The 115,111-nt window shown below is 68.1% G+C and carries 95 protein-coding genes and 2 pseudogenes (1 of these 97 cut by a window edge); 48 read left to right on the plus strand and 49 right to left on the minus strand.

Annotated elements, in window-relative coordinates; translation table 11 throughout:
- Positions 1-17: 17 nt before the first annotated feature.
- Complete coding sequence (locus A7W11_RS11570; RefSeq protein ID WP_328587202.1) at positions 18-1,031, minus strand: sensor domain-containing diguanylate cyclase; 1,014 nt, start codon at positions 1,029-1,031, stop codon at positions 18-20.
- Positions 1,032-1,247: 216 nt separating this feature from the next.
- On the opposite strand from A7W11_RS11570, the gene A7W11_RS11575 reads away from it, so the two are divergent.
- Entirely contained in the window at positions 1,248-1,721 is a 474-nt protein-coding gene (locus A7W11_RS11575) for a BON domain-containing protein (protein WP_066412056.1), read from the plus strand.
- A gap of 152 nt (positions 1,722-1,873) precedes the next feature.
- On the opposite strand, the gene A7W11_RS11580 is transcribed toward A7W11_RS11575, so the two are convergent.
- Complete coding sequence (locus A7W11_RS11580) at positions 1,874-3,097, minus strand: MFS transporter (protein ID WP_066412059.1); 1,224 nt, start codon at positions 3,095-3,097, stop codon at positions 1,874-1,876.
- Between the two features lie 110 nt (positions 3,098-3,207).
- On the opposite strand from A7W11_RS11580, the gene A7W11_RS11585 reads away from it, so the two are divergent.
- Together A7W11_RS11585 and A7W11_RS11590 are read left to right on the plus strand one after the other, a co-directional pair.
- Complete coding sequence (locus A7W11_RS11585) at positions 3,208-4,152, plus strand: LysR family transcriptional regulator (protein ID WP_066412061.1); 945 nt, start codon at positions 3,208-3,210, stop codon at positions 4,150-4,152.
- Between the two features lie 120 nt (positions 4,153-4,272).
- Positions 4,273-4,671 (plus strand): acyl-CoA thioesterase, encoded by a 399-nt coding sequence (locus tag A7W11_RS11590; protein ID WP_082887252.1) that lies wholly within the window; start codon positions 4,273-4,275, stop codon positions 4,669-4,671.
- Here A7W11_RS11590 and A7W11_RS11595 read toward each other — a convergent pair.
- Positions 4,668-5,567, minus strand: a complete 900-nt coding sequence (locus A7W11_RS11595) for an AlkA N-terminal domain-containing protein (protein WP_066412067.1) — start codon at positions 5,565-5,567, stop codon at positions 4,668-4,670. The genes A7W11_RS11590 and A7W11_RS11595 overlap by 4 nt on opposite strands.
- Positions 5,568-5,737: 170 nt before the next feature.
- Between A7W11_RS11595 and A7W11_RS11600 the strand changes: the two genes are divergently transcribed.
- Both A7W11_RS11600 and A7W11_RS11605 read left to right on the plus strand, forming a co-directional pair.
- Complete coding sequence (locus A7W11_RS11600) at positions 5,738-7,501, plus strand: bifunctional diguanylate cyclase/phosphodiesterase (RefSeq protein WP_066412070.1); 1,764 nt, start codon at positions 5,738-5,740, stop codon at positions 7,499-7,501.
- A 69-nt stretch (positions 7,502-7,570) separates the two neighbouring features.
- The gene (locus tag A7W11_RS11605) at positions 7,571-7,972 is read left to right on the plus strand and encodes a hypothetical protein (RefSeq protein ID WP_066412073.1); all 402 of its coding nucleotides are present in this window, start codon (positions 7,571-7,573) and stop codon (positions 7,970-7,972) included.
- 60 nt (positions 7,973-8,032) lie between these two features.
- Here A7W11_RS11605 and A7W11_RS11610 read toward each other — a convergent pair whose 3' ends face one another.
- Together A7W11_RS11610 and A7W11_RS11615 are read right to left on the minus strand one after the other, a co-directional pair.
- Positions 8,033-10,492, minus strand: a complete 2,460-nt coding sequence (locus tag A7W11_RS11610; RefSeq protein WP_066412076.1) for a glycogen/starch/alpha-glucan phosphorylase — start codon at positions 10,490-10,492, stop codon at positions 8,033-8,035.
- A gap of 46 nt (positions 10,493-10,538) precedes the next feature.
- The gene (locus A7W11_RS11615; RefSeq protein WP_066412078.1) at positions 10,539-14,687 is read right to left on the minus strand and encodes a CheR family methyltransferase; all 4,149 of its coding nucleotides are present in this window, start codon (positions 14,685-14,687) and stop codon (positions 10,539-10,541) included.
- Positions 14,688-14,888: 201 nt separating this feature from the next.
- Here A7W11_RS11615 and A7W11_RS11620 point away from each other — a divergent pair, with 201 nt between their 5' ends.
- The 4 genes from A7W11_RS11620 to A7W11_RS11635 all read left to right on the plus strand — a co-directional run bounded on the left by A7W11_RS11620 (position 14,889) and on the right by A7W11_RS11635 (position 21,580).
- Positions 14,889-19,799, plus strand: coding sequence for a response regulator (locus A7W11_RS11620; protein ID WP_066412080.1), 4,911 nt, complete (start codon positions 14,889-14,891; stop codon positions 19,797-19,799).
- 2 nt (positions 19,800-19,801) lie between these two features.
- Positions 19,802-20,329, plus strand: coding sequence for a GNAT family N-acetyltransferase (locus A7W11_RS11625; RefSeq protein WP_066412082.1), 528 nt, complete (start codon positions 19,802-19,804; stop codon positions 20,327-20,329).
- 134 nt (positions 20,330-20,463) lie between these two features.
- A complete protein-coding gene (locus tag A7W11_RS11630) occupies positions 20,464-21,036 on the plus strand; it encodes a helix-turn-helix domain-containing protein (protein WP_066412084.1) in 573 nt (190 codons plus the stop codon).
- A gap of 10 nt (positions 21,037-21,046) precedes the next feature.
- Positions 21,047-21,580: a GNAT family N-acetyltransferase gene (locus A7W11_RS11635; RefSeq protein WP_066413943.1), complete on the plus strand. Its 534-nt coding sequence runs from the start codon at positions 21,047-21,049 to the stop codon at positions 21,578-21,580.
- A gap of 16 nt (positions 21,581-21,596) precedes the next feature.
- Here A7W11_RS11635 and A7W11_RS11640 read toward each other — a convergent pair whose 3' ends face one another.
- The 3 genes from A7W11_RS11640 to eno all read right to left on the minus strand — a co-directional run bounded on the left by A7W11_RS11640 (position 21,597) and on the right by eno (position 24,680).
- Positions 21,597-22,847, minus strand: a complete 1,251-nt coding sequence (locus A7W11_RS11640) for a multidrug effflux MFS transporter (RefSeq protein WP_082887203.1) — start codon at positions 22,845-22,847, stop codon at positions 21,597-21,599.
- Positions 22,844-23,299 (minus strand): MarR family winged helix-turn-helix transcriptional regulator, encoded by a 456-nt coding sequence (locus A7W11_RS11645; protein WP_066412086.1) that lies wholly within the window; start codon positions 23,297-23,299, stop codon positions 22,844-22,846. The genes A7W11_RS11640 and A7W11_RS11645 overlap by 4 nt, the downstream gene beginning before the upstream one ends.
- Positions 23,300-23,387: 88 nt before the next feature.
- Positions 23,388-24,680, minus strand: coding sequence for a phosphopyruvate hydratase (eno, locus tag A7W11_RS11650; RefSeq protein ID WP_066412088.1), 1,293 nt, complete (start codon positions 24,678-24,680; stop codon positions 23,388-23,390).
- Between the two features lie 207 nt (positions 24,681-24,887).
- Here eno and A7W11_RS11655 point away from each other — a divergent pair, with 207 nt between their 5' ends.
- Positions 24,888-25,751, plus strand: coding sequence for a LysR substrate-binding domain-containing protein (locus A7W11_RS11655; RefSeq protein ID WP_066412092.1), 864 nt, complete (start codon positions 24,888-24,890; stop codon positions 25,749-25,751).
- A gap of 5 nt (positions 25,752-25,756) precedes the next feature.
- On the opposite strand, the gene A7W11_RS11660 is transcribed toward A7W11_RS11655, so the two are convergent.
- The 10 genes from A7W11_RS11660 to A7W11_RS11705 all read right to left on the minus strand — a co-directional run bounded on the left by A7W11_RS11660 (position 25,757) and on the right by A7W11_RS11705 (position 41,747).
- A complete protein-coding gene (locus A7W11_RS11660) occupies positions 25,757-27,679 on the minus strand; it encodes a sensor histidine kinase (RefSeq protein WP_162270266.1) in 1,923 nt (640 codons plus the stop codon).
- Between the two features lie 23 nt (positions 27,680-27,702).
- Positions 27,703-29,838, minus strand: coding sequence for a putative bifunctional diguanylate cyclase/phosphodiesterase (locus tag A7W11_RS11665; RefSeq protein WP_218188587.1), 2,136 nt, complete (start codon positions 29,836-29,838; stop codon positions 27,703-27,705).
- Between the two features lie 375 nt (positions 29,839-30,213).
- A complete protein-coding gene (mdoH, locus tag A7W11_RS11670; RefSeq protein ID WP_066412099.1) occupies positions 30,214-32,700 on the minus strand; it encodes a glucans biosynthesis glucosyltransferase MdoH in 2,487 nt (828 codons plus the stop codon).
- Complete coding sequence (locus A7W11_RS11675; protein ID WP_328587203.1) at positions 32,681-34,771, minus strand: glucan biosynthesis protein G; 2,091 nt, start codon at positions 34,769-34,771, stop codon at positions 32,681-32,683. Before A7W11_RS11675 ends, mdoH begins: the two co-directional genes overlap by 20 nt.
- A 246-nt stretch (positions 34,772-35,017) precedes the next feature.
- Complete coding sequence (locus A7W11_RS11680; RefSeq protein ID WP_066412101.1) at positions 35,018-35,782, minus strand: hypothetical protein; 765 nt, start codon at positions 35,780-35,782, stop codon at positions 35,018-35,020.
- Positions 35,783-35,944: 162 nt separating this feature from the next.
- Positions 35,945-37,570, minus strand: a complete 1,626-nt coding sequence (locus A7W11_RS11685) for a Na/Pi symporter (protein ID WP_162270267.1) — start codon at positions 37,568-37,570, stop codon at positions 35,945-35,947.
- 187 nt (positions 37,571-37,757) lie between these two features.
- Positions 37,758-38,843 carry an NAD(P)H-dependent flavin oxidoreductase gene (locus tag A7W11_RS11690; RefSeq protein WP_066412105.1) on the minus strand — a complete coding sequence of 362 codons (1,086 nt, stop codon included), beginning with the start codon at positions 38,841-38,843 and terminating at the stop codon, positions 37,758-37,760.
- 25 nt (positions 38,844-38,868) lie between these two features.
- Entirely contained in the window at positions 38,869-39,750 is an 882-nt protein-coding gene (locus tag A7W11_RS11695) for a LysR family transcriptional regulator (RefSeq protein WP_066412108.1), read from the minus strand.
- Positions 39,751-39,782: 32 nt separating this feature from the next.
- Entirely contained in the window at positions 39,783-40,964 is a 1,182-nt protein-coding gene (locus A7W11_RS11700; protein ID WP_066412111.1) for a YbfB/YjiJ family MFS transporter, read from the minus strand.
- A gap of 138 nt (positions 40,965-41,102) precedes the next feature.
- A complete protein-coding gene (locus A7W11_RS11705; RefSeq protein WP_066412114.1) occupies positions 41,103-41,747 on the minus strand; it encodes a GntR family transcriptional regulator in 645 nt (214 codons plus the stop codon).
- A gap of 71 nt (positions 41,748-41,818) precedes the next feature.
- Between A7W11_RS11705 and A7W11_RS11710 the strand changes: the two genes are divergently transcribed.
- The 4 genes from A7W11_RS11710 to A7W11_RS11725 all read left to right on the plus strand — a co-directional run bounded on the left by A7W11_RS11710 (position 41,819) and on the right by A7W11_RS11725 (position 46,344).
- On the plus strand, positions 41,819-42,571 hold the full coding sequence (locus A7W11_RS11710; RefSeq protein ID WP_066412118.1) for an SDR family NAD(P)-dependent oxidoreductase: 753 nt from the start codon (positions 41,819-41,821) through the stop codon (positions 42,569-42,571).
- Between the two features lie 117 nt (positions 42,572-42,688).
- On the plus strand, positions 42,689-43,885 hold the full coding sequence (locus A7W11_RS11715; RefSeq protein WP_066412120.1) for an acyl-CoA dehydrogenase family protein: 1,197 nt from the start codon (positions 42,689-42,691) through the stop codon (positions 43,883-43,885).
- Positions 43,882-44,937, plus strand: coding sequence for a phosphotransferase (locus tag A7W11_RS11720; protein WP_066412123.1), 1,056 nt, complete (start codon positions 43,882-43,884; stop codon positions 44,935-44,937). Before A7W11_RS11715 ends, A7W11_RS11720 begins: the two co-directional genes overlap by 4 nt.
- Before the next feature lie 246 nt (positions 44,938-45,183).
- Entirely contained in the window at positions 45,184-46,344 is a 1,161-nt protein-coding gene (locus tag A7W11_RS11725; RefSeq protein WP_066413951.1) for a metallophosphoesterase, read from the plus strand.
- A 69-nt stretch (positions 46,345-46,413) separates the two neighbouring features.
- Here the strand turns inward: A7W11_RS11725 and A7W11_RS11730 are convergent, their stop codons facing one another.
- Positions 46,414-47,346: a response regulator transcription factor gene (locus A7W11_RS11730; RefSeq protein WP_235816852.1), complete on the minus strand. Its 933-nt coding sequence runs from the start codon at positions 47,344-47,346 to the stop codon at positions 46,414-46,416.
- Positions 47,315-50,701 (minus strand): ATP-binding protein, encoded by a 3,387-nt coding sequence (locus A7W11_RS11735; protein WP_066412126.1) that lies wholly within the window; start codon positions 50,699-50,701, stop codon positions 47,315-47,317. The genes A7W11_RS11730 and A7W11_RS11735 overlap by 32 nt, the downstream gene beginning before the upstream one ends.
- A 200-nt stretch (positions 50,702-50,901) precedes the next feature.
- On the opposite strand from A7W11_RS11735, the gene urtA reads away from it, so the two are divergent.
- The 12 genes from urtA (at position 50,902) to A7W11_RS11795 (ending at position 62,048) form a co-directional block, all read left to right on the plus strand.
- Positions 50,902-52,164, plus strand: a complete 1,263-nt coding sequence (gene urtA, locus A7W11_RS11740; RefSeq protein ID WP_066412129.1) for an urea ABC transporter substrate-binding protein — start codon at positions 50,902-50,904, stop codon at positions 52,162-52,164.
- Between the two features lie 88 nt (positions 52,165-52,252).
- Positions 52,253-53,170, plus strand: a complete 918-nt coding sequence (urtB, locus tag A7W11_RS11745; RefSeq protein ID WP_066412131.1) for an urea ABC transporter permease subunit UrtB — start codon at positions 52,253-52,255, stop codon at positions 53,168-53,170.
- Between the two features lie 16 nt (positions 53,171-53,186).
- Positions 53,187-54,386 (plus strand): urea ABC transporter permease subunit UrtC, encoded by a 1,200-nt coding sequence (urtC, locus tag A7W11_RS11750; protein ID WP_066412134.1) that lies wholly within the window; start codon positions 53,187-53,189, stop codon positions 54,384-54,386.
- Positions 54,383-55,156 (plus strand): urea ABC transporter ATP-binding protein UrtD, encoded by a 774-nt coding sequence (urtD, locus tag A7W11_RS11755; protein ID WP_235816853.1) that lies wholly within the window; start codon positions 54,383-54,385, stop codon positions 55,154-55,156. Before urtC ends, urtD begins: the two co-directional genes overlap by 4 nt.
- 22 nt (positions 55,157-55,178) lie before the next feature.
- Entirely contained in the window at positions 55,179-55,871 is a 693-nt protein-coding gene (gene urtE / locus A7W11_RS11760; RefSeq protein ID WP_066412136.1) for an urea ABC transporter ATP-binding subunit UrtE, read from the plus strand.
- A 58-nt stretch (positions 55,872-55,929) separates the two neighbouring features.
- Positions 55,930-57,159, plus strand: a complete 1,230-nt coding sequence (fmdA, locus tag A7W11_RS11765) for a formamidase (RefSeq protein ID WP_066412138.1) — start codon at positions 55,930-55,932, stop codon at positions 57,157-57,159.
- Between the two features lie 14 nt (positions 57,160-57,173).
- Positions 57,174-57,506 (plus strand): FmdB family zinc ribbon protein, encoded by a 333-nt coding sequence (locus tag A7W11_RS11770; RefSeq protein ID WP_066412141.1) that lies wholly within the window; start codon positions 57,174-57,176, stop codon positions 57,504-57,506.
- Between the two features lie 170 nt (positions 57,507-57,676).
- Positions 57,677-58,582 carry a TauD/TfdA dioxygenase family protein gene (locus A7W11_RS11775; RefSeq protein WP_066412143.1) on the plus strand — a complete coding sequence of 302 codons (906 nt, stop codon included), beginning with the start codon at positions 57,677-57,679 and terminating at the stop codon, positions 58,580-58,582.
- Complete coding sequence (locus A7W11_RS11780) at positions 58,579-59,532, plus strand: LysR family transcriptional regulator (RefSeq protein ID WP_066412145.1); 954 nt, start codon at positions 58,579-58,581, stop codon at positions 59,530-59,532. Before A7W11_RS11775 ends, A7W11_RS11780 begins: the two co-directional genes overlap by 4 nt.
- Positions 59,529-60,344, plus strand: a complete 816-nt coding sequence (locus A7W11_RS11785) for a carbon-nitrogen hydrolase family protein (RefSeq protein ID WP_066412147.1) — start codon at positions 59,529-59,531, stop codon at positions 60,342-60,344. The genes A7W11_RS11780 and A7W11_RS11785 overlap by 4 nt, the downstream gene beginning before the upstream one ends.
- A gap of 1 nt (position 60,345) precedes the next feature.
- Complete coding sequence (locus A7W11_RS11790) at positions 60,346-61,011, plus strand: RraA family protein (protein ID WP_066412149.1); 666 nt, start codon at positions 60,346-60,348, stop codon at positions 61,009-61,011.
- A 44-nt stretch (positions 61,012-61,055) separates the two neighbouring features.
- Entirely contained in the window at positions 61,056-62,048 is a 993-nt protein-coding gene (locus tag A7W11_RS11795) for a Bug family tripartite tricarboxylate transporter substrate binding protein (protein ID WP_066412151.1), read from the plus strand.
- Positions 62,049-62,115: 67 nt separating this feature from the next.
- Here A7W11_RS11795 and A7W11_RS11800 read toward each other — a convergent pair whose 3' ends face one another.
- On the minus strand, positions 62,116-63,132 hold the full coding sequence (locus tag A7W11_RS11800; RefSeq protein WP_066412155.1) for an EthD domain-containing protein: 1,017 nt from the start codon (positions 63,130-63,132) through the stop codon (positions 62,116-62,118).
- Positions 63,129-64,352 (minus strand): MFS transporter, encoded by a 1,224-nt coding sequence (locus tag A7W11_RS11805; protein WP_235816854.1) that lies wholly within the window; start codon positions 64,350-64,352, stop codon positions 63,129-63,131. The genes A7W11_RS11800 and A7W11_RS11805 overlap by 4 nt, the downstream gene beginning before the upstream one ends.
- A 95-nt stretch (positions 64,353-64,447) precedes the next feature.
- Here A7W11_RS11805 and A7W11_RS11810 point away from each other — a divergent pair, with 95 nt between their 5' ends.
- On the plus strand, positions 64,448-65,374 hold the full coding sequence (locus A7W11_RS11810) for a LysR family transcriptional regulator (protein WP_066412159.1): 927 nt from the start codon (positions 64,448-64,450) through the stop codon (positions 65,372-65,374).
- A 114-nt stretch (positions 65,375-65,488) separates the two neighbouring features.
- Here the strand turns inward: A7W11_RS11810 and A7W11_RS27425 are convergent.
- From A7W11_RS27425 to A7W11_RS11830, 5 genes and pseudogenes are all read right to left on the minus strand, one after another.
- A pseudogene (locus A7W11_RS27425) lies at positions 65,489-65,693 on the minus strand (DUF3363 domain-containing protein); the annotation flags it as partial.
- 24 nt (positions 65,694-65,717) lie between these two features.
- Complete coding sequence (locus tag A7W11_RS11815) at positions 65,718-66,719, minus strand: metal ABC transporter substrate-binding protein (RefSeq protein WP_066412162.1); 1,002 nt, start codon at positions 66,717-66,719, stop codon at positions 65,718-65,720.
- Positions 66,716-67,603 (minus strand): zinc ABC transporter permease AztB, encoded by an 888-nt coding sequence (gene aztB / locus A7W11_RS11820; RefSeq protein ID WP_412778728.1) that lies wholly within the window; start codon positions 67,601-67,603, stop codon positions 66,716-66,718. Before aztB ends, A7W11_RS11815 begins: the two co-directional genes overlap by 4 nt.
- Before the next feature lie 5 nt (positions 67,604-67,608).
- Positions 67,609-68,376, minus strand: a complete 768-nt coding sequence (aztA, locus tag A7W11_RS11825; protein WP_066412166.1) for a zinc ABC transporter ATP-binding protein AztA — start codon at positions 68,374-68,376, stop codon at positions 67,609-67,611.
- 140 nt (positions 68,377-68,516) lie between these two features.
- The gene (locus tag A7W11_RS11830; RefSeq protein ID WP_066412168.1) at positions 68,517-69,230 is read right to left on the minus strand and encodes an IclR family transcriptional regulator; all 714 of its coding nucleotides are present in this window, start codon (positions 69,228-69,230) and stop codon (positions 68,517-68,519) included.
- A 98-nt stretch (positions 69,231-69,328) separates the two neighbouring features.
- Here A7W11_RS11830 and A7W11_RS11835 point away from each other — a divergent pair, with 98 nt between their 5' ends.
- The 5 genes from A7W11_RS11835 to A7W11_RS11855 all read left to right on the plus strand — a co-directional run bounded on the left by A7W11_RS11835 (position 69,329) and on the right by A7W11_RS11855 (position 76,032).
- On the plus strand, positions 69,329-70,042 hold the full coding sequence (locus A7W11_RS11835; protein ID WP_066412171.1) for a PIG-L deacetylase family protein: 714 nt from the start codon (positions 69,329-69,331) through the stop codon (positions 70,040-70,042).
- Between the two features lie 103 nt (positions 70,043-70,145).
- The gene (locus A7W11_RS11840) at positions 70,146-71,105 is read left to right on the plus strand and encodes a Bug family tripartite tricarboxylate transporter substrate binding protein (RefSeq protein ID WP_066412173.1); all 960 of its coding nucleotides are present in this window, start codon (positions 70,146-70,148) and stop codon (positions 71,103-71,105) included.
- A gap of 213 nt (positions 71,106-71,318) precedes the next feature.
- Complete coding sequence (gene zigA, locus A7W11_RS11845; protein ID WP_066412175.1) at positions 71,319-72,530, plus strand: zinc metallochaperone GTPase ZigA; 1,212 nt, start codon at positions 71,319-71,321, stop codon at positions 72,528-72,530.
- 182 nt (positions 72,531-72,712) lie between these two features.
- Positions 72,713-74,215, plus strand: a complete 1,503-nt coding sequence (locus A7W11_RS11850; protein ID WP_066412183.1) for an ABC transporter substrate-binding protein — start codon at positions 72,713-72,715, stop codon at positions 74,213-74,215.
- A gap of 20 nt (positions 74,216-74,235) precedes the next feature.
- Positions 74,236-76,032, plus strand: coding sequence for a gamma-glutamyltransferase family protein (locus A7W11_RS11855; RefSeq protein WP_156523051.1), 1,797 nt, complete (start codon positions 74,236-74,238; stop codon positions 76,030-76,032).
- 560 nt (positions 76,033-76,592) lie between these two features.
- On the opposite strand, the gene A7W11_RS11860 is transcribed toward A7W11_RS11855, so the two are convergent.
- The 8 genes from A7W11_RS11860 to A7W11_RS11895 all read right to left on the minus strand — a co-directional run bounded on the left by A7W11_RS11860 (position 76,593) and on the right by A7W11_RS11895 (position 85,374).
- On the minus strand, positions 76,593-77,501 hold the full coding sequence (locus A7W11_RS11860) for a LysR family transcriptional regulator (protein WP_066412195.1): 909 nt from the start codon (positions 77,499-77,501) through the stop codon (positions 76,593-76,595).
- A gap of 189 nt (positions 77,502-77,690) precedes the next feature.
- Positions 77,691-78,677, minus strand: a complete 987-nt coding sequence (locus A7W11_RS11865) for a Bug family tripartite tricarboxylate transporter substrate binding protein (RefSeq protein ID WP_082887207.1) — start codon at positions 78,675-78,677, stop codon at positions 77,691-77,693.
- A 111-nt stretch (positions 78,678-78,788) separates the two neighbouring features.
- Positions 78,789-80,234 carry an aldehyde dehydrogenase family protein gene (locus tag A7W11_RS11870; RefSeq protein ID WP_066412197.1) on the minus strand — a complete coding sequence of 482 codons (1,446 nt, stop codon included), beginning with the start codon at positions 80,232-80,234 and terminating at the stop codon, positions 78,789-78,791.
- Between the two features lies 1 nt (position 80,235).
- A complete protein-coding gene (locus A7W11_RS11875) occupies positions 80,236-81,189 on the minus strand; it encodes a 2-hydroxyacid dehydrogenase (RefSeq protein ID WP_066412200.1) in 954 nt (317 codons plus the stop codon).
- A 45-nt stretch (positions 81,190-81,234) separates the two neighbouring features.
- On the minus strand, positions 81,235-82,200 hold the full coding sequence (locus tag A7W11_RS11880) for a Bug family tripartite tricarboxylate transporter substrate binding protein (protein WP_066412202.1): 966 nt from the start codon (positions 82,198-82,200) through the stop codon (positions 81,235-81,237).
- Between the two features lie 77 nt (positions 82,201-82,277).
- Positions 82,278-82,859 carry an amino acid synthesis family protein gene (locus A7W11_RS11885; RefSeq protein WP_066412203.1) on the minus strand — a complete coding sequence of 194 codons (582 nt, stop codon included), beginning with the start codon at positions 82,857-82,859 and terminating at the stop codon, positions 82,278-82,280.
- Positions 82,860-82,958: 99 nt separating this feature from the next.
- Positions 82,959-83,846 carry an NAD(P)-dependent oxidoreductase gene (locus tag A7W11_RS11890; RefSeq protein ID WP_066412204.1) on the minus strand — a complete coding sequence of 296 codons (888 nt, stop codon included), beginning with the start codon at positions 83,844-83,846 and terminating at the stop codon, positions 82,959-82,961.
- A gap of 196 nt (positions 83,847-84,042) precedes the next feature.
- Positions 84,043-85,374: an MATE family efflux transporter gene (locus tag A7W11_RS11895; RefSeq protein ID WP_066413961.1), complete on the minus strand. Its 1,332-nt coding sequence runs from the start codon at positions 85,372-85,374 to the stop codon at positions 84,043-84,045.
- Positions 85,375-85,646: 272 nt separating this feature from the next.
- On the opposite strand from A7W11_RS11895, the gene A7W11_RS11900 reads away from it, so the two are divergent.
- The gene (locus A7W11_RS11900) at positions 85,647-86,111 is read left to right on the plus strand and encodes a MarR family winged helix-turn-helix transcriptional regulator (RefSeq protein WP_173678815.1); all 465 of its coding nucleotides are present in this window, start codon (positions 85,647-85,649) and stop codon (positions 86,109-86,111) included.
- A gap of 134 nt (positions 86,112-86,245) precedes the next feature.
- Here the strand turns inward: A7W11_RS11900 and A7W11_RS11905 are convergent, their stop codons facing one another.
- From A7W11_RS11905 to A7W11_RS11935, 7 genes are all read right to left on the minus strand, one after another.
- The gene (locus A7W11_RS11905; RefSeq protein ID WP_066412206.1) at positions 86,246-86,590 is read right to left on the minus strand and encodes a hypothetical protein; all 345 of its coding nucleotides are present in this window, start codon (positions 86,588-86,590) and stop codon (positions 86,246-86,248) included.
- A gap of 116 nt (positions 86,591-86,706) precedes the next feature.
- Entirely contained in the window at positions 86,707-87,393 is a 687-nt protein-coding gene (locus A7W11_RS11910; RefSeq protein ID WP_066412208.1) for a CPBP family intramembrane glutamic endopeptidase, read from the minus strand.
- A gap of 152 nt (positions 87,394-87,545) precedes the next feature.
- Positions 87,546-88,889: a sensor histidine kinase gene (locus A7W11_RS11915; protein ID WP_066412210.1), complete on the minus strand. Its 1,344-nt coding sequence runs from the start codon at positions 88,887-88,889 to the stop codon at positions 87,546-87,548.
- On the minus strand, positions 88,886-89,560 hold the full coding sequence (locus tag A7W11_RS11920) for a response regulator (RefSeq protein WP_066412212.1): 675 nt from the start codon (positions 89,558-89,560) through the stop codon (positions 88,886-88,888). Before A7W11_RS11920 ends, A7W11_RS11915 begins: the two co-directional genes overlap by 4 nt.
- 173 nt (positions 89,561-89,733) lie before the next feature.
- Positions 89,734-91,185, minus strand: a complete 1,452-nt coding sequence (locus A7W11_RS11925; protein WP_066412214.1) for a Do family serine endopeptidase — start codon at positions 91,183-91,185, stop codon at positions 89,734-89,736.
- Positions 91,186-91,278: 93 nt separating this feature from the next.
- On the minus strand, positions 91,279-92,634 hold the full coding sequence (locus A7W11_RS11930; RefSeq protein ID WP_066412220.1) for an ATP-binding protein: 1,356 nt from the start codon (positions 92,632-92,634) through the stop codon (positions 91,279-91,281).
- A complete protein-coding gene (locus A7W11_RS11935; RefSeq protein WP_066412223.1) occupies positions 92,631-93,290 on the minus strand; it encodes a response regulator in 660 nt (219 codons plus the stop codon). Before A7W11_RS11935 ends, A7W11_RS11930 begins: the two co-directional genes overlap by 4 nt.
- A gap of 317 nt (positions 93,291-93,607) precedes the next feature.
- Here A7W11_RS11935 and A7W11_RS11940 point away from each other — a divergent pair, with 317 nt between their 5' ends.
- Entirely contained in the window at positions 93,608-93,871 is a 264-nt protein-coding gene (locus A7W11_RS11940; protein ID WP_066412231.1) for a hypothetical protein, read from the plus strand.
- 115 nt (positions 93,872-93,986) lie between these two features.
- Here the strand turns inward: A7W11_RS11940 and A7W11_RS11945 are convergent, their stop codons facing one another.
- On the minus strand, positions 93,987-94,706 hold the full coding sequence (locus A7W11_RS11945; RefSeq protein WP_066412234.1) for an ArsR/SmtB family transcription factor: 720 nt from the start codon (positions 94,704-94,706) through the stop codon (positions 93,987-93,989).
- Positions 94,707-94,789: 83 nt separating this feature from the next.
- Here A7W11_RS11945 and A7W11_RS11950 point away from each other — a divergent pair, with 83 nt between their 5' ends.
- Positions 94,790-96,055: an MFS transporter gene (locus tag A7W11_RS11950; RefSeq protein ID WP_066412237.1), complete on the plus strand. Its 1,266-nt coding sequence runs from the start codon at positions 94,790-94,792 to the stop codon at positions 96,053-96,055.
- A gap of 43 nt (positions 96,056-96,098) precedes the next feature.
- On the opposite strand, the gene A7W11_RS11955 is transcribed toward A7W11_RS11950, so the two are convergent.
- A complete protein-coding gene (locus A7W11_RS11955; RefSeq protein WP_066412241.1) occupies positions 96,099-98,183 on the minus strand; it encodes an EAL domain-containing protein in 2,085 nt (694 codons plus the stop codon).
- Between the two features lie 307 nt (positions 98,184-98,490).
- On the opposite strand from A7W11_RS11955, the gene A7W11_RS11960 reads away from it, so the two are divergent.
- From A7W11_RS11960 to A7W11_RS11970, 3 genes are all read left to right on the plus strand, one after another.
- A complete protein-coding gene (locus A7W11_RS11960; protein ID WP_066412245.1) occupies positions 98,491-99,354 on the plus strand; it encodes a pirin family protein in 864 nt (287 codons plus the stop codon).
- Between the two features lie 198 nt (positions 99,355-99,552).
- A complete protein-coding gene (locus A7W11_RS11965) occupies positions 99,553-100,449 on the plus strand; it encodes a helix-turn-helix domain-containing GNAT family N-acetyltransferase (protein WP_235816855.1) in 897 nt (298 codons plus the stop codon).
- Positions 100,450-100,457: 8 nt separating this feature from the next.
- Entirely contained in the window at positions 100,458-101,339 is an 882-nt protein-coding gene (locus A7W11_RS11970) for a DMT family transporter (protein WP_066412251.1), read from the plus strand.
- Between the two features lie 103 nt (positions 101,340-101,442).
- Here the strand turns inward: A7W11_RS11970 and A7W11_RS11975 are convergent, their stop codons facing one another.
- From A7W11_RS11975 to A7W11_RS11990, 4 genes are all read right to left on the minus strand, one after another.
- Entirely contained in the window at positions 101,443-101,826 is a 384-nt protein-coding gene (locus tag A7W11_RS11975; protein ID WP_066412254.1) for a DUF4148 domain-containing protein, read from the minus strand.
- Positions 101,827-102,231: 405 nt separating this feature from the next.
- Positions 102,232-103,410, minus strand: coding sequence for an MFS transporter (locus tag A7W11_RS11980; protein ID WP_066412258.1), 1,179 nt, complete (start codon positions 103,408-103,410; stop codon positions 102,232-102,234).
- Positions 103,411-103,578: 168 nt separating this feature from the next.
- A complete protein-coding gene (locus tag A7W11_RS11985; protein ID WP_066412260.1) occupies positions 103,579-104,139 on the minus strand; it encodes a hypothetical protein in 561 nt (186 codons plus the stop codon).
- Between the two features lie 62 nt (positions 104,140-104,201).
- A complete protein-coding gene (locus A7W11_RS11990) occupies positions 104,202-104,519 on the minus strand; it encodes a glycine zipper domain-containing protein (protein ID WP_082887209.1) in 318 nt (105 codons plus the stop codon).
- A gap of 287 nt (positions 104,520-104,806) precedes the next feature.
- Here A7W11_RS11990 and A7W11_RS11995 point away from each other — a divergent pair, with 287 nt between their 5' ends.
- The 10 genes from A7W11_RS11995 to A7W11_RS12040 all read left to right on the plus strand — a co-directional run bounded on the left by A7W11_RS11995 (position 104,807) and on the right by A7W11_RS12040 (position 114,989).
- Positions 104,807-106,183: a ClcB-like voltage-gated chloride channel protein gene (locus A7W11_RS11995; RefSeq protein WP_066412268.1), complete on the plus strand. Its 1,377-nt coding sequence runs from the start codon at positions 104,807-104,809 to the stop codon at positions 106,181-106,183.
- A 176-nt stretch (positions 106,184-106,359) separates the two neighbouring features.
- Positions 106,360-107,736 (plus strand): methyl-accepting chemotaxis protein, encoded by a 1,377-nt coding sequence (locus A7W11_RS29045; protein ID WP_066412272.1) that lies wholly within the window; start codon positions 106,360-106,362, stop codon positions 107,734-107,736.
- Between the two features lie 195 nt (positions 107,737-107,931).
- A complete protein-coding gene (locus tag A7W11_RS12005) occupies positions 107,932-108,597 on the plus strand; it encodes a M23 family metallopeptidase (RefSeq protein WP_235816856.1) in 666 nt (221 codons plus the stop codon).
- Between the two features lie 139 nt (positions 108,598-108,736).
- A complete protein-coding gene (locus A7W11_RS12010; RefSeq protein ID WP_066412280.1) occupies positions 108,737-109,720 on the plus strand; it encodes a Bug family tripartite tricarboxylate transporter substrate binding protein in 984 nt (327 codons plus the stop codon).
- A 39-nt stretch (positions 109,721-109,759) separates the two neighbouring features.
- On the plus strand, positions 109,760-111,349 hold the full coding sequence (locus tag A7W11_RS12015; protein ID WP_066412283.1) for a gamma-glutamyltransferase family protein: 1,590 nt from the start codon (positions 109,760-109,762) through the stop codon (positions 111,347-111,349).
- Positions 111,350-111,469: 120 nt separating this feature from the next.
- Positions 111,470-112,339: a GNAT family N-acetyltransferase gene (locus tag A7W11_RS12020; protein ID WP_066412287.1), complete on the plus strand. Its 870-nt coding sequence runs from the start codon at positions 111,470-111,472 to the stop codon at positions 112,337-112,339.
- Between the two features lie 125 nt (positions 112,340-112,464).
- Complete coding sequence (locus A7W11_RS12025; RefSeq protein WP_066127169.1) at positions 112,465-112,947, plus strand: YajQ family cyclic di-GMP-binding protein; 483 nt, start codon at positions 112,465-112,467, stop codon at positions 112,945-112,947.
- A gap of 197 nt (positions 112,948-113,144) precedes the next feature.
- On the plus strand, positions 113,145-114,290 hold the full coding sequence (locus A7W11_RS12030; RefSeq protein ID WP_066412290.1) for a mechanosensitive ion channel family protein: 1,146 nt from the start codon (positions 113,145-113,147) through the stop codon (positions 114,288-114,290).
- Between the two features lie 92 nt (positions 114,291-114,382).
- Positions 114,383-114,685 carry a type II toxin-antitoxin system RelE/ParE family toxin gene (locus tag A7W11_RS12035; protein WP_066412293.1) on the plus strand — a complete coding sequence of 101 codons (303 nt, stop codon included), beginning with the start codon at positions 114,383-114,385 and terminating at the stop codon, positions 114,683-114,685.
- A 10-nt stretch (positions 114,686-114,695) separates the two neighbouring features.
- Positions 114,696-114,989, plus strand: a complete 294-nt coding sequence (locus A7W11_RS12040) for an addiction module antidote protein (RefSeq protein WP_066412296.1) — start codon at positions 114,696-114,698, stop codon at positions 114,987-114,989.
- 31 nt (positions 114,990-115,020) lie between these two features.
- Here A7W11_RS12040 and A7W11_RS28455 read toward each other — a convergent pair.
- Positions 115,021-115,111 (minus strand): annotated as a pseudogene (locus A7W11_RS28455) (tartrate dehydrogenase) (its annotated part continues 63 nt past the right edge of the window); the annotation flags it as partial.

The raw sequence follows: 115,111 nt of genomic DNA on the forward strand, positions 1-115,111 counted from the left end.
GCGCTTGACTTCGTACATCAATGAATCGGCCAGCCGCACGGCGGCATCCGCGCCCAGGTCGGTGGGTTCGACCGCCACGATGCCGGCGCTGGCGCCGCCGTAGTCCAGCCAGCGCTCGCCCAGTTGGTAGCGTCCCCGATGGTGGCCGTGCCGATGCGGTCCTGCAGCAGCCTGGCGGCGGCCTGGGGGCCGCCGTTGTCGATGATGCGGCCCGGCTGGCTGTCGCTGCCGGCGATGGCGGGGCCGGGGCCGGCCACCACGAACTCGTCGCCGCCGATGCGGCCCAGCACGTCGTCAGGGCCCAGCGCGGCGCTCAGCGTCTTGGCGATCTGTTGCAGGAACTGGTCGCCGCACTGGTGGCCGTAGTTGTCGTTGATGGCCTTGAAACCGTCCAGGTCGATCACGCCCACCAGCACGCTGTTGCCGTGATTCACGCCCTTGGCCAGCAGGGTTTGCAGCGATTCGAACAGCGAGCGCCGGTTGGGCAGGCCCGTCAGCGTGTCGGTCATCGCATAAGCGTGCAATTGGCTGTTGGCGTTCTTCAGGTTGTCCATCAGGCGCTCGCGCTCGATGTAGCCCGCCACGATGTTGGAGAACAGGCGCAGCACCGTCTCGGCGTCGGGCCTGAGCGGCTGTTGCCCGGCGCTGGCGCCGCACAGCGTGCCCAGCAACGCGCCGTCCCCGGCGCGCACGGGCGCGCTGACGTAGGTCTGGATGCCCAGTTGGCGGGCGGCGTCGGAGTCGCCCCAGCAGGAGCCGACGTCGTCCGTGTACATGCGGCCTTCTTCGAGCGCGCGACGGCAAAGGGTGTCGGACCAGGGTACGGTCAGGCCTTCGGGGATGTTCATCTCGCCGGCGTTGCGCGCATAACGGATGTGCTGCTCGCTTTTTTCCAGGTCGATCGAAGTGAGATAGGTGGATTCGAGGCCCGTGACCGCGCCCAGCATCTCGAGCAGCGGGCGCGTCAGATCTTCGAGGGATTTGGCGTTCGGCATCGATACCGACAACTGGGCGAGGATCGGGTCCAACATGGCCTCCGGGAAGCGAGCGGGTGTCCTCTATTGTTATCAAAAAACTCCTTCGAAAGGGTAACGCTTGCAGAATTTGGCCGAAGATTGAAAAAAGGTAACGCCTTTGCGAATGCTGGCGCTGCGAGGCGCGGCAGGTATGGCTCGTGCTGGCGGAACCTGGCCTGCCGGCGCTTCTTACCGCTGGCGGGGACCTTTTCCGTTTGAAGGAGAGCCTTTGTGAAAGCCCTGCTGAATCTGGCCGCGGCCGTCGCCGCGGGCGCCGCCGCCATGTACTTCCTGGATCCGGACACCGGCCGCCGCCGCCGTGCCGTCGCGCGCGACAAGGCCATGTCGAATTATCACAACGCGGGGCGCTACGCCCGCGCCCAAGGGCGGCATCTGGCCAATCATGTGCGCGGCGCGGCTGCCCATATCAAGGGCAGCCCGGCCCCCGAGAGCGACCAGCAACTGGAGGGCCGTGTGCGCACCCGTCTGGGACGTCTGGTCAGCCGGCCCGCGAACATCGAGGTCACGGTGACGGACGGATCCGTCTATCTGGGCGGGCGGGTGCCTGCGTCGGAGCATGCCGGACTGGTGGACGCCATCATGGCGGTGGACGGCGTATTCGAAGTGCTGGACCGCATGCGCGTGGTCGGCCTGCCCGACAACGTGACCGAGCTGCAGACTTCGATGCCGCACAGCCTGCACTGAGGCATTCCGTGCCCCCTGTTCGTGGCGGAGGGGCCGGGAGCAAGGCGATCGCCTGCCTTGCCTGATGCCCGAGCCCACGCTCGGCACCGTGCCAGGAAGCATCGCGGCAAGGTCCGAAGGCCTTGCCGCGACGTGGTTCCTTGCTGTCCGGATCAGGAGGCGTGCGCCACCCGGACGGCGCGGGGCGCGGGCAGCGAGCGCAACACCAGCGCGGCCAGCCCCGCCAGCGTGCCCAGCGCCGTCACGCCCATCCAGCCCCAACGGGCCAGCGCGTAGCTGCCCAGCGCGCCGCCGATCGACATGCCGATGAACACGCAGGTCATCAGCACCGCGTTCAGGCGGCTGCGGGCGGCCGGATCGATGCCGTAGACGATGGTCTGGTGCGAGATCAGCGACACCTGGATGCCCAGGTCGAAGCCGATGGCGGCCGCGCCGATCAGCCACAGCGCGGCATGCGGCGACAGCCAGTGCGAGAGCACCATCACGGCAAACGACAGGGCCGTCAGCAGGGCGCCGGCACGGCTGACCACGTCCGGGCCCCGGCGATCCGCGATGCGGCCGGCCATCGGCGCGGCCAGCGCACCGGCCGCGCCGGCCAGGCCGAAGGCGCCCGCGGCGGCGGCGCCCAGCTGGAACGGCGCCTGATGCAGCATCACTGCCAGTGTCGACCAGAAGGCGCTGAAACCCACGGCCAGCAGGCCCTGCGCGATGGCGGCGCGGCGCAGCAGGCCGTGCTGGCGCCACAGCGTCGCCAGCGAGCCCAGCAGTGCGCCATAGGACATGCGCGTGGACGGCTGGAAGGAAGGCAGGCCGCGCCACATGGCTGCGATCAGCGCCAGGATGCTGGCCGCCGCCGCCAGGAACATGCCGCGCCAGCCGAACTGCTCGGCCACGAAGCCGCTGACCACGCGCGACAGCAGGATGCCCAACAGCAGGCCCGTCATCACCGTGCCCACCACCTTGCCGCGGTGTTCGGGACGCGCCAGCGTGGCGGCGGCGGGCACGATGTCCTGCGCCACCGTGGCGGTCAGGCCGACGGCCAGGCTGGCGGCCAGCAGTACGCCGATGGACGGTGCCAGCGCGCTGGCCAGCAGCGCCAGGAACAGGACGGCGGCCTTGGCCAGGATGATGTGCTTGCGGTCGTAGCGGTCGCCCAGCGGCGCCAGCAGCAGGATGCCCAGCGCGTAGCCCAGTTGGGTCAGCGTGGGAATCCAGCCGACCGCGTTGCCGCTGGCGTGCAGGTCCTCGCCCAGGATGCCCAGCATGGGCTGGCTGTAATAGATGGAGGCCACCGCCAGGCCGGTGCTGGCGGAGAGCAGCAGCAACAGCGGCCGGGACAGGCCGTTGGGGCTGGTGGAAGGGGTGGTATGCGTCATGAGAATATCCGCTGCGAAATAGCCCTGGATCAGGCGATGGATGGCATTCTGCCGCGGTGCAGCATCCTGTGGTAGACGCTTGACGGGTACATCGGTTATACGTTTGGCGCATGACAAGCCTGATTCCCATGCCCCCTGGCGGGGCCGACCGCCTGATGCTGATGGAAACCTTCGTGCGCATCGTCGAGGCGGGCAGCCTGTCCGCCGCGGCGGCGCAGTTGGGCGGCACCCAGCCCACCATCAGCCGCCGCCTGCAGACATTGGAGCGCGCCCTGGGCGTGCGCCTGCTGCAGCGCTCGACCCATGCCATGACGCTGACGGACGACGGCGCGCGCTGCTACGAGCGCGCCAAGGATCTGATTGCCCAATGGCAGTCCTTCGAGAGCGACGTGCGCAGCGCGGGCGACGAGCCGTCCGGCACGCTGCGCGTGGTGGCGCCGCATGCCTTCGGCCAGCAGCAGTTCGTCGAGCCGCTGGTGCGATACCTGAAGCAGTATCCCCGCATGACGGTGGAGTGGCTGCTGTACGACCGCACGCCGGACTTCATCGCGGGCGGCATCGATTGCGCGATCCACATCGGCACGGTGACCGATCCCTCGGTGATCGCGCTGCCGCTGGGCGAGGTGCCACGCATCATCGTGGCGGCGCCTTCGGTGCTCGAAGGCGGCGCGGTCCCGGCGCAGCCCGCCGAACTGGCCCGCCTGCCATGGGTGGCGCTGCGCACGTTCTACCGCAACGAGGTGGTGCTCAAGCACCTGGAAACCGGCCAGACCGAATCGTTCGGCATCCAGCCGCGCCTGTTCACCGACAGCCTGTATGCGGTGCGCACCGCCGCCATGCTGGGGCTGGGCGTGGGCATGGGATCGTCGTGGCTGATGCGCGAGGACCTGGCGCGCGGCGACCTGGTGCATCTGGCGCCGCAATGGGAGGCCGCGCCGCTGCCCGTGCACCTGGTCTATCCGCCCGCGCGCTTCTATCCGGCGCGGCTGCGGCGCTTCATCGACATCATGCGCGAGTTCGTGCCGACGGTGCTGCGCGGCACGTCGGACCTATGATGGTGGGCCGCCGAACCCGATAGCGCCGAGGAACCCGTCTTGTCCACCGATCCGAATCCTTCGTCCAGAACCGTGCGTCCCGAGCCGCTGCCGCGCGCCGCGTTCACGCATTTCGAGCCCATGCCGCTGCGCTGGATGGACTGCGACGTCTATGGGCACGTCAACAACGTCGTCTATTACTCGTACTTCGATACCGCGGTGAACCGCTACCTGACGCAGGCGGGCGTGCTCGACGCCCTGAACAGCCCGGTGATCGGGCTGGTGGTGGAAACGGGTTGCCATTACTTCGCGCCGATCACGTTTCCGGATGAACTGTCGATCGGGCTGCGCGTGGCGCACATCGGACGCTCCAGCGTGCGGTACGAACTGGCGGTGTTCAGCGAAGGCGCCCAGGCCAGCAGCGCGCAGGGCCATTTCGTGCACGTCTATGTGGACCGCGCGCAGCGCAGGCCCGCCGAGGTGCCGCAGGCCATGCGGGCGGCGCTGGCGCGATTGCGGACGGAATTCGCACAGCCCTAGGCGCTATCCGTTTCGTGCCGCCGCCAGACATGCACCGTGGCATGCGCCCGCCACGGCGACCAGCGCCGCGCATGCGCCTCCAATGCCTTGGCATCCGCCATCGCCAGCCGCTTCTTCAGCACCGCATCGCCCGTCGGCATGGCGTCGGGCTCGTTCAGCGCCCGCATGGCGACGTACTGCACCGTCCAGTCGCCCACGCCGCGGATGGCGTGCAGCGCGGCCAGCGTGGCGTCTCGTGGCGCGCGCGGATGCAGGTCCAGCCGGCCCGCATCGATCTCGCGCGCGATGCTGAGGATCGCTTCGGCGCGGATGCGGATCAGGCCGCAGGCGATCACCTCTTCCAGCGGCAGCCGTGCGATGCGCCGCGCGGTGGGGAAGGCGTGGGTCAGCCCGTGCGGCGCATCGGGCACGGCGGCGCCGTGACGCTGCGACAGCCGGGCCAGGATGCCGCGCGCATTGCGCACCGAGATCTGCTGGCCGGCAATGGCGCGCACCGCGATCTCGAAACCATCGAAGGCGCCAGGCACGCGCATGCCCGGCTGATCGGCCGCCAGCTCGCCCAGATGCGCGTCGACGGGCACGGGATCGCAGGGGGTGCCAAAGACGCGCGCGGCCTGGCCGAGCAGCGCGTCTGCGGCAGGTTGCAGACCGGGCGCCAGCGTTAGCGATAACATCTCGCTGCCCGGCTCGTGCGCGACAGCGAGCCAGCCCGTCAGCGGCACGCCCTCGTGCATCCATTCCAGCGCACGCGCATAGTTCGAGTCATCCACATGCTCCACGCCCAGGATGTGGCGATGCGCCAGGAAGCCGAGGACGCCACGCCAGGCATAGGGCGGCCGATAAGGCAGGGGCAAAGGCTGCGCGAAGCGTGCGGTGGGCGGGTTCATGCGAATCATGCGGGCAGTCCATTTACGAGATATGGGGGATCAGTTGTGCGCTGCTTGCGCGCTTGGGTCCGATCCGTCCGTCTTATTATCGGCGCGACGGCGGCTACCGGGTGCCCGCTACTGGTTGCGCCTTGCCAGGCTCCTTTTAGCGTTAACAGGCCCTAGTGGGTGACAGCGTGATGACAATCGATGAATCGGATGCCCCGTATCCGATCGGCTTTGCGGGGGGCGGCTATTACGAGTCGGCCGCGCTGCTTGCCGCTTCGCTGTTCAAAGCCCCCTGCGCCGTCATCCGCGTCGACGCGGAGGTGCCCGAAACCTTCACCCATGCCTCGCCGCGCGCCGCGGGTTACCACTATTCCACTGCCGGATACGTCATGGACGCCGCAGGGCAATTGGTCCAGGCATTCATGCAGTTCGCGCTGGCCGATATGGAGCCCGCCAACGACGAGCCGCCGCTGGCCGAGTTCATGCGCTGCCCCCTGGTCGACAAGGCGGGCCAGCCGCTGGGTATGCTGATGCTGTTCGATTGCGCGGGCCGTCCGCCGCTGACCCCCAGGGGGCGTCGGTTGCTGGAGCGGCTCGCCGCGCACGTCGTCGACCGCATGCAGACGCTGCGCGACTTTCACTACCGGGATCGTCTGACTGGCCTGGGCAACCGCGGCCAGTTCGTGCGCGATGCCCGCGTGGCGCTGGACCAGCCGCGTGCGCAGGACACCGACCTGTGGGCCGCGATGATCGACGTGGTCCCGCTGGACAACATCACGCGCCTGGTGGTGGCGGTGGGCCTGGCGCAGGTCGAGCGGGCCATCGAACGCATGGCTGCCCGCATCCTGGCGTCGCTGCCCAGCGGATGCCGGGCCTATCGGCTGGGCCTGGCGCGCTTCGGTTTCATGTGCTCGGGCAGGCAGGACGACGTGCGCCGGTTGGCCGCGGGCTGCGTGGCGCGCTTCGACAACCCCATCACGGTGGACGACGACCTGCCGTTGAATCTGGCTGCATACGCGGGCGTGCTGCCGGTGCAGCGCAACCAGTTGCCGCAACTGATCAGCGCCCTGTTCGCGGTGTCCGAGTCGGCGCGCGAGCGCGGCGTGCCGGTCGGCGTGTTCGACCTGCAGTTGGTGCAGCGCCAGCGGCGGCACGTGCTCATCATCAACTCCATCCGCCAGGCGGTGCAGGCGCCGGATCAACTGCGCCTGGTCTACCAGCCGCGCGAACGCCTGAGCGACGGCATCTGGACCTCGGTCGAGGCGCTGGTGCGCTGGCGGCATCCGCTGCTGGGCGAGATTTCGCCGACCGAGTTCATCCCGTTGCTGGAAGGCACCACGCTGATGCCGCTGCTGACCGACTGGGTGCTGGCTCGCGCCGTGTCGCAGTTGGCCGAGTGGCGCAAGACGATGCCCAACCTGAAGATGTCCATCAACGTGGCCGCGTCCGACCTGAAGCGGCCGGACTTCAGCGCGGTGCTGCGTGGCGTGATGGCGGCCAACGGCATCGGCGCCGGCTGCATCGAACTGGAGCTGACGGAAGGCTCGCTGGTACGCGCCGATCCCGCCACCATGGACATGCTGGAAAGCCTGGAGCGCTGCGGCATCGAGATCGCCGTGGACGACTTCGGCGCCGGCTACAGCAACCTCTCGCAACTGGCCAAACTACCCTACGACGTGCTCAAGCTGGACAACGCGCTGGTGCGTTCGGTGTCGTCCAACGCGCGCGCCGCGCTGATCGTGCAGGCCATCGTGGGCCTGGCCAAGCAACTGGGCCACCGCGTGGTGGCCGAGGGGGTCGAGACCCTGCAATTGCGCGATCTCTCGGTGCAGTGGGGCTGCGACGAAGTGCAGGGATTTTTCATCGCGCGGCCCATGGAACCCGACGCCTTGTATCCGCTGCTGGCCGAACGGGTCGAGCGGCGGGGGGCGCCGCGCAGCCGGGACGCTGTATAAATAGCGTTTGCGCCCTGTTTCCGATTGCGCGCGCCAGGGCCGCCACGGCTCGCGCGCTGCCCCGTATCCATGACTGACTTTCCCCCGCTGCGCCAACCTTGTCCGCCCGGAGCCTGCGACTGTGGCCACGATGCCCTGCGCGATGATCCCACGGGCGACAGGCGCATCCTGATGTTGACCAAGGCCGAGGAAAAGAAGCTGGTCGAGCGGCTGGAGAACGTGGCCACGCTGGAGGACCTGCGCCGCATGGAAGCGCGTATCCAGTCGCTGCTGGGCGTGACGCTGACCATCTCTCCCAGCGACAACGAAGTGCGGACCATGCGTGGCTTCAACATCCGCCTGGAAGAGCGGCCGGGCCTGTGCAGCAAGACGCGCCAGTCCATTCCCGCGGCCATCCGCCGCTGCTTCGAACGCAATCCGGACATTGCGTTCGCGATCCTGAACGAGAACGACCTGCTGCGCGACGCCTGAGCGCGGGGCGCGCGCGCGCCGCTGGCCGGCGGGCCGAACCGGGCCCCGCCATGTATGCGCCTACGCCCCTTCCAGCTTCCAGATCTCGCGCGCGTACTCGCGCACCGTGCGGTCACTGGAGAAATGTCCCAGGTGCGCCATGCAATGCAGCGCCTTGCGGTGCCAGGCCTGCCTGTCGGTGAAGTCCCGCGCGATGGTGCGGTGCGCATCCACGTAGGCATCGAAATCCGCCAGGTGGAAATAGTGGTCGCGGCGCATCAGTTCGTCGTACAGCAGCCGGTACTGCCCGCGGTCCGAGTCGTAGCGGCCGTCGATCAGCGTGTCCAGCACTTCGGCCAGCGCAGGGCTGCGCGCGGCGTATTGCGCGGGGTGGTAGCTGCCGTCGCGCCGCATGGCGCCCACTTCCTCGGCCAGCAGGCCGAAGGCATAGAAATTCTCGGGACCCACGCAGTCGCGAATCTCGATGTTGGCGCCGTCCAGCGTGCCCACCGTCAGCGCGCCGTTCAGCGCCAGTTTCATGTTGCCGGTGCCCGAGGCCTCGGTGCCGGCCGTCGAGATCTGCTCGGACACGTCGGCGGCCGGGATGATGCGCTCGGCCAGCGTCACCTTGTAGTCGGGCAGGAACACCACGTTGAGCCGGCCGCGGCAGCGCGGGTCGCCGTTGATGGTGCGCGCCACGCTGCGGATCAGGTGGATGATGCGCTTGGCGGCGGCATAGCCGGGGGCGGCCTTGCCGGCGAAGACGTGGGTGCGCGGCGCCACGTCGTCGCCATGGTCGACGATGCGCAGGTACAGGTGGATGATGTGCAGGACGTGCAGCAGCTGCCGCTTGTACTCGTGGATGCGCTTGATCTGCACGTCGTACAGCGAGGCCGGATCCAGCAGCACGCCCATGCTGCCGTGCACGTGGCGCGCCAGGCGTTCCTTGTTGGCCAGCTTGATGCGGGCCAGCCGTTCGATGAAGTCGGGGTCGTCCTGGTGGCGGGTCAGTTCGCGCAGGCGCTCCAGTTCGACCACCCATTCGGGCCCCAGCGTCTGGTCGAGCAGCGCGGCCAGCGGCGGATTGGCCTGCGCCAGCCAGCGGCGCGGCGTGATGCCGTTGGTCTTGTTGTTGAAGCGCTCGGGCATCAGTTCGTAGAAATGCGGCACCAGCGATTGCTTGATCAGCTCGGTGTGCAATTGCGCCACGCCATTGATGGAGTGGCTGCCCACGATGGCCAGGTGCGCCATGCGCACGTGCCGAGTGCCGCCTTCCTCGATCAGCGATACCGCGGCGACGCGCGGATCGTCGTCGCCCCAGTGCGCGCGCGCGCGGCGCAGCAGGCGGGCGTTGATCTCGTAGATGATCTGCATGTGGCGCGGCAGCACGCGGGTCATCAGGTCCACCGGCCAGCGCTCGAGCGCTTCGGGCAGCAGCGTATGGTTGGTGTAGCTGCAGGTGGCCCGCGTGACGGACCAGGCCACGTCCCACGGCAGCGTGTAGTGATCCACCAGCAGGCGCATCAGCTCGGCGATCACCAGCGTGGGGTGCGTGTCGTTGAGCTGGATGGCCGCGCGCGTGTGCAGCTTCTCGATGGGCAGCCCGCTTTCCGAGAATTCGCGCAGGATGTCGTTCATCGCGCAGGCCGTCAGGAAGTACTCCTGGATCAGGCGCAGCTCGCGGCCCTGCGAGGGCTCGTCCGAGGGGTACAGCACTTTCGAGATGGTTTCGGTGCTGATCTGGTGTTGCACCGCGCCCACGTAGTCGCCGGCATTGAAGACCCCCATCTCCAGCACTTCGGAGGCCCTCGCGGAATACAGCCGCAGCAGGTTCGCCGCGCGGCCGCCGTAGCCGATGATGGGCATGTCGTGCGGAATGCCCAGCAGCGTGTTGCCGGGAATCCAGGTGGGGCGGTAGGCGCCGTCGGCAGCGTGGCTTTCCTCGACGTGGCCGTACAGATTGACGATGCAGCTTTCGTCGGCGCGTTCGATCAGCCAGGGGCTGTGGTCGCTGCCCCAGAAGTCGGCGCGCTCGACCTGCGCGGGGCCGTCGAACTCCTGGCGGAACAGGCCGTAGTCGTACTTGATGCCGCAGCCCATGCCGGGCAGGTCCATCGTGGCCAGGGATTCGACGAAGCACGCGGCCAGCCGGCCCAGGCCGCCGTTGCCCAAAGCGGCGTCGTGCTCGCGGTCGGCGATGCGCTCCAGGTCCAGGCCCAGGTTTGCCATGGCCATGCGGGCGGGCTCCAGCATGCCCAGCGACAGCAGGTTGCTGACCAGCGAGCGGCCGACCAGGAACTCCATCGACAGGTAGTACACCTTCTTGGCCGGATTGGCCTGGCGCCGGTGTTGGGTGGCCAGCAGCGCGGTGACGACGCGGCGGCGCACCACCATGCAGATGGCCACCAGCCAGTCGTCCTCGGTGGCGCGCTCCGGCGTCTTGGCCAGGCGATATTTCAGTTCGCTGGCCAGTTCCTGCTGGATGACCGCGGCTTCCTGTACGGTCTGATCGGACGATGCGTTCCTGGGCAAGTCAGGCATGGTCTTCTCCGGTGGCTGCGGACGCGCGGGCGGCGCGCTTCCTGCGTCAAGAACGTCCTAGCGCGCGCGATACGGCCTCGACGAGTGCGTCCAATGGGATGGGTTTGTTCAGGTGGGTGGTGAAACCCGCCTGTGCGGCGCGGTCGACGTGGTCTTTCGAACCGTAGCCGGTCAGGGCGATGGTGGGGATACTCAGGCTCGGGAATCGGCTGCGCACCTCGGCCATGAACTGGTATCCGTCCATGCCGGGCATGCCGATGTCCGAGATGATCAAGTCATAGGCGGTGGACGCGTCCAGCGTTTCGAGGGCCTGCGCGCCGCTGTTGGCGATGGCGACCCGGGCGCCTTCCATTTCCAGCAGGGCCTGGAAGGTGTCGAGGATGTCGTCGGAGTCGTCCACGATCAGGATGCGCAGGCCGGTGAGCTGTCCGTCGGCGGGCGGCGCCGGCACGTGCTCGGCGTCGGCCTGGGCCGGCTGGGCCAGGGGCAGCCACACCGAGAAGCGCGCGCCGCGGCCCTTGCCTTCGGAGTGCGCCTCGATGTTGCCGCCGTGCGCCTGCACCAGTTGGCCGACCACGCCCAGGCCGATGCCCAGACCGTCGCGGTTGATGCCGCGGTGGCGCATGTCCGCCTGGCTGAACATGTCGAACACCTTGGCCAGGAAAGCGGGCTCGATACCTTCGCCGGTGTCGATCACGTCCAGGCGAGCCATTTTGCCGTCGCGTGCCAGCGACACGCTGACCGAGCCGTCGATGGGCGTGAACTTGATGCCGTTGTTCAGCAGGTTCCAGATGATCTGCTCGACGCGGGTGGAGTCCGCGTCGATGAGCAGGGCGTCGGCCGCGTCGTAGTCGCTGAGCAGATCGACGCCGGCCGACGCCGCCGTGTGGCGCAGCACGCTCAGGATGCTCTCGACGGTGTCGGTCAGGCTGACCACGCCGCGGTTGAGCTTGAGCTTGCCCGTCTGCACGCGCGCCATGTCCAGCAGGTCTTCGATGATGCGCGCCTGGCTGCGCACCGAATGCTGGATGGTCTCGGCCGCGCGCGCGGTGCTGGGCGAGCCGCGCACCGCGGGCGTGCGCGCCAGCAGATCGGCGTTGAGCTGGATCAGGTTCAGCGGATGCTTGAGCTCGTGCGACATGATCGCGAAGAACTCGTCCTTCAGGCTGCTGTTCGCGCGGGAGGATTCCAGCCGGTTCTCCTGCTCGCTTTCCTTGCGGCGCTGCTCGGTGACGTCGCGGGCGATCTTGGCGTAGCCGTCGAAGGACTCGTCGCGCATCGGATTGATGCTGCCCGTGCAGAAGATGCGCGAGCCGTCCTTGCGGCGCAGCCAGCGTTCGTCCGAGGCATAGCCGCGCGTGCGGGCGCGTTCCATTTCCTTCTGGGGTTCGCCGTGCTCCACGTCTTCGCGGGTGAAGATGATGTCCAGCGGCTGGCCCACGGCTTCGTCCTCGCGGTAGCCGAAGATGATGTGCGCGCCCGAGTTCCAGGTGGCGATGCAGCCGTTATGGTCGATGGTGATGATGGCGAAGTCTTTCGTGCTCTGCGCCATCAGCCGCATGTGGGCCTCGCCCAGCCGCAGGCGTTCCTCGGCCTTGCAGCGGTCGGTGATGTCGATGAAGGTGAGCACCGCGCCCTCGATGCGGTGCTCGGCGCTGCGGTAGGGCAACAGGCGCGCCAGGTACCAGCGGTCGTCGCCGCTGCTGACCTCGCGCTCGACCATGCGCAGCGAGTCGAACACGCTGGCGGCGTCGCGCGCCAGGTCGGGGTAGTTCAGGCGGTGCGTGATGTCCAGCAGCGAACGGCCGGCGTCGCTGGCGATGACGCTGAAGATGTCCGTGGCGCGCGGTGTGAACCACTTGATGCGCATGGAGCGATCGACGAACACCGTGGCGATGTCGGTCGAGGCGATCAGGTTCTGCAGGTCGTCGTTGATCTTGGCGGTTTCCTCGACCTTGGACTTCAGCTCGGAATTGACCGTGACCAGCTCTTCGTTGACGGACTGCAGTTCTTCCTTGCCGGTTTCGAGTTCCTCGGTGGCCGAACGCAGTTCCTCGTTGATGGCCTGCAGTTCCTCGTTGGAGGCCTTCAGCTCTTCGGTGGAGGTCTCGGATTGCTCCATCGTCAGCTGCAGCCGGTCTTTCGCCTGCTGCAGTTCGGCTTCCAGTTGCGCCAGCATGCTGGTGGCCGCCTTGCCCGCCTGCACGCCGTCATGCTCGCTCATGATGGCTTCGACCTCGTCGAAGATCACCAGCATGAAGTCGCTGCCGCTTTCTTCATGGCGGAACGGGCGCACCACCATGTTGACGTACATGCGCCGTTCGCCCACGGTCATCTCGACGCGGCGCGCCTCGACGCTCTTGCGCGAGTGCAGGGCCTGGAACATGGCGGTGCGCAGTTCCATGCGCAGCTCGGGCTGCACCAGCGTGGGCAGGTTGCGCGAGGGCTCGCCGCCCGCGTGACGCAGGAAGCGGCCCGCGCGGTCGGACATGTGGACGATGTTGGCTTCGTGGTCCACGATGACGCTGGGCGGCGCGTATTGCTCGAGCGCGCGCTGGTGGATTTCAGCGAACGAGGTCTTGCCGCGCCGGCTCGGCACGCTTTCGCTGGGCACGGTGCGCAGGATCTTGTCGAAGTTGGTGGTGGGCAGCGTGGGGATGGTGCGGTGCACGTAGGCCGTGCCCTTGGCCTGGTACAGGCGGTTGCGCTTGTCCACCACGGTGAACAGGTTCTCGCACGCGTCCGCCGATTCGGAGCTGCCCAGGAACAGGAAGCCGCCCGGCTTCAGCGCGAAATGGAACATGCGCAGCACGTCCACCTGCACCTCGCGGTCCAGGTAGATCAGCAGGTTGCGGCACGTGACCAGGTCGAGCTTGGAAAACGGCGGATCGCGCAGGACGTTGTGCGGCGCGAACAGCACCCGCTCGCGGATCTCTTTCTTGATGCGGTAGCCCGCCTCGTCCTTGGTGAAGTAGCTGTGCAGCATGCCGGCCGACACGTCGGTGTCGATGGCGGCCGGGTACAGGCCGGCGCGGCCGGTGGCCAGCGACGGTTCGTCTATGTCGGTGGCGAACACCTGCAGGCGGGGCGGCGAGGGCAGTTTCTCGGCGTGGCTGGACAGCAGCATGGCCATGGAATAGGCCTCTTCGCCGGTGGCGCAGCCGGCCGTCCAGACGCGAACCGAGGGCGGCGGGGTGCCGTCGCGGCCATTGACCAGCGGAACGATCGCCTGCTGCTCCAGCGCCTCGTAGGCTTCCTGGTCGCGGAAGAATTGCGTGACGCCGATCAGCATGTCGCCCAGCAGCTTGGGCGTTTCCTCGGCGGTCTGGTGCAGCATGGCCGCATAGCTCTGCATGTCGGGCACGCCCGTGACCTGCATGCGCCGCTCGATGCGGCGCAGCACGGTGGCTTTCTTGTAGTGCCTGAAATCGTGGCCCGTGCGGGTGCGCAGAAGGGTGAGGATGTCGCGCAGCGCGGTGCGCTCGGCAGGGCTTTCCTCGTGGGCATGTTCGGGGCTGTCCGGATCCAGCGGGTCGCCCACCGGGGCGGGCATGTGGATGCGCGCCATGTTTTCGCAGATGTCCTTCAGGCGGGCCGGCATCTGCGCCACGGGCAGGATGATGTCGACCATGCCGGTGGCGATGGCGTTGCGCGGCATGGCGTCGTGCTGCGCGTCGTCGGGCTGCTGGGCGAGGGTGACGCCGCCCTGTTCCTTGATGCGGGCCAGGCCTACCGAGCCGTCGGAACCGCCTCCGGTCAGGATGATGCCGATGCTCTTGCTCTTGTGCACGTCGGCCAGGGCGCGGAAGAACACGTCGATGGCGATGGGCTGGCCCATGGGGCGCTCGTGCGCCTTCAGGCGCAGGTAGCCGTCGTTCATCTGCAGCCCGGCGGCCGGCGGGATGACGTACACGTGGTTCTTCTGCACCGGCATCGTGTGCGTGACCTGCACGATGGGCAGGTCGGTAACGGTTTGCAGGATGCGGTGCGCCACGCTTTCGTGCCTGGGCGACAGATGCAGGACCACCACGAAGGCCATGTCGGGCTTGGCCGGCATGTTCTCGAAGAACACCTTCAGCGCTTCGATGCCGCCCGCGGACGCACCGATACCGACGACCGGAAACGTCAGGTCGCTGGTCATGAGGTGTTTTTGATTATCGGGCGGTGGGCCGGCGTCGGGCATGTCGGTGGTCATGCTGATGTGTCGATCTCGGTAAGCCTACCAGCCCGCCATGATAGCCTGCCGATACCGGGTGTACCGTTGATGTAAGCAGTTTTTCGCGGCAGCGCCCTTGCCCGGGGCCAGTGCTATATTTTTCGGCGCATCATCGGGCCGAGCAATGACATCCACCACGCCTTTGCGCATGCCTCCGAGGACGGAGCGCCAGGAGCAGCAGTGAGACAAGCGGATTTCCCCGACGAGACGGCCGGCAGAGTCGCCCGGGCTTCGAACTTTCTGGCCGGCGGCGGCGAGATGGGCGCATTGATCCGCGCACACGATTGGTCCGTCACCGGGCTCGGCTCGCCGGACCAGTGGCCGCCGAGCCTGAAAACGGCCCTTCGCATCATGCTGTCTTCCAGCCAGCCCATCTGGATCGGCTGGGGGCCGAAGCTGATCTTTTTCTACAACGACCCCTACAAATCCATCATCGGCGGCAAGCATCCCGCTGCCCTGGGCCAGCCTGCCGAAGTCGTTTGGCACGAGATATGGGCGGACATCGAGCCGCTGCTCAGCACCGCGATGCAGGGAAGCGGCGGCACTTACGTGGAAGCGAAGCTGCTCCTGATGGAGCGCAACGGGTATCCCGAGGAAACCTACTACACGTTTTCTTACAGCCCCATCCCGGATGAGCAGGGGCGCGCCGCCGGCATCATCTGCGCCAATAGCGACGATACGCGGCGGGTGGTGGGCGAGCGCCAGTTGAGCCTGCTGCGCGAGTTGGGCGCCTCCACCGCCAACGCGCGTTCGTGGCGCGAAGCCTGCGAACTCAGTGCCCGGGCCCTGTCGGCCGATGCCCAGGACATGCCGTTCGCGCTGCTCTATCTCCCCGATCCGCAAAGCGGCGACGCCATGCTGGCCGGGGCCAGCGGCATGGAGCCCGGCCATCCCGCCGCGCCCGAGACGCTGCTGTGGGACGGACAAGGCCCGTGGCCCATGCACGGTCCGGTCCAGGAACTGCGGGTGGCGACGGGCCTGCGGCAGCGCTTCGGCGAGACGCTGCCGGCAGGGCCCTGGAAGCACGCGCCAGACCAGGCCGCCATCGTGCCGGTGCCCATCGTGGGCGAGAACGGCCGCGTGGGCCTGTTGATCGTGGGGCTGAATCCTTACCGGCTGCTCGATGCCGCCTATCGCGACTTCCTGACGATGACGGCCGCGCAGATCGGCGCGACCATCGGCGCCGCCCATGCCTACGAAGAAGAACGCCGCCGCGCCGAGTCGCTGGCCGAGCTGGATCGGGCCAAGACCGCTTTCTTCTCGAACATCAGCCACGAGTTCCGCACGCCGCTGACCCTGATGCTGGGCCCGCTGGAAGAACTGCTGGCGGACGCGCCGGACCCGACGCACGGGCGGCACGAACTGATCCGGATCACGCACCGCAACGGCCTGCGCCTGCTGACGCTGGTGAACTCGCTGCTGGACTTCTCGCGCATCGAGGCGCGGCGGGTGCACGTCGACTACCAGCCCACCGACCTGTCCGCGCTGACCGCGGAGCTGGCGTCGCTGTTCCGCTCCGCCATGGACCGCGCGGGCCTGGAACTGGTGGTGGACTGTCCGCCGATGCCCCATGCCGTCTACGTCGATCGCGAGATGTGGGAGAAGATCGTCCTGAACCTCATGTCGAACGCGTTCAAGTTCACGATGACGGGTTCGGTGGCGATCCGCGTGTCGCCCAGCCCCGATGGCGGCGCGGTGCGGGTGGAGGTGCGCGATACCGGCATCGGCATCCCGCCGCATGAACTGCCGCGGGTATTCGACCGGTTTCATCGCGTGGACGGCGCGGCGGGCCGCAGCATCGAGGGTAGCGGCATCGGCCTGGCGCTGGTGCAGGAGCTGGTGCGGCTGCAGGGCGGCAGCATCCGGGTGGACAGCCAGGTGGGATGTGGCACGGCGTTCACCGTCGAGTTGCCCTGGGGCGTGGCGCATGCGCCGGCGCAGCCCGCGGACGCGCCGCCCCGTCCGCCGGCCAGCATGAACGCCCGCGCCTACGTCGACGCCACGTTGCGCTGGCTGCCCGACAGCGGCCGGGTCCTGTCCGACGAATCGCTGCCCGGCTCCATGCCCATGGCGCCGGCCTCGGGCGGCGAGCCCGCGCGCGTGCTGGTGGTGGACGACAACGCCGACCTGCGCGACTACATGAGCCGCATCCTGCGCACGGCCGGCTACCGCGTCGAGACGGCGGTGGATGGCGAGGCCGCGCTGGAGCAGGTGCGAGCGGATCCGCCCGACGTGGTGCTTTCCGACATCATGATGCCCAGGCTGGATGGGTTCGGCCTGTTGGCCGCATTGCGCAACGACACGGAGCTGCGCGGCATTCCGGTCCTGCTGCTGTCCGCGCGCGCGGGCGAAGAGGCGCGCGTCGAGGGCCTGGACGCGGGCGCCGACGACTACCTGACCAAGCCTTTCGCGGCGCGCGAGCTGTTGGCCCGCGTGGCCAGCAATCTGCAATTGGCTCGGGTGCGCCAGGAGGCCGCACAGCGCCTGCGCGAAGAAACGCGCATGCTGGAGCTGCTGAACCAGGTGGGCGTGGCGGTGGCCGCCGAGCTGGACCTGGGCCGCGCGGTGCAGATCGTGACCGACGCGGCCACCGAACTGACCGGCGCGGCGTTCGGTTCGTTCTTCTACAACGTGCTGGACGGCCACGGTGAATCCTACACGCTGTATGCGCTGTCGGGCGCGCCGCGCGAGGCCTTCGAGGCATTCCCCATGCCGCGCAACACCGCGGTGTTCGGGCCCACGTTCCGGGGCGAGGGCATCGTGCGCTCGGACGACATCCTGGCCGATCCGCGCTATGGCCGCAACGAGCCGCACCGCGGCATGCCCGAGGGGCATCTGCCGGTGCGCAGCTACCTGGCCGCGCCGGTGGTGTCGCGTACGGGCGAGGTGCTGGGCGGCCTGTTCTTCGGGCATCCGCAAACCGGCATCTTCACCGAACGTTCCGAACGCGTGCTGGTCGGCATCGCCGCGCAGGCGTCCGTGGCCATCGACAATGCGCGGCTGTACCGCGCGGCGCAGGTCGAGATCGATGAACGCGCCAAGGCGCAGGCCGCGCTGGCGCAGTTGAACGAAGGGCTGGAGCAGCGCGTGTCCGAGGTGCTGGCCGAGCGCGACCGCCTGTGGGACCTGAGCGAAGACCTGCTGGTGGTGGCCGATTACACGGGCCGCCTGCTGCGCTTCAGTCCGGCCTGGACCCGGGTGCTGGGCTATCCGCACGACACCCTGATGGCACAGCCCTATGGCGAACTGATCCATCCCGACGACCTGCCCGAACTGCGCCGGCAACTGGAGACCCTGCGCGCCACCCGCCGGCCGATCCGCTGCCAGAACCGCGTGCGCACGGCCGATGGCCAATGGCGCACCATCGCCTGGACGCTGTATGCCGATCCGGTCAGCGCCTGGCTGCACGGGGTGGGACGCGACGTGACCGCCGACCTGGAGTCCGCCGCGGCGCTGCGCCAGGCGGAAGAGGCGCTGCGCATGGCACAGAAGATGGAGGCGGTGGGCAAGCTGACGGGCGGCGTGGCGCACGATTTCAACAATCTGCTGCAGGTCATCAGCGGCAATCTGCAGTTGCTGGCCCGCGACGTAGCCGGCAACGACAAGGCCGAGCAACGCCTGCGCAATGCGCAGGGCGGCGTCGCGCGGGGCGCGCAGCTGGCCTCGCAACTGCTGGCCTTCGGCCGACGCCAGCCGCTGGCGCCCAAGGTCGTGAATCTCGGCCGCTTCATCCGCGCCATGGACGACATGCTGCGGCGGGCCCTGGGCGACGGCGTGGAGATCGAGACCGTCATCTCGGGCGGCCTGTGGAACACGCTGGTCGATCCCTATCAGGTCGAAAACGCGCTGCTGAACCTGGCCATCAACGCGCGCGACGCCATGAACGGGCATGGCCGGCTGACCATCGAGGCCGGCAATGCGCTGCTGGATGACGCTTATACCTTGCGGCACGCCGACGTGACGCCCGGCCAGTACGTGATGGTGGCGGTGACCGATACCGGTTCGGGCATGACGGCGGACGTGCTGGCGCAGGTCTTCGAGCCTTTCTTCACCACCAAGTCCGAAGGGCAGGGCACCGGCCTGGGCCTGAGCATGGTCTACGGCTTCGTGCGCCAGTCCAACGGCCACGTCAATATCTATAGCGAGCCCGGACAGGGCACCACGGTACGCCTGTACCTGCCTCGCGAGCGCCAGGAAGAAGACCTGGAGACCGAAGTGGATGCCGGCCCCATCGCTGGCGGCACCGAGACCGTGCTGGTGGTCGAGGACGATGAAGAGGTGCGCGCCACGGTGGTCGATCTGCTGTCGGAACTGGGCTATCGCGTGCTGCGTGCCAAGGATGCCAGCAGTGCGCTGGCCATCATCGAGAGCGGCATGCCGATGGACCTGGTGTTCACCGACGTGGTGATGCCCGGCCCCTTGCGCAGTCCCGAACTGGCGCGCAAGGCACGCGAACGGCTGCCCAATGTGGCGGTGCTGTTCACGTCCGGCTACACCGACAACGCCATCGTGCACGGCGGCCGCCTGGACGAAGGCATCGAGCTGCTGAGCAAGCCCTATACGCGCGAGGCCCTGGCGCGCAAGATCCGCCACGTGCTGCGCAACCAGCAGCAGCACAACGCCGCGCGCCAGGCGGCCGAGAAGACCCGGAAGCCGGCGCCGCGAGTGGCCGCTGCCGCGCCGCGTCCCCCCGCGGAAGCGGGGTTGCAGGTGCTGCTGGTCGAGGACGACGAGCTGATCCGGGGCAACACCGCGGAGATGCTGGGCAGTCTGGGGCATTCGGTATCCGAGGCGGGCAACGCCGAAGAGGCGCTGTCGGCGCTGCGCACGCGCCGTCCGCAGGTGCTCATCACCGATGTCAGCCTGCCCGGTGAATCGGGCGTGGAGCTGGCCGAGCGGGCGTGGCGCATCCTGCCGGGGCTGAGCGTGGTGTTCGCCTCGGGCATGGAAGTGCTGCCCGGCGGACGAGACCGCGAAGGGCTGGCGGGCGCGATCCACCTGCTCAAGCCCTACAACATGAACGATCTGGACGAGGTGATGCGCCGGATCGCCGATGCGCGCCGCGCCAATGGCCACAGACCGAAGGAGTGAACGTGGAAGCGGGATATACCTTGCGCCGGTTGGGCGAGGATGACGCGCACGCCTATAAGGCGTTGCGGCTGGAGGCATTGCTCGACCGTCCCGAGGCCTTTGCCTCGTCGTGGGAAGACGAGCAGGCGCACGAACTGCCGTGGTTCGCCGCGCGCCTGCGCGACGGTTTCGTGGCCGGCGCCTTCGATGCGCAAGGCGCACTGGTCGGGTCGGCGGGGCTGCTGGTGCCCGCATCGCCGAAGCTGCGGCACAAGGGCGTGCTGTGGGGCATGTACGTCAGCCCGCGCGCCCGTGGAACCGGCGTGGCGCCTGCCCTGGTGCAGGCCGTGCTGGACGAGGCCCTTGGGCGTGTCGAAGGGGTCAGGCTGACGGTCACGGTGGGCAACGACGCGGCGTTGCGTCTGTATCGGCGCCTGGGATTCGAGGAATATGCGCGCGAGCCGCAGGCGTTGAAGGTGGGCGAGCGCTACCACGACGAGATCCTGATGGCGCGGGCAGTGGCAGGCGACGCGCGGCCAGCGGTAGCCTGACCGGAGACGACCTGGTGGGCGTTTCCCACCAGGGATGCGGCTTTTCGAACGGCGTTCTGGCCGGGTAGCCCCCGTCCGCGTGTGGAGCGCGATATTCGATTGTCAATTTCCATATTAGGGATAAAATCCCACATATGGAAAATCTTGCCGCTTCTCCCGAAGACATGGATCGCCATATCGCGCAGCGCCTGAAGGCCCTGCGCGCCGAGCGTGGCTGGTCGCTGGACGACCTGGCCACGCGCAGCCGGGTCAGCCGTTCCACGCTGTCCCGCCTGGAAAATGCCGACGTCAGTCCCACCACCCAGGTGCTGGGCCGCCTGTGCACGGCCTATGGCCTGACGCTGTCGCGCCTGATGCGCCTGATCGAGGACGACTACGCCCCCGTGGTGCGGCGCGGCGACCAGCCGGTGTGGGTCGATCCCCAGGCGGGTTTCGAGCGCCGTTCGGTGTCGCCGCCGGCCCATGCGCTGGCGGGCGAAGTGCTGGAATGCACGCTGCCTGCCAATACCCGCATCGCCTACGACGCTTCGCCGCGGCCCGGCCTGGAACATCACCTGGTGCTGCTGGAAGGCAGCCTGCAACTGACGGTCGAGCAGCGCACACATGCGCTGAAGCCGGGCGACTGCCTGCGCTATCAACTGTACGGCGCCACCGAATTCATCACCCCGCCGGATGCCGGCGCCCGTTATCTGCTGTTCCTCGTCTAGGTCCATGGCCATGTCCGATGCCTTCGAACTTTCCCTGCTTCCGGCCGCACAGGCCCATGAACATACCGCCGAGCTGGGCGCGCTCTTGCAAGCCTGCGTGCAGGACGGCGCCAGCGTGGGATTCGTGCTGCCGTTTTCCGCGGCGGAAGGACAAGCCTATTGGCGCGACAAAGTCATTCCCGAGTTGCGTGGACAGGGCCTGACGTTGCTGATCGCTCGCCGTGGCGGCGCCATCGCGGGCACCGTGCAGCTCGATTGCGCCGGCATGCCCAATCAGCATCACCGCGCCGAGGTGCGCAAGCTGCTGGTGCATCCCGGCCACCGCCGCCTGGGCGTGGCGCGCGCGCTGATGGCCGAACTGGAAATCCTGGCCCGGCAGGCCGGCCGCACGCTGCTGACGCTGGACACGCGCTCGGGCGACGTGGCGCAGCAGTTGTACGGCAGCCTGGGCTATCGGGTGGCGGGCGAGATTCCCGGGTATGCGCGCGATCCGTTCGGATCGCAGCGTTTCGATGCCACCACCTTCATGTACAAGCAGCTGTAGCGGATCAGGCCAGCCATCAGGCGCGCGGCCGGCCGCGCAGGGCGATCCAGAAGGCCAACTGGGACACCGCGCCGGCGCCCGCCAGCACGACCGCCGCCGCCACTTCGGGCGAGCCGCCCAGGCCGGCCAGGGCGGTGCAGATCGCGCCCATGGCCATCTGCGTGCAGCCATACAGGCCCGACGCGGAGCCGATCACCTTGGGATTGACGCTGACCGCCAGCGTCAGCGCGGCGGGCGAGGCCAGGCCCGCGCCCACGGTGAACAGGAACATCGGCACCACCAGGCCCGGCACGCTGGCCAGGCCGGCCAGCACGATGCCCAGCATGGCGAAGGCGCTGGCCACGCTGATCAGGTTGCCGCCCATCATCACGCGCTCGATCGGCAGCTTGCCGATCACACGGGTGGCAAGGGCGCTGCCCAGCCATACGCCGGACACCAGGATGGCGAGATAGATACCGACCTCCTGCGCCGGGCGATGCAACTGGTCGACGAAGATGAAGGGCGCCGAGGCGATGAAGGCATACATCGACGTGGTGGCGCAACCGCCGCCCACCGCGAAGCCCAGGAAGGGCCGCGAACCCAGCAATTGCAGGTAGTCGCGCCCCAGCGTGCGTGCCGAGACCTGCGCCGCCACCGGTCCGGTCTCGGGCAGCAGCCGCCAGACCAGCACCAGATTGCCCGCCCCCAGCAGGCACAGCGCGCCCAGCACGGCACGCCAGCCCAGGGCGCCCGCCAGCGCGGCGCCAATGATGGGGGCCAGCGCCGGCGCGATGGTGACCATCAGGTTCATCAGCGCCAGGCGCTTGGCCGCGTTGTCCTGCGTGGCGGTGTCGCGCACGATGGCGCGCGCCAGCACCAGGCCCGCGCAGCCGCCCAGGGCTTGGAACAGCCGGGCGGCGATCAGCGCGTAGGCATCGGGCGCCAGCGCGGCGGCCAGGCCGGAGACGGTGTAGATGGCCAGCCCGATCATCAGGATGGGGCGGCGGCCGTAGCGGTCGGACAGCGGCCCGTAGATGAGTTGGCCGCCGGCCAGGCCCAGGATGTACAGGCTGACCGTCATCTGCATGGCAGAGTTGGCCGCGTGCAGATCCTTGCCCGCCATGCTGAGCGAAGGCACGAAGATGTGCATGGCCAGCGTGCCGCTGAAAGTGAACAGCGCCAGCAGCCACAGCGGCACGTGCGGCAACTGGGCCGAGGCGGCGAGGCGGTCTTCGTTCTGCCTGGCCCCAGGCGCGGCGGGGGCGGCCGTGGCGGTGGGAGGGGTCATTGGACGTCCTCCGTTTCCGTCTCGGCTTCCAGCCTGCGGACGATGCCTTGCAGCAGATCGAAGGCGCGTTGCAGTTCCGGATCGGGAATGTCCGCCAGCGCCGCCGCGCGCACCTGGGCAGCCACCTGCTCGACCTGTTCCACCGTGGCCTGGCCCTGCGGCGTCAGCACGATGGCCTTGGCGCGCCGGTCGCCGTCTTCCTCGCGGCGGGTGATCAGGCCGGCGGCCTGCAAGGCATCCAGCAGCCGCACCACCGACGAGCCGTCCAGGCCCAGCGAGGCCGCCAGGTCTTTCTGGCGCATCGGCGTCTGTGCGCGGGACAGGTGCACCAGCGGCAGCCAGGTGGCTTCCGTCAGGCCGTAGGGCTGCAGGCGGCGGTTGACGGCGCGCCGCCAGGCTCGCGAGGTCTGGGACAGCAGCGAGCCGAAGCGGGCGCGGGGGGTATCGGGCATAAGGCGGAAAATTAGATGATATTCAAATTAATTGTATCTCACCAAATTTCAGGCCCTGGCGCAGCATGGCTCCGGCCGTTGCTGTTGCCTATTGCAGGCGCGGATAGCGCCGGTTGGCGGCCGTCCCCGCGTAGACCGCGCTGGCGCCCAGGTCGCGCTCGATGCGCAGCAACTGGTTGTACTTGGCGGTGCGGTCGGCGCGCGAGACCGAGCCTGTCTTGATGTGCCCGCAGTTCGCGGCCACGGCCAGGTCGGCGATGCTGGTGTCTTCCGTCTCGCCCGAGCGATGCGACATCACCGCTGTCCAGCCTGCCTGCTGGGCCATGCGGATGGCGTCGAAGGTCTCGCTCAGCGTGCCGATCTGGTTCATCTTCACCAGGATCGCGTTGCCCAGGCCCTGGGCGATGCCCTCGCGCAGCAGGCCCGGGTGGGTGCAGAACACGTCGTCGCCCACCAGTTGGCAGCGATCCCCCAACGTCTCGGTCAGCAGGCGCCAGCCCGGCGCGTCGTCCTCGGCCATGCCGTCCTCGATGGACACGATGGGATAGTCGGCCGCCAGTTGCGCCAGATACGCGGCCTGCTGTTCGGCGCTGCGGGTGATGCCTTCGCCGGCATAGCGGTAGGCGCCGTCGCGGTGGAACTCGCTGGCCGCCGGGTCCAGCGCCAGCGCGACGTCTGTGCCGGGACGCCAGCCGGCATCGCGGATGGCCTGCATGATGAAGTCCAGCGCCTGCGGCGCGCTGCGCAGGTCGGGCGCGAAGCCGCCCTCGTCGCCCACGTTGGTGTTCATGCCTGCCTGCTTCAGGCCCAGGCGCAACGCGTGGAAGACCTCGGACCCCATGCGCAGCGCTTGCGCGAACGAGGGCGCGCTCAGCGGCAGGATCATGAACTCCTGGAAGTCGATGGCGTTGTCGGCGTGCGCGCCGCCGTTGATGATGTTGATCATCGGCACCGGCAGCACGCAAGCCTGGGCGCCGCCCATGTAGCGGTAGAAGGGCAGGCGCTGGCTGGCCGCCGCCGCGCGGGCCACGGCCAGCGAGGCGCCCAGCAGCGCGTTGGCGCCCAGGCGGCTTTTGTCCGGCGTGCCGTCCGCGGCGATCAGGGCGTTGTCGACGGCGCGCTGGTCGGTGGGGTCCAGGCCGCGCAGGGCATCGCGCAGCGCCGTGTTCACGGCGCCGGCGGCGCGCAGCACGCCCTTGCCGTGATAGCGGCGGGCATCGCCGTCGCGCAATTCCAGCGCCTCGCGCGCGCCGGTGGAGGCGCCGGACGGCACGATGGCGTGGCCGCTGGCGCCGCAGGCGAGGGTGGCCACGACTTCCAGCGTGGGATTGCCGCGGCTGTCCAGCACTTCATAGGCGTCGAGCGTGTCGAGAGGGGACATGGGTCAGGTTCCTGATATGTGAGGAAAATTGAGGAAAAGCGGGTCCCTGCCGCCCCGGGACTGCCGGGCGGCATGGAACGATTGCATGGATTAAAAAAGCGCTGCGTGACGTATTTCGAGGCAGATACTAAACTTGCGCGTTTGCCGCGAAAATCGAATTCTTTTCCTTTATTCGTCAGTTTTTTTCACGGATGCTCTGCCACCGGAATGAACCCTCTGCCGCCGCTTTCCACCCTGCGCGCCTTCGAGGCCACCGCGCGCACCGGTTCCGTCACGCGTGCCGCCGATGAGCTGCGCCGCACGCACGGCGCCGTCAGCCGCCAGTTGCGGCTGCTGCAGGAGCACGCCGGCACGCCGCTGTTCGAGAAGGCAGGCACGGGCCTGCGCCTGACCGAAGCCGGGCATGCCTTCCACGAGGTGGTGCGCGCGGCCTTCTCGCAACTGGAACAGGGGTACGCGCGTCTGGTGGCGCAGGGCCGCAGCCCGGCCCTGCACGTGGCCTGCAGCGCCACCTTCGCCATGCGCTGGCTGGTGCCGCGCATGGCCGAGTTCTATCGCGCGCGGCCGGAGGTGCGCATCCGGCTGTCGATGACGTCCGCGGGCCAGATGCGCACCGAGGGCGCGGATCTGCTGGTGGCCTGGGACCTGGACTCGTACAGCGCGGCCGAGCAGCGGCGCGCCATCGACCTGGCACCGGTGCATTTCGGGCCGGTCTGTGCGCCTGCCTATGCGCGCCGGGCGGTGCGTGGCACGCGTATCGCGCATGATTTCACGTCCAGCGCCTGGACCCGGTGGGAAGCGCTGTCGGGACGGCGCATCGCCACGCAGGGCGAGCTGCGCTTTCCGCATACGCATCTGTGCATCGAGGCCGCGGCGGCGGGGCTGGGCGTGGCGCTGGCCGAACGCCGCATGGCGCGGCGCGAGCTGGACGAGGGCGTGCTGGTGGCGCCCTACGGCTTCGTGGCGTTTCCGGTGGCCTTGCGCGCGGTGCCGATGGACGAGCGACCGTTGTCTGCCGCGGCGCAGGCCTTCGTGGACTGGATGCGGCAGGCGTTGCGCGAGCCGGACTGACGTGCTCAGTCGACGGCCCTGGGCGGCTTGCCGCTGTCGGCCACGCGCGGCAGCCGCAGCGTGAACACCATGCCCGAACCCTTGGTGCTCAGGTTCTGCGCGCGCAACGTGCCGCCCAGCACTTCCGTCACCATTTGGCTGGCGATGTGCAGGCCCAGGCCGGTGCCGCCCGCGTGGCGGTTGGTGGTGTAGAACGGATCGAAGATGCGCTTGAGGCTGCGCGGGTCGATGCCCACGCCGTTGTCGGCCACGTGCACCACCACGTGCGAGGCGCCGCTGGCGGCCGTGCGGATGGTGATGGCGCCGTTCTCCCGCCCACGGAAGGCGTGCACCAGGGCGTTGTTGACCAGATTGGCCACCACCTGCTCCAGCGGCCCCGGATAGCTGTCCATGCTCAGGTTCGGCGCCAGTTCCAGGTGCAGCGTGATGCCGTTGGAGGCATCCCATTTGCGCAGGTCGGGATGAGAATCCAGCACCGCCTCGGCCAGGTCGAACTGGCGCCGATCCATGGTGGTGCGATCCACCGCCACCTGCTTGAAACGCTGCAGCAGGCCGGCGGCGCGCTGCACCGCGGTCTGCGCCAGGTCCATCGCGTCGCGCGCGTCGCGCAGAAAGGTATCCAGGTCGGAGCGGCGCAGCCCGGTCTCCAGCCGCGTCTGCAGGGTCGACAGGGACTGTTGCAGCGTGGAGAGGGACAGCGTGGCGCTGCCCAAGGGGGTGTTCAGTTCGTGCGCCACGCCGGCCACCATCAGGCCCAGCGACGACAGGCGTTCGGCCCGTTCCAGTTCGTCGCGCATGTTGCGCAGCGTGGCGTTGGCTTCGGTCAGGGCGCGATTGGCGGCCCTGATTTCGCGCGACTGCCGGTCTTCCTCGGTCAGGTTGCGCAGGGTCTGCCAGGCATAGCGGGCGACAAGCAGCACTGCCAGCGCCATCAGCGTCGCCAGCGTCAACTGCCAGCGCCAGTGGATGAGCTCGCCCTGGCCGGCGTTGCTGGTCACCAGTACCCGCAGGCCGGCCCGGCTGACCAGGTTGATGCTGCGGCCTTGGTCGGCGGCGGCCGAACCGTCGAACTGCACGCGGCGGAAGACCCAGTCGCCGGATTCATCGCTATGGCGGCCCGACGTGTTTTGCTGCAGGGCGCGCCACAATGCCGGCTGGGTGGCCGGCAGGGCGCGCTCGGGCCGGCGCAACTGCCAGGCCCAACTGTCGATGGGCGTCGGCCCTTCCAGCCAGTAGCCTGCGTCGTTGACCAGGTACACGTCCAGGCCCTGGCGCAGCCCCAGGGCCGACAGGCGGTTCAACAGCCGCGAGGCGCGGTAGTTGATGGCGACGATCCCCAGCGGCTGGCCGCCTTCGTACAGCGGCGTGGCCACGTTCAGGATGGGTTCCAGGGGCCGTTCGACGTAGCCGTACTCGGTGCTCAGTTCGAACTGCGACACATACACCGAGCCGGGCGGCAGCGTGATGGTGTCCTGGAAGTAGGGGCGATCGCCTTGGTTCTGCAGGTTGATCGGCGGCACCACTTCGGGCTCGCCATGGCGCATGCTGATGCGCAGCCGTTCGCGGCCGCTGGCGTCCAGCCAGCGCACCTGCTCGAAGGCGCCGGAACTCTTGGCGAAGCTGAGGAAGAGCCTGGCGAACGGCGAGTCGGGGCTCAGGTCTTCGTGCGGGGCCTGCGCGGCCTGGTCGCCGAGGAACGCCACGTCGCGCTGCAGGCTGTCCAGCGTGCGGCGCAGGATCTCGGCGGCCTCGTCCTTCAGGCTCTCGCGGGCGCGCCATTGCGGCGCCTGCGCGACGCGGTCGACTTCCGTCCACAGCAGCGGAAAGCCGATCAGGCAGGCCAGCAGCCACGGCATCACCATGGCCGCGAAGCGGCGCCGGTACGCAGCCGGCAACGCAGCGAATCGCCGCGCATGGCGCCTGAACATGCCGGGCGCCAGCGCGGCCATCATCAGTGGTGGGCCAGCCGTTGCATGAAGGCCGCCAGCGGTTCAGGCCGGGCGAAGAAGAAGCCCTGGGCGCGCGAGCAGGCATGGTCGATCAGCCAGTCGGCCTGCGTCTCGGATTCGACGCCCTCGGCCAGCACCTGCATGTTCAGGCGGCGGCCCAGCCCGATGATCATGTCGGCGATGCTGTGCCGGCCGGGCGCGGTGTCGATCTCGTTGACGAAGTGCCGGTCGACCTTCAGCGTGGTCGCCGGCATGGAGCTCAGGTGCGCCAGCGAGGAATAGCCGGTGCCGAAGTCGTCGATGGCGATCGGGAAACCGGCGCTGCGCAGGCCGCGCAGCAACTGGCCGTTGGCTTCGTAGTCTTCGATGGCGGCGGTTTCGGTGATCTCGATCTCGAGCCGTTCGGGCGACACGCCGTACTGGCGCGTCAGGTCGATCAGTTCCTGCATGAAGTCACGCCGCACCAGTTGCAGCGGCGAGACGTTCACGGATACCGAGATGTCGGGATAGCCGGCCTCGCCGAGCTTGGCCAGCGCCTCGCAGGCCAGTTGCAGCACCTGCTTGCCCATCGGCACGATCAGGCCGTTGGCCTCGGCCACCGGGATGAACTCGCTGGGCGGCACGCGGGTGCCATCCTGGCGGGTCCAGCGGGCCAGCGCCTCGGCGCCGGTGATGCGGCCGGTGCGCAGGTCGATCTGCGGCTGCAGTTCGATGCTGATCTCGCCGCAGCGCAGGGCCCGGTACAGTTCGCGCGACAGCGTGAAGCGCTGCTGCATCTCGTGTTCCAGGCCGGGTTCGTATTCGACGATCTCGGTGGCGCCGCGCGACTGGGCGCGGCGCAGCAGCAGCGTGCCCATGGCCATCGCGCCGCGGGCGGTGCCGGAGTATTCGTCCAGGTCGACGCGCGCCGAACGCACGCGGATGAAGGAGGGATGGTCCGGGTCGTCGATGTCGACCGACTGCAGTTCGTCGATGCGGTCCTGCTGCAGCAGTTCGCTGTGGCCCAGGATGGCGAACGTGTCGTCATGCAGGCGGGCCACCAGCGTGGGGGCGGGGAAGATGGCGCGCAGGCGGCGCGCCATCTGCTGCAGCATGATGTCTCCTTGTTCCACGCCCAGCGACAGGCAGGTCGACGAATACTGGTCGAGCTCGATCAGCAGCATGCTGCGGTCACGGGGCGCCGGTAATTCCATGGTGGCGGTTAGGCTGCGCAGCAGCGCATTGGCATTGGGCATGCTAAGCAGGCTGTCCTCGTAGGCGAGGCGGTCCAGACGGCTGGTCAACGAGACGTTGATCAAGCCGGAGTTGATATGGGTGGCGAACACGCGCAGCAATTCCTGCTCGGTTTCGTCCAGCAACCTGTCGGTTGCGATGTAAGTGGCGGCGTGCGGCCCCTGCTGCGCGCCGGGAAAGAACAATACCTGGCTGTCCGAGGTCTCGACGTTGGCACGGTCGGCCAGCGCCTGCCGCAGCAGATCCCGGACGGGGGTGTCGCCCAGGTGGCGCAGCTCGCGGTTGACGCTGTGCGCCAGCCGTCCAGCGGCGCCGATGATACGCGCCGAAAGCGGCTCCGGGATTTCAGGATCTTCCTGCACGCATACCAGGCCCTCGGCGCCCACGCCCAACAGGCGCGACAGTTCGAGGATCATGCGTTGCGAGAAATCGGGCAGGCTGCGCGCGCGGGTCAGGCCGTTGCTGGCCTCGACGATGGTCTGCAGGCCCTTGCGGGCCTGTCCCAGCGAGCGGATCTGGCGCCAGGTGCGCAGGTTGCTGGTCAGCACGCCGCGCAGGCGCGCGAAGGTGAGATCGGTCTTGAGCCAGTAGTCGCTGATGTCCAGCGTGCCCAGGCTTGCGCCCATGGGCGCCATGCCGGGCTGGCCGGTGACCAGCACGATGCGCACCTCGGCATTGCCCAGCACCTCGCGCACGCTGCGCACCAATCGCAGGCCGGCATCGTCGGTTTCCATGACGACGTCCAGCACGATGACGGCGATGTCGGGGATGGCGGCGAGGATCTTGCCGGCTTCGGCGGCCGAGCCGGCCGACAGCAGGCGTACGGGCTGGCCCTGGAATTCGAACTCGCTCAGCGCCAGCTGGATGGACCGCTGGAAGGCGGCATCGTCGTCGACGGTGAGCACGGTGGGTAGGGCTGCGCGCGGCGCTACGGGCTCGGGGGCCGGCGCGGCGTCTGTTTCGGGTGCGAAAGCGAAGGCGCTTTCTACCTGCGCGTGGTCGGAACTATCGCCTTGCGTCCCCATTGCGTCTTCCTCGCTGATGTGTTGCCTGGAGGGATTCCTCACGCTGATCGCAAGATCGACCATGAGCATTTACCGCACCCGTGCAGTTATATCCCAGGATACAGTCTGAAACAACAGGTAGCGCGATTTGTGCCCTGTGGAAACAGGGCTTGAAGGCATTTGATGGGCGGAATCACGCGTTAAAGCGAACGATCGGCTTTAGTGTCGACAGGCCCGAGGACGGTAGAAGCTCGGCGAGCCACGCTGCGCATGGCGTCAGACGGCCTCCGCCAGGTCGGTGGCGTCCACCGTGGGGCGCGATGCCTTGGGGACGGCTCCCATCCATACGCCCTGGTGCAGTTGCGCCATGGCGACCGGATCATCGAGCAGCTTGATACGTTGCGGTTCGGTGAGGCGGGCATCTTCGGCCAGCGCCTGCTGCACCAGCGCGGCGCGCGCGGCCAGGTTGGCCGGCACCGGACGATGCCGGGCCGTACCCATGGCACAGGCCAGGGCGTTGACCAGTGGATCGAAGACCGCGTCGCGGAAGGTGGGCGCGCCGTGTGGCACGTCGCGCGCGGCGTCCGTGTAGGCGCGCGTGTCGGTGAGTTCGCGCGGCGCGTGGGTTTCCTCGGGGATGCGGAACAGCCCGTCGTTGAAAGTCTTCACGCCCAGCGCCGTGCGGCTGGAGTAGACCGAGATCGGGATGATCAGCAGCCAGGCCGCCAGGATGGGCAGCATCCACCACAGGAACACCGGATTGAGCCACGCCACCAGCGCCCCCCAGGCCAGGCCCAGCACCATCTGCGAACCGTGGCGGCGCACCGCCTCGCGCCAGGGCGTGTCGTCGTTGTCGCGCTGCGGCGAGACCCAGCGTGCCTTCAGGCCCAGGAACGCCGCCACCACGAAGCGGGTGTGGAAGATCATGCGCACGGGCGCCAGCAGCATCGAGAACAGCACTTCCAGCAGCATGCTGTGCAGCGCTTTCAAGCGGCCGCCGTATTCGCGCGGATAGCGCACGCACACGCGCAGCACGCCCAGCACCTTGGGCAGGAACAGCAGCACGAAGGTGGTGGAGAACAGCGCGATGGCCTTGTCCGGATGCCATTGCGGCCAGATCGGGAACAACTGGCGCGGCTCGACGAAGTACTGCGGCTCGGTAAGCGTGTGCACCGCCAGCAGGCCGGTGGACAGCGCCAGGAACAGGAACCACAGCGGCGCCGACAGATACGACATCACGCCCGTCAGGAATACCGCGCGGTGCACCGGGTGGAAGCCTTCGATGAAGAACAGCCGGAAGTTCATCAGGTTGCCGTGGCACCAGCGCTGGTCGCGCTGCAGTTCGTCCAGCAGGTTGGGCGGCAGTTCTTCATAGCTGCCCGGCAGGTCGTAGGCGATCCAGACACCCCAGCCGGCGCGGCGCATCAGCGCGGCCTCGACGAAGTCGTGCGACAGGATCGCGCCCGCGAACGCGCCCTTGCCCGGCAGCGGCGCCAGGATGCAGTGCTCCATGAAGGGCGCGAGCCGGATGATGGCGTTATGCCCCCAGTAGTGCGATTCGCCCAGTTGCCAGAAGTGCATGCCCGCGGTGAACAGCGGGCCGTACACGCTGGTGGCGTACTGCTGGATGCGCGCGTACAGGGTCTGCATGCCGCTGGCCTGCGGGGCGCTCTGGATGATGCCGGCCTCGGGGTGGGCCTCCATCAGTTGCACCAGCGATTTCAGGCAATGGCCGGTCATCACGCTGTCGGCGTCCAGCACCACCATGTAGCGGTAGTTGCCGCCCCAGCGGCGGCAGAAGTCGTCGATGTTGCCGCTCTTGCGCTTCACGCGCCGACGCCGGCGCCGGTAGAAGATGCGGCCGAAACCGTTGACCGTCTTGCACAGCTCCAGCCATGCCTGCTGCTCGGCCACGCAGATGTCGGCCTGGTAGCTGTCGCTGAGGATGTAGATGTCGAACTGCTGCAGCGCATCGGTGCGCGCCAGCGATTCGTACGTGGCCCGTAGCCCCGCGAAGACGCGTGACACGTCTTCGTTGCAGATCGGCATGACCAGCGCGCAACGCGCCTCCGCGGGCAGGGGCCGGTCGCTCAGGCCGCGTGCCGAAATGCTGTAGCGGTCGCGGCCGATCATCAACTGCAGGAAGCCCATCATGGCCGTCCAGAAGCCGGCCGAGACCCAGCAGAACAGCAGGGCGAACAGCGCCAGGATGGCGACTTCCAGCGGATTGCCGCCCTGGTAGGGCAGCACGCCGCGCATGTACCAGGTGGCCACGACCGTCTGGACGCCGACCAGGGTCAGCAGCGCCAGGCGGCGGCGGCTGCCGGCCAGGCGCCAGGCCTCGCCGCGGTTGGCCTGCAAGGCTGCGTGCGTGTCCGGAGGATCCTGCGGCTTGTCGGCCTTGAGCCTGCGCCAGAAGCGCACGAAGGGGTTGGGCACCCAGGGGTGCGGCGCCATCGACTGGCGCCGGTGCGGCGGCATGGCGGCCAGCGTGGCGCCGGTGGCGTCGCTGCGCATCACGCCGGCCACGGTGGCGTCCGCGCCGTAGCCCAGCACCAGGCGCTGGCCTTCGGAAGCCATGGACGGCTCGCGGATCGCGTCGTGCTGGCCCAGCGTTTCGTGCAGCGCCGTCCAGGGCTCCTCGCCCTGCGCGACCACGTCCTCGACTTCGCGCGCCAGCGTCAGCCGCTGGACTTCGGGCAGCGGCAGCCGGTGCAGGTAGGTGTGGACGAGGTCGTCGCGATCACTTGGTTTCGGGAGCATTGACGGGCAACTGATAGGTCCAGGTTTCCGACAACGGGATATGTCCGTTGGTGAGGAAGGCGCGCAGCTCGACGGGCTTGGCCGGGTCCTTGACGTTGACGCGCAGCATCAGGCGGCGGCCGCCGGTGACCGGATTGGGGCGCACGGCGTTCTCGACGATCTGGCCGTTGCCGTCGACCGAGACGTCGGCGGTGATGGTGGTGTCGGCGGGTATGTCTTTCAGCGCAGGGCCGACGAAGTCGACCACCAGCGCATGGCTGCCGTCGCCGCGCCGGATCAGGTCGGGACCCTTGACCTCTTCGCGCGAGCGGCGCGTCTGCTTCACCCAGGCCAGCGAGGTGTCGTGCAGGCGCGGCTCGTCCAGCGTCCAGATCATGCGGTATTCGATGTCCAACGGCTTGCCCGCGGCGGGCTGGGCGGCCGGCACCCAGAAGGCCACGATGTTGTCGTTGGTCTCGTCGGGGGTGGGGATTTCGACCAGTTGCACGCTGCCCTTGCCCCAGTCGCCCACGGGCTCGATCCACAGGCTGGGACGCTTCTCGTAGTGGTCGTCCAGGTCTTCGTAGCGGCTGAAGTCGCGCGTGCGTTGCAAGAGGCCGAAGCCGCGCGGGTTGTCGGCGTTGAACGCGCTGACCGCCAGGCGGCGCGGGTTGTTCAATGGACGCCAGACCCATTCGCCGTTGCCGGTGTGGATGGCCAGGCCGTCGGAGTCGTGCATCTCGGGACGGTAGTTGGGCGTGGCCGGCTGTTGGTTGGCGCCGTACAGGAACATGCTGGTCAGCGGCGCCAGGCCCAGGCGGCCCACCTTGTCGCGCAGGTAGATCTGCGCCTTCACGTCGACGATGGTGTCGACTTCGGGCCGGATGGTGAAGCGGTAGGCGCCGGTGGCGCGCGGCGAATCGAGCAGGGCATACAGCACGATCTGGTGGCTGCCGCCCTTGGGGCGTTCGATCCAGAATTTGCGGAAGGCCGGGAATTCTTCACCGGAAGGCAGGGCCGTGTCGATGGCTAGGCCCCGCGCCGAGATGCCGTACGCCTGGCCGCGGCCGATGACGCGGAAGTAGCTGGCGCCCAGGAACGAGACCAGTTCGTCGTTGGGCTTGAGCGGGGTGTTGACCGGATACAGCAGCTTGAAGCCGGCGAAGCCCAAGCCCTTGAGCAGGTCGGGATTGACGGCCAACTGGCCATAGTCGAAGTCGGCGGAGTCGAACGGGATTTCCGTGACGGCGCCCTTGTCGTCGATCTCGCTGATTTGCACGGGAGTGTTGAAGTGCATGCCCTGGTGGTAGAAACCCAGGCGGAAGGGCGTGCCGGCATCGCGCCAGTGCAGGCGGTCGTCGCGCAGGCGCACGTTCTGGTAGCCGGCGTACTTCAGGTCCTGGAATTCGTCGGGCAGGTTCGAGACCGGCGTTTTGTAGCCTTGCGCGGCGAGTTCGCGGGCCTGCTTCTGGACGTCGGCGAAGGTGAAAGGCTGAGGCGGGGCGGCCGGGGTCTCAGGCTTGGCGCTCTTGGCGTCCTTCGGGTCCTTGGCATCTTTCGCGTCGGCGGCGGCAGCGGCCTTGCCGGCGGCTTCCTTGGCATTCGCCTGGTCTTTCGAGGGAGCGTCCTTGGCGGGAGCATCCTTGGCCGCCGGGGTCTTGGCCGGGGCCTCCTTGGCCGGAGCGTCCTTGGCGGAAGCATCTTTGGCGGCAGCCTCCTTGGCCGCCGGCGCCTTGGCCGGAGCATCCTTGGCGGCAGCCTCCTTGGCCGGCGCTGCCGCCTTGGGGGCCGCTTCCTTGGCGGCGGGTTTCTGTGCCGTCTCCTTGGCAGGTTCCTTCACGGGTTCTTTGGCCGTTTCCTTCGCCGGCGTCTTGGCGGGCTCTTTCGTTGCCGCGGGCGGGTTGGCTGGGGACTCGGCCGGTTGCGTGGATGCCGCGGGGGCGCTGGCAGCAGCCGTTGCGGGGGCGTCGGACGCGGCGGGAGCCGGGGTAGGAGTCTCGGCGGCTGTGGCGCTATTGAGCAGCGTGGTCAGGGCCAACGTACAGCCCAGCAGCGGTTGGCGTAGATAGCGGCCAGCGGAGGAAACGGACACGGGGGAGCCTCAGGCGGAAAAGCGAGGGAAAAAGGGCAACTGGAATTTTTGCACAGCCGGCGCAAGGTGCAAGTACCTGACACCGAATTGACACATCAAAGCTTGGGGCAGGGGCAACGTTGTCGGAGTTGCTTCCGTCTCAATGACTTCCAAGGGATTCTCGCATGAATGTTGCGCCGCAGCGGCGGACTGTGGACGGCGCGACACACTGGCAAGCGGGGCTTGTCGGGGGAGGAGCCCCGTGGCTCATTTCGCCGAGCGGGCGGATTTGCCGCCTCGGGCAGCTTCGGGCGCGGGACGCCGCCAGCCCAGCCAGGCCAGCAGGAACAGGACGCCAGCGCCCAGCAGGCCCGCCGCGGCCATGTACACGGGCCGTGCGCGGCCGGCCTGCGCCAGCGCGGTGCCGGCGGCCTCGGGGTTCGGGGGCGCGATGATGAAGGCGAAGGCCAGCAGCACGCCGCCGATGGCCAGCAGGAACAGCGCCAGCCAGCCCAATTGCGGCACGCGAGGGCCCTTGGCGGGCGCGGCGGCCTTGGCGCGGGACTTCGCCGGGGCGGGTTTCGCGGCGGCCTTTTCAGTGATGGTGTAGGCGGCCTTGGCCGGCTTGTCCGCGCTTTTTGGCTTGGGGGCGGCCGCCGTCGTGTCGCGGTCGCGCCAGCGGCGCCACAGGGCGGGCACATAGGCCAGGCCGCCCAGTCCCGCCAGCGCACCCAGCACGGCGGCGGCGGACAGATGGTCGCCGCCTGCCAGCCAGTGCGGCAGGGATTGCGCCAGGACGTCGCCCAGGGTGCGATACAGCAGGTGGCCGCTGGCGTACATGCCCGCCAGCGTGAGAACGACGACCACCAGCACGGCCACGCCGCTGGCGAGGTCTTGCGCGCGTTGGGTGGGGAAATGCCGGATGGCCAGGGCCACCACGCGGGTGCTGATCCAGGTGGCGGCGATCAGCAGCGATACGCAGGCCAGCGACAGGACGAAACCGAAGAGAAAACGGGCGAGAACCAGAGCCATGGGGAATGCGGCGGCCGCAAGGGCGAAAGCGGCCGAAACGTTAGCACATCGGGGGGCAGGCCAGCGCCGTGCCCGGCGGCGGGGGCCCGCCGCCCGTGTCGGGCTTCGTCAAGCGGACGAAATCGGCGAGGGGTGTGCCGCATTCGCCGGGGACGGCGCGGGTCATGCCTGGACCTGCGCCTCGCGCGCCGCCGTGTCGGCGGCATCCAGCAACATCACATAGCGCCGCATCAGCCACACCGCCCGCTCGAACAGCGCCGTCGCGGCGAAGGCGGCCTGCTGGGCCTGCGGCGACAGGTCGCCGTTGTCGCGCAGCAGGCGGCGGCGGATGCCGTCCATCAGTTCCGAGCGGTCGTGCGTCAGCGCGCGCAGCAGGCTCAGGTCGTCGGCATGCGCCGAGGCGGCGGCTTCGGCCAGTGTCTGCAGCATCATGTGCAGGCCCTCGACCAGATTGCCCGTCAGGCGGCTGACCTCGCCGCCCTGGCCGCTGCCGGTCACCGCCACGTGCAGTTCGGCCAGTGTTTCCTGCAGCGCCACCAGCAGTTCGTTGCGGTCGCGCAGCACGATGGTGCGTTCCAGCACCTCGCGCGAGCGGTTGCGGTCGGCCAGGTCGGTGATGAAGTGCTCGCACTGCTTGAGCACGCCGCGCTCGGCGGCATGGCGCACCCCGGGGGCCACGCCGGGCTGCTCGACGTCCGCGCGCAGCGAGTCGAGATAGCCGGGCAGCGTGGCCAGCAGGCGCTGCTGCTCCAGGTCGACCAGCAGCAGGGCGCTTTCGGGTTCGTCCAGCGCATGGTCGTTCAGGTACTGCGGCTTGCCCAGCACCTCTTGCACCGACGGCGGCGCGCTGCGCTCGACGTAGCGCACGATGGGCCCGTAGGCCAGCCGCATGGTCAGGTCGGACACCACCTGCAGGATGACGTACACGGCGGCCAGTTGCGCCGACGCGGACAGGTTCAGGGCGTGGATGGCGGCCGTCAACATGGGCCAGCCGGTGCTCCATTCGACGGCGAACAGGATGACGGTGACGGCCACGCCCGATGCCTTCAACAACACCTGGTAGGTGACCAGCTGGCGCGCGCTGCCATCCAGCTTGCCGGCCAGCATCTTGGCCGACAGGCCCGAGCCCAGGCCCGCGCCCAGCACGATCAACGCGCCGCTTTCGAAGGTAATCAGCCCGCCCGCGGCCATGGCCATGGTCAGCACGCTGACGGTGGTGGACGACTGCGCGATCAGCGCCACGCCGGTGCCCATCGCGAAGCTCAGCAGGTAATAGTGCGAGGACAGTTCCAGGTAGACGCGCAGCGTATCCAGCTGCTTGAGCGGCCCGGTGCCCGCCTTGATGAAATCGATGCCCAGGAACAACAGTCCCACGCCCAGCAGCGCACCGATCAGGTGGCGGTAGCGCGCCGAATCGTCCAGCTTCAGGTAGTAAGCGAAACCCGTCAGGCCCACCAGGACCAGCACCAGCAGGTGCATGTTGATGGCGGCCACCAGCACCAGCATGGAGGTGCCCAGGTTGGCCCAGTTGATGACGGGGAAGGCGCGGCGCGTCTGAACGGCGCCCGCCGTGACCAGGGCCACCAGCACGAAGGTGACCGCATTGACGCTTTGCATGATGGCGCCGGCCGACAGGCCGAACACGGCGATCGAGCCGTGGCCCGACAGCGCCTTGGCGATCATCATGCGCATCTTGCGGCCGGCCAATTGCTTCAGGTTCGAGCTGATCAACCGGATGCCGATGAAGAAGAGGCCCAGTCCCGCGAAAATTGGCGCAGCGATGTCCACGTGAAAACGTATCCGGCGTTGAGGTGATGGCCGCAACGCCATGCGGGGCGGGCGCCGTGGGCGCCGCAGCCAACAATGCACGCGGACGTACGGCTAGGGGTCGCTGCGGATTGTATGAGACAGGGATGACATGAAATATGACGTTTTTGTGATTGCGTTCATGCCATCGCCCGTTTTCAGCCCGGGTTCAGCCGCGCAGGGCGGCCAGGGCATGGACCGCTTCGTCCAGTTCGGCGCGCAGGTGCCGCACCAGTTCGGCGGCAGGCAGGCTGCGAGCCAGCCGTGCGGCCTGACCCGCCCACTGCGCGGCGTAGTCCGCGTTGCCCTGCGCCTTGGCCGCCGCGTGCAGACGCTTGCCGGCGTCGTAGGCGATGGGATAGTCCGGCGCGGGGGGACTGTCGGCAGAGTCGCCCAGCGCGCTCAGGCGGTTGGACAGGCCGCGCGCCGGACGGCCCGAGATGGCGCGGGTCAGCGTGGTGGGCGGCGCGTCGGCGGACAGCAGGTTCTGCCGGTAGGCGGCATCGGCCGACGATTCGGGACACGCCACGAAAGCCGTGCCCAGTTGCGCGGCCTGCGCGCCCAGCGCCAGCGCCGCGGCGATGCCGGCGCCGTCCATGATGCCGCCGGCGGCGATCACCGGTTGCTCGACGCGCGTGGCCAGCAGGCGCACCAGCGCCAGCGTGCCCAGGCCCTCGTCGGGGCCGTTTTCATCGAACACGCCGCGATGGCCGCCCGCCTCGATGCCCTGCGCCACGATGGCGTCGATGCCCGCGTCGGCCGCCTGCCGCGCTTCGGCCAGGCTGGTGGCGGTGGCCAGCAGGTAGACGCCGGCTTCGCGCAGGGCGCGGATGCGCTCGGCCCCGGGCAGGCCGAAATGGAAACTGACCACGGCGGGCCGTTGTTCCACCAGCATGTCCAGCATGGCGTCGTCCACCAGGAAGCTGGTGTAGATCTCGCTTAATTGCGCGGGCGGACTGGCGCCGAACGCGGCGTATTCGGCGGCCAGGTACTGCAGCCAGCGCTGTTCGCGCGCCGGGTCGGACACCGCGGGGGCATGGCAGAACAGGTTCACGTTGAAGGGGCGGCTGGTCAGCGCGCGGGTCTGCTCGATGGCTTGCCGTGCGCCCGCGGCATCCATGGCGCCCACGCCCAGCGAGCCCAGCGCGCCGGCGTTGGAGACGGCCGCGGCCATGGCGGGCGTGCTGACGCCGGCCATGGGCGCCTGGATGATCGGGCTGGTCAGGCCCAGCCGGGCGGCGAACGAAGTGGGCATGGAAGGCTCCGGAAAAGAGAAGGGGTCAGGCGGCTCGCAGGATTTCGCGCAGCAGCGCGCGGTACGCGGCCGTGTCGTAGCCGGCGCGCCGGATCATGAAGATGTGCGCGTCGCGCAGGAACAGGGTGCGCACGGCGGCGGCGTCGCGATGCAGGTCCAGCACCGATTGCGGCAGCAGGGCGACCGAGGTGCCAGCCATCACGCAGGCCATGATGGCGTGATACGAGTTGGCCTCGACAACGTTCCAGTGCGGCAGGCCGGGGCGGGACAGCCAGTCCTGCGCGTATTGGCGGTAGGTGCAGCCGCGGGCGAAGCCGGCGAGGCTGCGCACCTGCACGTCGGCCGGCGTGCGCACTTCGGGATGGCCCGGCGGGAACACCAGCATTAGCTGTTCGGTGAACAGATAGGTGCCTTCGATGCCGGGCGCCAGCAGGCTCAGGTCGGCGGACGCGGCCGGCCCGTCGCCGGGGTAGGCCACGGCGGCGCAATCCAGCTCATGCGCCGCCACCGCGTCGGCCATCGCCTGCGTGGTGCCGGTGCGGATCTGGACGTGCACGTCGGGCCAGCAGGCATGGAAACGCGCCAGCGGGGCGGGCAGGCGGCTGGCGGCCGTGCTTTCCATCGAACCCACGCGCAGCGTGCCGCTTGGCCGGCCGGCATGCACGGATTGCCGGGCTTCCTCGGCCAGCGCCAGGATGCGTTCGGCGTACTCGAGGAAGCCCTGGCCTTCGGGGGTCAGCGTCATGCGGCGGCCATCGCGCAGGAACAGCGCGACGCCCAGGTCGTCTTCCAGCTGCTTCAGGCGCGTGGTGACGTTGGACTGCACGCGGTCCAGCGCCTGCGCGGCGCGGGTGACGCTTTGTTCGCGCGCCACGGCGCGGAAGATTTCCAGTTCGGCGAATTCCATGGTCTCAAGCGGAGAGTCGTGACTTTCAAGCCCTAGGCATGCGCGCCGGATGCGCGCCGCCGCGAGGCCGCGGGCCGCATGCACAATGCGGCGCCCAGCACCAGCGCCGCGCTGGCGGCGGCCAGGGCCGGGTCGAAGCCATGACCGAGACCATACAGCCAACCGGAGGCCAGCGGGCCGGCGATCTGGCCCACGCCATAGGCGGCGGTAAGCGCGGCCATCAGGTTGAACGGCACCTGGCCCGCCACGTGGCGCGCCGCGGGCATCGCGATGGTGACCGTGCCGGTGAAGGTGCCGCCCACCAGCAGCGCGCTGGCCAGATAGGCGGGCAGCGTGTGGCTGAGCACCGGCAGCACCACGCCCAGGGCCTGCAGCAGCAGGTTCAATGCCAGGGCGCGGCGCGCGCCCAGCGCGCGATTGATGCGATGCCACCAGAAACAGGCGGGGATGGCGCCCAGGCCGAAGGCGGCCCACAGGTGCACCGGATCGATGCCGTGCAGGGCATCGCGCACGAACAGCGGCAGATAGGTGGCGGTGACGATGTAGCCGAAGCCCGCCAGGCCGTAGCTGGCGATCAGTTGCCAGGGGCCCAGGCCGTCCTGCCGGACGGTACGCGCCTGCGTCTGCGCAGGGTGTGCCGCGTGAGGTACGCGGGCCGACAGGAACGGCCACAGCGCCACGGTGAACACGCCCGCGGCCACGGTCAGGATGCCCCACAGCGCGGCGCTATGCAGGCCCAGGCGATTGCCGGCGGCGACCAGCTCGGCCGAGACCAGGATGCCGGCGCCCACCCCCGCGAACAGCAGGGGCGCGCCTTCCGGGTGGCCGACCACCTGGAACAGCCAGGCGGCGGCGGCCACCATGGCCATGGCGCTGGCCACGCCGGCGATGAAGCGCAAGGCATACATCAGGGCATCCGGCATGTGCCAGGACATTGTCGCCAGCACCAGCAAGGTGGCGGCCAGCCCGATGCCGCACACCCGAGAGGCCGAGGCGGCGCGCATGCGGCCCAGGGCCAGCGCGCCGGCCAGATAGCCGGCGTAGTTGGCGGACGCCGCCAGCGATCCGCCGGACAGATGCAGGAAGCCGTCGCGCAGCATCAGCGGATACATGCCGGTGAAGGCGAAACGGCCGAAGCCCATGGCGACGGCCAGCACCGCGCCGGCGGCCAGTGCGGCCGAAGCGGGACGCAGGGAAGAGAAAGAGGCAGGCATGGCAGGTTCGCTTGCGGTGGGAACCCGGCGAGGCGCGATGCAGCCATCGCCGATGGCATGCCTTCAGCTTACTTTTTATTCCTATAAAAAGATAGAAATAAATTTATCAATCTCTTTTTAAGATTTTAGAGCTTGGGGTCATTCCGCCGCCATCGCTTCGATGGCTTCACGGACCCGCCGCACGTGGCCGATGCCCGCCTGCCGCGCCGCTTCGGCCTGTCCCGCCAGCACCGCCGCGCCGATGCGGCGGTAGTCCGCCAGGCGCAACTCGCGCAGGCCGGGCAGGCGAAAGCACGCATGCACCACGTGCATCTGGATCGCGGGAAACAGGCGCTTGAGTTCGCGGTTCGCGGCCACGTCCAGCAGCGCGCGGTAGAAGTGGCGGCGCGCGGCGAGAAAAGCCTGGCGGCCGGTGGCGTCGTCCAATTCGTCCAGGGCCGCATGCAGGGCGGGTGTGTGCCCGGACGTTCCCGCCCGCCGCGCCGCCGTGGCGGCCAGCAGCCCGGTCATGTATTCGGCGATTTCCAGCACGTCCTGCGCATCGGCCAGCGTCAGCGTGCGGATGGCCGCGCCGCGATGGCGGTTCAGGTCCACGATGCCGTCGGCCGCCAGCTTCTGCAGGGCTTCGCGCACGCTGTTGCGGCCCACGCCGAACTGCTCCGCCAGGTCGGTCTCGACCAGCCGCTGGCCAGGCAGGAAGGTCTGCGCTTCCAGGCCGTGGACGATGCCGGTGAAGACGGCGCCGGAGGCGGTGGCGGGAGAGGGGGCATCTGGGGACGGCATGGATCTATCCTTGTTTGTGGTACATGATTGTCCTACAATTTTTCGACTTGGAGACAACGGAGACAAGGCCCATGAGCCAGCCCAAGCAATTGAATGGCCGTCGCGCACTGATCACGGGCGCGTCCAGCGGACTGGGCGCGCATTTCGCGGCGCTGCTGGCCGAACAGGGCGCGGAAGTCGTACTGGCGGCGCGCCGCGTGTCCGCGCTCGAGGGCGTGGCGCAAGCCATCCGCGCGGCGGGCGGCGTCGCGCACTGCGTGGCGCTGGACGTGACCGACGCCGCCTCGCGGCAGGCCCTGGCCGACGCGGCCGGCCCCATCGACATCCTGGTCAACAACGCCGGCATCGTCCGGCAGGCACCCGCCTTGCAGCAGTCCGAACCCGACTGGGATGCGGTGCTGGACACCAATCTGAAGGGCATGTTCTTCGTGGCGCAGGCCTTGGCGCCGGGCATGCAGGCCCGTGGCGGCGGCAGCATCGTCAACGTGGCGTCCATCCTGGGCCTGCGGCAGGGCGGCGGCGTGCTGCCCTATGCGGTGTCCAAGGCCGGCGTGATCCAGATGACCAAGTCGCTGGCGCTGGAGTGGGCGCGCCACGGCGTGCGCGTCAATGCGCTGGCGCCGGGCTACATCGATACCGAACTGAACCGCGATTTCTGGCCGTCCGAGGCGGGACAGGCCCTGATCAAGCGCATTCCGCAGCGGCGGCTGGGCCGGGTGCAGGACCTGGACGGGCCCTTGCTGCTGCTGGCCTCCGACGCCTCGCGCTACATGACGGGAACGGTCATCGTGGTCGATGGCGGGCACATGGTCAGCGGGTTGTAGCGGATGGCGGCGCCGCCGGCCCGTGCGCCGGGTACGGATCCGCCGAATCCTCTTTCCGCCGCATCCGCCGCGTCATCGCGACATAGCCGGGCGCGGCATCTCTACGGGAAACGTCTCATGCAAGCTTCCGCATCGTCTTCCACCCCTCGCAGCCTGGCGATCGCCCAGCGCGTCGAGGCCTTCGTGCGCGACGTGGTGGTTCCATACGAGCAGGATCCGCGCTGGGGGCCGCATGGCCCCGAAGCCGGCCTGGTCGACGAACTGCGTGGCCTGGCGCGCCAGGCCGGGGTGATGACGCCGCACATCCTGGCCGACGGCAGCCATCTCACGCAACGCGAGACCGCCACGGTGCTCAAGCCCTCCGGCCTGTCGCCGCTGGGGCCGGTGGCCGTGAACACCGGCGCGCCGGACGAAGGCAACATGTTCCTGCTGGGGCGCATCGGCACGCCGGAACAGCGCGCGCGGTTCCTGGCGCCGCTGGTCTCGGGACAGGCGCGCTCGGCCTTCTTCATGACCGAGCCGGCCACCGAGGACGGCGCGGGTTCCGATCCCTCGATGCTGCGCACCCGCGCGCGCCGCGACGGCGACGACTGGATCATCGATGGCCGCAAGGCCTTCATCACCGGCGCGCAGGGCGCGGCGGTGGGCATCGTCATGGCGCGCACCGCCGACGATGCACGCGGCGGCGCCACGATGTTCCTGGTCGACCTGCCGCATCCCGCCATCCGCGTCGAGCGCGTGCTGGACACCATCGACGGTTCCATGCCGGGCGGCCACGCCATCGTCGTCATCGACGGACTGCGCGTGCCGCGCGGGCAGGTGCTGGGCGAGGTGGATGAAGGCTTTCGCTACGCGCAGATCCGCCTGTCGCCGGCGCGCCTGTCGCATTGCATGCGCTGGCACGGCGCGGCCACGCGCGCGCAGGAGATCGCCGTCGCCTACGCGACCCGGCGCCGCGCGTTCGGCAAGCTGCTGATCGACCACGAGGGCGTGGGCTTCATGCTGGCCGAGAACCAGATCGCCTTGCGCCAGGCCGAACTGATGATCGACTGGTGCGCCGACGCGCTGGACGCGGGGTCGCTGGCCAGCGTCGAAAGCTCGATGGCCAAGGTGTCGGTGTCGGAAGGCCTGTTCGACGTGGTGGACCGCTGCGTGCAGGTCATGGGCGGCACGGGCGTGTCGGGCGATACGGTGGTCGAGCAGATCTTCCGCGAACTGCGCGCGTTCCGCATCTACGACGGCCCGACGGAGGTGCACAAGTGGTCGATCGCCAGGCACATCAAGCGCACGGCGCTGGCCGGAGAGCAGGCATGAGCGAGGGTGGCGCGACCATCCCGGTGCGCGAGGCGCATCGCTTCGATGCGCAGCGGCTGCATGCCTGGATGCAGGACAACGTGCCGGGATACGCCGGGCCGCTGCGCGTGGCGCAGTTCCAGGGCGGGCAATCGAATCCCACCTACCGGCTGGACACGCCCACGCGCGCCTACGTGCTGCGCCGCAAGCCGCCCGGCCAGTTGCTCAAGGGCGCGCACGCGGTCGAGCGCGAGGCGCGGGTGATGCAGGCGCTGGGCGATGCGGGCTTCCCCGTGCCGCGCATCCACGGCCTGTGCACGGACGACGCCGTGATCGGCAGCTGGTTCTTCGTGATGGACATGGTCGAGGGCCGCATCTTCTGGGACGCCAGCTTTCCTGGCGTGCCAAGAGAGCAGCGCGCCGCGCACCTGGACGCGATGAACGCCACGCTGGCGGCCTTGCACGGCATCGATCCGCAGGCCGTGGGCCTGGGCGACTACGGGCGCAGCGGGCAGTACGTGGCGCGCCAGGTGTCGCGCTGGTCGGGCCAATACCTGCAGGACGAGGCCGCGGGACGCGTGCCCGACATGGACCGGCTGGTGCAATGGCTGCCCGAGCACATCCCGGCCAATGACGAAACGGCCATCGTGCATGGCGACTACCGTGCCGACAACATGATCTTCCACCCCACCGAGCCGCGCGTGATCGCGGTGCTGGACTGGGAGTTGTCCACGCTGGGCCATCCGCTGGCCGACTTCGCCTACAACGCGATGATGTACCGCATGCCTTCCGACATCCTGGGCGGCATCGCCAGCGTGGACCTGCGCGAAGCGGGCCTGCCCGGCGAGGCCGAGTACGTCGCGGCATACTGCCGCCGCACGGGCCGCGACGGCATCGCCGACCTGGACTACTACGTGGCGTTCAACATGTTCCGGTTCGCCGCCATCCTGCATGGCATCCGCGGCCGCGTGGCGCGCGGCACGGCGGCGGGCGCGGATGCGCGCGAGATGGCGGCGCGTGTCGAACGCGTGGCGGCATTGGCGTGGCGGCAGGCGCAGGCGGCGGGGGCCTGAGGCGCGGTGCCTTCGACAGGCCGACGCGTCCGGGCATGCCGGCGCATCCCTGGGCCGCTCGCGGGCATGCCCGGACGACGCTGCCGGGCGCAGGGATATCCCCAGTCGTGTGTGACAAACAGCTTGCAGGGCATAGGCATAGAATGGCTGCCCCGGGCCGGTTGCCGCCGAGCCTGAAAACGTTTCCTTTTCGCCTGGCCTGGCCCGCGGCCGCCTGCCGCGGGCCAGGTGTTTTCCTCAGTCATCGTGTCGCTACGCCAATCCGCTTTCTTCATCCGTTTCGTGGCCATCGGTGCGTTGGCGCATGTCTATGTCGGCATGCGCCTGATCCCCGATCTGCCGTTGCCGTCCCTGGCCGCCGTCGCCGCCATCCTCTTCCTCGTGCTGTCCTGCCTGGTGATTCCGCTGGGCATGCTCAGCCGCGCCGCCAAGGGCCAGCGCGATGGCGACCGCATGGCCTGGATCGGCCTGCTGGCCATGGGCCTGTTCTCGTCGCTGTTCGTGTTCACGCTGCTGCGCGACGCCGTGCTGCTGATCGCCTTGTTGGTCCAGGCGGCAGGCGTGCGGGTGCCTTGGGCCGCGCTGCGGGCCGATTCCGCGCTGGCCGTGCCCCTGCTGGCACTGGCGGCCAGCGGGGCCGGCTTCTTCAACGCGCGGCGCCGCGCGCGCGTGGTCGACGTCGAGGTGCCCATCGCGGGCCTGCCCGACGAACTGCAGGGCTTCACCGTGGTGCAGATCAGCGACATCCACGTGGGGCCGACCATCAAGCGCGGCTACGTGCAGGCCATCGTGGATGCGGTCAACGCGGCCAGGCCCGACATGGTGGCCATCACGGGCGACGTGGTCGACGGCAGCGTCGAGCGCCTGGCCGAGCACACCCGGCCGCTGGGCGGGTTGCAGGCGCCGCATGGCGTGTACCTGGTCACCGGCAACCACGAGTACTACTCGGGGGCATCGGCCTGGGTGGCCGAGTTCCGCCGCCTCGGCCTGCGCGTGCTGATGAACGAGCACGCCGTCATCCATCCCGCCGGCCAGTGCGTGGTGGTGGCGGGCGTCACCGACTTCGGCGCGGGCGGCTTCGATGCCGCGCAGCGCAGCAGTCCGGCGCGCGCCCTGGCCGGCGCGCCGTCCAACGCGGCGTTGCGCCTTCTGCTGGCGCACCAGCCGCGCAGCGCCGCGGCGGCCGCGCCGCTGGGCTATTCGCTGCAGTTGTCCGGCCACACGCATGGCGGGCAGTTCTTTCCGTGGGGTTTCTTCGTGCCGTTGCAGCAGCCTTTCGTGGCGGGCCTGCATCGCTACGAAGGCATGTGGGTCTACACCAGCCGGGGCACGGGCTACTGGGGCCCGCCCAAGCGGCTGGGCGCGCCATCCGAGATCACGCGCGTGCGGCTGGTGCGCGCGGGATAGCGCGCCCCTGTCAAAGCGAGACGGCGGCACTGGCCAGTCCTGGACACGGCCGCGAAGGCCGATTCCGCTTCAACTGGCGCGGTGCAGATGCGTCAACGCCAGTGCCGTGGCCGCCGCGCGGGTTTCCACGCCCAGCTTCACGTAGATGTGTTCCAGGTGCTTGTTGACCGTGCGCGGGCTCATGCCCAGGATCTCGCTGATGTCGCGGTTGGTCTTGCCCTTGGCCAGCCAGGACAGCACCTCGGCCTCGCGGACGGTCAGCCGGTAGGCTTCGCCCAGCGGCATGGCGGGTTCGGGCGCCGCCGCGCCTTCCTCCAGCAACAGCACCGGCTCGCCGCCGCGCTGCGACGCCGACAGCCGTATCCGCAGCTCGCGCCCATTGCGCACTGTCAGATGGGCCTGCGTCTCGTCGTGGTCGGCCTGGCGCGCGGCCACCCATTGCGCCAGCGGCGCGGGCAGTTGCTGGGCTTCGCCGTCCATGTCCAGGTACTGCGCCAGCCACAGCCGCGCCTTGGCCGTCTTCCAGGTAATGCGCCCGCCGGCGTCCAGCACCACCACGGCGTTGGCGGCCGCGTCCATGGCGTCGAGCGCCGCCGACACCACGCTGGCGGTACGCAGATGCGCCTCCAGGCGCGCCAGCACTACCGAGGGATCGATGGGCTTGGTGACATAATCCACGCCGCCCGCCTGGAAGCCGCGCACCACGTCCTCGGGTTCCGTCAGGCCCGTCATGAAGACCACCGGCACCTGCGCGGCGCGGCGATGCGCCTTCAGGCGGCGGCAGGTCTCGAAGCCGTCCATGCCGGGCATCAGCGCGTCCAGCAGCACGATGTCCGGCAGCACGAAGTCCAGGCGCGCCAGGGCCTGCGCGCCGTCCGTGGCGACCACCACCATGTAGCCGGCCTGGTCCAGCGCATCGGACAGCATCTTCAGGTTGTCGGGGGCATCGTCCACCAGCATGACGAGCTTGTTATGGGCGGGCATCGGCATGGCGGCGTACATGGTTCTTCAGCAGGGTCTCGTATTCGGAAAGCCGGAAATCCTTGGCCAGCACGGCCAGGTGGTCGATCAGCGGGGCTGTGTGGGGATCGCGCTCGCGGACGTCCTGCAGCCGCGCCAGGATGCCCTTGATGTAGCCCATTGCGCCCAGTTCCAGCAGCGCCTCGGCGTCGGCCAGGTCCAGCACGATGCCGTCCAGCAGGGCGCTGGCGGGCGGCATGGATCCGGAGGCGGGCGGCTCGATCCACTGCAGCCCCAGGTGCGTGCCGATCTTGGCCAGCAGCTCGTCCAGCACCACGGGCTTGAGCAGCCAGTCGTCGCTCCAGGCGCCGGCCTCGCGCGGCTCCAGCGTATGAGCGTTGGCGGACACGATGATGATGGGCGCCGTCACCCCTTGTTCGCGCAGCAGCCGCGAGGTCTCGCCGCCCGTCAGTCCGGGCATGGAGAAGTCCATGAGGACGAGCGCGGGCCGCAGCGCGGCGGCCAGCGCCAGGCAGGCATGGCCGCTGCCGGCCTCGTTCACGGCGAAACCCAGCGGTTCGAGCATCTCGCGCAGGATGCGCCGCTGCGAAGGCTGGTCGTCCACCACCAGCACGGCATGGCGCTGGCCCGTGTAGCCGGTGACCGGGCCGGGCCGCGCCAGGCCGGCGCGCGGCGAACGCACTTCGGGCAGGAACAGCTTCAACGTGAACACGCTGCCCGTGCCCACCTGGCTGCGCACCGTCAGTTCACCCCCCATGATGTTGGTCAGCATGCGGCAGATGGTCAGCCCCAGCCCGGTGCCCGTGTCGGCCTGGTCGGCCGCCGCCCAGCTGCGCTCGAAGGGCATGAAGATGCGTTCCAGATCCTCGGCCGGGATGCCCGCGCCGCTGTCTTCCACTTCGATCTGCACCATGTCGGCCGCCTGCCGCACGCGCAGCGCCATGTGGCCGTCCTCGGTGAACTTCACCGCGTTGCTCAGCAGGTTGATCAGGATCTGCCGCAGCCGCTTCTCGTCGATGTGCACGATGCGCGGCAAACCGGCGGCGGGGTCGTAGTCGAAGCGCAGGCCCTTCAGCGAGGTCTGCGGCTGGAACATGCGCACGATCTGGTCCAGGAATTCCGGCAGGTTCAGCTCGGTGTTTTCCAGCCGCAGCTTGCCGGCCTCGATGCGGGCGATGTCCAGCAGGCCGTCGATCAGGCCCACCAGGTGCTTGCCGCTGCGGTGGATGACGTCCAGCGCCTCGCGCCGCGCGGGCGGCAGGCCGGGGTCGCGCTGCAGGATCTGCGCGTAGCCCAGGATGCTGTTCAGGGGCGCGCGCAGCTCGTGGCTCAGCCCGCCCATGAAGCGGCTCTTGGCCAGGTTGGCGGCCTCGGCGGCCTCCTTGGCCTTCTGCAATTGCGCGTCGGTCTGGCGGTGCGCCTCGATTTCGTTCAGCAGCAGGTTGGTCTGGCGGTCGGACTCTTCCTGGGCCACCTGGCGGCTTTCGTTGGTCAGCACCAGCCACCAGGCCGCCACGCCGCCGATCAGCAGCAGCGCGGCATACAGTTTCATGAAGGTGGCGCGCAGCGGGCCGATGTCCGTGGCATCGGCCAGCGTCAGGGATTCCTGGTAGTAGATCAGCGACAGGATGGCCGCCAGCAGGCCGCCGATCAGGCCGATGGCCACCAGATAGTGCGCCAACCGGGAATGGAACAGCGGCGTGACCGGCCCCGGCAGGATGCGCCGCAGCGCCGCGCCCAACTGGTCCTGCAAGCGCGAACCCCGCTTGCAGCGGTCGTGGCAGCGCGCGTCCAGCGTGCAGCACAGCGAACAGATCGCGCCGCTGTAGGCGGGGCAGTGCGCCATGTCGCCCGCCTCGAAGGTGTGGTCGCAGATCACGCAGGTCAGTCCGTAGCCGCCCTGGCCCAGGTCTTGCGGCGGGCGCGCCAGGTAGTAGCGCCCCTGGGTGGCCCAGGCGATGGCGGGCGCGGTGACGAAGGCGGCCAGCAAGGCCACGAAGGGCGACAGCGCGCGCGCCGTCTGGCCGAACAGTCCGCCGTCCGCCATCATCGACACGACCAGCGACACCAGCGTGGCGCCCACGCCCACCGGGTTGACGTCGTACAGGTAGGCGCGCCGGAACTCGATGCCGCGCGGGCTCAGGCCCAGCGGCTTGTTCACCACCAGGTCGGCCACCAGCGCGCCGATCCAGGCCAGCGCCACGTGCGCGAAGATGGCCAGCACGTGTTCCAGCGCGTCGAACACGCCCATCTCCATCAGGCCGATGGCGATCAGCACATTGAAGATCAGCCACACCACGCGGCCCGGATGGCTGTGCGTGACGCGCGCGAAGAAGTTGGACCAGGCCAGCGAGCCGGCGTACGCGTTGGTCACGTTGATCTTCACCTGCGACACGATCACGAACAGCGTCATCGCGCCCAGCGCCCAGCCAGGGTGCGAGAACACATAGCCATAGGCGATCAGGTACATCTGCGTGGGATCGGCCGCCTTGGCCGCCGGCACGCCGTGTTCCAGCACGAGGCTGGCCAGGAAGGCGCCGGCCAGCATCTTCAGCGCGCCCGGCACGATCCAGCCCGGGCCGGCGCACAGCAGCGCGATCCACCAGCGGCGCCGGTTGGCGGCGGTCTTCTCGGGCAGGAAGCGCAGGAAGTCCACCTGCTCGCCGATCTGCGTGACCAGGGCCGACGCCACCGCCGCGCCCGCGCCGAACATCAGCAGGTTGAAGCCGCTTTCGCCGCTGCGGCCCGGGAAGTTCGCCAGTTGCGCCAGCGCGCCGGGATCGTCGTACAGGATGAAGGCGTAGGGCGTCACCAGCATCAGGATCCACAGCGGCTGCGTCCACGACTGCAACCGGTTGATCAGCGTGATGCCATAGGTGACGAACGGGATGATGACCACCGCGCACAGCAGGTAGCCCAGCGTCAGCGGCAAGCCCGTGCAGCGCTCGATGGCCAACGCCATGATGGCCGCTTCCAGCGCGAAGAAGATGAAGGTGAACGAGGCGTAGATCAGCGAGGTGATGGTCGAGCCGATGTAGCCGAAGCCCGCGCCGCGCGTCAGCAGGTCCATGTCCAGGCCGTGGCGCGCCGCGTAATAGGCGATGGGCAGCCCTGTCAGGAACACCACCACGGCCACCGCCACGATGGACCAGAAGGCGTTGACGAAGCCGTAGTTCAGCGCGAGCGCGCCGCCGATGGCCTCGAGCGCGAGGAACGACACCGCGCCCAGGGCCGTGTTGGCCACGCGGAATTCCGACCACTTGCGAAACGACACCGGCGTGAAACGCAGGGCGTAGTCTTCGAGGGTCTCGTTGGCGACCCAGGTGTTGTAGTCGCGGCGGATCTTGACGATGCGTTGTGTGGCGCTGGCATCCACGGGCGAGGCTCCGGTATGCGTCGAACGACGTATGCCGTGTTTGTACCCGCTGGGGCCATCGCGGCCACTACGTCAATCGACGTATGTTGCACTGCGTCATCGGTTCCTAGTATGGCATCGAACCCGCCCGCTGCCGCGCGATCCGCCGGCCGCGACGGCACCGGGTTTTCCCCAAGCGGTTTCACTCCCAGGAGCCTTCGATGCCTCGCAATCCGATCCAAGAACAAGAACCCGCCTCGCTGTCGCGCCGGCGCGCGGCGATGGCGCTGGCCTCGCTGCCGCTGCTGGGCGTTCCCATGCTGGGCCGCGCCGCCGCGCCCGCCACGTCCACGATCAACACCACCGGCCTGGCGATCACCGACACCGAAGTCACGGTGGGGCAACTGCATTCGGCCACGGGCACCATGGCCATCAGCGAAACGGGCTCGATCCAGTCCGAGCGCCTGGCCATCGAGCAGATCAATGCGATGGGCGGCATCCTGGGCCGCAAGATCAAGATCATCCAGGAAGACGGCGCCTCCGACTGGCCCACCTTCGCCGAGAAGGCGCGCAAGCTGCTGGTCAGCGACAAGGTCGCCACCGTGTTCGGCTGCTGGACCTCGGCCTCGCGCAAGGCGGTGCTGCCGGTGTTCGAGAAAGAGAACGGCCTGCTGTACTACCCGACCTTCTACGAAGGCCTGGAGCAGTCCAAGAACGTGTTCTATACCGGCCAGGAGGCCACGCAGCAGATCCTGGCCAGCCTGGACTGGCTGGCCAAGGAGCAGAAGGCCAAGAGCTTCTACCTGATCGGCTCCGACTACATCTGGCCGCGCACCTCGAACAAGATCGCGCGCAAGCACATCGAGAACGTGTTGAAGGGCGAAGTGGCGGGCGAGGAGTATTACCCGCTGGGCCACACGCAGTTCGGTTCGCTTATCAACAAGATCAAGCTGAAGAAGCCCGACGTGGTGTTCGCGGTGGTGGTGGGCGGCAGCAACGTGTCTTTCTACAAGCAGTTGAAGGCGGCCGGCGTCACCAGCGACAAGCAGAAGCTGTTGACGATCTCGGTGACCGAGGACGAGCTGCTGGGCATCGGCGGCGAGAACTGCGAGGGATTCTGGTCTTGCATGAAGTACTTCCAGAGCCTGGACAACCCGAACAACAAGAAATTCGTCGAAGCCTTCAAGGCCAAGTACGGCGCCAACGCGGTGATCGGCGACGTCACGCAGGCCGCCTACCTGGGGCCCTGGCTGTGGAAGATGGCCGTGGAGAAGGCCGGCAGTTTCGACGTGGACAAAGTGGTGGCGGCGTCCGCCAACCTGGAGTTCAAGGAAGCGCCCGAAGGCTACGTGAAGGTCGATCCGAACCATCACCTGTGGAGCAAGACGCGCATCGGCAAGATCCGCCGCGATGGCCAGTTCGACGTGATCTACGAGACGGCCGACCTGATCCGCCCCGATCCGTTCCCCAAGGGCTACCAGTAAGCCACCGGCCAAGTCCCTTTGCGCGGAGGCGGCGGCACGCCGCCCCGCGACCGGCGCCGCGCGCCGCAACGCCGCACGAGGCAAGCACATGGAATCCTTCTCCGACCTGGGCGCGATCCTGCTGATGCAGGGCTTCAACGGCCTGTCCGTCTTCAGCGTACTGCTGCTGATGGCGCTGGGCCTGGCCCTGATCTTCGGCCAGATGGGCGTCATCAACATGGCGCACGGCGAGTTCCTGGCGGTGGGCGCCTACACCACCTATCTGTTCTCGGAACTGACGCAGCAGTATGCGCCGGGCCTGATGCCGTACTACTTCTTCTTCGCCATCGCGGCGGCCTTCGTGGTGACCTTCGCGCTGGGCTGGCTGGCCGAGTGGCTGATGATCCGCCACCTGTACCGCCGTCCGCTGGACACGCTGCTGGCCACCTGGGGCCTGTCGCTGGTGATCCAGCAGGCGCTGCGCTCGATCTTCGGCCCGCGCGAGGTCAGTCCCACGCTGCCCGACTGGCTGATGGGCAGCGTGCAGCCGCTGGAGGGCGTGGACATCCCCATCAACGGCCTGTTCGTGATGAGCATCACGCTGGTGCTGACCTGCGGGCTGCTGCTGGCGATGTTCCGTTCGACCTGGGGCCTGCACGTGCGTGCCACGGTGCAGAACCGCACGATGAGCGGCGCGGTGGGCATCGACACCAAGCGGGTCGACCGGCTGACCTTCGCGCTGGGGTGCGGCATCGCGGGTATCGCCGGCGCGGCCTTCACCACCATCGGATCCACGGGACCGACCAGCGGTTCTCTGTACATCGTCGACACCTTCCTGACGGTGGTCTTCGGCGGCGCGGCCAGCCTGCTGGGCACGATTGCGTCGGCCTTCGTCATCGCCCAGACGCAGTCCGTGTCCGAGTTCTTCATGACCGGTTCCATGGCCAAGGTGCTGACCTTGTCCGCGGTGGTCGTCATCCTGATGCTGCGCCCGCGCGGGCTGTTCAGCATCAAGGTCCGCAAATAAGGCATCGGAGGTTCGGATGCAGACGTTCTACAGAAATGTGGTGGGCGGGCGCCAGGGGCTGGTGGGCCTGGCGATCCTGGCCGCGCTGATCTTCGTGGTTTTTCCGGTGGTGCTCGACGGCTTCCGCCTGAACCTGGTCGGCAAGTACCTGACCTATGCCTTCGTGGCGGTCGGGCTGGTGCTGTGCTGGGGCTATGGCGGCATTCTCAGCCTGGGGCAGGGCGTGTTCTTCGGGCTGGGCGGCTATTGCATGGCGATGTTCCTGAAGCTGGAGGCGTCCACCGTCGAGGCGACCAAGATCCAGTCCACGCCGGGCATTCCCGACTTCATGGACTGGAACCAGATCACCGCGCTGCCGTGGTTCTGGGTGCCGTTCAAGAGCTTCCTGTTCACGGTGCTGGCCGTGCCCATCGTGTCCGCGTTGCTGGCCCTGGTGCTGGGCCTGGCCATGTTCAAGCGGCGCGTGGGCGACACCTACTTCGCCATCGTGACGCAGGCGGTGGCGCTGATCCTGTCGGTGCTCATCATCGGCCAGCAGGGCCTGACGGGCGGCGTCAACGGCATCACCGACCTGAAGACATTGCTGGGCTGGGACATCCGCACCGACTCGGCGCGCACCCTCCTGTACTTCGTCAACGGTGCGCTGCTGTTCGGCTGCATCCTGTTCGGCCGCTTCCTGCTGTCGTCCAAGCTGGGCAAGCTGCTGGTGGCCATGCGCGACAAGGAAGAGCGCGTGCGCTTCTCGGGCTATGACGTGGCCAGCTTCAAGGTGTTCGTGTTCTGCGTGGCTGCGGCGTTCTCGGCCATCGGCGGCGCCATGTTCACGCTGCAGGTGGGCTTCATGTCGCCCTCGTTCGTGGGCATCGTGCCGTCCATCGAGATGGTGATCTTCGCCGCGGTGGGCGGTCGCCTGTCGCTGCTGGGCGCGGTGTACGGCACGCTGCTGGTCAATTTCGGCAAGAGTTATTTCTCGGAGAGCTTTCCGCAGTTGTGGCTGTTCCTGATGGGCGGCCTGTTCATCGCGGTGGTCATGGCGTTCCCGAACGGGTTGGCTGGGCTGTATGAGAAGTATGTGCGGCCGAGACTGGGCCGGGTGAAGACACCCGCTGCCGCGCCCGTGGCGGCGACGGCCTCCGTGGCTACGCCGGCCCCGTCCCACGCCGCCCCGCACCCCAATGCCCACGTCCCCGGCGCCAACCCCACGGAGGCCGCATGAATCCGCCCCTGATGAACCAGGCGGTCACGCCCGCCCAGGAATTCGCGCTGTACGTCGAGGGCCTGACGGTGTCGTTCAACGGCTTCACCGCCGTCGACAACCTGAACCTGTACGTGGACCGCGGCGAGCTGCGCGTGGTGATCGGCCCCAATGGCGCCGGCAAGACGACCCTGCTGGACCTGATCTGCGGCCGCACCAAGGCCACGGGCGGGTCCATCCGTTTCAAGGACACCGAGCTGACGCGCATGGCCGAGCACGAGATCGTGCGGGCCGGGGTGGGCCGCAAGTTCCAGACGCCGTCCATCTACGAGACGCTCAGCGTGCGCGAGAACCTGGAGGTGTCGTTTCCACGTGGCCGCAGCGTGTTCGGCGCGATGGCGTTCCGGCGCACCCCCGACGTGATCGAGCGGGTCGAGCAGGTGGCCGGGCAGATCTTCCTGGCGGACAGGCTGGACCAGTCCGCCGAGCTGCTGTCGCACGGCCAGAAGCAATGGCTGGAGATCGGCATGCTGCTGATGCAGGAGCCCGAGTTGATGATGCTGGACGAGCCGGTGGCGGGCATGAGCGTGTCCGAGCGCGAGAAGACCGCCGAACTGCTCAACCGCATCAGCCGCGACCGTTCCATGATCGTCATCGAGCACGACATGGAATTCGTCAAGCACATCGCCCACAAGGTCACGGTGCTGCACCAGGGAAAGGTGCTGGCCGAGGGGTCCATGGACAGCGTGCAGGCCGATCCGCGCGTCATCGAAGTCTATCTGGGTCATTGACCCGCCATCGCGAGAGGCGCATATGTTCAACGTATCGGGGCTGGTGTCGGGCTACGGCCAGAGCCGCGTGATCCACGGCGTGGACCTGACGGTGGCGCGCGGCGAGATCGTCGCGGTCATGGGCCGCAACGGCATGGGCAAGACCACGCTGTTCAAGACCATGATGGGCGTGCTGCCCACCATGCAGGGCAGCGTGCGGGTGGACGGCGTGGATCTGTCGGGCATGGAGAGCTTCCAGCGCGTGCGCTCGGGCATCGCCTACGTGCCGCAGGGCCGCATGATCTTTCCCACGCTGACGGTGGAAGAGAACATCCGCACCGGCCTGCCGGGCCGCGCGTTGCGCGATCCGGTGCCTGACGACATCTACGCGCTGTTTCCGGTGCTGCACGACATGCGGCGGCGGCGCGGCGGCGACCTGTCGGGCGGCCAGCAGCAGCAACTGGCCATCGCGCGCGCGCTGGTCACCAATCCGAAAGTGCTGATGCTGGACGAGCCCACCGAGGGTATCCAGCCCTCGATCATCAAGGACATCGCCCGCAGCCTGCTGGAGATCCGCAAGCTCAAGGACCTGGCCATCGTGGTGTCCGAGCAGGTGTTGAGCTTCACCATGCAGATCGCCGACCGCCTCATCGTCATCGACAAGGGGCGCTTCGTGCACGAGGACGCGCGCGACGCCGTCGACGAACAGACCATCAGCCGCTATTTGTCCGTGTAGGGCGGACAGGCCCCGGCGGCCCCCCTTGCTTTCCCCCCGAAAACCGAAGGAGCGAGTCATGCCCGAAACCCTCATCAAGGTCGATCTGTCGCAGTCCCCGTACGAGAACGAGAATATCCACAACCGCTGGCATCCCGACATTCCCATCGCCGCGTGGGTGAAGCCGGGCGACGATTTCGTGCTGGAGACCTACGACTGGACGGGCGGCGCGATCAAGAACGACGACAGCGCGGACGACGTGCGCGACGTGGACCTGTCCACCGTGCACTTCTTGTCGGGCCCGGTGGGCGTGGAGGGCGCGGAGCCGGGCGACCTGCTGGTGGTGGATTTCCTGGACATAGGCGCCAAGCCCGACAGCCTGTGGGGCTTCAACGGTTTCTTCAGCAAGAAGAACGGCGGCGGGTTCCTTACCGAGCATTTTCCGCAGGCGCAGAAGTCCATCTGGGACTTCCACGGCATGTTCACCTCGTCGCGCCACATCCCGGGCGTGAACTTCGCGGGCCTGATCCACCCCGGCCTGATCGGCTGCCTGCCCGACCAGGCCATGCTGGACACCTGGAACAAGCGCGAGCAGGCGCTGATCGACACCAACCCAGAACGCGTGCCGCCGCTGGCCAACCCGCCGGCGCCCAAGACCGCGCACATGGGCCGCCTGCAAGGCGCGGCGCGCGACAAGGCCGCATCGGAAGGTGCGCGCACCGTGCCGCCGCGCGAGCACGGCGGCAACTGCGACATCAAGGACCTGTCGCGCGGCTCGCGCGTGTTCTTCCCGGTGTACGTGCCGGGCGGCGGCCTGTCGGTGGGCGACCTGCACTTTTCGCAGGGCGATGGCGAGATCACGTTCTGCGGCGCCATCGAGATGGCGGGCTGGATCCACATGCGCGTGTCCCTTATCAAGGGCGGCATGGCCAAGTACGGCATCCGCAACCCCATCTTCAAGCCCAGCCCCATCACGCCGAACTACAAGGACTACCTGATCTTCGAGGGCATCTCGGTGGACGAGGGCGGCGGCCAGCACTACCTGGACGTGCACATCGCCTATCGGCAGGCGTGCCTGAACGCCATCGAGTACCTGAAGAAATTCGGCTACTCGGGCGCGCAGGCCTATTCGATCCTGGGCACGGCGCCAGTGCAAGGGCACATCAGCGGCGTGGTCGACATCCCGAACGCGTGCGCCACGCTGTGGCTGCCGACCGAGATCTTCGAGTTCGACATCCAGCCGCAGGCCAGCGGGCCCGTCAAGGCCATCAGCGGCGGCGTGGACATGCCGCTGTCGCCGGACCTGTAAGCCGGAGCGCCGCCATGCCTACCTACGATTACTGCTGCAATACGTGCGGCGAGTTCTCGGCGCTGCGTCCGCTGGCGCGGCGCAACGATCCGGCGGCGTGCCCGGCGTGCGGCGCGCCGGCGGCGCGCACGCTGGGGGCCGCGCCGGCGCTGGGCGTCATCGGCGGCGCGATGCGCCGCGCGTTGTCCGCCAACGAGCGCAGCGCGCACGAGCCGCGCAGCACGCGCGGCGGGCACGGCATGAATTGCGGCTGCTGCTCGGGCGCAAAGCAGAGCGGGCGCACCCGCACGGCGGCGGACGGCAGCAAGGCGTTCGCCGGCTCGCGGCCCTGGATGATCAGCCACTGAAGCACAGGGCTTATTGCCGTTAAGGGTTATCCCGCGAGGCTTGCGGGATAACCCTTGGCACAGCGCCACGCGTCAGCAAAACTTGCTGGCGGCGCAACAAAAATACGTTCGACACCCCGCCGCGGGGCTGGCCATACTTGCCTTCATCAACCCTTGGAGGCAAGCCAGTCATGACGCTGGAAATCGTCCCTTTCGAACGCGGATTCGGCGCCGAGGTGCGCGGCATCGCGCCCGACCTCGACATTCCCGACGCGCAGTTCCGCCAGGTGTCCGATGCCTGGACCCGCCACAGCGTGCTGCGCTTTCGCGGGCTGCGAATGTCGCCCGAACAGCACATCGCCTTCTCGCGCCGGCTGGGTCCGCTGCACATCATGAAGCCGCTGAAGTTCAACCTCGAAGGCCATCCCGAGGTCTTCGTGGTGTCCAACGCGTCCAAGGACGATCCTTCCCGGCCCGTCACCCGCAATGAAGCCGGCGAGGCCGGCCTGCGCCGCGCGGGCGAAGGCTTCCATACCGACGGCGAGGACAAGCGCATTCCCAACGCAGGTTCGCTGCTGTATGCCCTGCGCGTGCCGCCCGAACGCGGCGACACCTTGTTCGTGGACATGTACGCGGCCTATGAAGCCTTGCCCGAGACCGTGCGCCAGGCCATCGCCGGCCGGCGCGCGCGCTACAGCCGCATCGACCTGCATGGCGTGCACTATCCCCACATGGGCCCGCTGACCGAGGAAGAAAAGCGCGACCGCCCCGATGTCTTCCACCCGCTGGCGCGCCGCCATCCCGTCAGCGGCCGCACTTCGCTGTATATCGGCCGCTGGGCTTGCGACGTCGAAGGCCTGGCGCCGGAAGAGGGCCGCCGCCTGATCGCCTATCTGCAGGATTTCGCGCAGCAGCCGCGCTTCCAGTTCCGCCAGCAATGGCAGCAGGGCGACGCCGTGCTGTGGGACAACCGCTGCACCCAGCACTGCGCCACGGGCTTCGACGACGCCGCCTACGTGCGCACCATGTACCGCACCACGCTGGAAGGCGACGAGCCGGTGATGGCGCGCACCACGGCCGGCATTTCGCTGCCATGAACATCCGCTTCCTGGAAACCGTGCTGTGGCTGGCCCGGCTGCGCAGCATCAAGGCCACGGCCGAACAGCTGTGCATCACCCACACGGCCATCTCGAACCGCATCGCCTCCATCGAGCAGGACCTGGGGGTGAAGCTGTTCGTGCGCTCGGAACACGGCTTCGAGCCTACGCCCGAGGGCCTGCGCTTCATCGACCAGGCGCAGGTCATCATCGACGCGTATCACACGCTGCGGCGCGTGATGCTGGACCCTGGCCGGCTGCGCGGACACGTGCGGCTGGGCGCGGTCAGCACGCTGATCCCGACGGTGTTTCCGCTGCTGGTGCGCACCGTGCGGGAAGAGTATCCGCACGTGTCGCTCAGCGTGACCACCGAGCTGTCCGACCGCCTGCTGAAGGAGCTGGAGGCGGGCCGCCTGGACATGGCGCTGGTGTCGGATCTGTCGGCCAACGGCGCGCCGTTCGAACTGACGCCGCTGTGCTCGTTCTCGATGGATTTCGTCGCCAGCCCGTTGCTGGGCGTGGACTGCAGCCAGCCGCTGACACCGCAGGACCTGGCCCGCTATCCCATCATCGGCTATCCGTCCGGCACGCGATCGCAGGCGCGCATCGAAAGCTACTTTGCCGACGAGGCGCAGCAGACCGTGGTGATCCATGCGTCCGCTGCGCTGCCCACCAACGTGCAGATGGTCACGTCGGGCATCGGCATCGCCGCGGTGCCGCTGGCCTCGGTGCAGCGCGAGGTGCAGCAGGGCTCGCTGGTGGTGCTGCCGGTGACCAAGCCTTTCGTCGCCGTGCACTACGTGGCTGCCTACATCCGCAACGACCAGCCTGGCCTGGCTCGCGCCGTGGCGGCGCTGGCGCGGCAGGCGGCCTCCCGCTATTGCGAAGCCTCCGACCCGGCGCACGCCTGGCAGGAGGAGCGCACCGATGTCTTCCCGGAGAACCCATGAAAGTCTGCTTGGTACAAATGAATTCGGTCGCCGACAAGCGCCGCAACATCGATGACGCCGACCGCCTGGCGCGCGAGGCGATCAGGAACGAGGGCGCGCGTTTCGTCAGCTTCCCCGAGCACTTCGACTGGGCCGGCGGAACGGTGGCCGACAAGGTGGCCGCGGGCGAGGCCGAGCGCGGCGGGCCTGCGTACGCCATGTGCCGGCAACTGGCCGTGGATCATGGCATCCATGTGCACAGCGGCAGTTTCTACGAACGCGCGCCGGGCGGCACGCACGTCTACAACACCTCGGTGGTGTTCGACCCCAAGGGCAACGAGATTGCCCGATACCGCAAGATCCACCTGTTCGACATCGTCACGCCCGATGGCTTGCGCTATGGCGAGTCGGACGCCGTGCGCGCCGGCAGCGACGTCGTGGTGGCGGACATCGACGGCGTGCGCTTCGGCCTGGCGATCTGCTACGACCTGCGTTTCCCGCAACTGTTCCAGAAGCTGGTGGCGCAGGGCGCGCAGGCCATCATGCTGCCGGCCGCCTTCACGCTGCAGACCGGCAAGGACCACTGGGACGTGCTGTGCCGGGCACGCGCCATCGAGACGCAGTGCTACTTCCTGGCGCCGGCGCAGTACGGCCCGTTCGAGCAGGATGGCGAGCGCCGCTACACCTACGGCCACACGCTGGTGTGCGATCCGTGGGGCCACATCGTCGCCAAGGCTTCCGACGGCGTGGGCGCGTTGACGGCCACGCTCGATTTCCAGCGCGTCGCGCAGGCGCGCAAACAGATTCCGTTGGCCGATCACAAGGTGTTCTGACATGAAGAAGTATGCAATCGGCGCTACGCCGCCCGCGCTGGATCCGCAGGTGTTCCGTTGGCTGGAAGACGTGGAGACCGCCACTGTCGGCCATTTCCGGCATTGGGGGTTCATGGATGCGAGCATCCAGCCGCTGAACCACCAGCGTCGCATCATCGGCCGCGCCATCACGGTGGCGCTGCCGGGGCAGGATTCGACCCTGTTGCACCATGCGCTCAGCCTGCTCGCGCCGGGCGACATCGTGATCGTGGACCGCCTGGGCGACCGCAAGCATGCCTGCTGGGGCGGCGGCGTCACGCAAGGCGCGGTGGCGGCGGGCGCGGCGGGCGCCGTGGTCGACGGCATGTGCACCGATCCGTCCGAGATCGCGGCCTCCGGCCTGCCGGTCTGGTGCCGCGGCATCTCGCCGATCACCACGCGCATCTACGACATCGGCGGCATGTTGAACATGCCCGTGTCGTGCGGCGGCGTGGTGGTCAATCCGGGCGACGTCATCCTGGCCGACGAAAACGGCGTGCTGGTGCTGCCGCCCGGCGAGGTCGAGGAAGTGGCGCAGGCCGCCCTGCAGAAGCAGGCCAGGCAGGCCGCCAATGCGGAAAAGATCGGCCGGGGCGAACGCCTGGGCGATTTATCGGGAGCAAGCGCCCACGTCGCGCGAGCCCAATGAAGTCAGGGTGGGAACACCCGTCTCATCACGTCAAGGGGAAATACATGAACGCAGCAACTGACTGCCGGGCGGCGCTGCGCCGCCTGGCGGCTGGCGCCTTGGTGGCGCTGGCCTGCGCCGGGCCCGCCCTGGCGGCCTGGCCCGAGCGGCCGGTACGGATCATCGTGCCGTTTCCGCCCGGCAATTCTTCCGATGTCTCCATGCGTCTGCTGGCCGAGAAGCTGACCGGGGTGCTGGGACAGTCGGTGGTCGTCGAGAACCGCACCGGCGCGGGCGGCACCATCGGCACCGACTACGTCGCCAAGCAGCCGGCCGACGGCTACACGCTGGCCATGGGGTCCACGGGGCCGATGACCATCGCGCAATGGCTGCGGCCCGGCACGCTGGGCTATGACGCCGCGCGCGATTTCGTGCCCGTGGGCGCGGTGGCCTGGGCGCCCCAGGTGATGGTGGTGCGCAAGGATTTTCCGGCCTCCAATTTCAAGGAGTTTCTGGCCTACGGCAAGAAACCCGACGCGCGCCTGACCTATGGATCCTCGGGCAACGGCACCACGCCGCACCTGGTGATCTCGGCCATGCTGGCGCAGGCCGGCATTCAGGCCACGCACATCCCGTACCGGGGCGGCGTGCAGACCGCGACTGACCTGGTGGGCGGACAGATCGACTTCATCTCGGACAACGTGCCGGTGGTCAGCGCGCTGCTGGAGTCGGGCAAGGTCAAGCCGCTGGGCGTCACCTCGGCCACGCGCATTCCATCGCTGCCCGACATTCCCACCTTGCAGGAGCAGGGGCTGAAGGGTTTCGACCTGCAGGGCTGGATCCTGCTGCTGGCGCCCAAGGGCACGCCCGAAGACGTGGTGGCGCGCCTGCGCAAGGAAACGGCCGCGCTGATGCGCCTGCCGGACGTACGCGACCGCCTCAATGCGCAAGGCCTGGTGCCCATGGACATGTCCACCGATCAGATGGCGGGCTTCCTGGCCGCCGAGTCGGCCAAGTGGAAGACGCTGGTCGAGCAGTCGGGCGCGGCGTCGAACTGAGCATCGGGCAGGTCATAAGCCCTTCAATGAATGCGCGCGCACAAATATTGATTGAGGGTTCAGCTATTTAAGCGCCCGCATCTGTAATTCGTTCCGGGGTAATGCGATTCACCAAGACCATGCCAATGGCCGTCCACCACTCACTAGCTTCCGCATGTCCCATGCGTGCTTCGTCTTCGGCGATCAGTTTGTATTCGGCGGTGCGAAGGAAATCCTCCAGGTCGTTGACGCTGGCAAAGTTCATCAGCGTCACGCCGTCGATATTTCTGGTCTGTGGGTGGTAGAACGGCTGCCCTGGCTCCGTCGGCCCAATGTTGTGGAGTTGCACGTAGCGCTTTACCCACGCACCGATTTTTTCCGCCGCCAGTGGCGCATGTTCATGCAGCCACCAGCGTTGGAAAGCCTCGCGGCTGACTGACTCGGCCCGACTATGCAGCTTGACCAGCGTGATGGCCTCGTTGCCGGTGGCACTCGGTACGATGATGTATTGGCGCGACAGTATCGGCGCAATGTCGCGGAAGATTGCCTGATCTTCGGGCAGGATCTTCTCGCGCACGCGAGCATTGGCCAGCACGACGGCTATATCCTCGGGACCGGCGAAATTCAGGTAGGCAATACCATCCCAGCGGGGGCGACGGTAGGCGTCGATATGTCCGATGACGGTAGGCCAGAGCTTGCCCCGCGCATCGGCAGGTGCGCGATACGGCGGTGCGTCGGTATACGTCGGCCCAGGGGCGAAGCGGTGCAGTTGGTCGTAGCGTAGAAGCCGCTCCAGGCTGCGGTCATCCGTCTGCTCTGCATGGATGAAGCGCACGCCATGCACCTTGCGCCAATACTCGCCCCAATGCTCGAAATTGAGATTCGGATTGCCCTCGAAGGCATTCGCGCTGGCGTCGGCAGCAGGGTCGGCGATGGCATTACCAGTGTGGTCGAGCACATGGCCGTCGGCGCGGCGTCGCTCGGCCAGCGGCGTGTTGTCGGCGCGCGAAAGCAGAGAGAACAGCACCGTCAGCGGTCGATCGCCGCCAGGTTGCGGTTGGAGATAGGGGGCGCGGAACAGAGGTTCCTCAACTGTCTTGGTCATGAGGAATGATTTCCAGTGGGACGATGAAGAAAAGACACGGCCAACGCGGCTACGCCAGCCAGCGCAGAAAATCCATAGAGGCCAGGCGCGCCGCCATGTGACCAAGCGGCACCGCCAAGGGCGGCACCCGCTGCCATACCGACCATTGCCCCCGTCATCAATAACCCGTTGAGACGGCTGCGTGCTTGCGGCTCCAGTCCGTTGGCAATGGTCTGGTGCGATACCAGCGCCGCCATCACACCCAGGTCGAAGACAACGGCGCCAATAGCCAGTGTCCATAAGCTGGCTGGGAGGGCTGCGAGGCCGAAAAAAGCCACTATCACCAGCGAGCAGCCGAGGCGGATGGCTGGAAGCGGGCCATGCCGATCATTGAGTCGGCCGAACCCGGGCGCGACCCACGCTCCCGCGGCGCCAGCGATCCCGAAGCTACCGGCAACGCCGGCACCCAAGTGGAATGGTGGCGCTGCCAACACCAAGGCAAGCGTTGACCAGAACGCGCCCAGTGTGGAAGCCAACAGCGCTTGCGAGACGGCCGCCAGCCGCAGGGCACGGTATTGCCGCCAGTACATCCATAAACTGGCAATCAGGGCACGATAGCGGCTGCGGCTCACGGGCGGCATGTCTGGCACGGTGCGCCAGACGATCATCATCACCCCCAATACCAGCCCTGCCGCGACGAACTGCATGGCACGCCATCCGAGGGATTCGGCAACCCAGCCGCCCAGCGCGCGCGACAGCAGGATGCCACTGAGCAGTCCGGTCGTCACAAGGCCGATGGCATGGCCTCTTTGTTCGTCCGAGGCCAATTGCGCCGCGATAGGCACGAAATCCTGCCCGATGCTGCCGAGCAAGCCCACGGCGATACTGGCAATGACCAGCCATCCGAGTCCGGGAGAGCAAGCGGCGGCCACCAGCGCGATTGCCAGCAGCACCGCCTTGGCGAGAATCAGCCGGCGACGCGGTAGCACATCACCGAGTGGAGCCAGCAGCAACATGCCCATTGCATAGCCAATCTGCGTCAGCGTGGGCACCCAGCCGATCTGCCCGGGGCTGGCTCCGAATTCGGTCTGCACCAGCGACAAGCCGGGTTGAAGGTAATAGACGTTCGCCACACCCAAGCCGGCGCAAAGGGCCAAAAGCCACCCTGCGCCGTTCAGGCGTGACGACATCGAGCAAGCCAATAAAGGCATCTGGACACTCGCTTGAATCTCGGTGGTCATGGCCACTCCAGGCGCCATAATATTGGCGAATCAGAATCGGATATATGCGCTATTTATCGCAATAGAGTTGAGTGAAATTCGTCAATGGATGCTCTATGAAAACGCCAGATCCTTTCCGCGGCATTAGCGTGTTCATGCAAGTCATACAGGCCGGCAGCTTCACGCTGGCGGCCGAGCGGCTGGACATGAGCAAATCGGGCGTCGCCAAAAGCATCGCCCGCCTGGAAGCTGACTTGGGGGTGCGGTTGTTCCAGCGCACGACAAGGCGTCTGAGCCTGACCGATGAGGGCCGCCAATTTAGCGAGGGCTGTGCGCGGGCAATAGCCGAGTTGGAGAACGTGCAGACGCAAGTGACGACGCGACAGCAGGAACTGGCTGGACGCTTGCGTGTCGATTTGCCCGTGGTTTTTGGTCGGCGCTGGGTACTGCCGGCGCTGCTGGAAATCGCCGCGGCACATCCTGCACTGGAACTGGATGTGACTCTGAGCGATCGCCGTGTCGATCTGGTCGAGGATGGCATTGACTTGGTGATCCGTATCGGGCCAATGCAGGACAGCGCCACGCTGATCGCCAAGCCGCTGGGGGTGCAGCAGGCCGTGCTGGTGGCTCATCCCGACTATCTGGCCCGGCATGGTTTGCCGAAAACCCCCGACGATCTGCACACCCATGCCTGCATTACCTTTGGCAGCGGCGGGCAGACGCGGCCTTGGCACTTTCTGGATCGCCACGGCCGTAGTCAGCCGCTTGCCGTCCGTGGTCGGCTGGGCCTGAACCATAGCGAAGCCATCCTGGACGCCGCCCTGGCGGGGCATGGGATCGCGTTACTGTCGGACTGGCTGGTAGCCGAACTTTTGTCCGCGGCACGGTTGATACGGGTTCTGCCCGAGGTAAGTACCCAAGGCTTCCCGATCCATGCGGTTTGGCAGAAGAACCGGCTTCTGTCGGCCAAAGTGCGTCATGTCGTAGATTTGCTGGCAGAGCGGTTTGTGCCCAAAGCACCTTGGCAAGTTTTGCGAAAGTAGTAGCTGCCCATCCCGCATGTCCACTCACCCGCACGGTTGCGTCCGATCAGGAAACGGAAGTTCGCCGACAGGATCGCGGCGCAGCTCGGTGCGGGGCCGTGGATGAACCCGGGGTCAGCCAACTGACAGCCCTCTGGATCGTCCAATTTCCCATGACACACCGCCGCCGCGTGCCGTTGCGGCGATCTGCTGCCCCAGGCGCTGTTCGATCACCGGCCGCCACGGCACCAGGCTGAAATCCCATGCCGTCATCCAGCATCGCGTAGCGCCCACTGGCGAGCATGACGGAACGCCGGTAGATGCCGGCCACGCGCTGCCCGCGCTGCCGTCGGGACTTCGGGCGCTACTTGCCCAGAATGGCCGCGCGGATCGTCACGGTGTTGTGGCGCATCATGTCCACGTACGTCGTGGCCGGGCCGCCGGCCTTCGACAGCGCGTCCGAGTACAGCTCGCCGCCTTGCTTGAGGCCCGTTTCGTTGGCGATCTGCTGGATCAAACGCGGGTTGCTGATGTTCTCGGTGAACAGCGCGGCAGCCTTCTCGTCCTTGATCTGCTTCACCAGCTTGGCCACGTCGGCCGCCGAGGCTTCCGAGTCCGTGCTGATGCCCTGCGGCGCCAGGAACGTGAAGCCATAGGTCTTCGCGTAATAACCGAAGGCGTCGTGCGAGGTGATGATGGTGCGCTTGTCCGCGGGGATCTGCGCGACGTCGGCTTTCACTTCGGCATCCAGCGCCTGCAGCGTCTTCGTGTACGACTCGGCGTTGGCGCGGTAGGTGGCGCAGCCCTCCTGGTCGGCCTTGCAGAAGGCGTCGGCGATGTTCTTCACGTAGACCTGGGCGTTGGCGATCGACTGCCACGCGTGCGGATCGTTCGGGCCGTGATGGTGGTGGCCGCCTTCGTGGCCGTGTCCGGCATGGGCGTCATGATCCTCATGCCCGTCGTGCGCGCCCTTTCCGTGATCGTGATCGTGGTTGTGGTCATGCTCCGCCTCCTCGGTGTTGCGCAGCACCTGCACGCCATCGGTCAGCGTGGCGACCTGCGCCTTGCTGCCGCTGGCGTCGATCAGGCGTTGCAGGAAGCCCTCGAAATGCAGGCCGTTGGCCAGCACCACGTCGGCGCGGCCGATGGCGGCCGCGTCGGCCGGCCTGGGTTCGTACACGTGCGCGTCGCCGCCGGCGGGCACCAGCGTGGTCAGCGCGATGCGGTCGCCGCCGACCTGGCGGGCGAAATCGCCGATGATGGAGAAGGTCGCCACGACCTTCAGTTCCTTGGCGGATACGGGCGCGGCGGCCAGCGCCGAGACGGCCGCCAGGCTGAGCGCGGCGGCAAGGGTTTTCAGTTTCATGCAGGGCTCCGGGATCGGGCGGCCGCGCGCGGCGCACGCCGGGCGCGCCCGAGCAGCGCGCCGCGTGTGCCGATGACGACCGACAACAGGTAAATGACGCCGGCCGACAGCACGATGGCCGGGCCGGAAGGCAGGGAGACGTGATACGACAGCAGCAGGCCGGCCACGCACGACACGGCGCCGATGCCCACGGCCAGCGCGCACATGGGGCCGACGCGCGTGGTCCAGAAACGGGCGGCGGCGGCCGGCACCATCATCAGGCCCACCGACAGCAGCGTGCCCAGCGCCTGGAAGCCGCCCACGAGATTCAGCACCACCAGGCCGAGGAAGGCGAAGTGGATGAACGGGCCCAGCCGCGACACACTGCGCAGGAACAGCGGATCCAGGCACTCGGCCACCAGCCCGCGCCAGAGCACGGCCAGGCCCACCACGGTGACCGCCGTCACGATGCGGATCAGCCACAAGGCCTCGCTGTCCAGCGCCAGCACGGCGCCGAACAGCACGTGCATCAGGTCCACGCTGGAGCCGCGCAGGGACACCAGCAGCACGCCCAGCGCCAGCGAGATCAGGTAGAACGCCGCCATCGAGGCGTCCTCTTTCTGCACCGTCAGCCGCGACACCGCGCCCGCGCCCGCGGCCACCAGCAGGCCCGCGACCAGGCCGCCCAGGGTCATGGGAATGACCTCCAGGCCATACAGCAGGAAACCCACCGCCGCGCCGGGCAGCACCGCGTGCGACATCGCGTCGCCCGTCAGGCTCATGCGCCGCAGCATCAGGAACACGCCGATGGGGCAGGCGCTGACGGCCAGCAGCAGGGCGCCCCACAGCGCGCGCTGCATGAAGACGAAGTCGGCGAAGGGCGCGATGGCCAGGCCGTAGAGCATGTCCATCACCGGGTCGCCTCGCGCCAGACGTCTTCCACGGGCGCCTGCGCATGGCCCTGGCGGGCACGCCGGATGTTCTCGGGCGTCAGCACTTGGGGCGTGGCGCCCCAGTCGACGACGCAGCCGGCCAGCAGCAGGGTTTCGGGAAAGTGCTGCCGCACCAGGTCGAAGTCGTGCACCACCACCAGCACCGTGCGGCCTTGCTCATGCCAGCGGCGGATGATGCCGACCAGATCCCGCACCGTGCGTTCGTCGATGGCGCTGAAGGGTTCGTCCAGCAGGATCAGGTCCGCGTCCTGCAGCAGCGTGCGTGCGAACAGGGCGCGCTGCAGTTGTCCGCCGGACAGCGTGTCGACCGGCCGTTGCGCGTGGCCGGCCAGGCCGACGGTGTCCAGCGCGGCCAGCATGGCCCGGCGGTCTTCCTGGCGGTGCCGGCCCAGCAGGCCGCGGCGAGGCCACAGGCCCAGCGACACCACGTCGATGACGCGCGCGGGAAAAGCGCGGTCCAGTCCGGACAACTGCGGTTGATACGCGACGCGCAGGCCGGGCGACACGGCGCAGCGTCCCGACGCCGGGCCCAGCAGGCCGGCGATGCTTTTCATCAGGGTGGTCTTGCCCGAGCCGTTCGGCCCGACGATGGCCGTCAGCGAACCGCGCTGCACGGCGCCGGACAGGCCCTGCAAGGCGAGGTGGTCGCGATAGGCCAGCGCCAGACCGTCGAAGACGATGCACGGATCGGCGGGAGAGGAAGGGGAGAGCGGAACTGCGGACACTTTGGGACCGCGCCGGACACGCGGGGGCGGGCGGGAAGGGCGGTGAAAACGGTTGAATAGTAATGTTATAACATAATATATCCTGACGATTTGCTTGCATCCACGGGCACTGGCGCATGGGCAACGCCGCGTCCTGCCGCTTAGCCCATGTTGCCGTACAGCATGTCGCGCATTTCGCTGGACGCGCCCAGCCGGCGCGCCAGTTCGTCCGCGCGGGCCAGGATGATGGCCTGGAAGCGCGGCGCATCCACGTTCTTCAGGCGTACGGAGGGACCGGCGATCGTCAGCGCGCCCACGAAGCGGTCGTCGTTGCCGATGATGGGCACCGCCCAGGACGAGGTGTAGGGATCGCGCGCGCCGCACGAGAAAAAGGGCAGCCGGTCCTCGCCGCGCGGGCTGCCCTGCGTCCAGATGGAGAAGACCCGTCCCGTCGACGATTGATCGGGGGGCATCACGCTGCCGGCCAGCACCTGGCTGTGCAGGCCTTCATGCGGCTGATGGCGGAACAGGCACAGGCGCTGCCCGGGTTCGCCGCCTTCCACGTAATAGGCGGCGCTTTCTCCCGTTTCCTCGGACAGCGTTTCGAGTACCGGCATGACGACCGCCGACAGGTCGAAGCCGCGTTCGTAGACGCGCGCCAGATAGAGCACGCGCGGCCCCAGCCCATAGCGGCCATCGGCCTCGCGCACGACGTAGCCGCAGCGCGCCAGCGAGTTCAGCAGCCGGAAGATGGTGGTCTTGTGCAGTGGCAGGCGCGCCGCGAAATCGGCCAGGGACAAGTGCTCCGCGCCTGGCCGGAAACAATCCAGCACGCTCAGCGCCCGCTCGACCGCCACGACACCGTCATTACTCATATTAACCTCTGAAAGCCGCATATTTACTGGTTAGTTGTATAGAGTACAACGTAATTTCAAGAAAATATAATCCTGTTCATTCATTCGGGAGACAGTGAATGGCTGATTCGATACTCGTGGTGACCGCGCACGTCGGCGATTTCGTCTGGCGTTGCGGCGGGGCGATGGCCCTGCATGCCCGGCGCGGCGTGGACGTGCACCTGGTGTGCCTGAGCTATGGCGAGAACGGCGAATCGAACGCCGCCTGGCAGGGCGGTGTGCAGCGCGACGCCGTCAAGGCCCTGCGCCGTGCCGACGCCGAGGCCGCCGCGACCATCCTGGGCGTGGCGTCGCTCGACTTTCATGACCTGGGCGATTACCCGATGCCCGAATCCGCGGATTCGATCCGCCGCGTGTCCGAGGCGCTGCGCCGTACGCAGGCGCAGGCGGTGCTGACGCATCCCGAACACGATCCGTCCAATCTCGACCACTGCCGCACCTACGAAATGGTGCTGCGCGCCCGCATGCAGGCCATGGCGCCGGGCCACGGCGACGATTTCGTGGTGCCGCCCCAGGTGCTGTGCTTCGAACCGCACCAGACCGAGCTTTGCGGTTTCAAGCCCAACGTGCTGCTGGACATCACCGAGGTCTGGGAGACCAAATGGCAGGCCATGCAGGCCATGCCCACGCAGCGCAACCTGTGGCCCTACTACGAGCGCGTGGCGCTGCAGCGCGGCGCGCAGGCCGGCCGCCGCGGCAAGTCCGCCGGCACGCGCTACGGCGAGGCCTACCAGAGCATCTTCCCCTCCGTCGTGACGGCGTTCGTGGGGTAGCGGCCGTCCTGGCAGGGGCCGTCGCGGCAGGAATGCCGACGGGCCCGCGCCGGTATCGCCGCCAATAAAAAGAATTCCAGCAAGTTCCAAAAGGAGGAAGACAATGCTGAAGAAGCACCTGGGCGCTTTCGCCCTGATCGCAGGCCTCGTGCCCTTTACGCAGGCATGCGCCGAGTATCCCGAGCGGCCCATCCGCATGGTCGTGCCCTTCGCGGCGGGCGGCCCCGCCGACATGGTGGGCCGCGAGTTCGCGCAGTTGTTCGGCCAGAAGCTCGGCCAGCCCGTCGTGGTGGTCAACGCGGGCGGCGGCCATGGCGTGCCTGCCCTGAACCAGGTGCTGGGCCAGGAGGCCGATGGCTATACGCTGTTGATGCCGGCCTCGGGCAACATGACCATCCCGTCCAAGGCCATGGAAGGCAAGGACGTGCTGTCGCTGCTGGCGCCCATCAGCCTGCTGACCGAAAGCCCGCACGTGCTGGTGGTCAACGCGAAGATGCCGGTCAAGTCCGTGCAGGATCTCGTGGACTACGCCCGCGCGCATCCCGGCAAGGTCAACTTCGGTTCGGCCGGCGTGGGCGGCGTGGCGCACCTGGGCATGGAGCTGTTCAAGAGCCAAGCCAAGGTCGACGTGGTGCACGTGCCGTACCGCGGCACGTCGCAGGTGCTGACCGATCTGGCCTCCGGACAGGTGCAGGCGCTGTTCAGCAGCATGCCCTCGCTGAAACCGATGATCGACAAGGGCTCGGTGCGGGCGCTGGCCATGAGCGCGCCCAGCAAGGGCGGCGACACCGCCAGCCTGCCGGTGATCTCGCAGACTTTGCCGGGCGTGTCCTACACCACCTGGTATGCGCTGTTCGCCAAGGCGGGCACGCCGCCCGAGGTGCTGGACAAGCTCAACCGCGCCGTCGTCGAGACCCTGAAGAATCCGGAGCTCAACCAGAAATTCGCGTCGCAGGGCGTGGAATTCGTTTCCAGTACGCCGGCCGGGTTGAAGGACATCGTGCAACGCGATGCGCGCCAGTGGACCAAGCTGATCGACCAGGCAGGCATCGTGATCGAGTGAGCGGCGCCCGCGCCGGGTGCCGGCCGTATTCGGTTCGCGCCCGGCGGCTCCGATGCAGAAAGGCGCGCCAGCCGCGGGTCTGACGGTGTGGCAGGCATGGGGGCGATGGGCGGTTCGGCGCAGGGCTCATGGCCCTGGCCGAGAGGAAACCTGCTTGCCAAGCGGGCGGCTTTCTGGGTTAAATTGATATGTTATATCGTTTCAATTTAAACCATGACCTCTCCCGCTTCCCATTCCCGCCTGCCCGTCACCGTCCTGTCGGGCTTTCTCGGCGCGGGCAAGACCACGCTGCTGAACCACATCCTGAACAACCGCGACGGCCGGCGCGTGGCGGTCATCGTCAACGACATGTCGGACGTCAACATCGACGCCGCGCTGGTGCGCGCGGGCGGCGCCGAGCTGTCCCGCACCGACGAGAAGCTGGTGGAGATGAGCAACGGCTGCATCTGCTGTACCTTGCGCGAGGACCTGCTGCTGGAGGTCGAGCGCCTGGCCCGGGAAGGCCGCTTCGACCAGCTCGTCATCGAATCGACCGGCATCTCCGAGCCGCTGCCGGTGGCCGAGACCTTCACCTTCGAAGGCGAGGACGGCCGCAGCCTGGGCGACATCGCGCGCCTGGACACTATGGTCACCGTGGTGGACGCCTGCAATTTCCTGCGCGACTACGGCTCGCAGGACAGCCTGCAGGCGCGCGGCGAATCGCTGGGCGAGGAGGACGAGCGCACGGTGGTGGACCTGCTGATCGAGCAAGTCGAGTTCTGCGACGTCATCGTGCTGAACAAGATGGACCTGGTCAGCGCAGAGGACCGCGATCGCCTGATGGCCATCCTGTCCTCGCTGAATCCGCGCGCCCGCATCGAGACCGCCGAATTCGGCCGCGTGCCGCTGGACCGCGTGCTGGACACGGGCCTGTTCGATTTCACCGAAGCCTCCAAGGCGCCGGGCTGGCTGCGCGAACTGCGCGGCGAGCACACGCCCGAGACCGAGGAATACGGTATCCACAGCTTCGTCTACCGGTCGCGCCGGCCCTTCCATCCCGAACGCTTCTTTGCGCTGGTGCAGCAGGAATGGCCGGGCGTGGTGCGTTCCAAGGGCCACTTCTGGCTGGCCAGCCATCCCGAGATGGCGGGTTCGTGGTCGCAGGCGGGCGCCGTGGCCCGGCATGGCGCGGCAGGATACTGGTGGGCCGCGGTGCCGCCCGACCAGTGGCCGGAGGACCCCGAATACCTGGCGGCCATCCGCGACAGCTGGACCGACGAGGTCGGCGATGCGCGCCAGGAACTGGTGCTGATCGGCATCGGCATGGACGAGGCGGCGCTGCGCGGCAAGCTGGATGCCTGCCTGCTGAGCGATGCCGAGATGGCGCGCGGCCCGCTGGTGTGGAAGTCCTGGAACAACCCGTTCACGGGATGGGATGAGCGATAGCCTGGCGCCGGGCCCGGTCTTGCGTTGACAGGCCCCAATGCCGCAGCGCATCATCCTGGACCCGCCCGTCCGCGATGGTCGGGGTGGTTTTGCGCCGCCCCGCGCAGTATGTTTCCATAACGCCTTTTCGCCGCTCGGCTTTGCCGCACGCGGCGCTTCGTCTCGTTATCCGGGGAAACTACATGCGCAAAATCTGCCTCGCGCTGGCTGCGGCCGGCCTGCTCGCCAGCGGCGTCGCCGCCGCCCAATCCACGCTACGCATCGGCCTGCAGGACGACCCGGACGTGCTGGACCCGGCGCGCGCGCGTACCTTCGTCGGCCGTATCGTGTTCGCCTCGCTGTGCGACCGCCTGGTCGACATCACGCCCGACCTGAAGTTCGTGCCGCAGCTGGCCGAATCGTGGCAGACCAGCGAGGACGGCAAGTCGCTGACCTTCAAGCTGCGCCAGGGCGCTTTCTACCACGACGACACGCCGGTGGACGCGGCCTCGGTCAAGGCCAACCTGGAGCGCGCCATCGCGCTGCCCGACAGCAATCGCAAGAGCGAGCTGGTCAGCGTGGCCAGCGTCGAGGCGCCCGATGCGCACACCGTGGTGCTGCGCCTGAAGCAGCCCGACGCGGGCCTGCTGTCGCAACTGTCCGATCGCGCCGGCATGATGCAGTCGCCCGCCAGTTTCGACAAGGATCCCGGCGCCAAGCCGGTGTGTTCGGGCCCTTACCAGTTCAAGGAGCGCGTGCAGAACGACCGCATCGTGCTCGAGAAATTCCCCAAGTACTGGGACGCCGCCAACTATCATTTCGACCGCGTGGTGTTCACGCCGATGCCCGATTCCACGGTGCGCCTGAACAACCTGCGCGCGGGCGGCCTGGACATCGTCGAACGCATCGCGCCCAGCGACGCCAAGACCGTGAAGGACGATCCCAAGCTGACGCTCGATGCCGTCACCGGCCTGGGCTTCCAGTCGTTCGCCGTCAACCTGGCCAACGGCAAGCGCGCCGACAACCCCCTGGCCAAGGACAAGCGCGTGCGCCAGGCGCTGGAGCTGGCCATCGACCGCGACGTGATCAACCAGGTGGTGGGCGAGGGCATGTTCCAGCCCGCGCACCAGCCGTTCCCGCCGGCCAGCTTCGCCTTCGACAAAAACGTCGAGCACGCCGGCCGCGATCCGGAAAAGGCGAAGAAGCTGCTGAAGGAAGCGGGCTACGACCGCGTGAAATTCGAGATCACCTACGGCAACAACACCACCATGCAACAGGTGTACGAGCTGGTGCAGGCCATGGGCGCCGAAGCCGGCTTCGACATCACGCTGCGTCCGATGGAGTTCGCCGCGCTGCAGTCCGCATTGCCCCGCGGTGACTTCGAAGTGGGCCAGACCGGCTGGTCGGGCCGGGTCGATCCGGGCGGCAACATCTTCCAGTACGTCAGTTGCAAGGGCAACCTGAACGACGGCCGCTATTGCGATCCCCAGGTCGACAAGTGGCTGGCCGACGCCCAGGCCACCGCCGACGAAGGCCAGCGCCGCGCGTTGTATTCGCAGGTGCTGAAGAAGATGCAGGAAGATCGCCCCGCCATCTACCTGTACTACCTGCCGTGGGTGTTCGGCGTGCAGAAGACGGTGAAGGGCTTCGTGGCCTATCCCGACGGCCTGATCCGGCTGAAGGGCCTGACCATCGCCGGGAAGTGATGATGGAATCCGGACACCGCATGTTCACCACACGCCCGGAGATCCTGGGCACGTTCGGCGTGGTCACGTCCACCCACTGGCTGGCCAGTGCGGCCGGCATGGCGATGCTGGAGCGTGGCGGCAACGCCTTCGACGCCGCCGTGGCCTCGGGCTTCGTGCTGCAGGTGGTCGAGCCGCACCTGGTGGGGCCGGCCGGCGAAGTGCCGATCGTGTTCCACAGCGCACGCACCGGCCGCACCGAGGTGTTGTGCGGACAGGGCAGCACGCCGGCCGGCGCCACGCTGGACGGCTACCGCGCGCTGGGCCTGGACCTGATTCCCGGCAACGGCCTCTTGCCCGCGGTGATTCCGGGCGCCTTCGATGCGTGGATGCTGATGCTGCGCGACCACGGTACGATGCGCGTGCGCGACGTGCTCGAACCCGCCATCCATTACGCGGAGCACGGCCATGCGCTGATGCCGCGCATCTCCAACACCATCGCCGGCCTGAAGGACTTCTTCCAGCAGCACTGGCCCAGCACCGCCGAAGTCTACGTGCCCGGCGGCGTGGTGCCCGAGGCGCGCAAGCTGTTCCGCAATCCGGCGCTGGCGCGCACGTGGCAACGCGTGCTGCAGGAGGCCGAGGCGGCGGGCGCCGACCGCGAACGCCAGATCGAGGCCGCGCGCGACGCGTTCTACCGCGGCTTCGTGGCCGAAGCCATCGACCGCCACATGCGCCGCGAGGTGATGGACGAAAGCGGCCGCCCGCATCGCGGCGTGCTGACCGCCGACGACATGGCCGGCTGGTCGGCCGGTTACGAAGCGCCGCTGACCTACGACTACCACGGCTACACGGTGGCCAAGGCGGGCGCCTGGAGCCAGGGGCCGGTCTTCCTGCAGACGCTGGCGCTGCTCAAGGGCTTGGACCTGCAGAGCACCGGTTCTTCCAGCGCGGAATTCATCCATCGCGTCACCGAGGCCATGAAACTGGCCTTCGCCGACCGCGAGGCCTATTACGGCGACCCCACTTTCGTGGACGTGCCGTTGGCGCAACTGCTGTCCGACGAGTACAACGCGGCGCGCCGCGCGTTGATCGGCGAGCGCGCCTCGCACGAGTTGCGGCCGGGCACGCTCCCTGGCTTCGAGGCGCAGGTGGCGCGCGTGATGGACGTGCTGGGCCGCCTGTCGAAAGTGGCGCATGGCACGGCCGGCGCAGGCGAGCCGACCATGGCCGACATGCGCGCGTCGGTCAAGCGCGGCGACACCACGCACGTCGATGCCATCGACCGTTGGGGCAACATGGTGTCGGCCACGCCGTCGGGCGGCTGGTTCCAGTCCTCGCCCATCGTGCCCGAACTGGGCTTTGCGCTGAACACGCGCGCGCAGATGTTCTGGCTGGAGCCCGGCCTGCCGGGCACGCTGGCGCCCGCCAAGCGCCCGCGCACCACGCTGACGCCCTCGCTGGCGCTGCGCGACGGCAAGCCCTACATGGTGTTCGGCACGCCGGGCGGCGACCAGCAGGAGCAATGGCAACTGCTGCTGTTCCTGCGCCACGTGCACCACGGCCTGAACCTGCAGGAAGCCATCGACCAGCCGATGTCGCACACCATGCACTTCCCCAGCTCGTTCTACCCGCGCGACCGCAAGCCCGGTCACCTGGCCGCCGAAGCCTCGTTCGGCGCCGACGTACTGGCCGACCTGCGCGCACGCGGCCATCAGGTGGAAGAGGCGCCCGAATGGTCGGTGGGCAGGTTGACCGCTGCCACGCGCGACGAGGACGGCATCCTGCATGCGGCGGCGACGCCTCGGCTGATGCAGGCTTATGCGGTGGGGAGGTGAGGGTGGGGGGAGTTGTTTGATGTAGGCCGTCCTCGGGGAGGGGGGTACTCGCCCGTGCCGGCCAAGTCGTCGGGCTCGGGCGCGCCAGCAGGCGCCCTCGGTCCCGCTACGCGGGACTGCCCCTCCTCCAATTGGCCGTCACGGGCGAGTACCCCCCTCCCCGAGGACTACCGGCGTCGAAATGCGACGGTCCCAATCATCGTGGGCTGGGGGAATCGGAAAACACGCTTCTTGCGTGGCGAGGTGTTGGCTCGGAGCTGTTGTCTTGGACGTTGATGCGTAGTTGAGTCGCCGGTCGCATTGGGCGGGTTGTCTCCATCCTTCCCCAGTGGCGGTGATTGCCTCTTTGCAAGAACTCAACCGCCTGTTGGATCGACGGCATCGTCCGGATGTGGGCATGACGCGCTTGCAGCCTGTGCCTGTCAGCGGGGCCGTGACGGCCAATTGGAGGAGGGGCAGCCGCGTAGCGGCCGAGGGCGCCTGCTGGCGCGCCCGAGCCCGACGACTTGGCCGGCGCGGCCCCGCTGACAGGCACAGGCGGCTCAAGAACTCAAACACCCCTACAGACCCTGCGCTTTCCGGTCACTGTCAGACTGTTCCCGAAGCACCGCCACGAACTTCTCGGCATGCGACGTCCCGTTGTCGAAGCGTGAGCGCACCACGCTGGGGGTGAGCTTGATCTCCTCGGCCAGCGTCAACACCTGCAGGTCGGCCCAGGCCAACCCCGCCACCGTGTACTCGTCCACCATCGCGATGCCCGCGCCCGCGCGCACCAATGCGCAGGCCACGTCCGTCTGGTGGATGTCCACGCGCGGGTGGATGGCGACGTTGGCCTTGCGGCACGCGGCGGCCAGGATCTGTCCGAAGGCGATGCCGGGGTCGTGCACGATCAGCGGATAGCGCGCCAGGTCGGTGAAGCTGACCTGGCGCTGCTGTCCCAGCTCGTGGCCGCGCGGCACCACGCACACCATGCGCCCCTCGTCGAAGGGCTCGGCCACCAGGTTGGCATGCTCCACCGGCAGCACCGACACCGCCAGGTCGACCTTGTTGCTCAGCACCTCTTGCGCCATGTCGGCCAGCAGCGTTTCATGGAAATGCAGGCGGATGTCGGGATAGCGCTTCATGAAGCGCGTGATGGTGCGCGGCAGCAGCCCCTTGCTCAGGCTCGGGCTGGCGCTGATGCGCAGCATGCCGGAGGGCCCCTTGGCCAGGTTGCGCGAGAACGCATCCACGCGCAGGGCGTGTTGATAGAAGTCCTCGACTTCGCGGAACAGGGCGGTGCTCTCGGGCGTGGGCACCAGTTTGCCCTTGACCCGGTTGAACAGTTTCAACCCCAACGTCTGCTCGGTATGCGCCACCAGCCGGCTGACGGCGGGTTGCGAGATGAACAGCAGTTTGGAGGCCCCGTTGATCGAGCCGGTCAGCATCACGGCTCGGAACACTTCCATCTGGCGCAGGCGAAAGTTCATGGTCGTTATGGGTCTTGTGCGCGGACTGGATCGGTGCGCGGTGCCTGCGCCGGCTTGGCCGCGCGGCATCGGCCGCGCGCCGGATGACGATGTCAATTCTGCCATAGCCGTCCGGCATGCCTGCAGGGCGGGCAGATCCACAGCCGCGACCTCCACGTGCGCATCGCCCGCCGCGCGCGGCGGCGTTCGTCAATCCAGCGTCAGCCTCGTGCGGGTCACCACGTCCTTGTAGACCCGGTATTCCTCGCGTATCTGCTGGCCGAACGCTTCGGGGCTGTTGGCCACGACGAACGAGCCGGTGTCCTCGATGCGCTTGCGCACCGCCGGATCGTTCAGCACCTTCACCGCAGCGGCATTGAGCCGTTGCACCACCGCGGGCGGCATGCCCTTGGGACCGACCACGCCGTAGAACGCCAGGCGGTTGACGCCCGGCATGCCAGCCTCGGCCAGCGTCGGCACGTCGGGCAGCACCGGGACGCGTTGCGGCGCGGCCACCACCAGCGGCACCAGCTGGCCGCTCTTGATGAAGGGCAGGATGGACGGGATCTGGTCCAGCGTCATCGCCACCTGTCCGGCCACGGTGTCGGCCAGGGCGGGGCCCGCGCCGCGGTAGGGAATGTGCGTGATGGACGTGCCCGTCTCGATCTTGAACATCTCCATCATCAGGTGCTGGATGCCGCCCTGGCCGGACGAGCCGTATGAATACTTGTCCGGCGCGCGCTTGAGGGTCTCGATGGCGGACTTCAGGTCCTTGCCCGCGAAGTCCTTGTTGACGGCGATCACGCTGGGCGTGGCGGCCAGGTTCACGATGGGCGTGAAGTCGGTCAGCGGGTCGTACGGCGTCTTGGGGTTGATGGCCGGGTTGGTGGCGATGGTCGAGATCGTGGAGATGCCGATGGCATAGCCGTCCGGTGCGGCGCGCACGATCTCGGCCGCGCCGATGGTGCCGCCGCCACCGCCCCGGTTTTCCACGATCACGGGCTGGCCCAGCTCGCGTCCCAGGGGTTCGGCCACCACGCGGGCGATCAGGTCGGTGGTGCCGCCCGCGGCGAACGGCACCACCAGCCGGATGGGCCGCGTGGGCCAGTCGGCGGGTTGCGCCTGGGCGGCGGGCAGGCCCGCCAGCGCCGCCGTCAGGGCGGCCGATGCCAACAGCAAACGTCGTTGCTCGATCATGATGATGTCTCTTTATCGTTGTTGTGAAGCTGGCCGTCTTGCGCGGCCGGCAGGTGCGAACCCGCGCGCCGCGCGGGTGCGGCGGCGATCACCGGTTCGGTAAAGCGGACGTCAGGCCTGGGTGTAGGCCGTCTTCACCGTCGTGAAGAATTCCTGCGCGTATTGCCCCTGTTCGCGCGGGCCGTAACTGGATCCCTTGCGGCCGCCGAAAGGCACGTGATAATCCACGCCCGCCGTCGGCAGGTTGACCATCACCATGCCGGCCTGCGCGTGCCGCTTGAAATGCGTGGCATGCTTCAGGCTGGTGGTGGCGATGCCGGCGGACAGGCCGAACTCCGTGTCGTTGGCCACGGCCAGCGCTTCGTCGTAATCGCGCACGCGGATCACGCTGGCCACCGGCCCGAATACTTCCTCGCGATTGATGCGCATGGCCGGGGTGGTGTCCGTGAACAGCGTGGGCGCCACGAAGTAGCCGGGTTTGCCGCTGCCCGTGTGACAGGTTGCGGGGCTGCCACCCGCCGCCAGCGTCGCGCCTTCTGCCCGCGCGATCTCGATGTAGCGCAGGTCCTGTTCCTGCTGGGCTGCGCTGGCGGCCGGACCGATCTGCGTGTCCGCCGCCAGGGCGTCGCCCACGCGCAGCGAGGCCATGCGCTCGGCCATCGCGGCCACGAAGCGGTCGTGGATGCCGTCGGTGACGATCAGCCGGCTCGATGCCGTGCAGCGTTGCCCGGTCGAGAAGAACGCGCTCTGCACGCAAAGTTCCACGGCCTGGGCCAGGTCGGCATCGTCCAGCACCACCTGCGGGTTCTTGCCGCCCATCTCCAGCTGCACCTTCTTGCCATGCTGCGCGCATTGCACCGCAATGCGCCGGCCCACATCGACCGAGCCGGTAAAGCTGATGGCCGCGATGCCGGAATGCGTGACCAGGGCATCGCCCATGACGCTTCCGCGTCCCATTGCCAGGTTGAACACGCCCGTGGGGATGCCGCTGCGATGGATGATCTCGGCCAGCGCCCAGGCCGAGGCGGGCACCAGGTCGGCGGGCTTGAAGACCACGCAGTTGCCGTAGGCCAGGGCGGGCGCGATCTTCCAGGCGGGGATCGCGATGGGAAAATTCCAGGGCGTGATCAGGCCCACGACGCCGATGGGCTCACGGGTGATCTCCACGCCCACGCCGGGCCGCACGGACGGCAGCGTCTGGCCGGCCAGGCGCACGCACTCCGCGCTGAAGTAGCGGAAGATATAGCCCGCGCGCGTGACCTCGGCGATGGCCTCGGGCCGGGTCTTGCCTTCCTCGCGCGCCAGCAATTCACCCAGCTCGTCGCGGCGCGCCAGGATCTCGGCGCCGATACGGTCCAGCGCATCGGCGCGGGCCTGCACGCCGCCGGTGGACCAGGCGGGAAAGGCGGCCAGCGCGGCCTGCACCGCCGCGGACAGTTGCGCGGCGTCGGCCTGCGCGTACTCGCCGATCACGTCATCGGGATCCGAGGGATTGCGGTTTATTCCGTAGTGGGCGCCGCGTACCCAGGCGCCGCCGATCAGGTTGTCGTGGGCCATGTCAGTTCACCCGGGTCAGCAGCGGCTTGCCGGCCAGATGCTGTCCGGCGTTCTCCAGGAAACGCACGACCGAGGCATGGATGGCCTGCGGCGAGATGCCGCCGATGTGCGGCGTCAGGATCGCGTTGTCGAATTCCAGCAGCGCGGCGGGCGGCGTGGGTTCGTTCTCGTAGACGTCCAGCGCGGCGGCGAAGATACGCTGGTCGCGCAGCGCATCGGCCACGGCCTGCGTGTCGACCAGCGTGCCGCGCGCCACGTTCACCACGACGCCCTGCGGGCCCAGCGCGTCCAGCACCTCGCGGTTGACCACGTGGTAGGTGGCCTTGCCCCCGGGCGCCGCGATGACCAGGAAATCGCACCAGCGCGCCAGCGACACGATGTCGTCGAACCACGCGAAGCCCAGCTCGTCGCGCCGCGTGCGGCTGTGATAGCCGATCTCCATGTCGAAGCCCAGCGCGCGGCGCGCGATCTGGCGCCCGATGGCGCCCAGGCCGAAGATGCCCATGCGGCGTCCCGACACGTGCGGCGGACGCGGGATGTCGTCGCGCCACAGGCCGTGGCGCACGCCCGCGTTCAGGAACGGCAGCCTGCGGATCGCCGCCAGCAGGATGGCCATGGCGTGATCGGCCACCGCCGCGTCGTTGGTGCCCGCGGCATTGCACACCGGAATGCCGCGTTCGCTGGCCGCGGCCAGGTCGACGTTCTCGAAACCCACGCCCACGGTGCAGATCAATTCAAGCTTGGGCAGGGCCTCGATCTCGCTGGCCAGCAGGCCGTTCGTGCCATTGGTCAGCACGAAGCGGATGTCCTGGCCCCGCTCGGCGATCTGCGCGGCGCCCCGGCTGCGGTCGGCGCCCAGCTTGTCGTTGGGCGCATACAGCATGTCGAAGCGTTCGGACACCAGCGCGCGGTGTTCTTCTGAGAGGAATACGAGAACGAGCAACAGAGGTTTCATGGTCGACGTGTCGGACTGAAGAAAAGGGTTGGGCTCGTGGCGGCGTCAATCGATACGGGCGCCGGAGACCTGCACCAGCTTGCCCCATTTCTCGATCTCGCTGTCCACCACTTTCTTGAACGAAGCCGGATCGCTGCCCACCGGAATCGAACCCTGTTCGGCCAGCGTCTTGCGCACCGACGCGTCCTGTGTCACCGAGCGGATGGCCTTGGCCAGTTTGTCCGTGACCCGAGGGGGCGTGCCGGCCGGCGCGAAGACCCCATTCCACAGCACGACCTCGTAGCCGGGCAAGGCTTCGCGCACGGCGGGCACGTCGGGCAGGCGGGGCGAGCGTTCCTGCGTGGTCACCGCCAGGGCGCGCAACTTGCCGCCGTCGATGAAGGGCAGTACCTCGACCAGCGGCGCGAACACGGCCTGGATCTGGCCGGCCAGCAGGTCGGTGTTGGCCGGCGCGCCGCCCTTGTACGGCACGTGCGTCATGTGGCCCTGCGCCATGTTGTTGAACAGCGCGCCCGACAGGTGCTGCGAGCTGCCGTTGCCGGCGGAGCCGTAGTTCACCGGGCCCTTGTTGCCGCGCACGTAGCTCACGAACTCGCTCAGGTTGCCCGCCGGCATGTCCTTGTTGACGACCAGCACGTTGGGAATCAGCGCGACCTGCGACACCGGCACCAGATCCTTGCGCACATCGAAGCCCATGTTCTTGTACAGCGAGACGTTGGTGGTCATGGTGCTGGTGGCCAGCAGCAAGGTGTAGCCATCGGGCGCGGCCTTGGCGACCAGCGCGCCGCCGATGTTGCCGCCCGCGCCGGGGCGGTTGTCCACCACCACCGGCTGGTTCAGCTCCTTGCCCAGCCGTTCGGCCAGCAGGCGCGCGGTGGCGTCCGTGCTGCCGCCGACGGCGAAGGGCACGATCAGGGTGATGGGGCGCGTGGGCCAGTCGGCGGCGTGTGCGGCGGAGCAGGCGAACAGGGCCGACGCGAGCATCGGCAAGAGGCGGGCAAAACGAGTCATGGGTTGTCTCCGTTACGTTTTTATTGATTCAGCGGGGCGCCGGCATGCGTGGCCGGCCGCCTCCGTGGGGCGCGCGTTCAGCGCTGGCCGTCGCCGACCGAGATCTTGTCCGCGCGCAGGCCGCCCAGGCGTTCATGCACGCGGCCGCCGGTGGACACGACCAGGGCGTACAGTAGTTCGTCGGGGCGCGGGCCGTCGATGGTGCCCACGTCCAGCGTGCTGAAGTGGCTGCGCACGTAGCAGGCCTCGATGTGATGCAGCGGAATCTGCAGGCGCGTGCCGGCCGACGCCACGACCTTGGCGGCGGGCACGATGGACTTGGCCTGGGGCAGTTCGGCGCGCATCGACCAGCCGCCGGCCTCGTGCCAGATGGCGCCGTGCTCCAGTTCGCCGTTCAGGCCCACGATGGCGCCCTTGCCGTAGGCCTGCACCTTGTCCGCGCCGCCCACGGCGGCCAGCAGTTCGGGCACCAGCACCTTGGCCAGTTCCGTGGCGTCCTTGACCAGTTGGGACAGGTCCTCCACGTAGCGGCCCGCGTAAGGGTTTTGCAGCACCACGGCCAGCGAGGCCATCTTGATGGGCTCGGTGCGGGCCGGGCCGCCTTCGTGGTAGATGCTCTCGACGTTCAGCAGTTTCTTGCGGATCTTGATGAGGGACATGTCTTGCTCCAGGTTGTGTGCGGGGCTCGCCCGCCAGCGAGCGAACCCGCCGGCCCGGGCCTGGCCCGCGTCGGTACGTCTATCGGAAAGATGAGGAAATCAGTCGGGCTTGGCGCCGAATTCCACGCCGGCCCAGCGCTCGATGTGGCGGATGGTGGCGGCGTTGTCCAGCTCGCCGTCGCCCTGGCTGATGGCGAAGGCGAGGAACTGGCGCGCGACGGGATTGACGCGCATGGGCACGCCCAGCCGCTCGGCCTCGTCCATGCACATCTTCACGTCCTTGTGCAGCAGCGCGGTGGTGAAGCGCACGGGGAAGCTGCGGTCCAGCACGCATTGCGGAATGCGTTCGAGCGTGGCGAACGAGCGGCCGCTGGAGACGTTGATCACGTCCAGCATGGCCTGGGGATCCAGGCCGGCCTTCACGCCGTACACCAGCGCCTCGGAGCTGGCGATCAGGCTGGTGGCGTACAGCGTGTTGTTGATGATCTTCATGGTCTGGCCCAGGCTCGGATCGGCGCCCAGATAGAAGATGTTCTTGCCGATGACACGCAAAAGAGGCTCCACGGTCTTGAAGGCGGCTTCCGGGCCGGCCGGCATGACGGCCAGCGTGCCTTTCTCGGCATTGGCGGTGCCGCCGCTGACGGGCGCGCCCACCAGTTCGATGTTGCGCTGCCGCAGCAGGGCATCGACTTCCTGCGTCACCGTGGGGCCTGTGGTGGACAGGTCCACCACGATCCGGACCTTGCTGCCCTGGGCGACCTCGGCCGCCACGTCGGCCACGACCTTCGGCATGGGCAGGCACAGCAGCACGATCTCGACCTGCGAGGCCAGTTCGCGCGCATTGGCCACGGCGATGGCGCCCTTGGCCGTCAGCCGTTCCACGGCGGCCGCGCTGCGGTCATGCACCCGCAATTCGTGGCCGGCGGCCAAGAGGCGCGTGGCGAAGTGCACGCCGATGTTGCCTACCCCGATCAAACCTATATTCATGATGCGGCTGTCTCCATGTCCGCCTCGCTGTCAGCGCGAGGCCAATGCGGACATGGTAGGAACGACGCCGCCTCGCGGCCAGTGCCGATTCGGCCGTGGGATATAACCTTCGGTTAATCGTTGGGGGGGAAATCCCGCGCGAGCCGCTGGCCGACGGTCGCGAATCGGTCGTTGCCCTCCGCGCGGGCGAGCGCTTTCAGCGCCGCGTATCGGTCCGCGTCCATGCCGGCGCGGCCACGGCCCGCCACACCACGCAGCCGTACAGCACCATCGCCACCGCCGTCATCGCGAACAGTCCGTTCAGGGATCCCGTCAAGCGCAGCACGATCCATCCGCCGCCCACCGCCACCGCCAGCCGGATCACACCGGCCAGCAAGGGCCACATCAACCGTCCCGCGCCCTGCGAGGCGAAGTACATGGCGAAACCCATCGAGAAGAATCCGTAGAACGGGCCCACGATGTGCAGGTAGGTGCTGCCCGCGGCCAGCATGCCCGGATCGTCGCCGAACAGGCGCAGCCAGGCGTGCGGCCACAGCGCGGCGGCGATCCCCAGGCATTCGCCCAGCGCGAAGGCGATCGCCCCGCCCGTCAGCGCCGCCCGCACCGCGCGCTGCGGCTGGCCCGCGCCGATGTTGGCCGCCACCATGGCGACCATCGGTGCGCCCAGTCCGAAGGCGATGGGAATCAACAGGTACTCCAGCCGGGCCGCCGTACCGTAGCCCGCCAGCGCGGCCGTGCCCGCGTACGCGCCCACCAGCGCGGTGACGGCCGCGATCAGGCCGTTGGTCATCAAGGGATTCAGGGCGGCCAGGCCGCCCACCGACAGGATGTCGCGCAGCAGCGCGCCCCGCAGCGGCCCGCGGCGCAGGCGCGCGGCGTTGCGGCCGCTGGCGCAATACCAGGCCAGCACCGCCGCGCCCAGTCCGTAATAGCACAGCAGCGCCCATGCGCCGCCCGCGATGCCCAGGGCAGGGAAGGGACCCAGTCCGAAGATCAGGCAGGGCGACAGCGGCACCACCAGCAGCGCGCCGCCGCAGATGACGGCGCCCGGCACCATCATGTTCCCGGTGCCGCGCACCGTGCTGGCCAGGGCGTTCATCAGCCACATCAGCACGACGCCGCCGAACAGCACGTCGGAATAGGTCAGCGCGGCTTCCAGCGCCGCGCCGTGCGCGCCCAGCGCGGTGTAGATCTGCCGGCCCAGCAGAAGGAACAGCGCCGTGAACAGCAGGCCCAGGATCAGGTTGATGACCAGCGCGTGCAGCACCAGGCTGTCGGCCGTCTCGTGCCGGCCGGCGCCCAAGGCTCGGGCCACCGCCGACGAGATGCCGCCGCCCATCGCGCCCTGCGACATGTTCTGCATCAGCATCAACAGCGGCGTCACCAGCGCCACGCCGGCCAGGGCATCGGTGCCCAGCCGCGAGATGAACCAGGTCTCGACCAGCGCCGCGCCCGACTGCGCCAGCAGCATCAGCAGATTGGGCCAGCTCATGCGCAGCAGCGTGGGCAGGATGGGGGCCTGCAACATCGCGTTCAGCCGCGGGTTGTGGGGCTTGGCGGCCATGGGCGCCGCGGCGGGGGAGGCATTCACGCGTGAGACCTCGGAGAGGGAAGGGACGGTGGCCGAAACAAATATTGGTATATACCAGTATTATTGAATCGCGTTGTTTGATCCGTCAATCGTGTTGACGCATCCGGCGCCGCTGCGCGCTGTCCCGCCGCGCGAGGCCATCGCTGGCAGAATGGCGGTGATGGGCGAGGCGGGTGCCGCCCGGTAGTGCCCCGTAGCCAGGAAATCCCATGGACGACACCGACGCGCTGCGAGTCAGCATCTGCACCAATTCCGCGCTGCGCCGGGCCACGCGCCGCGTCGGCCAACTGTACGACGACGCCCTGGAGCCCGTGGGCCTGCGCGCCACGCAGTATTCGATCCTGTCGCAGATCGATCGCGCGGGCGGCGCGCCGCTGGTGGGGCGCATGGCCGAACTGCTGGTGATGGACCTTTCCGCGCTGGGCCACACGCTGCGCGCACTGCAAAAAGAGGGCCTGGTCGAGGTGCGCCCCGACGAACACGACCGGCGCAGCCGCCGCGTGCGGCTGACCGCCGCCGGCCGCGCCAGGTTCGAGCAGGCGCGCGTGTTGTGGAACGGGGCGCACCAGCGTTTCGAGGCCGCTTTCGGCGCGGAGCATGCCGGGCAATTGCGGGCGGTGCTCGATGCGATCGCGTCCCCCGAGTTTGCCCAACGCTTTCGTGACGGAACCTAGGCGCGCTCGGAACGCCAGCGGGCACCCGGGACCAGGCGCCTGCGGAAGAACCAGGCCGTTGCCTGGAAACGGGCCCAGTGGCGGCTGTCGGATCAGGCTCTGGCGGCTGGCGCGTTCCGAGCACGGGGACGGCGTTAGCGCCGGCACTCGCGCCGGTCGGGATCGCGATCGCAGCGGTCCTTGCGAGCGCGATCGGCCATGATCTGCGAGTCCCGTGCAATATCCGTCGTCATCCGGGTGCGTTCGAGCGAATCCCGCTGCTTGGTGTCACGCCGATGCTGTTGTTCGAGCATGCAGGCCGTATAGGCCGGCGAGCCGTAGGAAGCTCCATAACTCTGGCAGGTGCTGGCGTCGGTCTGGAGGTTCATCTGTCGACGCTCCGCGCCCGACATGCACCCTGTCAGGACCATGCCCTGCATGGCCATCGACAATGCGCATGCCATGGCGCGACGACGTTTGACGGCAAGAGGTTGCTGCATTCCGTGCTCCTTTCTGGATTGAGTCGTGGCCGCCCTCGGCAGCCTGCGTCCAGTTAATCAGCGCAGCGTTGTCGCAACATTGTCTGGATTCGGAAAACGCCGGAAGCCTCCAGGGCCTATTGCATCGGCGAGAAGCCCAACGCCGACGCGACGCTGTTGGCGCCGTTGTAGACACCGTGCAGGACCACGCAGGGCCAGATCGATCCTGTGGCGCGGAAAAGCAGCGCGGACAGCAGGCCGACCATGATCGCGACAGGCAATATCACGCTGACGCCGTGCGCGAGTCCGAAGATGAGTGAACTGACGACGACGCCCGCGAAGGCGCCATGGCGGTTGAGGGCATTCGCCACGACGCCCCGGAACAGGATTTCTTCCCCGAAGGGCGTCAGGATGGCGCCGCCCAGGAACGAGGCCATGAACGGGAGCGCGCCGCCCCGCGCGGCTGCGTGCAATATGCTCTGCGGGTCATCGGCGCCGAACCCTGCCATGTAGGCGAACTGGATGGCCAGATTCAGCCCGTAGCCGGCGATGCCCATGCCGGCCGCGACGATTAGCCAGCGGCGTGGCGCCCTGACGAATCCGAACGGGCGCAGCGACCGTATCCGCAAGCCGCATGCGGCGGCGAAGGCGCCCACGCCGACGACGCCTCCCGCCGTCGAGCCGACCACGCCCAGAAGCACGGGGTCGTTGGCGGGCAGCCATCCCATCAGCAAGCCGAAGAGGAGCAGAAGCACGCCATAGGCCGCCAATCCGGCCAGCATTTCGGGCCAGCCGGGCCCTTTCCATCGATCCACGTTGATCATGACACCTCACGAATGGCGAGAGGGCTTGTGCCGGCAGCGGCTTGCCGCGAATCTCCCCGGTGGACAAGGCAGGCGCGGCAACGGCCATCCGGCGTCGCCCGGTCCCGATAGCATCGCTGGACAACATTGCGCCAACCTTGGCTGCGGCGGGCTCAATGGGCCGAAGCAAACTCCAATCGCAGGAGCGCGCCGCCGCCGGGCGCTGTCGAGAGGGTGACGCGGCCGTGGTGGTGATCCATGACCTGCTTGACCAGGCTCAGGCCGAGCCCCGTGCCGGCATCGCGCGGCCGCAGCCGGTGGAAGGGTTCGAATACCCGCTCGTGCTCTTCTTCAGGAATGCCGTACCCGTTGTCCTCGACTTCCAGGCAGGCGCCGCGTATCCGCACGATCACCCGATCGCCGCCATGCTCCACGGCGTTCTGTATGAGATTGGTCAGCACGCGTGCCATTGATCCGGCGTTGCCCACGATCTCTCCGGTCCGTTCGACGCGGACCTCGATGGCCTTGTCCGCCGCGATCAGCACGGGTGCCAGGTCGGCGGCGACCGTGCGTGCAAGCATCGCCAGATCGATCCGTTCGGTCGGCGCCCCGTTGTCCAGCCGATGCAGGTCGAGCAGCTGCTCGGCCAGATTCGCCAGGCGCGATACGTCGGGCAGCAGGCTCTGCATGCCTTCGTCGTCCGCGGCCTCGATTTTCATCCGCAGGACGGCGATCGGAGTGCGCAGTTCATGGGCTGCCGAAGCGATGAAGCGGTGCTGCCGCTCATAGCCCTCATCGAGGCGGCCGAGCGCCGCGTTGAAGGCGCGAACCATCGGACCGATCTCGCGCGGCACATTGTCCTCGGACAGCCGGATGCCGCGACGCTGTGCGTCGATCCGCTCCGTTTCGTCCGCGGTCTTCACGATGCCGGCCAACGCGCGCCTGACGATCCATGGCGTTGCGAGAACAGAGATGAGCGCCAAGGTGAGAAAAATGGCCACCGCCACGACGTTCGACGCCGTGGTGATCAGCGCCGAGAATGGCCGGACGCGGCCATGCGCGATGACATTCATGTCGCCGGCCGGACCGGAGGTCTGCCGCACCACGGCGGAAAGCGCATAGGGCGCTGCCTGCCCGCGCAGGTCCGCGGAGGAAAGCTGGTCGAGATGGGGCACGAGCGCCGCCAACTCCGGCGGCACCTGGCCGAAGGAGACCACGAGGCCGTCGCCGAGCCGGGCCGCGAACCAGAGATTCGGCGCCTCTTCCCGCAGTTGTGCCAAGGCGGGCGTCATGTTCACGGCGGCATTGCCGGCCGCATCGCGGACGATCGCGTCGGCGGCGATTCTCACGACCGATTCGTCGGCGTACATGCCGTCCAGCGCCGAGTTGACGAAGAACAGGACGAAGCCGATGGCGGCCGCCGCGATCGCCAGAAACTGCAGAATGAGCTGCCTGGCGATGAGGCGTGCCTTCAACGAAGGCTGGCGGCGCTCATTCCTGGGAGCGCGGCGCGTCAAGTCGCGTCTCTCAGCAGGTAGCCCACCCCTCTGACGGTGTGGATCTCGACGCCTGCGCCTGCATCGCCCAATTTCCGGCGCAGGCGCGAGACATGGGAGTCGAGCGTGTTCGACTGGATCGAGTCGTCGAAGCCGTAGACGGCTTCTTCGAGCATCTCGCGCAGGACGGTACGGCCGCGGCGGCGCACCAGCGCGGTCAACACGCTCGCTTCCCGCCTTTGCAGTTCCAACTGCTTGCCGCCGACCCATGCTTCGCCGTAGGCCATGTCGAACACGAGTCCGCCGACAATCACCTCGTCCGGCGCCAGTTCGTTCGGGCGCCGCCGCACCGCGCGCATGCGAGCGAGCAGTTCTTCGAGTTCGAAAGGCTTGACCAGGTAATCGTCGGCGCCGTCGTCCAGTCCGGCGACGCGGTCGGCCAACTCGCCGCGGGCGCTCAATACGATGATCGGCACGCCCGGCATGTTCTTGCGCAGTGGCGGGATCAGGGCCAACCCATCGCCATCGGGCAACGTGCGGTCGAGCAGGACGATTTGGTGCGCGCCTGTGCGCGACGCTACGCTGGCCTGCGCGATGTTCGGCACCCAGTCGACCACGAAGCGGTCTCGTTCGAGGGCGCTGCGCAATGGCTTGGCGAATTCCGCCTCGTCTTCAATCAGCAGGATCCGCATGGTTTCCTCCAGGAGCCCGAAAGGACACGGCCCTGGCGGGCCATTTCAGCGCCGGGCATGGCAGCCTTTCCGGTAGCAGAGCCGACATCGTAAGACAAAAAAAGGGCGTACGTCCTTCGACGCACGCCCTTCAAAAAGGCTGGCGAACACCAGCCCATCGACCAATCAAACCATTAACCGCCGATACGCACCGGCACGAAGATCTTGTCGTGGCCACGCTGGATCAGCAGCGCCACCGAGCCCTTGGCGCGCGAGACTTCGTGGCGCACCTGCTCGGCGCTGCTGGCCGGCACGCCGTTGACCGACAGGATCACGTCGCCCGGCTGAATGCCGGCGCGGGCGGCGGGGCCGCCGGCCTGCTGCACCAGCACGCCCGGCGCGCCTACCGCCTGCTGTTCCTGCGGCGTCAGCGGGCGCAGCGCCAGCCCCAGGCGGCCCTGGCCGGGCTGGCTGTCGCTCTCGTCATCCGCCGAGGCCTGCTGCTTGCTCATGTTGCCCAGCGTGGCGGTAAGCTCCTTGGCCGCGCCATCGCGCCAGATTTCCAGGGTGATCTTCTGGCCGGGCGAAGACAGGCTGATCAGCGACGACAGGTCGCCCGAGGACACGATCTCGCGGCCATCCACCTTGCGCACCACGTCGCCCGGCTTCAGGCCCGCCTTCTCGGCGGCGCTGTCGGGCTGCACGTTGGATACCAGCGCGCCGGAGGGCGACTTCAGCTTGAACGAATCGGCCAGCGCCTGGTTCACCTCCTGCACCGTCACGCCCAGCATGGCGTGCTGCGCCTTGCCGTGCGCCAGGATCTGATCCTTGATCTTGTAGGCCACGTCGATCGGAATCGAGAACGACAGTCCCTGGTAGCCGCCCGTGCGGCTGTAGATCTGCGAGTTGATGCCGACCACTTCGCCACGCGCGTTGAACAGCGGGCCGCCCGAGTTGCCGGGGTTGACCGCCACGTCGGTCTGGATGAAGGGCACCGACGTGTCGTCGGGCAGCGAACGGCCCTTGGCGCTGACGATGCCGGCGGTGGCGGTGTTTTCCAGCCCGAACGGCGAACCGATGGCCAGCACCCATTCACCCACTTCCAGGTCGTTGACGTTGCCGATCTTTACGACCGGCAGGTTCGACGCGTCGATCTTCAGCACGGCCACGTCCGTCTGCGGATCGGAGCCCAGCACCTTGGCGCGGAACTCGCGGCGGTCGGTCAGCTTGACCGTCACTTCCTTGGCGTCCTTCACGACGTGGGCATTGGTCAGGATCGTGCCGTCGGCGCTGATGATGAAGCCAGACCCTTCACCGCGGATCGGCACTTCGCGCTGGCCGCCGCGCGGCATCATCCGGCCGCCGCCGGGAAAGCCCGGGAACTGGCCGAAGAACTGCGCGAAGGGATCGTCTTCGTCCGATACCTTGGTGCTGCCCGTGATGCTGATGTTGACCACGGCGGGGCCGTACTGGCGGGTGATCTGCGCGAAGTTCGGGGGCGCCACGGTATTGACCGGGGCCTGCGCCTGTGACTGGGCGTGCGCGGGCGTGGTGGCCAGCAGGGCGGTGGTGCCAGCGCCGCCAATGGCGCCCGCGGCAAGCAGGGCGATGACCAGACGGCTGGGGGTGATTTGCGTGGCGCTCATGTCGGCTCCTCGGAGCATGTTTTTGAACATGGCGCCATGGTGCCGGGGCTGTCTTAGGCGAATCTTAAGGCGGGGCTCGAGGAAGAAGATAATTCAGGACGTCGCGGCCACGGCGTCGGGGACGTGGAAGGCGACGGCCGCGCGCAACCCTCCGCCCGGCGCATCCGACAACTCGACCTCCGCGCCGTGGCGCCGCGCCAGCGTGCGCACCAGCGACAATCCCAGCCCGCTGCCTTGCGCCACGCCGGGGTCGGTGCGGTAGAAGCGGTCGAACACCCGCTCGCGCTCGCTGGGCCGGATGCCGGGGCCGGTGTCGTCGATGACCAGCGTGATCATGCCGCCCGGCGCGGGCTCGATGCCGATGCGCACCTGGCCGCCTTCCGGCGAATACTTCACGGCGTTGTCCAGCAGGTTGCGCGCCAGCAGCACCAGGGCCTCCGCCTGGCCTGCCACCAAGGCCTGATCCGGACCGTCCAGCATCAGCTCGATGCGGCGTGCGTTGGCCGCGGGCAGCACTTGCGCGACGGCCTCGCGCACCGCCTGCACCAGATCGGTGGGTACCAGCGTGGGCGGCGGACTGCCCGCGTCGTAGCGGGCCATCGACAACAGTTGTTCGATCAGGCGCGTGGCGCGCGTGACGCCTTCGGAAAGGCGGCCGATGGCCAGTTCGCGCGCGGCCGGGTCGTCGCCCGCGCGCCGCAAGCCCTGCAATTGCAGCGCCAGCGCGGCCAGCGGCGTGCGCAATTCATGCGCGGCGTCGCCCACGAACTGCTGCTGCAGCGTGAAGGCCTGACGCACGCGCGCCAGCAGCAGGTTCAATTCCTGCAGCATCGGCCGGATTTCGTCGGGCAGGCCCGCGTCCGAGACGGGCGACAGATCATCAGGCTGGCGCGCGGCCAGTTGCGCCCGCGTGCGCGCCACCGGCCGCAGCGACAGGCTGACCACCCACCATACGACCAGCATCAGCAGCGGCGCGGCGGCCACGATGGGGCCGACCGAGCGCAACGCCAGCGCGCGCGCCGTGGCGCTGCGCACGCGCACGTCCTGCGCCACCTGGGTGACCTGGAACGGCGTGGCCATCGCGTACACGCGGTACGAGGCATCGCCTGACTTCACGTCGGAGAAGCCCAGCAGCACCGGGTCGGGCAACAGGCGGCCCGACGCGGACTTGTAGAGTTGCGTGCCGCTGGCCGTCCAGATCTGGATGATGAGGTCTTCGGGGCGGGCGACGGGTTCGCCGGGCACGGGCATGGGCGGCGCGCCCAGCCGGCCGCCGCCCGCGCTCAGCGACAGCGCCGTATTGCGCAACTGCGAATCGAAGATGGCGTCCGTCTGCGCCAGCGTGCCGCGGTAGGCCACCACGGCCTGCACCAGCGCCGCCGCGAAGATGGACGCCAGCAGGAAGAGCAGCAGCCGCGCGCGCAGCGAATGGCCCAACGGTATCTTCATTGCTTGGGAATCACGTAGCCCACGCCGCGCACGGTCTGGATGAAGTCGTGGCCCAGCTTCTTGCGCAGGCCGTGCACGTAGACCTCGACCGCGTTGCTGGCGATCTCGTCCTGCCAGCTGTAGAGCTTTTCTTCCAGCTGGGCGCGCGAATAGATGACGCCGGGCCGTGCGATCAGCGGCTGCAGCACCGCCCATTCACGGGCGGTGAGCGCCACGGGTTCGCCGTTGATGGAGGCCTCGCGCGTCTGCGGATCGACCGTGACGCCGCGATGCTCGAACACGGGTTCGGCGCGGCCCTGGCTGCGGCGCAGCAGGGCGCGCACGCGCGCCAGCAGTTCGTCGGGATCGTAGGGCTTGACCACGTAGTCGTCGGCGCCGGCATCCAGGCCGGCGATGCGGTCGCTGACGGCGTCGCGGGCGGTGGCGACCAGCACCGGCGTGCGGTCGCGGCGGGCGCGCAATTCGCGCAGTACGGACAGGCCGTCCTGCTGCGGCAGGCCCAGGTCCAGCAGGATCAGGTCGTACCCGGTGGCGCGCAAGGCGGTGGCGGCGGCGCGGCCATCGCGCTCCCAGTCGACCGCGTAGCCGTCCGCGCGCAGGCAGTCCAGCACGCTTTCGCCGATCATGGCGTCGTCTTCGACCAGGAGGATGCGCATGGGTGGGGCAGGTAGGGACGGGGGGACGTTCTAGGATAGGCGATTTCCTGGCTTTTGAATGCGGAAACCGGCCCCGGATCTATGCGTTTCAACAATGCGTCATGTGTCATGGCTCGAACTTTCGGGGAACCGGGCCGCTGGCTCGAAAAAAGCCATCCTCCCATGCCAGACCTGGCCACCCGATTTCAAGAAGCGGCTGAATGATTATCCCTGCGTGATCGTGTCGTCGATCATTGCGCCCGCCGGAGGCGTTCGCAGGCACTAGAATCACGCCATCTACTCATGCCGCCCAGGCGGCGCTTTCTGGATTGCCTGCTTTGAAAAAAACCGACCTCGAAAAGAACAAGGGCCTGAAGATCATGGGCCAACTCAAATCCACGCTGCCGCCCAGCCGCTTCGCCGGCGACGCCGTGCCCGACCGGCGCGAGCAGCGCAAGCTGGATCAGGCCGCTGGCCTGGTGCCGTTCGCGGTCAAGCTGCCCCAGGCCCAGGTCGACGCGCTGCGCGCCAAGGCGCAGGCCGACGGCGTGGCGATCAATGATTTGGTCAGCAGCCTGCTGGAAAAGGCCCTGAAAGACTGATCGACACGGCGCCACGGAAGTTCAGTCGTGGCGCCGCCGATCTCTGCGTCGTGATCGGGAAGGCGTGATGCGGCGCAGCGGTGCTGCGCCACGGCGCATGGCGAGGCGCCAGCCGTCAATCAGTCAGGCCCGCCGCGGCCGTCAACCCGAACGCCATGGCGAATTGCTTTTCTCCCCTGACGCTGAACCGCAGCGCCCGCGAATCCAGATCCCTGGCCAGCCATCCCCGCTCGCTGCAATGCTGCAACAGCGCCGCCGCCAATCCGCCCGCCAGATGCGGCTTGCGCGAACTCCAGTCCAGGCAGGGATATGCAAACCGCCGCCGCTGCCTTTGCAGCGCTTCGGGCCGCAATCCCAGCTTGCGCAGCGCCGCCTCGCCTTCGGGCGTAAGCTCGTATTCATCCCCCGACACCCGCAGCCACCCTTGGGCCAGCATCGCATCGTGCATGCGCACGGCCAGCGTGCCGGCCATGTGGTCGTAGCAGGTGCGGGCGTGGTGCAGGTGCGGTGGCGTGGATGGCGTGAACGGCGCGCGCGGCACGCCCGCCACCACCAGCAGGGCCTCCAGCGCGGCCGCCACTTGCGGCGTGGCCAGGCGGTAGTAGCGGTGCTTGCCCTGGATGGCGATCTCGACCAGCCCCTGGTCGCGCAGCCGCGTGAAATGGCTGCTGGCGGTGGACGCGCTGATCTCGGCCAGCGCCGCCAGTTCGGTGGCGGTGCGCGCGCAGCCGTCCAACAGGCTGCACAGCATGCGGGCGCGGGCGGGGTCGCCGATGGCGGCGGCGACGGCCGACAGGCTGGTGTCCGCCGAGGCGGAAGCGGAAGCTGCATTCATGGTTCGATATCTATCGAAGCGTGTACGACGCAGACGAGCATACTGCCGCCATCCGCAATGCTCAACACAAGGACATCCGACCCATGAATGCGGCAGTGCAATCCGGATTTTTTGGCCATCGCGTGCTGGCCGCGACTTTCGTGCTGGCCATCTTCGGCTGGGGCGTCGGCTTCTATGGCCCGCCCGTGTTCCTGCATGCGGTGGTCGAACGCACGCAGTGGCCGGTGGCGCTGGTATCGGCGGCGGTGACGGCGCATTTCGTGGTGGGGGCACTGGTGGTGGCCAACCTGCCGCGCCTGTACCGGGCCTGGGGTACGCCGCGCATCACCTTCGCCGGCGCGGTGCTGTCGGCCCTGGGCACGTGCGGCTGGGCGTGGGCGCAGGCGCCGTGGCAACTGTTCCTGGCGGCGGCCGTCAGCGGCGCGGGCTGGGTGGGCCTGGGCGCGGCGGCGGTCAATGCGCTGATCGCGCCGTGGTTCGCCGCGCGGCGGCCCTGGGCGCTGGCCATGGCCTACAACGGCGCCAGCGTGGGCGGCGTGATCTTCTCGCCCTTGTGGGTGCTGCTGATCGGCACGCTGGGGTTCGGCGGGGCGGCGGCCCTGGTGGGCGTGGCGATGGTGGCCTGCCTGGCCGTGCTGTGCGGCGGCGTGTTTTCGCGCACGCCGCAGCAACTGGGCCAGTCGCCCGACGGGCTGCCGCTTTCCGAAGCCGCGGCGTCGGCCCAGGCCGACGTCCACCCGTTGCCGCCTGTTTTGTCCTGGCGTGCCGACCGCCGCTTCGTCACGCTGGCCGGCGCCATGGCATTGGGGCTGTTCGCGCAGATCGGGCTGATCGCGCATATGTATTCGTTGCTGGCGCCCGCCCTGGGCGACCGCTTGGCGGGCACGGCGATGGGGCTGGCCACGGCGTGCGCCATCCTGGGCCGCAGCCTGGCGGGTTGGCTGGTGCCGGCCGGCGCCGACCGCCGCCTGGCGGCCTGCGCGTCGTACGCCTTGCAGGTGCTGGGCTCGGTGGTGTTGTGGATGGGCGCGGGCAGCGGCGATGCGCCCCTGCTGATCTGGCTGGGCGTGGCCTTGTTCGGCCTGGGCATCGGCAATGCGACCTCGCTGCCGCCCACGATCGCGCAGGCCGAGTTCGTGCGCGCCGATGCCTTGCGCGCCGTGCCGTTGATGGTGGCCATTGCGCAGGGCGGCTACGCGTTCGCGCCGGCGGTGTTCGGGGCGCTGCGCCAGTGGCAGGGGCCGGCCGCCGCCGGCGTGCTCTTCGGCGTGGCGGGGGTATTGCAGGTGGCGTCCATCGCCTGCCTGCTGGCGGGCCGGCGCCGGCTGCACGCGGCCATGGCGGGGTAAAGACGGCGGCAAAAAGGGACGGCGGCAAAAAGGCGCCGCGCGTTCAGCGGTCTTCGACCCTGCCCTCGGCCCGGTCCCTCACGTACGCCGCCACATCCTCGGCCGGCAAGGCGCGGCTGTAGTACCAGCCCTGCACGATGATCTCGGCGCTGGATTTCAACGCCTTCAACTGCCCGACCGTTTCCACGCCCTCGACGACGATGCGCAGGTCCAGCGTTTCGCACAGGCGCAAGAGGCCCGCCAGCACCTTCGCGCCGCGCGGCGTGTCCATCGCGACGATGAAGCTGCGGTCGATCTTGACCGCGTCGATGTCGAACCTGTGCAGGTAGCCCAGCGCCGAATAGCCGCTGCCGAAGTCGTCCAGGTAGATCTGGGCGCCGATGGCGTGCAGGCGCTCGAAGGCCAGGCGCAGCGCCTCGGTGTCGTCGACCAGCGCGTTCTCGGTCAGCTCCACCGAGACCTGACCGTGGGCCTGTTCCAGGATGGCAATGAAGCGGTCGCAGTGGCGGGAGGAGGCCAGCGTGCCGCCGGTGATGTTGATGGTGATGGGCAGCGTGAACCCTTGCGCCTGCCAGGCATGATGCTGACGCACCGCCTGCGTGGCCACCCACAGGTCCAGGTCGCAGATCAGGTCGGCCTCGTCCAGCCACTGCAGCAGTTCGATGGGCGAGCCTTCCTCGTCGCGCCGGCCCGGCCCCTTGGCGCGCAGCAGGGCCTCGCAGCCGGTGCACAGTCCGGTCTCCACGGACACCTGCGGCTGGTATTCCAGGTAGAACTCGTGGTCGTCGATGCGGCGGATGCGCGAGAGCGCCTCCCGCTGGGCTTCTTCCTTGCGGCGCGCGTTGATGACGGGATCCCGCGCGTACAGCGTCGACTCTTCTTCGAGGCGCGTGAACGTGGTGTCCAGCGAACGCAGCGGAATCGAGACGGGTTCCTGGCGGCGGCGCTCCTGCGCCAGCACGAAAGGGGCGTAGATGGCCGCGCCCAGGGCCAGCAGGCCCAGTTGCAGCGCCACCGCGCTCCATTCGCCGCCGGTGGACACGTAGGCGTTGAAGACGACCGGCGCGGTCATCGGCAGCCCCACCGAGGGAATGGCGATCCAGCCCAGTTGCACCGCCGCCAGCGCGATGGCCGCGTTGACCATGGGCGTCATCACGAAGGGTGCCAGCAACCGGGGGTTGAGGATGACCGGCAAACCGAACAGCAGGATCTCGTTCACGTTGAACAGCGAGGCGGGGATCGCCGCCAGCGCCAGCACGCGCAGCGAATTGCTGCGCGAACACAGCAGGATCGCCGCGACCAGCGACAGCGTGGCGCCCGCGCCGCCGATGTAGACGAAGGCGCCCAGCAGGGCGCTGTTCAGGGCGTAATTCATGGCGGGGCCAGGCAGCGCGCCCGCCGCGTTCAACCGCATGGCCTCGTCCAGCGCCTGCGTCAGGGGCTGCAATGCGTGATAGCCGTGGATGCCGAAGAACCACAGCAGGGCGTTGACGCCGGCGATCAGCGGACCGCCCACATAGGGAGGCGCCGAGGAGGCCAGCTCCAACGGAATGCTGAAGTCGGTGAGGGCGGGCGTCAGCAGCAGCAAGGACAGCGTGACCATGACCAGGCCGGTGCTGATCAGGCCGGGGATCACAATGTTCAGCGTGTCGCGGACGTTGTCGTCGACGAAGTCGGCGGGCGCCAGCCGCGTCCAGCGCCACCGGTGCAGCCAGGCCATCAGCGGCACGTTGGCCAGGGGCGTGATGATGGCGATGAAGATGGTCAGGGTGGCGGCGGCCTGGGGGTAGGGCGCCAGCAGGCTGTGCACGACCGCGACGTAGGCCAGGCAGAGAAAGGCGCAAGGCAACTGGGGCAGGCGGTAGCGCAGGGCCAGCATGTAGCCGATGGCCGCCGCGACCAGGAACGGCATCGTGGCGTCGAGCTGTTCGTGGGCCTGGTCCAGCATGCGGGCGGCCTCGGGCAGATTCAGCCGCAGGGCCGCGTACGACAGCAGCAGCATCAGCGCCGAGACCAATAGGCAGGGCAGGGTCCAGACCATGCCTTCGCGCATCACGCGCAAGGTCGTGGCGCTGGCCAGCCGGCTGAGGCTGGCCCGGTTCAACTGCACGATGCGTGGTCTAGGCATGAGGCAACCCCGGAACATCGGCGGGCACGGGCGTCAGCGACTCGGACAAGAGAGCATTCCTGGCGCGCCCGTCTGCGGGTGTGCCCGTTCGTTGGAGGACGTTAACAGGCCCTACGGGGATTGGGGAATGGTCGGCCGTTGCAAACCCGGGGCATCCCTGTCGGCATGGCGCCGTGGCATGCCATGGACGGTTCGCAGATGGCGTTCCATGGATGGAACACGGCTTGCCGCGGGTGGCGCTATGCGTATGGGCGCGGCCGGACTATCGTCGTGCGATCGCGGCGCGTCGTTGCGCCAGGAGGTTGCCATGAAACGTGTGTTGGGCGTGCGCAGCGCGCCGGGTTCTCATTGGGTGGGCGACGGTTTTCCGGTGCGCTCGCTGTTTTCATACCACGGAGCGGCCGAGCATCTGAGCCCGTTCCTGCTGCTGGACCATGCCGGCCCGGCCGAATTCGAGCCCACGCAGCGCCGGCGCGGGGTGGGCGAGCATCCGCATCGGGGCTTCGAGACGGTCACCATCGTCTACGACGGCGAGGTCGAGCATCGCGACTCGGCCGGCCAGGGCGGCGTCATCGGTCCGGGCGATGTGCAGTGGATGACGGCCGCGGGCGGCATCCTGCATGAAGAATTTCATTCGCAGGCCTTCGCCCGGCGCGGCGGCCGGCTGGAAATGGCGCAACTGTGGGTGAATCTTCCCGCCCGCGACAAGATGCGCCCGCCGCGCTACCAGGCGCTGCTGTCCCGCGACATCCCGCAGGTCTCGCTGCCCGATGGCGCCGGCACGCTGCGCGTGATCGCCGGCCAGTATGAATCGGCCCGTGGCCCGGCGCAGACGTTCACCGCGGTGAACGTCTGGGACGCGCGCCTGAACCAGGGCGCCCAGTTGGCGTTGCCGCTGCCGGGCGGCCACAATGCCGCGGTGGTCGCGTTGAGCGGTTCCCTGTCGGTCGGCGGTACCGCATTGCGCAGCGGCCAGGTCGCGGTGCTGGACCGTGACGGCGAAGGCGTGGCGCTGTCGGCCAGCGAGGACGCCAAGCTGCTGGTGCTGACCGGCGAGCCGATCGACGAACCCATCGTAGGCCATGGTCCCTTCGTGATGAACTCGCAGGCCGAGATCATCGAGGCCTTCCGCGACTTCCAGAGCGGGCGGTTCGGCGGCATCCCGGCCTGAGGGCGTGTGTGGCCGTCATCAGGGTTTGTCCTCATGGGCAATCCCTGCCGGCACTGCGCGCTTCTTCCCTGTTTGGTTGTATATTGCAACTTATAGGTTGTAATAACCAACTATGGAGGAAGCGTCGTGTCCATGTCACAGGTGTCCGTCGACGAGATCCGTTCGGCTTCTCGCACCATGGTGAGAGAGCTGGGATTCATGCAGCCGACCCTGGCCGGCACGTCCTATTCGGCCTCGGCGGTGCATGCCTTGCTGGAGATCGACGGCCGGGGCGCGACTACCGCGGCGCAGCTCGTCGTGGCGTTGGGGCTGGACAAGTCGAGCATCAGCCGCATGCTGGCAAAGCTCATCGCCGCGGGAGAAATCGCCGAGGAGCCCGCGCCAGCGGATGCGCGCCAGAAGCAACTGGTGCTGACGCGCAGGGGACGAACCTCGGTTCAGGACATCCACGCGTTCGGCAGGCGCCAGGTCATGACGGCGATGCGGCATCTCAATCCCTCGCAGCAGCAGGCTGTCGCCCAGGGGCTTGCCGAATATGCCCGTGCGCTGAGAGCGGCTCGTCAGGCCGCCAATGATCCCGCTGGCGATCCCATCAGGATCGAACAGGGATACCGGCCGGGGCTCATCGGCCGGATGGCCGAGATGCACGCAGCCTTCTATTCCAGGCATGCGGGATTCGGCCAGTTCTTCGAGAGCCAGGTTGCGGCGGGCGTCGCCGAGTTCACCGGCAGGTTGGGGGCGCCTTGCAACCGCGTCTGGACCGCGGTGCTCAATGACCGCATCGTGGGTTCGATCGCCATAGACGGCGAAGACCTGGGCAACCATCAGGCGCATCTGAGATGGTTCATTCTGGACGACGGCTGCCGCGGGTCCGGGATCGGCCGCCGCCTGCTGACCGAAGCGGTGCGGTTCTGCGATCAGTTCGGCTTTCCCTCGATCCAGCTCTGGACGTTCGAGGGCCTGGCGGCGGCGCGCCGGCTGTACGAGGCGCTGGGATTCGAGTTGACCTGCCAGGAGGTCGGCCAGCAATGGGGAAGCGTTGTGACGGAGCAGCAGTTCACACGCAGGCGCGCGGTGAGCGCCGTGACGACATGAACTGAGCAATGGGCAAGGACCTGGACGCGCTGGCGGCCGCCGCGGCGGTGGGAATGCTCGTGGGGGCGGCGATGGTCCTGACGAGGATGGTTTCCCCGGATGTGCCGCCCGCAACGCTGGCATTCCTGCGCTATCTGATCGGCGTCCTGGTCCTGCTCCTGCCCTTTCACCGGGCGCGCTTTCCCTCGTATGCCCCAAGGGACGCCGCTGGCATTGCCGTGCTGGGGATCTTCCAGTTCGCCATCCTGATCCTGCTGCTCAATCATGCGCTGATCTCGTTGCCGGCCACGACGTGCGCGCTGGTCTTCTCGACGATGCCATTGATGACGATGTGCCTGGCCGTCATGGCGCGGCGAGAACGGTTCGACGCGTGGCGCTCGGCCGGGATCGCGATGGCCTTCGGCGGGGTGGCCCACCTGCTGCTCGCGGCGTCAGCCGCCGCGGGCACGGTCCGGGGGGCGGGGTTCGGTATCGCCGCGGCGGTGGGCGCCACGATCATCGGGGCGTCCACCAGCCTCCTGTATCGCCCATACCTGCGGCGTTACCCCGCGCTGGCGACGTGCCGGCTTGCCATGCTGGCCGCAGTTCTCTTCTTGTCGGCGTACTGCCTGGCGGCATCCGAACCGCTCATGCCCACGCTGACTTCCCCGCAGTGGTTGGCGGTGGGTTTCATCGGAGTGTCCAGCGGGGTCGGATACTTCTGCTGGCTCTGGGCCTTGGCGAAGCTGGATGCCAGCAAGGTTGCCGCATTCCAGGCGCTTGGGCCCGTCACGGCCGCCATGCTCGAAGCATTGCTCGGCAAGCGGCTTCCTTCGGCGGACATGATGCTCGCTTTGGCGCTGGTCTGCCTCGGCCTTTTTCTGGCGACGCGATCGCGGGCGCTGCCTTGAACTGGGATCGCTCGTCATGCCTCGCCATGAAAAACACCCCAAAGGTTGGATCGGTGTCCGACTTTTGGGGTGCAGTTCATTCGCCGGTCTTGCCTGGCTTTGCTTATTCGCCGCTGGCCAGTTGCGACGGCGCCGAGTGGTAGACGCCCTGGAAGGGCATGTCGTTCGGTTCGACGTTCGACACCAGGCCGTTCGCCTTGGCCTCGGCCAGTTCAGCAACCACCTGGGCGCGGGTCTTGCCGGCCGATTCGGTCTGGGCAACGGCCTGGAAGGGCTGGTCGTTGGGCTCGACGTTCGACACCAGGCCGTTCGCCTTGGCCTGGGCCAGTTCGGCTTCGACCTGGGCGCGGGTGACGTTGCTGTCGTGTTGGCCGTAGACGCCCTGGAAGGGGACGTTGTTGGGTTCGACGTTGCCGGCGGCGTAAGCGTTGGCGCCGATCAGGGTCGACATGGCTAGGGCGGCGGCGGTAAGGGTAAGGGCTTTCATGGTAGACCTCCTTGGTCATCAGTCCTGGGACCGAATCTGGCGGGTCATTCCGTCAAGGTTCGTGTTTGTTTCCCGATGGACTGAATTCTGCGCCGCGCAAGAATAAGGATAAACCCTGTATTCCGAAAATGATTATTCCAAAAATCCAACAAATAAGCTTTTGTATCTTTTAATGGCAGTGTTTTTGGGTCAATGGCGGGCGAGCCCCGTTCATGCGACATGCGGCGGCAATCAGGCGGAAGAAGGCATTCGCCGCGGGCGTTCGTGAGCGAGCGGAGGACGGATCCGCCCTCTGGCGCCAATCCGAACGGATGCCATGCGTTTCCCCGGCGCAAAAGAACGGCGGCCTCAGGGGCCCACCGGGCCTGGGCATGGCAGGGTCGCGGGTGGGTGGGTGCTTTGCGCTCAGGTGACGCGTCTCGGCAACCATCGCCAGAACACCGCCGCGGCGATCAGCCCCAGGGCGCCTACCCCGAAGGACGCCGCGCCCAGCGATGCCACGGCGGTCAGTCCCGACAGCGCGACCGGTCCGCCGCTGGTGCCCAGATCGGCCATGAAGCGCCAGATGCCCAGGAATTGGGCGCGCGCGGCGGGCGGCGCCGAGTCCGCGCCCAGGGTCATCACGATGCCCGAGCCGATGCCGTTGCCGAAACCCAGCAGCAAGGACACCAGCACGAAGCTCATCATCCCACCAGTGAGCGGAATCGCCATCAGGCTGCCCCCCATCAGCAGCGCGCATGGCAGGGCCACCCAGACGCGGCCGCGCAGATCCATCACCTTGCCCGCCGGATAGAACACGGACATGTCCACCGCCGCCACCAGGCCGTAGATGAGCGAGGTGGTGGTGGCGTCCAGGCCGAGGTGGTCGGCCCACAGCGGGATGACCACCTGCCGCGATGCCCGCAACGCGCTGACCAGCATCACGCCCACGCCCAGCGTCATGTAGACCTGGCCGTGGCTGCGGGCGACCTGGGCGATGCCCACGCGAGGACCGTTGGCGCCGCCGGTTTCCTTGGGCTCCATGTCGGGCGCGGTCATGGCGATCAGGCCGGCGACCAGCATGGCGGCGGTGGCGACCCAGTAGGCGCCATCCAGCCCCAGGAAATGGATGAGGGCGGCGCCGGCGAACGGGCCGACGAAGGTGCCGATCCGCGTGGTGCCGCCCAGCGTGGACAGGGCCCGGGCACGCAGGTGCAGCGGCACGATCTCGATCATGTAGCTCTGCCGCGCCAACTGGAACACCGACTGCGCGACGCCCTGCATCAGCATGGCCACCGCCAGCACCCACACATGCGGCGCGATGATGGCCATCAGCAGTCCGGCGATGCTCAATGCCGCGGCGCCCATCATGGCGCGCTTCTCGCCGAAGCGTTCGGTCAGCAGGGCGGAGGGGATGTTGCTGATCAGCGAGCCGATGCCGATCAGCGCGGCGATCAGCCCGGCCACCGCCACCGAGGCGCCCAGTTCGCGCGCGGTCAGGGCCACCACCGGCATGATGGCGCCGTTGCTCAGACCGTAGAAAAGGGAGGGGCCGAACGCCGGGATGGCGATCTTCTTGAAGTCGAAAGCGTCTTGTTGCGGCATGCCACGGGTGAAGCGCGAAGCGCCGGACGCGCATCGCGCGGGGCGATGCGGGGGCGGGGGAATGGGGGAACTGCGATGGCGCCGCAAAACGGCGTCTGAAGCTGGTATTGTACTTATACAAAGAACCGCGCGCAGTTCTGGTTTACGCCAGATCGCGCGCAGGCTTCATCAACGGGGTTCCGGCTGTGGCGGTTGCACCGGGTCGAAGTCGATCCACTTGCCGTCGCGCCAGCGGCCATCGGCGCGCTCCACGTCCACGCCGCCCGAGTCGCGCAGGATCTGCGCTGCCTGGGCTTCCTGCTGTGGCGACACATGCACGGCAGTCAGCACACCGGAGGGGCGCACCTGGACGTCGGGGTGGTCAGGCTGGCGTTCGCTGCGGCGGCCCGCGCGGCGCATGGCGCCCATCAACGATCCGACGTAGGCGCCCAACCCCGCGGCGACCACCAGTTCGAAGCCGGTGCTGCCCAACGCGAACAGGATGCCGGCGCCGACGGCCGCGCCCAGCGTGGCCAGCAGGCCGGCGCCCATGATGGCACCCTTGCTGGCGCCGCGCGCGTCAGGGTCGGCGGTGCGGTCGCCACCCAGCGGATGGCGGTCGTGCCAGCCAGGCGGGTTGACGAAGAAGATGTTCACGGCATCTTCGGAGAAGTCATGGGCGAACAACTCGCGGGCCGCGTTTTCCGCGGCGGGGAAGGTATCAAAGCGTGCAGCGACGATCAAAGACATGGAACGCTCCTTTTTCGTGAAGGCCGCTGCGCGGACCGGCGTGGCGCCGGTCCGGTCACGCTTCAGCGGCGCAGGGCGGTCGCCGACGACAGGGCACCCGCCACGACGCCGACCACGACGGCCAGGCCGATGGATTTCCAGGCGTTCCGATGCACGTAGCGGTCGGTGCGGGCGGCGACGCGCTTGACGTTGCGCGACCGGGCCATGCGCCGCAACCCGTGTGCCTGGCGCTTGATGCGGTGAGCCACGCCGTGGGCCGTGTCTTCGGCCTGGGCCGCGTTCGACTCGAGCAGTTCGTCCACACGCGTCAGCAGCGATTGCACCGAGTCCTTGGCTTGCACGAGCTGGGCGTCAGAAAGAGCATGGCGAAGGTTAGGCATTGTTTGGCTCCTTGTCCGAAGCGGCGCCGCGCGCGCCGCGGGATTTGCGAAGACTGCCTGGATGCGGTGCAAGGCCGGCGCAGGCGTTGCATTGCAAGGGGGGGCACCAGAGCGATGCCCCGGAGGCAGGGCTGAGAACCATTCTGAGCGTGGCGCCGTCCCGTAGGCTAGGGTTTGGCTACGAGGCGTAAGCGGCTGTTTCCCTGGAGGCTCCAAACTCCTGTTTTGCCGTCAGCCGAGCCGCAATTCGATACGTTCCGTTGCGCGCGAGACTACAATTCCGGCCCATGTCCTTGCCGCTGAAACCGTGGCGCGTGCCGGGCGCCGCCTGGGTGCGACGCCAGCTCGTTGCCGACCGCCTGCCCGCCACGCTGCTGGCGGCCGCCGTGGCCGGCATCCTGGGGGCGTTGGCCACCGTGGCTTTCCGCGAGTCGCTCGAATTCCTGCAGGCCTGGCTCGGCGGCGCGCCCGCGCACGGGATGGTGTCCCTGGCGCGCGGCCTGGCCTGGTGGGAGCGCTTGCTGCTGCCCGCACTGGGCGGCGTGGCGGCGGGGCTGATCCTGCAATGGGCCAACGCGCGCCTGCCCCGGCGCGGCGCGGGCGACTACATGGAAGCCATCGCGGTGGGCCGCGGCATCGTCGGCATGCGCCAGACGCTGGCGCGTAGCCTCGCCTCGCTCAGTTCCATCAGTTCGGGCGCCTCCATCGGCCGCGAGGGCCCGATGGTGCAGCTTGCCGCCATGCTGTCCTCGGTGCTGGGCCGCTTCCTGGTGCTGCCGCCCGGCCATCTGCGGTTGCTGGTGGCCTGTGGCGCTACGGCGGGTATCACCGCCGCCTACAACGCGCCCATCGCCGGGGCGCTGTTCGTGTCCGAGATCGTCTATGGCGCGGTGTCGTCGGCCACGCTGGTGCCGCTGATCGTGTCGTCGGTGGCGGCCAACATGGTCACGCGGCAACTGCTGAACTACGACGCCGTCTATCACATGCCCGCCTTCGACTTCGTGTCGGGGTGGGAGGTGCTGAGCTACCTGGGGCTGGGCCTGCTGGCCGGCGTCACGGCCCCGTATTACCTGGCGTCGCTCGATGGCGCCAAGCAGGGCTTCACGCGGCTGATCCGCCCGTTGTGGGCGCGGCTGGCGGCGGGCGGCCTGGTGGTGGGCGCCATCTCCATCGGCTGGCCCGAGGTGTGGGGCAACGGCTACAGCGTGGTCAATTCGATGCTGCACCAGCCATGGGCCTGGCAGGCCGTGGCCATCCTGCTGCTGATGAAGATCGTGGCCACGGCCGGCAGCGTCGGTTCCGGCGCGGTGGGCGGCATCTTCACGCCCACGCTGTTCGTGGGCGCGGCGGTGGGCCATCTGTACGGCGCCGCGTTGCACGGCCTGCTGCCGGCGGGCTCGGTGTCGTCCGTCAGCAGCTATGCGGTGGTCGGCATGGGGGCGCTGCTGGCGGCGTCCACGCACGCGCCGCTGATGTCCATCCTGATGATCTTCGAGATGACGCTGAGCTACGAGGCCATGTTGCCGCTGATGCTGGCCTGCGTCACCGGCTTCGTGATCGCGCGCGGGCTGCGGCCCGACTCGATGTATTCGCGCTCGCTGGCCCGCAATCGCCGCGTGCAGGCGCTGCTGGGCGCGCGCCTGCCCAAGGGCCGCGAAGACTGACGCCGCCTCGATCATCCTGAAAGCTGCCTGTCAATGAATAAAAAACGGGACGCAGTGTTAGCGATAACCCTGATGTTTGCTTTCAATTGACAAGATATGTTTCATCTGCAGTACGCACAAATCGCAATACGGTGAATTCCATTACAGCTCCGGCATGCCGGGGGAGGGGTGTGCAAATGTCGCGCTTCCTGGACAATATTCTGGGCCGTGCCCGCCAGCGCCGCCTGGCTGACCTGCACGGCCAGATCGAGGCCATCCACCGGTCTCAGGCGGTCATCGAGTTCGACCTGGGGGGCCACGTGCTGGCGGCCAACCGGCACTTTCTCGACACCATGGGTTATGAGCTGGACGAGATCATCGGCCAGCATCACCGCATGTTCGTCGACGACGACGTGCGCGAATCCGAGGCCTACGCCGAATTCTGGCGCCGGCTGGGCGAGGGCATCTACGATGCCGGGCGCTACCGGCGCGTGGCGCACGACGGTCACGAGGTCTGGCTGCAGGCCAGCTACAACCCCGTCTGCGATCGCCAGGGCCGGCCAGTCAAGGTGGTGAAGTACGCCACCGACGTCACCGATGAGCAGCGCCGCAACGACGATGCCCAGGGCCAGCTGGCCGCCATCGCGAAGGTGCAGGCGGTGATCGAGTTCGACCTGGACGGCATCATCCTGCACGCCAACGACCTGTTCCTGCGGGCCATGGGCTACCGGCTGGACGAGATCGTGGGCAAGCATCACAGCATGTTCGTGCAGCCGGACGAGCGCCGCAGCGCGGCCTATGCCGATTTCTGGCGCAAGCTGGGCAACGGCGCGCACGATGCCGGCCAGTACCTGCGTATCGGCAAGGACGGGCGCGAAGTCTGGATCGAGGCCAGCTACAACCCCATCCTGGATGCCGATGGCCGGCCGTTCAAGGTGGTGAAGTACGCCACCGACATCACGCGCCGCTTCATGGCGGCGCAGACGCTGCGCGAGGCCGTGCGGGGCCTGACCGAGAACGCCGAGCGCGCGGGACAGGCCAATCAGCTGGCCGTGGACGCCTGCCGCGTGGCCGAGGCGGGTGGGCAGACGGTGCAGGGCGTGATCGGCGCGATGGATGCCATCACGGCAAGTTCGCGCAAGATCTCGGACATCATCGGGGTGATGGACAACATCGCGTTCCAGACCAACATCCTGGCGTTGAACGCCGCGGTCGAGGCCGCGCGCGCGGGCCAGCACGGCAAGGGCTTTGCGGTGGTGGCTTCCGAGGTGCGCAACCTGGCGCAGAGCAGCGCGTCGGCGGCGAAAGAGATCAAGAGCCTGATCCAGTCGTCGCGCCAGCAGGTCGAGCGCGGCGCCGAGCAGGTGCGCCAGGCGGGTACGACGATGGAAGAGATCGTGTCGTCGTCGCGCAGCGTGACCGAGATCATGGGCGAGGTCGTGGACGTGTCCTTGACGCAATCCGCCTGCCTGGGCGAGGTGACGCATGACCTGACAGCTCAGGCGGTGGGCAGCGGCCCGACCTCGCCTTCGCCGCGCCTCCTGGCGGCGGTGCCGAGGTTGAGGGCGGCGTAAAAGGGCTATGCGCACGGCACGCCACCGGCGTTTCTTGGTACCCTTGGCGGGCCAAATTTACATTTTCCCGCCCTTCGGACCGTGCCGCAGCCGCTCATCTCTCCCGTACCTTCCCATCTTCCGTCCACAATGCCGGCCGGGGCAGGGTCGGGCCGGCGACGGCATGCGTTGCGGCCAGTGCGACTGGCGGCCGGCATGCTGGCCCTGGCCCTGCTGGCCGCCTGCGCCACCACGAAGGTCGGTCCCGGCCAGTATCGCGTGCAGGATGGCGACACGCTGACCAAGATCGCGCGCGACAACGGCCAGTCGGTCAGCGACCTGGTGCGCTGGAACGGGCTGCCCAACGCCGACCGCATCAGCGAAGGCCAGGTCCTGCGCGTGCGGCCCCCCGGCGACGATGCCCCCGCGGCCGATGCGGCGCCAGCCAGCCCGCCCGGTTCGTCCAAGCCCCGTGCCCGCGCGTCCATTCCCGACTCGCCCGCCACGCCGGTGCATGGCATTTCGCTGATCTGGCCCGCCGAAGGGGCCATGGTGTCCGGCTACAACGGCGTCAGCTCGAAGGGCATCACCATCGCCAACAAGACCGGCACGCCGGTCAAGGCCGCCGCCGCCGGCAAGGTGGAATACGCCAGCAACGGCCTGCGCGGCTATGGCAACCTGGTCATCGTGCGGCATGGCGGCGGCTTTCTCAGCATCTATGCCCACAACCACAAGCTGCTGGTCAAGCAGGGCCAGGCCGTCAAGCAGGGGCAGACCATTGCCGAGATGGGCAACAGCGACGCCTCCCGCGTGGCCGTCTACTTCGAGCTGCGCCGCAATGGCAAGCCCGTGAACCCCTTGGGCGCCTTGCCCAAACGCTGAGTAGGGTTTTCCCAGGGCATTGGTTCCTTGGTGCGGTGCAAAAGTGGTCCCTTCCCCAGACCATGCCCGCGCTTCTAATAGCGGACTCGCGGCTGGTCACGGGCCAGCGCGGTCATTCGATAACGCACAAGGGGATTGCATGGGCATCAAACATTACCTGCTGGGCCTGGGCCTGGGCCTGTTGGCTGGCGCGGCCACTCTGCCGGTCTCGGCGCAGAGCGCCGACAACTGGCCCGACCGGCCCATCAAGATCGTCGTGCCGTTCTCGGCCGGCGCCGCCACCGACCTGATCTCGCGCCAACTGGGCCAGGCCCTGGGCAAGGAATACGGCCAGAGCGTCATCGTCGAGAACAAGCCCGGCGCCGCCGCCGCCATCGGCAGCTCGGCCGCCGCCCGCTCGCCCGCCGACGGCTACACGCTGCTGATGTCGGGCCCGGCCTCGATGGTCACCAACCGCTTCCTGTACAAGAACCTGAGCTACGATCCCGCCGCCTTCGAGAAGGTCGCGGTCGTGGCCGTCACGCCGAACGTGCTGCTGTCGAACCCGAACGAGCCCTTCAAGACGCTGCCCGAGATGATCGCGTACGCCAAGAAGAACCCGGGCAAGCTGACCTACGCCTCGTTCGGCGCGGGCACCACCTCGCACCTGGCCGGAGAACTGCTGAAGCAACTGACCGGCATCGATATCGTGCACGTGCCCTACAAGGGCGCGGGCGACGCCATCCCGGCCCTGCTCAGCGGCCAGGTCTCCATGTACTTCGACACCATCATGACCGCGCTGCCCTACGTGCAGTCGGGCAAGCTGAACGCGCTGGCCATCTCGACCGCCAAGCGTTCGGAAATGGCGCCGAATCTCCCGACGGTGGCCGAACAGGGCTACCCCGGCTATGACGTGGCTCCGTGGTACGGTATCGTCGCGCCCCAGGGCACGCCCGAGCCCATCGTCCAGAAGCTCAACGCCTCGATCAACCGTGCCCTGAAGGACCAGGACTTCCGCGCCAAGCTGGCCACCACCGGCGCCGAGCCGGTCGGCGGTTCGGTCGCCGACTTCGAGAGGATGGTCGACGCCGAGCTGCCGCGCACCGAAGCCCTGATCAAGCAATCGGGCATGTCGCTGCAGTAAGCAGCGAGGTTCTTTTTTCATTCATCGCCGAGTTCATTCATGTCGTCCTGCGATTGGTCGTTCCCTTATCCCTCCCAGAAGATGCCCGTGCTGGCGCGCAATGTGGTCAGCACCAGCCAGCCGCTGGCCGCGCAAGCGGGCCTGCGCATGCTGCTGCAGGGCGGCAACGCGGTCGACGCGGCCCTGGCCACCGCCATTGCCTTGACGGTGGTCGAGCCGGTGATGAACGGCATCGGCGGCGACATGTTCGTGCAGGTCTGGAAGGATGGCCGGTTGCAGGGCCTGAATTCCACCGGCGTCGCGCCGGCGGGCTGGACGGACGAGTACTTCGCCAGCCGCGACGCCATGCCGCCCATCGGCTGGGACACGGTCACCGTGCCCGGCCAGGTGGCCGGCTGGAAGGCGCTGTCCGACCGCCACGGCAAGCTGCCGTTCGCGCGCCTGTTCGAACCGGCGATCGCCTATGCCGAGGAAGGCTTCGCGGTGTCGCCCACGGTGGCCCGCCAGTGGGCCGCGCAGTCGGCCAAGCTTGCCGAACAGCCAGGCTTCAAAGAGGCTTTCCTGCGCCTGGGCCGCGCGCCGCACGCGGGCGAACACTGGCGCTTTCCCGAGCAGGCGCGCACGCTGCGCCTGATCGCCGAAAGCGGCGGCGAAAGCTTCTATCGCGGTGAACTGGCCTCGCGCATCGACGCGCACGCCCGCAACACCGGCGGCGCGCTGCGCGCCGAAGACCTGGCGGCCCACCAGCCGATGTGGGTCGAGCCGGTGACGCAGGATTTCCGCGGCTACACGCTGCACGAGATCCCGCCCAGCGGCCAGGGCATCGCCGCGCTGATCGCCCTGGGCATCCTGGATCGCTTCGATCTGGAGTCGATGGGCCGCGACAGTGCCGATTTCTATCACGTCGGCCTGGAAGCCATGAAGCTGGCCTTCGCCGACTTGCATCACCACATCTCCGACCCGGCCACCATGAAGGTGGGCACGTCGCAACTGCTGGATCCGGCCTACCTGGCCGAGCGCGCCAGGCTCGTGTCGATGGATCGCGCGGGCATGCCGGGCGCGGGCGCGCCGTCGGTGGGCGGCACGGTGTACCTGGCCGCGGCCGATGCCGACGGCACCATGGTGTCCTTCATCCAGTCCAACTATCACGGCTTCGGTTCGGGCGTGGTAGTGCCGGACACGGGTATTTCGCTGCACAACCGCGGCTGCGGCTTCGTGCTGACGCCGGGCCACGTCAACCGCGTGGCGCCGGGCAAGCGTCCGCTGCACACCATCATCCCGGGCTTCGTCACCCGCGCCGGCCAGCCTGTGATGGCGTTCGGCGTGATGGGCGGCTCGATGCAGGCGCAGGGTCATCTGCAGGTGATGGCGCGCCTGGGCGCGTTCAACCAGAACCCGCAGGCCATCAGCGACGCGCCGCGTTTCCGCGTGGAGAACGGCCCGGTGGTGACGGTGGAGTCGCACCTGTCGCCCGACGTGGCGCAGGCGCTGCGTGATCGTGGCCACAACCTGACCGTGGCGCCGCCGCTGAGCCTGGACTTCGGCGCAGCCCAACTGATCCAGCGCGGCGAGTACGGCTACATCGCGGCGTCGGATTCGCGTCGGGACGGGCAGGCGGTCGGGTTCTGATGGCGTTGGCGGGGTGTTGAACCAGGGGGGGCGCAACGCAGGGGCTCGTCCAGCGGACTATTCGTTCAATGATGCGCCGGCGGGTGAAGTCTTGTGCGGGACGGTCTTCACGCAGCAGCGATGACCATGTTTTCTCAGGCAGCAGACCGTTTCTCCGTCCGACCCATGCGCCAGGCCGACATCCCGGCCGGATGGCGGCTGTCCAACCAGGAGCACTGGCCGCATCGCGTGAAAGACTGGCAGGCGTTCTTCGCGCTGGGCCGGGGATGCGTGGTGCAGGCGGGCGACGATGTGGCGGGCATCGGCATGTGTTGGCAATGGGGCGTGCGGGCGGCCACGCTGGGCATGGTGCTGGTGTCGCCGGCGCATCGCGGGCAGGGCGTGGGCAGCCTGCTGTTCGATGCGCTTTGCGAAATGGCGCCGGACAGCACCTTGCTGCTGCACGCCACGCCGATGGGCGAACGCCTCTACGAGCGGGCAGGATTTCAGCGCGTGGGTATCGTGCACCAGTGCCAGGGCATCGTGGCGCAGGACGTGCCGACCGCGGCCCTACCTGACGGAGCCGCGCTGCGGCTGGCATTGCCCGAAGACCTCGATCTGCTGGCTGACCTTGACGCCCGTGCGCGAGGCATGCCGCGTCGGGGCCTGATGCAGCAGTGGCAGCAGCAGGCCACGGCCACGGTGATGCTTTCCGATCCGGATGGCTTGCGCGGTTTCGCCATGCTGCGCAGATTCGGAAAAGGGCTGATCATCGGTCCGGTCGCCGCGGACGACGAGGGCTGCGCGAAGGCGCTGATCGCGTATCTGGCAAATCAGTCGCAGGGGCAGTTCCTGCGGGTGGATTGCGATGCGGCCACGGGGCTGACGCCGTGGTTGGAGGCGTCGGGATTGGCGAAAGTGTCCGATGCGGTCGTGATGGCACGAGGCGCCGCGTTGCCGGTCGATGCGGGCATGCGCTTGTTTGCCATCGGGGCGCAGGCGCTGGGCTGAGACCCGCTGCGAGAGTGTGGCCTTCCCGCCTCGCTCGCGTTGCGTGCCGCCGCGCCGGATGGCAGGCCGCGAATCGGCATAAACTGCGGGTTTCCCATATTCAAGCAAGCAAGAGGATCACTGCCATGCCCAGTTTCGACGTCGTCTCCGAGGTCGACAAGCACGAGTTGACCAACGCGGTCGACCAAGCCAATCGTGAACTGTCCACGCGTTTCGATTTCAAGGGCACGAAGGCCAGCTTCGAGCTGGAAGGCTACGACGTGACCCAGGTCGCCGAATCCGCGTTCCAGCTCAAGCAGATGCTGGACATCCTGCGTGGCCGGCTGTCGGCGCGCAACATCGACGTGCGCTGCATGGACGTCGCCGATCCCCTGGAAAACCTGGGCGGCGCGCGCCAGAAGGTCACCATCAAGCAGGGCATCGAGCAGGCCACGGCCAAGAAGCTGGTCGCCGCCATCAAGGCCAGCAAGATGAAGGTCGAGAGCCAGATCAACGGCGACAAGCTGCGCATCACCGGCAAGAAGCGCGACGACCTGCAGGCCGTCATGGCGCTGCTGCGCAAGACCGACGTCGACCTGCCGCTGCAGTTCGAGAACTTCCGCGACTGAACGCGACGCGGGCGAGTGGCGCCTTCCGCCCTCGAACGGAAGCGGGGCAATCCAGGACCCTCAGCGTCGAGGACAGGAAGGCCCTTTTGACCAAATCGCTCTGGTTGTAAAAATCCTGCCGCAGCGGTGTTGCGCCGCCGCAATGTTCGGTACGGTATGGGCTGTATCCGCTCAAATCGCCATCGGGAGTCCCTTCGATGGAACCCGAGTTCTTCACGCGTCATCCCCTGCTGGTCTTCGCCGTTGCCGTGCTCATCGGCATCGCCATCGCCTGGCTGGTGCACCGCATCGGCGCGGCCGTCCTGCGCCGCGTCACCCGCAAGCGTCCGCTGGCTTCCCTGGTGGTCAGCCGCGCTTACGTGCCGAGCCTCTGGCTGTTGATCGCTTTTGCCCTCCAGGTCGTATTGCAGGGCGCGCCCGATACATTGCCGGGCCTGCCGTTGATCGAGATGGTGTCGCGCCTGGCGCTGATCGGCATGCTGACCTGGCTGGCCATGCGCAGCTGCGAGGGCGTGGCCGACGCCATCGTCATGCTCAATCCCGCCGACGTGGCCGACAACCTGGGCGCGCGCCGTATCCAGACGCAGACGCGCGTGCTCGGGCGCTGCGTGAACCTGATGATCCTGGTGATCGGTATCGCGGCGATGCTGCTGACCTTGCCCGGCGCGCGCCAGATCGGCGCCAGCATCATGGCCTCGGCCGGGCTTATGGGCCTGGTGGCCGGTTTCGCGGCCAAGCCCGTGCTGGGCAACGTGATCGCCGGTTTGCAGATCGCGCTGACGCAGCCCATCCGCATCGACGACGTGCTGATCGTGAAGGGCGAATGGGGCCGCGTGGAAGAGATCACGGGCGCGTACGTCGTCATCCGGATCTGGGACGAACGCCGCCTGGTGGTGCCGCTGCAGTGGTTCATCGAGAACCCTTTTGAAAACTGGACGCGCACGACGTCGCAACTGATCGGCACGGTGTTCCTGTGGGTGGATTACCGCACGCCGCTGGATCCGCTGCGTGAGGAGCTGAAACGGCTATGCGAGGCCACCCCGGAGTGGGATGGCCGCGTGTGCGTGCTGCAGGTCACCGACACCAATGACCGCGCCATGCAGATCCGGGCGCTGGTCAGCGCGCGCGGGTCGGGCGAGGCGTGGGATCTGCGCTGCAAGATCCGCGAAGGCCTGATTGCGTGGGTGCACGAGAACCGGCCCGAATACCTGCCGAGATTGCGGGTGCAGGAAGAGGATGCCGAACCGAAGCCGGCGCCCGAGGATCAGGCCGTCCCGGCAAGCCAGAAGGCGGATGAGGGCGCGGTGGACGGTGGCGCGCTGGGGCCGCTGGGGCCGGCGTAAAGCGCCATTGACCGAGGGGTTCGGCACGCAGTAGCGGTAAGACGATCCTATTTTCCTGGCGATTCGCGTCGCCAGTCATCTCGGTCCGTACGATGGATAGCCGTGCCTTCGCACAGTCCAAACTTGGTAGCGGTGTAAGACGGCTTTTCTTGTTGAAAGATCGGCGCGCCATGCACCGAATCCAGGTCCGAATTGATCGGGCCGAAGAAGGAAACTTCGGAGATTGCGAACCGGTCGGCGAAGGCGTGTCCGAGATGAGAATCCACTACGGTCCCGGGTATCGTGTCTATTTCACCCGGCGCGGCTCGGAAATAGTGATCCTGTTGGCGGGTGGAGACAAGTCCACTCAATCAAAAGATATCAAGACCGCGCTGTCGTTGGCCAGGCAATACTAGGACACCTTCCATGGAAACGAAAAAGCTGCGCAAATGGGATAGCGCCCGGTACCTGCAAACGGACGAGGATGCACTGCTGTACCTGGAAGCCTGCATGGAAGAGGCCGGTGATGACGCGGCGTTCATCGCCAAGGCACTGGGAAATATCGCTCGCGCGAAGGGCATGACACAACTTGCCAAGGACACGGGTCTGGGCAGAGAAAGTCTCTATAAAGCGTTGTCCGGCGAGGGCAATCCGAGTTTCGCAACGATCCTGAAGGTGTTGCGGGCATTGGGAATCAGGCTGCATCCAGAGGCAGCCTGATCCCGGGCAAGGCTCCTTTCAGGCGTCACGGCGTGACGTGATCGGGAGTGTACGGATCTCCCGCCGAGCCGGACAGGATGGTGTCCTTGTCGCGCTGGTCGTCCAGGCCGTTGTCCGGCATC

The sequence above is a fragment of the Bordetella ansorpii genome, from assembly GCF_900078315.1.
Lineage (GTDB): Bacteria > Pseudomonadota > Gammaproteobacteria > Burkholderiales > Burkholderiaceae_B > Bordetella > Bordetella ansorpii.

Bases quoted from the DNA above. Each gene is read 5' to 3' on its own strand.
- A7W11_RS11730 (WP_235816852.1), bottom strand. From the start codon at position 47,346: ATGTACGCCGCCATGCCGATGCCCGCCCATAACAAGCTCGTCATGCTG.
- A7W11_RS11875 (WP_066412200.1), bottom strand. From the start codon at position 81,189: ATGAAACCTCTGTTGCTCGTTCTCGTATTCCTCTCAGAAGAACACCGC.
- fmdA (WP_066412138.1), top strand. From the start codon at position 55,930: ATGCCCGAAACCCTCATCAAGGTCGATCTGTCGCAGTCCCCGTACGAG.
- mdoH (WP_066412099.1), bottom strand. From the start codon at position 32,700: ATGCTCCCGAAACCAAGTGATCGCGACGACCTCGTCCACACCTACCTG.
- A7W11_RS11995 (WP_066412268.1), top strand. From the start codon at position 104,807: ATGTCCTTGCCGCTGAAACCGTGGCGCGTGCCGGGCGCCGCCTGGGTG.
- eno (WP_066412088.1), bottom strand. From the start codon at position 24,680: ATGTCCCCTCTCGACACGCTCGACGCCTATGAAGTGCTGGACAGCCGC.
- A7W11_RS11990 (WP_082887209.1), bottom strand. From the start codon at position 104,519: ATGCCTAACCTTCGCCATGCTCTTTCTGACGCCCAGCTCGTGCAAGCC.
- A7W11_RS11900 (WP_173678815.1), top strand. From the start codon at position 85,647: ATGGACGACACCGACGCGCTGCGAGTCAGCATCTGCACCAATTCCGCG.
- A7W11_RS11960 (WP_066412245.1), top strand. From the start codon at position 98,491: ATGAAACGTGTGTTGGGCGTGCGCAGCGCGCCGGGTTCTCATTGGGTG.
- A7W11_RS11805 (WP_235816854.1), bottom strand. From the start codon at position 64,352: ATGACCACCGAGATTCAAGCGAGTGTCCAGATGCCTTTATTGGCTTGC.
- A7W11_RS11660 (WP_162270266.1), bottom strand. From the start codon at position 27,679: ATGTTCAGGCGCCATGCGCGGCGATTCGCTGCGTTGCCGGCTGCGTAC.
- A7W11_RS11690 (WP_066412105.1), bottom strand. From the start codon at position 38,843: ATGCCCACTTCGTTCGCCGCCCGGCTGGGCCTGACCAGCCCGATCATC.
- A7W11_RS11865 (WP_082887207.1), bottom strand. From the start codon at position 78,677: ATGATCGAGCAACGACGTTTGCTGTTGGCATCGGCCGCCCTGACGGCG.
- A7W11_RS11615 (WP_066412078.1), bottom strand. From the start codon at position 14,687: ATGACCACCGACATGCCCGACGCCGGCCCACCGCCCGATAATCAAAAA.
- urtE (WP_066412136.1), top strand. From the start codon at position 55,179: ATGTTCAACGTATCGGGGCTGGTGTCGGGCTACGGCCAGAGCCGCGTG.
- A7W11_RS11985 (WP_066412260.1), bottom strand. From the start codon at position 104,139: ATGTCTTTGATCGTCGCTGCACGCTTTGATACCTTCCCCGCCGCGGAA.
- A7W11_RS11970 (WP_066412251.1), top strand. From the start codon at position 100,458: ATGGGCAAGGACCTGGACGCGCTGGCGGCCGCCGCGGCGGTGGGAATG.
- A7W11_RS11570 (WP_328587202.1), bottom strand. From the start codon at position 1,031: ATGTTGGACCCGATCCTCGCCCAGTTGTCGGTATCGATGCCGAACGCC.
- A7W11_RS11975 (WP_066412254.1), bottom strand. From the start codon at position 101,826: ATGAAAGCCCTTACCCTTACCGCCGCCGCCCTAGCCATGTCGACCCTG.
- A7W11_RS11850 (WP_066412183.1), top strand. From the start codon at position 72,713: ATGCGCAAAATCTGCCTCGCGCTGGCTGCGGCCGGCCTGCTCGCCAGC.
- A7W11_RS11810 (WP_066412159.1), top strand. From the start codon at position 64,448: ATGAAAACGCCAGATCCTTTCCGCGGCATTAGCGTGTTCATGCAAGTC.
- A7W11_RS12030 (WP_066412290.1), top strand. From the start codon at position 113,145: ATGGAACCCGAGTTCTTCACGCGTCATCCCCTGCTGGTCTTCGCCGTT.
- A7W11_RS11780 (WP_066412145.1), top strand. From the start codon at position 58,579: ATGAACATCCGCTTCCTGGAAACCGTGCTGTGGCTGGCCCGGCTGCGC.
- A7W11_RS11700 (WP_066412111.1), bottom strand. From the start codon at position 40,964: ATGCCTGCCTCTTTCTCTTCCCTGCGTCCCGCTTCGGCCGCACTGGCC.
- A7W11_RS12005 (WP_235816856.1), top strand. From the start codon at position 107,932: ATGCTGGCCCTGGCCCTGCTGGCCGCCTGCGCCACCACGAAGGTCGGT.
- A7W11_RS11710 (WP_066412118.1), top strand. From the start codon at position 41,819: ATGAGCCAGCCCAAGCAATTGAATGGCCGTCGCGCACTGATCACGGGC.
- A7W11_RS11585 (WP_066412061.1), top strand. From the start codon at position 3,208: ATGACAAGCCTGATTCCCATGCCCCCTGGCGGGGCCGACCGCCTGATG.
- A7W11_RS11925 (WP_066412214.1), bottom strand. From the start codon at position 91,185: ATGAGCGCCACGCAAATCACCCCCAGCCGTCTGGTCATCGCCCTGCTT.
- urtA (WP_066412129.1), top strand. From the start codon at position 50,902: ATGCCTCGCAATCCGATCCAAGAACAAGAACCCGCCTCGCTGTCGCGC.
- A7W11_RS11600 (WP_066412070.1), top strand. From the start codon at position 5,738: ATGACAATCGATGAATCGGATGCCCCGTATCCGATCGGCTTTGCGGGG.
- A7W11_RS11655 (WP_066412092.1), top strand. From the start codon at position 24,888: ATGAACCCTCTGCCGCCGCTTTCCACCCTGCGCGCCTTCGAGGCCACC.
- A7W11_RS11920 (WP_066412212.1), bottom strand. From the start codon at position 89,560: ATGCGGATCCTGCTGATTGAAGACGAGGCGGAATTCGCCAAGCCATTG.
- A7W11_RS11605 (WP_066412073.1), top strand. From the start codon at position 7,571: ATGACTGACTTTCCCCCGCTGCGCCAACCTTGTCCGCCCGGAGCCTGC.
- urtC (WP_066412134.1), top strand. From the start codon at position 53,187: ATGCAGACGTTCTACAGAAATGTGGTGGGCGGGCGCCAGGGGCTGGTG.
- A7W11_RS12040 (WP_066412296.1), top strand. From the start codon at position 114,696: ATGGAAACGAAAAAGCTGCGCAAATGGGATAGCGCCCGGTACCTGCAA.
- A7W11_RS29045 (WP_066412272.1), top strand. From the start codon at position 106,360: ATGTCGCGCTTCCTGGACAATATTCTGGGCCGTGCCCGCCAGCGCCGC.
- A7W11_RS11635 (WP_066413943.1), top strand. From the start codon at position 21,047: ATGTCCGATGCCTTCGAACTTTCCCTGCTTCCGGCCGCACAGGCCCAT.
- aztB (WP_412778728.1), bottom strand. From the start codon at position 67,603: ATGCTCTACGGCCTGGCCATCGCGCCCTTCGCCGACTTCGTCTTCATG.
- A7W11_RS11930 (WP_066412220.1), bottom strand. From the start codon at position 92,634: ATGAAGATACCGTTGGGCCATTCGCTGCGCGCGCGGCTGCTGCTCTTC.
- A7W11_RS11910 (WP_066412208.1), bottom strand. From the start codon at position 87,393: ATGATCAACGTGGATCGATGGAAAGGGCCCGGCTGGCCCGAAATGCTG.
- A7W11_RS11980 (WP_066412258.1), bottom strand. From the start codon at position 103,410: ATGCCGCAACAAGACGCTTTCGACTTCAAGAAGATCGCCATCCCGGCG.
- A7W11_RS11640 (WP_082887203.1), bottom strand. From the start codon at position 22,847: ATGACCCCTCCCACCGCCACGGCCGCCCCCGCCGCGCCTGGGGCCAGG.
- A7W11_RS12035 (WP_066412293.1), top strand. From the start codon at position 114,383: ATGGATAGCCGTGCCTTCGCACAGTCCAAACTTGGTAGCGGTGTAAGA.
- A7W11_RS11905 (WP_066412206.1), bottom strand. From the start codon at position 86,590: ATGCAGCAACCTCTTGCCGTCAAACGTCGTCGCGCCATGGCATGCGCA.
- A7W11_RS11800 (WP_066412155.1), bottom strand. From the start codon at position 63,132: ATGACCAAGACAGTTGAGGAACCTCTGTTCCGCGCCCCCTATCTCCAA.
- A7W11_RS11595 (WP_066412067.1), bottom strand. From the start codon at position 5,567: ATGATTCGCATGAACCCGCCCACCGCACGCTTCGCGCAGCCTTTGCCC.
- A7W11_RS11890 (WP_066412204.1), bottom strand. From the start codon at position 83,846: ATGAATATAGGTTTGATCGGGGTAGGCAACATCGGCGTGCACTTCGCC.
- A7W11_RS12020 (WP_066412287.1), top strand. From the start codon at position 111,470: ATGACCATGTTTTCTCAGGCAGCAGACCGTTTCTCCGTCCGACCCATG.
- A7W11_RS11880 (WP_066412202.1), bottom strand. From the start codon at position 82,200: ATGACTCGTTTTGCCCGCCTCTTGCCGATGCTCGCGTCGGCCCTGTTC.
- A7W11_RS11680 (WP_066412101.1), bottom strand. From the start codon at position 35,782: ATGGCTCTGGTTCTCGCCCGTTTTCTCTTCGGTTTCGTCCTGTCGCTG.
- A7W11_RS11965 (WP_235816855.1), top strand. From the start codon at position 99,553: ATGCAGCCGACCCTGGCCGGCACGTCCTATTCGGCCTCGGCGGTGCAT.
- A7W11_RS11580 (WP_066412059.1), bottom strand. From the start codon at position 3,097: ATGACGCATACCACCCCTTCCACCAGCCCCAACGGCCTGTCCCGGCCG.
- urtD (WP_235816853.1), top strand. From the start codon at position 54,383: ATGAATCCGCCCCTGATGAACCAGGCGGTCACGCCCGCCCAGGAATTC.
- A7W11_RS11590 (WP_082887252.1), top strand. From the start codon at position 4,273: ATGCCGCTGCGCTGGATGGACTGCGACGTCTATGGGCACGTCAACAAC.
- A7W11_RS11770 (WP_066412141.1), top strand. From the start codon at position 57,174: ATGCCTACCTACGATTACTGCTGCAATACGTGCGGCGAGTTCTCGGCG.
- A7W11_RS11790 (WP_066412149.1), top strand. From the start codon at position 60,346: ATGAAGAAGTATGCAATCGGCGCTACGCCGCCCGCGCTGGATCCGCAG.
- A7W11_RS12010 (WP_066412280.1), top strand. From the start codon at position 108,737: ATGGGCATCAAACATTACCTGCTGGGCCTGGGCCTGGGCCTGTTGGCT.
- A7W11_RS12015 (WP_066412283.1), top strand. From the start codon at position 109,760: ATGTCGTCCTGCGATTGGTCGTTCCCTTATCCCTCCCAGAAGATGCCC.
- A7W11_RS11775 (WP_066412143.1), top strand. From the start codon at position 57,677: ATGACGCTGGAAATCGTCCCTTTCGAACGCGGATTCGGCGCCGAGGTG.
- A7W11_RS11695 (WP_066412108.1), bottom strand. From the start codon at position 39,750: ATGGAATTCGCCGAACTGGAAATCTTCCGCGCCGTGGCGCGCGAACAA.
- A7W11_RS11815 (WP_066412162.1), bottom strand. From the start codon at position 66,719: ATGAAACTGAAAACCCTTGCCGCCGCGCTCAGCCTGGCGGCCGTCTCG.
- A7W11_RS11785 (WP_066412147.1), top strand. From the start codon at position 59,529: ATGAAAGTCTGCTTGGTACAAATGAATTCGGTCGCCGACAAGCGCCGC.
- A7W11_RS12025 (WP_066127169.1), top strand. From the start codon at position 112,465: ATGCCCAGTTTCGACGTCGTCTCCGAGGTCGACAAGCACGAGTTGACC.
- A7W11_RS11935 (WP_066412223.1), bottom strand. From the start codon at position 93,290: ATGCGCATCCTCCTGGTCGAAGACGACGCCATGATCGGCGAAAGCGTG.
- A7W11_RS11835 (WP_066412171.1), top strand. From the start codon at position 69,329: ATGGCTGATTCGATACTCGTGGTGACCGCGCACGTCGGCGATTTCGTC.
- A7W11_RS11895 (WP_066413961.1), bottom strand. From the start codon at position 85,374: ATGTTGCAGGCCCCCATCCTGCCCACGCTGCTGCGCATGAGCTGGCCC.
- A7W11_RS11715 (WP_066412120.1), top strand. From the start codon at position 42,689: ATGCAAGCTTCCGCATCGTCTTCCACCCCTCGCAGCCTGGCGATCGCC.
- A7W11_RS11645 (WP_066412086.1), bottom strand. From the start codon at position 23,299: ATGCCCGATACCCCCCGCGCCCGCTTCGGCTCGCTGCTGTCCCAGACC.
- zigA (WP_066412175.1), top strand. From the start codon at position 71,319: ATGACCTCTCCCGCTTCCCATTCCCGCCTGCCCGTCACCGTCCTGTCG.
- A7W11_RS11705 (WP_066412114.1), bottom strand. From the start codon at position 41,747: ATGCCGTCCCCAGATGCCCCCTCTCCCGCCACCGCCTCCGGCGCCGTC.
- A7W11_RS11720 (WP_066412123.1), top strand. From the start codon at position 43,882: ATGAGCGAGGGTGGCGCGACCATCCCGGTGCGCGAGGCGCATCGCTTC.
- urtB (WP_066412131.1), top strand. From the start codon at position 52,253: ATGGAATCCTTCTCCGACCTGGGCGCGATCCTGCTGATGCAGGGCTTC.
- A7W11_RS11955 (WP_066412241.1), bottom strand. From the start codon at position 98,183: ATGCCTAGACCACGCATCGTGCAGTTGAACCGGGCCAGCCTCAGCCGG.
- A7W11_RS11855 (WP_156523051.1), top strand. From the start codon at position 74,236: ATGTTCACCACACGCCCGGAGATCCTGGGCACGTTCGGCGTGGTCACG.
- A7W11_RS11830 (WP_066412168.1), bottom strand. From the start codon at position 69,230: ATGAGTAATGACGGTGTCGTGGCGGTCGAGCGGGCGCTGAGCGTGCTG.
- A7W11_RS11610 (WP_066412076.1), bottom strand. From the start codon at position 10,492: ATGCCTGACTTGCCCAGGAACGCATCGTCCGATCAGACCGTACAGGAA.
- A7W11_RS11945 (WP_066412234.1), bottom strand. From the start codon at position 94,706: ATGAATGCAGCTTCCGCTTCCGCCTCGGCGGACACCAGCCTGTCGGCC.
- A7W11_RS11630 (WP_066412084.1), top strand. From the start codon at position 20,464: ATGGAAAATCTTGCCGCTTCTCCCGAAGACATGGATCGCCATATCGCG.
- A7W11_RS11840 (WP_066412173.1), top strand. From the start codon at position 70,146: ATGCTGAAGAAGCACCTGGGCGCTTTCGCCCTGATCGCAGGCCTCGTG.
- A7W11_RS11860 (WP_066412195.1), bottom strand. From the start codon at position 77,501: ATGAACTTTCGCCTGCGCCAGATGGAAGTGTTCCGAGCCGTGATGCTG.
- A7W11_RS11870 (WP_066412197.1), bottom strand. From the start codon at position 80,234: ATGGCCCACGACAACCTGATCGGCGGCGCCTGGGTACGCGGCGCCCAC.
- A7W11_RS11950 (WP_066412237.1), top strand. From the start codon at position 94,790: ATGAATGCGGCAGTGCAATCCGGATTTTTTGGCCATCGCGTGCTGGCC.
- A7W11_RS11885 (WP_066412203.1), bottom strand. From the start codon at position 82,859: ATGTCCCTCATCAAGATCCGCAAGAAACTGCTGAACGTCGAGAGCATC.
- A7W11_RS11795 (WP_066412151.1), top strand. From the start codon at position 61,056: ATGAACGCAGCAACTGACTGCCGGGCGGCGCTGCGCCGCCTGGCGGCT.